The sequence below is a fragment of the Sphaerisporangium album genome (assembly GCF_003323745.1).
Lineage (GTDB): Bacteria > Actinomycetota > Actinomycetes > Streptosporangiales > Streptosporangiaceae > Sphaerisporangium > Sphaerisporangium album.
In genome coordinates this window covers 115,343-230,685 of record NZ_QOIL01000008.1, presented here as the reverse complement: position 1 = coordinate 230,685, position 115,343 = coordinate 115,343, and the positions used below count along the sequence as shown (strand labels likewise).

The window sequence follows — 115,343 nt, the reverse complement described above, 5'->3', positions numbered from 1 at the left end:
GACCGTGAGGGCCCACAAGGCCGCCCCGAGCACGAGCGCCAGCGAGGGCAAGGCCACAGCCATCTCCGCGGTCACCGACCCCCTGTCCGACAGCCGGATTCCCCGAGCCCATCGACCACCCAACCCGGAAAACCGGCGGCCAAAGACGGGCACCAGTAGGACCCCGAGCCGCCACACCCCCATGAACCGGCTGACCGGCCCCCACGACCCCGCGCCCCGGCGAACCCGCCAATAGCCCGCCCTCCAGAACCAACCGGTACAAGCTGCACCCAACATGGCCACCTCAGATCCAAAGAATCCGGGCGACCGGCGTCCGACGGATGGTTGCCCCGGCCCGCCGGACGCCGGTCGTCCTGGCGTCGCGCTCGTAAGATGGACGCCGATCGTGATCAACGTGATGTCACCAAGGGCACGGACCGAGTGCCTTGGGCCAGTCCGCCTGTACGGCAGCCGGGCCAGGCCGTCCTAGGACGGCCCCGCCCTGGACGGCCTCCGCCCTAAGAGGACCATGTCCTGAACGGCCTCCGCCCTAGGAGGACCCCGCCCCTAGCGGAGGCCGCCGCCCAAGGAACGGACCGCATTCAGGCCTCAGGTGGCCAGTTTCAGCGCTCGGCCGATGACGTCCGAGAGCATCTTCCGCACCTCCTCGCTACTGACGATCTTGTAGAGCAGGCCGGCGAACGCGCAGGCCGCGATGGTTCCGACCGCGTACTCGGCGGTCGACATGCCCGCCTCGCCCCTCGGGCGCGCCACTACGGTGAGCCGCAGCCTGGAGCCGCGAAACCGCTCGCCCCACCTCCGCAGCCGACGCCCGGCCGTGAGCCCCCTCCCGATCAGCCGCACCACTGGTGTGCGCCGACCACATGCGTGGATCCACCTGTCCATCGGACCTCCCCTTGAGTCGTCATCGCGGCCGGTGAACGACCTCCACCGGCCCCGGCAGGCGAGACGAGAATGGCCCAGACGACCAGGCGAATTCGGGGCCGAGCGCGATTCTGTGGATGAAGAGTCCGCTCTGCGGCACAGCCTGTGGATAACCCGCCCACGAGACAGCTCGTCAGCGTCGCCAGCTGCGAGAACGCGCTCCCAAGCTCTGCGCGACAGCCAAGCGGGCCGGGTGATGAAGGGACATGCGAGGCATCCGGACGGCAGATCCGAGTGAGTACGCAGGACGCCAAGGGGAAGACGGGGCGAGGCCGGATGCTCAGATCCAGATGCCGGGCTCGGATGCCCGGCCTGGAATGAGCGGCTGCGACACCGCGACTACGGGGCCGTGAGGTCGGAGGTGAAAACGGCGGTGAGGCCGTCCTCACGCCGACGGTCGCCCAGTTCCACGGCCAGGCGCCTGCCCCGCTCGGACAGGCGTCCATGCCGCCACCCGGTGGCGATCCCTCGATCGTTGTCCTCGCTCCAGGAATGCGTCTCGAACACGATCTCTACTGACATGGCCCCACGCTAATCGCGGCCCTGACGCATCCCTGGCCCTCCGCAGAGTGGAGTGCGACGTCACCCGGCGCCCCGCACGTAGGTGCTGTGGTGTTGAGCACGGTGGCCCGGATCAGCCAGGGAAGACCTGGGCGGCGAGGCCGGCGACGACCGGGATGATCCCCAGGAAGACGAAGGCGGGCAGGAAGCACAGCCCGAGAGGTGCGACGACCTGGACGCCCACGCGCCGGGCCGCGGCGGAGGAGGCGGTCCGGGACTCCTGACGCGCGTCATCGGCCAGCCGCGCCAGCACGTCGGCGACCGGTGCCCCGCTCAGCGCGGCCCGTGTCATTCCCCGCGCCAGCGCGGCCAGCGGACGGTCCGATTCCAGGACCTGCCAGGCGGATTCCGGACTGGCGCCGAGCCGTAGCCGGCCGTTGACCCGTGCGAGGCTTTCGCCCAGAGGACCCCGTATCGCCTGGGCCGTGGCCTCGACAGCGCCGCCGACGGGCTGACCCGCTCGCAGGCAGGCGACCATGAGGTCAAGGGCGTAGGGAAGATCGGCGATGATGCGCTGTTGTCGTCCGCGCACGTCGCCCGGCATCCGGCGACGGCGGATGACCACCACCACCACACCGACAGCGATGCCGACCACCGGACCTGGCCATCCGCCGACGAAGAGCACGCCACCAAGGGCCGTCGCGGCCAGGGTCAACGCCTCCCGAACGGCCTCCGGGCCTCGCCCGCCGCTCTCGGACTCGGTGGCTGCATCCAAGGCCCTCCGGACTTCGGACACGCGCGGGGCCACGTCCGATGATTGCCCGAACCTCTGCTTCAGATGCCGCAGGTCACTGCTCCACAGACCGGCCAGCCGTTCAACTGGATCCCATGGGGTGACCCACAGCCATACCGCGAGCGCCATCGCCGCAGCGGCCAGGAGAACGTTCATCGGGCATCCAATCGGGCGAGCGGCACCACGCGCCGCGCTCGTAGGAGGTGGATAGGGCGAACGGGCTGATCACGGCGCGTCGTCGTGACCGTCTCCCGGCTCTCAGCCATGCCTCAAGAGGAACGACCGGAGGCGCGGCGAACTCGGAACCCGCGTCAATCCGTCCGTTGCGCGCGGGCCGCCAGCCGGTTGGTCCACCAGACGCCTGCCATGTCCAGCAGCACGCCGACCGCGAGACATGCGAAGCCGGCGGGGCTGCCGAAGAGGAACGAGAGCGGGCGTAGGCCCAGGCCCGCCGCCAGCAACAGGCCGAGGGCCGGAAGTCCGGCGAGCAGGCGCGCCGTGGAGCGTGGACCCGCCAGTTGGGCGGTCACCTCGGCGCGGTGTGCCTCCGCCTCCCGTAGGGAGGCGCCCAGTCGTTCGATCAGCGCGGCCAGCCCCCCACCGACGGTGAGGCCGACGCGCCAGCAGGCCGCGAGACGGACGAGGCCTTCGCCGCCGGGGTCAGGGGCGGCGCGCTCCAGGGCCGAGGCCACGTCTCCGCCGTCGCGGGCCATCGCGACCACCGGCCGGAGCACGCCCGGATCGGGAGGGTCCAGACACGAAGCCGCGCGCACCAGGGCCTCTCCCGGGGTGCGACCGGTCGACAGCTCGGCCACGATGCCCTGGCAGAGCTCGATCGACGTTCTGCGCCACTCGGCGGCGCGCCGCGCACGGTCGGTCCGCTGGGCGAGCCTCGCCAGGCGGGGGCCGGACCACCACGCCGTCTCGTCCTGTGAGCGCACCAACGCGCGCAGCCGGACGTCTTCTCGTGAGGGGCCGGTCCACATCAGCGCCGCACCCATGGCCAGGAGCACCGCCAGCGTCAACACGTCATACTCCCGGGCGGCGCTGGTCGGGCAGGCGGCTCATGGGGTCACCGCGCCAGGGGCTCGGGCGAGGAGGGAGGGGAGGGCCGGGCCCGGGTGAGGGTCTCCGCGGGCGGGGAAGATCAGGGCGGGCACCATCTGGACGAACCCGGCGGGCGCACGCTCGGCCAGGCAGATCTCGGCGACCCTGCGCCTCCCGCCGCCGGGGTCTCGGACCACGTGGATCACCGCGTCGAGCGCCGCCGCGATCTGGCTGTGGACGGCCTCGCGGGTCAGCCCGGCGGCGCAGGCGAGCGCCTCCAGCCTGGCGGGGACGTCGGCGGGGTTGTTGGCGTGCAGCGTGCCGCAACCGCCGTCGTGTCCGGTGTTGAGCGCGCCCAGAAGATCGACTACTTCGGAACCTCGTACCTCGCCGACGACCAGCCGGTCGGGCCTCATGCGCAGGGCCTGGCGAACGAGATCGCGAAGGCTCACCTCTCCGACGCCTTCCAGATTGGACGGTCTGGTCTCCAGGCGGACGACGTGGGGGTGAACCGGGCGTAGCTCGGAGGAGTCCTCGACCAGGAGCAGCCTTTCGCCGGGATCGGCCAGGGACAGCAAGGCGGACAGAAGCGTGGTCTTCCCGGTTCCAGTTCCGCCGGTCACGAGGAAGGCGAGCCGCGCGGCGAGGATCGCGCGGAGCGCCACGGCGCCGTGGCCGGGAACGAGTTCCTCCAGCGTGAACGATCTGCGGGGCGGCAGCCTGAGGGAGAGACACGTGCCCTCGGGTGCCACAGGTGGGAGTACCGCGTGCAGCCGTACGCCGCCGGAGAGGCGGGCGTCGACGTACGGGCACGCGTCGTCGAGGCGTCTTCCCGCCGCCGCGGCGAGCCTCTGGGCGAGGCGCCGGACGTCGTCCTCGGTGGAGAACACCACCGAGGTGCGGCGAAGCCCCTGGCCATCGTCGACCCACACCTCGCGGGCGCCGTTGACCAGGACATCGGTGATGTCCGGCTCGGCGAGCAGGGGCTCCAACGGGCCTGCTCCGATCAGGTCGGCACGCAGGGCGCGCGCGACCGCGAGGATCTCCGCGTCGCCGAGCACCGCCCGCTCGGCACGCAACGCGGCGGCCACCTGGGCGGCGGACGGCTCCGTCGCCGTCCTCGCCAGCCGCACCCTGACGGCCTCGACGAGCTCTGGTGACACGCTCAGCCGGCTCATTGGCGATCCAGCCGGTACAGCCGATCCGTCAGGATGCCCGTGAGCGCACACCCAGCGACTCGCCGCACACAGGCGCCGGCACCGCCGTCGTCCCGTCCCGCCGCCGCGGCCCCGGTCAATGGCGGCACACCGACAACCGTGAATGTCCTCCGAGGTTCCAGTTCGCTGCCGCGGCCATCTCGTCGCGACGCCGCGGGGGCCGTCACGGGTGGCACGTCGACGGCCGTGCGGCTCATCGGGGTTCCAGTTCGTTGAGGAAGTCGGCGCAGAAGCGGCCGAGAGGAGTGCGGGGGCCGATCCCGGGCGCGTCTCCCCGGTTGAGGGCCTCGGTGAGACCGCGCTGGTCCGGGAGGACGCCGGCGCATGGGATGCCGAGGGACGTGGAGATGACGTCGGAGCGCATCGCCCCCGCGCGGACCACCGCCGCCAGGGACGAGGTGTGGCGGCGGAGCTCGATCAGCACCTGGGACGCCGCCAGGACGCCTCGGACGTCCGCGTGGACGAGGAGGAGCGTCGAGGCGGCGCGTGAGAGGGCTTCGGCGGCCGCCGGGCCGATGTGGCGGGGAAGGTCGACGACGATCAGATCGCAGCCGCGGTGCGCCGCCCCGAGGACGGCGCGCATCGCTTCGGGAGGGATGGGCGGGGACTCGCCGCGGTGCCAGGAGAGCACGGTCAGCTCTCCGAAGGTCGGCAGAGCCTCTTGGAGGGCCGCGAAGCTGACCCGGCCCTCGCGCTCGACGATGTCCGGCCAGCGGGCGCCGGTGGCCTGTTCCTGACCGAGGACGACGTCGATGCCGCCGCCGAGCGGGTCGGCGTCCACCAGCAGGCTGCGCAGACCGCGCCGGGAACCCCATAGCGCCAGGGAGGCGGCCAGGACGCTGGCGCCCGCGCCCCCTCTGCCTCCGACGACGCAGATGGTCTCCCCGGCTCTGACCAGGGGCTCGGACGCCACGGCGAACTCGTCGACCAGCCGCCGTTCCGCAGCGGGCAGTTCGAGCACGGCCTGCGCTCCGACGGCCACGCATCGGCGCCACACCTCCGGGTCTTCCGGGGCGTGCGTCACGAGGAGGACCCCGGTGCGCGGAGGAGGGCCCGTGGCGGCCAGGGCGTCGGCGGCGTCCACGCCCACGACGACCAGCGGGGCGCGCCTCCAGTACGGGCGTGCGTGGGGAGCCGCGTGCGCGACGTCGATCTCCACGCCGGCGGCCGCCGCCACGCGGAGAAGATCGTCGAGCAGCTCCTGGTCTTCCGTGATCACCAAAGGCCGGTGCATGGGTCGTCTCCCTCGTTCGCTGGGAGCCCACCTTGCGAAAACCCGCACCGGCCCCGACGTCCCGAACGAGATTCTGTGGATAACTTCGCCACCACCGGGCGCACACCGGGCCGTTATCCACAGCGAAGACCGACTCCGTACGCGGCGACGCCGTCGCACAAGCGCGGACCGACCCCCGGTCCTCAAAGACCCCGCGCCGACAGGCCAAGGTCGCAGATTGCGGCGCGGAGGCCAGGCGGGTGGGCTCGCACCGTGACCGGACGGGCCGTGCCCGGCGCGGAGCCGGATGGGGACACCCGATGCGCGGGTGGTTCGGGGAGAAATTAGGGCGACCCCCGCCGGGGGGGGAGAGCGGGGGTCGCCAACCGGTCCGGCTCCGGGGGGGTAGAGCCGGTCCCGTTTTCGAAGAAAGCTTTCGTCTGCGACCGTGACGCGGCAGGGGAGTACCAAAACTTGGCCAAGCACCTTCGCCACAGTCATGCGGACACCAACGTATGGTGCCCGATGAACTTGAGTTCCGTCGAGGAGCAATCTCTAATTTCCAGTAGTTTTTTTCTGCCGTAGCGGATCGGCTACTGGAAGTACGCGAAAATCGGCCCTCAGGGGCCCATCACCGTCGGTGATCACCAGGGGCTTCACAGCCGACTGTCAGGAACCTCCGCGAACCCGCGCGCACCAGGAGGGGCGGCCACCTGCGGGCCCGTGCCACAGAGAGTCCCGGCCGTCCACGAGTCAGTAAAGGTCTCGTCGCGGGGGGTTCCCATCAGGTCGAATCCGACGTAGAAAGGTGACACGGACCTAGTGTCCGAGTACGGCCACCGGGCACCCACGCGCGACCAGCCGCGGGAGGCGTGTCGAGACGGGCTTGACCCGATCCGACAATTTGAGGTGCACGCTTGGTAACCCGGTGTGGCGTACTGGCGACGGCGTCCCCGACCCGGGACGCCGTTCGCTTGCGTGCAGGGTCAGCGGGTAAGGCGCCGAGGCCCCTGAAGTTTTCCTCCACGGCCTGCCTTTCGATGCAGATCTTCTCGTCACAGGCCAGCCGCTCCGGCGTTCTTGCACTGCGCGACACAGCGGGCGCCGACCCGCCATCACGTCGTCGCGGACGTGTCCGTGGGAGCCGAAAACCCCGTTTCCGGGCCGATCAGGTCACCAGGCCGTTACCTGTGCCCCGGACATGAGCTCCACACGGTCACGTCCGGGCACCCGACCGGCGCAACATGCCTGGAAAGATCGTTCCATCGAACGGCGCGGACCGGGTTGGGGACGGGCGGATTTCACCGTGACCAACGGTCCCCCCAGAGCCTCCTGGTCAACCCCGCTCCAGCGCCTCGCAGACGGCGGTGGTCTCGCGGGCCCCCAGCCGGACGGCCTCCGCGCAGTGCCGCACCCAGCCCCCCACGCCCTCGGCTGTCCCCTTCAGGTAGCCCCTGAGGCTCTCGCCGTACGCCTCGCGCCGCTCGAAGTGGCCGGCTTCCACAGTGACGAGGGACTTCGGGTCCAGGCCGAACTCGACGAGCGTCAGCCGCTCGGCGGCCCTGGCCACCAGGCCGTCGGCGGTCCCGAAGGGCCTGAGCACGACGATCTCGGCGTGGACGATGGCGGCGAGCACCAGCGCGGGCGCCTCGGAGGGGGCGCTGATCAGGGCCGCCAGCGAGGCGATACGCGCGGCCGTGGCCTCCGAGCCGGGAGCCGGGCCGAGGCCGAGTTCCGCGTCCAGGTCGAGAAGGCCGGAGGGAACGCCGGGTCGGACATGGGAGAAGACATCGGACGCAACGGGCGATGGGGCCGAGGAGGAGGAGGACGCCGGCGACGGCGGAGCGGAAGGCGAGACCGAAGGCTCAGCGGAGGACGGCCCCGCCGGCGGGGCGGCGTCCGTGCGCGGCCGTCCGAGGAGCCTCTCGTCCGTCACCAGTCCGGCGGCGGCCAGGACGTGCAGCCGCGCGAGGACCTGACGCGGCGCCGTGCGCCAGATGTCGCCGAGGCGTCCCACTTCGGAGGACACGCGCAGCGCCCCCTGGACGACGGCCGATTCCGCCCGCCCGGAGCGCACCACGTCCAGCGGGATGTCGGCCCCTTCCAGGGCGGCGGACGCGCGGGCGCCGCGCAGGGCGGACTCCGCGGTCACCTCGGGACGGCGGCGGCGCAGGACGCGGTGGCCGTAGAGACGGTCGACCGCGGCACGGGCCTCCCGCACGGCCTCGGGGACACCGGGCAGTTCGGCGATTACAGCCAATGGGTCGCTCACGCCACCTGACCCTACCCGCGGGTAGAACGCGGCTTCGATGAGCCCGCCGATGGCCGCCCGGACACGGCAGACCTCCGACGACCAGAGCCCGCGGACCGTCGGCCAAGGACGCACCGAGCCGCAGCACCACTCCCACCGTCCAGAACCGTTCCCGGCGGCGGGCGGCCGACGAGCGACGGGCAGGGGGGCGGACGCCGGTTGGGCGGCCCAGTGCAGGCGGATGTGGGGTCGTTCCTCGTACCGATGGGTACTCATGGTCGCGCCGCACCGAACCGACCCCGTCCAGGCCCGAAATGCCCCTTAACCAGACCGTACGGAGACCCAAAAGCGGGTGGTCGCCCCAATGTCCCCGCTGAGCGCCTCGTTCCCACCGGTCACCGCACATCTGCCCACCTCGTCCAGCGGTGATCGCCACATCAGCCTCAGGGGCAACACACCGGGGGAAGCGCGTACGGGACCGATGCAAAGCCCCGGCATCGGCCACTCCGGGGCACGGCACCCCGTACCGGCGCGAAGTGTGACCTGGGCCACGGAGCTACCGGCGAGTAGGTCTCAGCGCAGGTCAACACAGGGTCAAGTACGGTCCGGCGTCACCCGTTGCCACCACCGGGCGGTTCACGACAAGTGCGGGGAACGGTCAAGAGTCGCCCCGGCGCGCACACGATCCGCGAATGGGCAAGACCGTTCGGCGCGCGGTTCGTACCGTTCAACGAGAGGACGAGAGAAACGCTCTTGCTACTACCGCATTTATCCTTCGATATCATTCCCACAACGAATCCGCTGCTTTTGTGACTCCGGGTTAAGTCGTTTGTGAACCGCAGCGGAGGGTCGACGGCCCGGCGTCGCCCGTCCGTCCCCCTTGTCCGCACAGCCCCCAGACTGGTGAAGTTGGATCCAGCCGTATCGAGCCAGGCCATCTGAAGGAGTACGTTGTGGCCCCGGAAACCCCTGGTCGCGAGACCCAGGAGACCCTGTCGAACCTGCTGCACGAGACCCGGCGCTTCGCGCCACCCGCCGGCCTCGCTGCATCTGCGAACGTCTCGGCCGACGCCTACGAGGAGGCGTCGGGAGATCGTCTCGGGTTCTGGGAGCGCGCGGCCGACCGCCTGAGCTGGGGTCGCCGCTGGGACACCACCCTGGAGTGGACCCCGCCGTTCGCCAAGTGGTTCCTGGGCGGCACGCTGAACGTCGCCTACAACTGCGTCGACCGCCACGTGGAGGCGGGGCGCGGTGACAAGGTCGCCTACCACTGGGAGGGCGAGCCGGACGGCGACACCCGCACCCTGACGTACTCGGACCTTCTGCGCGAGGTCAGCAAGGCCGCCAACGCCCTCACCGAGCTGGGGGTGGGCAAGGGCGACCGCGTGGCCATCTACATGCCCATGATCCCCGAGCTGCCCATCGCCATGCTGGCCTGCGCCCGCATCGGCGCGATCCACTCGGTGGTCTTCGGCGGGTTCTCCGCGAGCGCGCTGAGCGGCCGCATCCAGGACGCCGACGCCAAGCTCGTCATCACGGCCGACGGCGGCTACCGCCGGGGCGCCCCGAGCGCGCTCAAGCCGACCGTGGACGAGGCCGTCGCCGAGTGCCCGGGCATCGAGCACGTGCTCGTCGTGCGCCGCACCGGCCAGGACGTCCAGGTCACGGACAAGGACGTCTGGTGGCATGAACTGGTCGACCGGCAGAGCGACGCGCACGAGGCCCCGCAGCACGACGCCGAGGACCCGCTGTACATCCTGTACACCAGCGGCACGACCGGTAAGCCCAAGGGCATCCTGCACACCACCGGCGGCTACCTCACGCAGACTTCCTGGACGCACCACGCGGTGTTCGACCTCAAGCCCGAGTCCGACGTCTACTGGTGCACCGCCGACATCGGCTGGGTGACCGGGCACTCGTACATCGTGTACGGCCCCCTCACCAACGGCGCGACCAGCGTGATCTACGAGGGCACACCGGACACGCCGCACAAGGGGCGTTTCTGGGAGGTCGTCCAGAAGTACGGCGTCACCATCCTGTACACCGCGCCGACGGCGATCCGCACGTTCATGAAGTGGGGCGACGACATCCCCGCGAAGTTCGACCTGTCCTCGCTGCGCGTCCTCGGGTCGGTCGGCGAGCCGATCAACCCCGAGGCGTACGTCTGGTACCGCGAGCACATCGGCGGCGAGCGCTGCCCGGTCGTGGACACCTGGTGGCAGACCGAGACCGGCGCGATCATGATCAGCCCGCTGCCGGGCGTCACCGCCGCCAAGCCGGGCGCCGCGATGCGCCCGCTGCCCGGCATCGTCGCGGACGTCGTGGACGACCAGGGCGCGTCGGTCCCGGACGGGGGCGGCGGCTTCCTCGTCGTGCGCGAGCCGTGGCCGTCGATGCTGCGCGGCATCTGGGGCGACGAGAAGCGGTACGTCGACACCTACTGGTCGCGCTTCGACGGCATGTACTTCCCCGGCGACGGGGCGAAGCGGGACGAGGACGGCGACCTGTGGCTGCTTGGCCGCGTGGACGACGTCATGCTCGTGTCCGGCCACAACATCTCGACCACCGAGGTGGAGTCGGCGCTGGTGTCCCACCCGAAGGTCGCCGAGGCGGCCGTCGTGGGCGCGACCGACCCGATCACCGGCCAGGCCATCGTGGCGTTCGTGATCCTTCGCGGCAGCGCGGAGGAGAGCGCGGACATCGCCAAGGAGCTGCGCGACCACGTGGCCAAGGCGCTCGGCCCGATCACCAAGCCCCGGCAGATCCTGGTCGTCCCGGAGCTGCCGAAGACCCGCTCGGGCAAGATCATGCGACGCCTGCTCCGGGACGTCGCCGAGAACCGCAGCATCGGCGACGTCACCACCCTCGCCGACAGCTCGGTGATGAACCTGATCTCCGAGAAGCTCCCCTCGGCCCCGACCGAGGACTGACCTGTTCGGGGCGCCCCGAACCGCCGTACCGGAGGCGCGGCCATAGGCACAGCGCCCCGAACCGCCGAGCCGAAGGCGCGGCCATAGGCACGGTAGGGCGCGGATCCGGCTGCGGGTCCGCGCCCTACGCTTTTCGCACGGGACACACGTGGCGCGGGGCGTGATAGTCGTCCGCCGGGCCGGGAAGCGCGACGATAGGCGACATCACGCAGGATGAATGTGTCCGAAGATCCGATAGGAGAGCGAACATGGCCGCACCACCCGAGGAGGAATCTCTCGGCGCCCTCGTCGCCCAGGCGAGCAACCACATATCCACCCTGGTCCGCGCCGAGATCGAGCTGGCGAAGTCGGAGCTGAAGTTCGACGCGAAGCGCGTCGGCACGGCCGCGGGGCTGTTCGGCGTGGCGGCGTTCATGCTGCACCTGTGCCTGATCCTCGCGTCGTTCGCGATCGCCTACGGGCTTGTGCAGCTCGGCATGATGCAGTGGCTGGCGTTCACGATCGTGACGGCCTTCTACCTGGTCGTGGCGCTTCTGCTGGGTTTCGTCGGATATCGCCGTCTGAAGGGTCTCACCGGCATGAAGCGCACCGCGCGCAGCCTGAAGAACCTGAAGGACGTCGTCGACCTGGAAGCCGGCGAGGCCGCCGCGGTCAACGGGCGCGCGCCGCGGCCGTCCAGCGCCGGGGCGGTGGGCCACCACCACCTCCCGGTGACCGGCGAGGGCGGTCCCGGGCGCCCGAGCCCGCGGCCGTGAGTCCGATGGCCGCCCGTCCCGACGAGTCGCTGGCCCGCATCCCCGGGCCCTGGACGCACCGCTCCGTGCACGCGGGCAACGGCATGTTCCACATCGCCGAGGCGGGCGAGGGGCCGCTGGTGCTGCTGCTGCACGGTTTCCCCCAGTTCTGGTGGACGTGGCGGCGCCAGCTCCGGTCGCTCCCCGAGGCGGGGTACCGCGCGGTCGCGGTGGACCTGCGGGGGTACGGCGCCAGCGACAAGCCGCCCCGCGGGTACGACCTTCCGACGATCGCGGGCAACATCGCGGGCCTGGTCCGCGCGCTGGGCGAGACGTGCGCGGTCGTGATCGGCCACGACTGGGGCGGCCTGGTGGCCTGGACGGTGGCGGCGATGGAGCCCAAGGTGGTGCGCCGCCTGGTCACTGTGTCGGCCCCGCACCCGCTGCGGCTGCGCCAGGCCATGCTGACCGAGCCGTTCGGGCAGCTCAAGGCCAGTGGTCACCTGTTCGGGTTCCAGCTCCCCCTGCTTCCCGAGCGGCGGCTGACCAAGAACGGCGCCGCCCGCGTGGGGCGGCTGCTGGACGCGTGGTCGGGCCCGGAGTGGCCGCAGGAGGACGTCTCACGCACCTACCGGGACGTCTTCCGCATTCCGACCGTCGCCCACTGCGCGCTGGAGTACCACCGCTGGTTCGTGCGCTCGCAGATCCGCCCGGACGGCAGGCGCTACCGCAGGCTGATGCGCGCCGAGCTGGAGATGCCGACGTTGCAGGTGCACGGCTCGCTCGACTCGTGCACGCTGCCCCGTACGGCGCAGGGGTCCAGCAGGTACGTCGCCGCGCCCTACCGCTGGCGGCTGATCGAGGGGGCCGGGCACTTCCCGCACGAGGAGCGGCCCGAGCAGTTCGACGAGGAGCTTCTGAACTGGCTCCGCGACCCCGAGCCGGACCGGTGAGGAGGCCACAGGATGACCTGGGAGGGCTTGTGAACGGGCGACCAGGACGGGACAGGGATCCTCTCGGGCGGCCCCGCAGCGCCCGGCCCAGGGACGCGCTGGGCCGTCCCCTGCCCGTGGGGGCGCCCGGCGTGGAGCGCGTCCCTGACGACTACGCGCCGAGCGCGGGCCAGGCGCTGGCCGACGCCGCCGGCTACCTCGACCGGGAACGCCCGTTCCACGCGCACGAGGTGCTGGAGGCGCGGTGGAAGACCGGCCCCGCCGCCGAGCGTCCCCTTTGGCAGGGTCTCGCCCAGATCTGCGTGGGCCTGACGCACCTGCAGCGGGGCAACCCCCGGGGAGCGTCCACACTGCTCGCCCGGGGCGCCGCCAGGACCGCCGAGTACGTCGCCGGGCCGCCGCCCGTGGACCTCCCGGAGGTCGTCCGCGTGGCCGGGGACCTGGCCGTGCACCCGCCGGCCGACCCCGCGACCGCGATCGCGCGGGTGGCGGACCTGCTCAGGTCGGGCGCGCGGGCCGGCTAGTCGCAGTCCTGGGTGTCCACCCGGGCGACGGCGGCGCTGCCCTGGTCGGCGTCGGGGCGCACCTCGTCGGCCGTGAGCGCGTACCCGGTGTCGGGCTGGTCGGTGGCCGCCGCGAAGATCACGCCGTACACCTGCCCCGTGGGAGTGAGCAGCGGCCCGCCGGAGTTGCCCTGCTGCACCAGCCCGCGGATGGCGTAGACCTGGCGGGTGACGGTCTTGCGCGAGTAGATGTCCGCCGCCGTGGCGGTCTGCTTGCCGCGCAGCCGCGCCGGCTCGGTGGTGAAGCCCTTGCCCTTCGGGAACCCGGCGATGATCGCGCTGCCCTGGTCCTCTGGCGTGTAGTCGAACTTCAGCGGGGTCACGTCCAGGTCGGGGACGTACAGGATGGCGATGTCCCGATCGGGGTTGTAGAGGACGACCCGGGCGTCGTGCCCGGCGCGGTTGGAGTCGGTGACCCGCAGATCCTGGGTGACCCCGGCCACGACGTGGGCGTTCGTCATGATGTGGTGCGGCGCGTAGACGAAGCCGGTGCCCTCGATGCGCTTGCGGCAGGACGGCGCGGTGCCCTGGACCTTGACGATGCCCCGCCGGGCGCGTACCAGCCCGGCGCCCTTGACCACGCTGGCGTCCGGCGGCGGGACGTCGATGATGCCGCCGTTGCCGATGGCGTTGAAGACCTGCGGGAACTCCGAGGTGTCGACGAACTTCTTGAAGGAGAGCCGCCAGTCCTTGGCCGTCTGGGGCATGGCCGAGTCCACGGTCTGCAGCAGCAGCGAGCCGTTGGTCTGCTGGCGCAGCCATGGGAACGGGGCCACCGAGAGCAGCGAGCCGATCAGCCAGGCGATGACGAGAACCGATAACGCGCTGGTGAACGTGCCGCCGAGCGCGTCCACCGTGCGCGCGGGCTCCCAGGTGATGTGGCTGCGGACGACGGCGCCGATCGTCGAGAAGGCGAACTGGCCGATGACGGCGGCGAGGAACACGATGACGATCGCGAGCAGCGCCTGGTCGGTGGGAGCGCCGACGACCGCGTGGGCGATCGGCGGGGCGATGAGGACCCCGAGGAAGCCTCCGCCGACGAAGCCCATGAAGCTGAACGCCCCGATGATGAACCCCTGCCGGTAGCCGGACACGGCAAAGGCAATCACGAGAACAATCAGGATGAAGTCGAGGAGATCGCCGCTCACGCTTCAACGGTATCCAGCGCGGCCACACGCCGTGCACGCCTTGGCTCGATATCGTTGGCGGCATGGTATCGATCGGGGGATCGAGCGAGGGCCGCACGGACGAGCACCCCGGCACGGGCACCCGCGCCTCCCCGTCCCACGGGAGCGCGGCCGGCGCGCGGCACCGCCCGGTGGTGAACGCCGACACCCTCCACACGCTGACGTCGCGGACCGTCGGCGAGCTGATCGCCATCGCGCTCGCCGACGAGGATCCGGACGGCCCCGTCCGCTGGAAGGCCGTGGCCGTCCTGCACGCCCGGGGCGACCTGGACGCATTCACCGAGGCCAGGCGGCTCTGTGCCAGCGACTCACGGGCCGAGAGGGTGCTCGGGGTGGACATCCTGGGCGAGCTCGGCGCGCCGCAGCGGCCCTTCATCGACAAGACCCTGTCCGTGCTGCGCTATCTCGCGGCGTGTGAGGACGATGTGCGGGTGCTGCACGCGGTCCTGATCGCGTTCGGTCACCTGCGCGACCAGAGGGCGCTGCCGTCGGTGATCGACCTGGCGACGCATCCGGACCCGACCGTGCGGTACGGCGCCGCGTACGCGCTGTCGCACGTCCTCGGCCGGCCGCCGGACCCTGCGGGGCTCGCGGCGCTGCGGCGCCTGGCCAGGGATCCGGACGACGACGTCGCCGACTGGGCGGCGCTCGGCCTGATCCTCCCCTAGAACCCCCTAGAACACCGCGGCCTCCAGCGGCGGCGAGCCGGAGCCTGCCTCTAGCGGGCGGCGAGCCGGAGCGTCTCGGGCGGCAGTTCCTCCACCCTGCGGGCGTCCCAGGGCCGCTCGAAGCCCGTGAGCGCCAGCACGTCGTCCAGGATGCCCGCCGTGAAGCCCCAGACGAGCATGCCGCGTACCCGGAACGCCGGGCCTGCCCAGCCGCCGGGGAGGCGCAGGCGCAGCCGGTTGCCGGGGTCGGCCAGCTCGCGGATCGGCACCCGGGCCACGGCGTCGACCTCGTCGGGCGAGGCCGCGTGCACGGCGCAGGGCGTGTGCCACCAGCCCAGCACGGGCGTCACCCGGTTGTCACTGCGCACGACGTACAGCTCGGGCAGCACGCCGACGACGTGGACGCCGCTCGGGTCGAGGCCGGTCTCCTCCTCGGCCTCGCGCAGCGCCGCCCCCACCGGCCCGCCGTCGCCGGGGTCGACGCCGCCGCCGGGGAAGGCGGGCTGCCCGGCGTGGTTGCGGCCCCGGGCGCTGCGCTGGATCAGCAGGACGTCCGGCCCGTCGGCGGACTCGCCGAACAGGAGCAGGACGGCCGCGGCGCGTCCACCGCTGGCGGGGGGCCGTAAGGGGGCGGGGACGGGGCGGTCGACGGCGGTCGCCGCGAGGTCGGTCAGCCAGCCGGGGACGGGAGAACTCATGCCTTTACCTCCTGCGGGGAGCAACATCGGCGCCATCCGGCTGCTTCCCCGCGGGAGAAGCGACCGCGTACCGGAGCCCGTTCTAGGAGAACGGCCCGGGACGGACCAGTTTGGCGGCCTGCGCCGGATCCGTGGGGCCTTCCCCGTACGACGGGCAGAGGCTCGCGAGGGGGCACGCGCCGCAGGCGGGCCTGCGGGCGTGGCAGATGCGGCGGCCGTGCCAGATCAGGTAGTGGGACATCATGGTCCACTGGCTCTTGGGGATCAGCTCCCCCACGGCGTGCTCGATCTTGACCGGGTCGGTCTCGGTGGTCCAGCCGAATCGGCGGGTGAGCCGCTGGAAATGGGTGTCCACGGTGATGCCGGGCACGTCGAAGGCATTGCCGAGGACGACGTTGGCGGTCTTCCTGCCGACGCCGGGCAGCGTGACCAGGTCCTTGAGCTTGCCGGGCACCTCGCCGCCGTAGCGCTCGCAGACGACCTGCGCCATGCCGATGATGCTGTTGGCCTTGGCCCGGAAGAACCCGGTGGAGCGGATGATCTCTTCCAGCTCCGCGCGGTCGGCTCCTGCATAGTCAGCGGCTGATCGATATTTGGCAAAAAGTACTGGAGTAACCAGATTGACCCTTTTGTCCGTACACTGCGCGGAGAGGATCGTCGCGACCAGCAGCTCTAGCGGGTTGCCGAAGTCGAGCTCGCAGTGGGCGTCTGGGTACGTTTCCGCCAGGATTCGGAGCATTCGCCGAGCTCGGCGCACCAAGGCGAGCCGGGACTCCCCAGCGGAGGTCACGTTGCGGGGCACCCCGACAGCCTACGCGGACGGGCTCCCTGAGAGTTCCCTGATGCGGTACGTCACAATGTCTAGCAGCGCTGCGATCCCCAAGCGTGGCGCGCAGTCGTGTGGGCGCGACACCGGAACGAGGAGGGCACCGTGAATACCGACGACGTGCTGCATAAGGCCCCTTTGTTCTCCGCGCTCGACCGCGAGGGGGCGGCCGCGCTGCGTACGGGCATCTCGGAGGTCGAGCTCCACAAGGGCCAGACGCTGTTCAGTGAGGGGGAGACCGGCGACAGGCTGTACGTGGTCCTGGACGGCAAGATCAAGCTCATCCGCACCGCCCCTGACGGGCGCGAGAACCTGCTGAGCGTGCTCGGGCCGGGCGAGATGTTCGGCGAGCTCTCCCTGTTCGACCCTCGCCCCCGCACGGCCAGTGCCATCGCCCTGACCGACGTCCGGCTGGCCGGATTAGGACACGACGACCTGCGCCCCTGGCTCACCGGACGCCCTGAGGTCGCCCTCCACCTGCTGCGGGCGCTCGCGCAGCGGCTGCGGCGCACCAACGACGTCATGGCCGACCTGGTCTTCACCGACGTGCCGGGCCGTGTGGGCAAGGCGCTGCTCGACCTGGCCGAGCGCTTCGGCCAGCGCACCGAGGAGGGGCTGCGGGTCCATCACGACCTCACCCAGGAGGAGCTGGCGCAGTACGTCGGCGCCTCACGTGAGACCGTCAACAAGGCGCTCGCCGACTTCGCCCAGCGTGGCTGGCTGCGCATCGAGGCCAAGGCCGTGGTCATCATGGACGCCGACCGCCTCTACGCCCGCTCCCGGTAGCGAAACGCCCCGCGGGCGATCTAGGCCCGCGTCCATCCAGGGCCGCGTCCATCAAGGCCAGGTCGATCGCGACCTGCGTCGATCACAGACTGTGACGATCACACTCCGTCGAGGTACGCCAGCTGCGCGCGCACCGACATCTCGGCCGCCGGACGCAGCCCGTCCTCCAGCCCGGCGTACACGACGTCGACGATCTCGGCCGGCGTCCGCGCGCCCTCCCGCCGCGCCCGCCTGATCTGCTCCAGACGCCCGCGCCGGTGCGCGATGTACGCGTCCAGGGCCTCGATCGGCTCGGGCAGCACCGGCCCGTGCCCGGGCAGCAGGGCCCGGGCGGACATGATCTCGGCGCCGGCCCGCAGGCGGTCCAGGCTGCGCAGGTAGTCGGCCAGGTCGCCGTCGGGGGCGATCACCGTCGTCCCTCGGCCGAGGATCGTGTCCCCGGTCAGCATCGCCTCGTCGCTCGGCAGATAGAAGCACAGCGAGTCGAACGAGTGGCCGGGCGTGCCGACGATCCGCAACTCCAGGCCGCCGCCGGTCACCACGTCGCCGTCCCGCAGCCCCTCGCCGCCGAGCACATGCGCGGGGTCGAGGGCCCGCACCGGCGCGCCCACGAGCTCGGCGAACCGCTTGGCGCCGCCGCTGTGGTCGGAATGCCCGTGGGTGAGAAGGATCGCCTCGACGCGACGGCCCTCCAGGTGCCCGGCCACGCGGCGCAGATGCCCCTCGTCGTCGGGCCCCGGGTCCACGACCAGGACGGACGGCGCGTCCGGCTCGCCGATCACCCAGGTGTTCGTGCCGTCCAGGGTCATGGGCGAGGCGTTGGGCGCGAGCACGTTGGTCGCGCGCGCCGTCCCGGAGCCGTCCGGGCCGTCGAGGGGGATTCGCAGACCGCTCATGACACCCCATCATGGCCGTCGGGGATGACCAGCCACATCTCGCCCTCCACTTCGGCGACACGGGGCTGGACGGTGACGATCTCGCGGTCGCAGGCGAGGACGGAGTGGACGTCCGCGAACGCCGAAATCTCGGTGAGTGTGCGGATCGTGGGGGGCACGAGCCAGATCTCCCCGTCCTGCGCCCGGCGCAGCGCCTGATCGGGACGCAGCCACGCCACCTCGTCCGCCTCGCCGCCCACGTCGCGCGTGCGCTGGCCGGGCGGCATCGCGGCCACGAAGAACCGCGTGTCGAACCGCTTGCGCTCGACGTCCGGCGTGATCCAGTGCGCCCAGGGACGCAGCAGGTCGGCCCGGAGCACCAGGCCGCGCTTGTTCAGGAACTCGGCCAGCGACAGCCGCCGCGCGATGAGGGCCTCGCGGTCGGCCTCCCAGTCGTCCCCGGTGGTGTCGGCGACGACGGTGTCCGCGCTCGGCCCGGCGAGCAGCACCCCCGACTCCTCGAACGTCTCGCGCACGGCCGCGCAGACCAGGCCGCGCGCAGTGGCGACGTCCGCCCCGAACACGCGGCCCCAGGTCTCGGGGGCCGGGCCCGCCCAGGCCAGGCTCTGGTCGTCGTCGCGCGGGTCGACCGAGCCGCCCGGGAAGACGTACGCGCCGGCGACGAAGTCCATGCTCGTGGCGCGCCTGAGCATGTAGACCTCCACGCCGGCGCGCGCGGAGCGCAGGAGCACGACGGTCGCGGCGTCCCGGGCGGGCACGGGGGCGATCTCGCCGGCCAGGACCGCCCGCGCGTGAACGCCGATCTCGCCGGGCAGCGGGATGCCTTTCATGCCACCTCCACATGATCCAACCGGCCGGGGCTCGGCCGGACCATGGTGACACGGATCATCCGACCTCGGCGATGAGCTCCACCTCGACGGGGGCGTCCAGCGGCAGGACCGCGACGCCGACGGCGCTGCGCGCGTGGCGCCCCGCCTCGCCCAGGACCTCGCCGAGCAGCTCGCTCGCGCCGTTGACCACCCCGGGCTGGCCGGTGAAATCTGGCGCGCTCGCCACGAACCCGACCACCTTGACGACCCGCACGATGTTCGACAACCCACCGGCCACCGACGCGACCGCCGCCAGGGCGTTCAGCGCGCAGATGCGGGCCTGCTCCCTGGCCAGCTCGGGATCGACCTCGGCGCCCACCTTGCCGGTGACGCCCAGCTTGCCGTCGACCATCGGAAGCTGGCCGGACGTGTACACGTAGTTACCGGTGCGCACGGCGGGCACGTACGCGGCCAGCGGCGCGACGACCTCCGGCAGCGTCAGCCCGAGCCCGGCGAGGCGCTCCTCGGGCGTGCTCACTCCTTCTCCCGCTTCATGTAGGCGACGAGCTGCTCGGGGTTCGGGCCGGGAATGACGGTGACGAGCTCCCAGCCGTCCTGTCCCCAGTTGTCGAGGATCTGCTTGGTGGCATGGGTCAGCAAAGGGACCGTGGAATATTCGAAGCGCTTCATGGTGGCACTGTAGACGGACCCGGAGGGGCGGGGTGGCGGGCCCGTCCGTCCCACGGGTCACCTGCGTATCCGGGCCCGGCGTTTGCGGGACGTTTTGCGAAGTAAGGGACGATCGGGCGGCAGCCCGCCGGCGTCGGCGTTTCCGACCGGCGGAAGGCGTCGCGGGGATGTCCACGAGGCGGGGAAGGGCGAATCGCCAAGTGACCGTTGGGTAGCCTTCGGAAGGTGAGCGCTCGCGACATCGACTGGGACGGCGTACGGCTTCATGTCCTGACCGGCAAGGGCGGCACCGGCAAGACCACGGTGGCCGCCGCCCTGGCCCTCGCCCTGGCGGCGGGCGGCCGCAAGGTGCTGCTCGTCGAGGTCGAGGGGCGGCAGGGCATCGCCCAGGTCTTCGGCATCCCGCCCCTGCCGTACGAGGAGCGCAGGATCGCCGTGGCGCCCGGCGGCGGCGACGTCTACGCGCTCGCGATCGACCCCGAAGAGGCGATGCTCGAATACGTCGAGATGTTCTACGGCATGCGGCGCGCGGGCAAGGCGCTCAACAAGATCGGCCTGGTCGACTTCGCGACCACCATCGCCCCCGGCCTGCGCGACGTGCTCGTCACCGGCAAGACCAGCGAAGCCGTACGCCGTCGCGACAAGTCCGGCAAGCGGGTGTACGACGCGGTCGTCATGGACGCGCCGCCCACGGGCAGGATCACCCGGTTCCTCAATGTGACCTCGGAAGTGGCCGGCCTCGCCCGCATCGGCCCGATCAAGAACCACGCCGACCTGGTGCGCGGCGTGGTGGCCTCGCCCGAGACGGCCGTCCACTTCGTCACGCTGCTGGAGGAGATGCCCGTCCAGGAGACGCTGGACGGCATCCAGAGCCTGCACGCCGCCAAGCTGCCCGTCGGCGGCGTCTTCATCAACATGGTCCGCCCCGAGCTGCTGCCCAAGACGGCGCTCGACGCCGCCATGAAGAACGACTTCGACCCCGGGGAGCTCGCGCTCGGGCTCAAGGCGGCGGGCCTCGCCGACGGGCCCGCGGACGCCTCGGCGTTCGCCGAGGCCCTCGCCGCCGAGATCACCGAGCACGCCCGGCGCACGTCGCTGGAGCGGCGCGAGCGGCGGTCGCTGGCCAAGGCCAAGACCCCACGCTACGAGCTGCCGCTGCTGCCCGACGGCGCCGACCCGGCCGGCCTCCACGAGCTGGCCCAGGCCATCCGCGCGCAGGGGGCGGCGTGAGCCCGCGTCCGCCCGTCAAGCCCCGCGCGTGCCCGTCGTGTGATCTGCGCAGCCCCCACCGGAGGACGTCCCCGACATGACCTCGACCGCACCCGCACCCACCGCCGCCGGGGACGCCGGCCGCCGGGTCTCGCCCGTGCTCGACATGGACGCGATCCTCGACGACGCCGGCACCCGCATCGTGGTGTGCTGCGGCTCGGGCGGCGTCGGGAAGACGACCACGGCCGCCGCGCTCGGGCTGCGGGCGGCCGAGCGCGGACGCCGCGTGGTCGTGCTGACCGTCGACCCGGCCCGCCGCCTCGCGCAGTCCATGGGCCTGACCGAGCTCGACAACACCCCGCGCCTGGTCTCCGGCGTGAAGGGGCCGGGCGAGCTGCACGCCATGATGCTCGACATGAAGCGGACGTTCGACGAGATCATCGAGGCGCACGCCGACCCGGAGCGCGCCCGGCAGATCCTGACGAACCCCTTCTACCAGTCGCTTTCGTCCAGCTTCGCCGGGACGCAGGAGTACATGGCCATGGAGAAGCTCGGCCAGCTCCGCCACTCGGATGAATGGGACCTGATCATCGTCGACACGCCTCCGTCGCGGTCGGCGCTGGACTTCCTGGACGCCCCCGAACGGCTCGGCCGCTTCCTGGACGGGCGGCTCATCCGCATCCTGATGGCCCCGGCGAAGGCGGGGGGACGTAGCGCGTTCAAACTGCTCAACGCGGGCTTCGGCCTGGTGGCCGGGGTGCTGACGAAGATCCTCGGCGCCCAGTTCCTCAAGGACATCCAGACGTTCGTCGCCGGGCTGGACGCGGTGTTCGGCGGCTTCCGCCAGCGGGCCGAGCAGACGTACCGGCTGCTTCAGGCGCCCGGCACGGCGTTCGTGGTCGTCGCCGCCCCGGAGCGGGACGCGATGCGCGAGGCGTCGTACTTCGTGGAACGGCTCGCCGAGGAGCGCATGCCCCTGGCGGGCCTGGTGATCAACCGCGTGCACCGGTCTCCGGCGCCGGCCCTCTCGGCCGCGCGCAGTGCGGCCGCCGCCGAAGATCTCGAAGCACGTGGAGAGCACGAGCTGACCGCCGCCGTACTGCGGCTGCACGCCGGACGGATGCAACTCGCCGCGCGCGAGCACCGGGAACGAGAACTCTTCACATCGGCCCACCCCACCGTGCCGATCTCCGAGGTTCCCGCGATGCCGGAGGACGTTCACGACCTCGCCGGTCTGCGGGAGATCGGCGAGTTGCTGTCCTCCTGAGCGCGGGAGCCTCAGGACGGCCCCGACGACCGCGTGGTCGTCGGGCCGGAAGTCGGTGAAGGGACTCGGACCCGGTGGCGCCATCGAGGGGCCGGTGTTCGGCCCCTCCGTCATGTCGTGGAGCGCGGGGCGACGCTGCCCGGCGCTCCTGAACTCAGCCGGCGATCAGCTCGTTGGTCCGCTCGTACTCCTCCTTGGCGACCTCGAGAAGGTCGCGCCAGGAGGTCACGTCCGGTCGCCGCCTGAGCAGCGCGCGGCGCTCTCGCTCGGTCATTCCGCCCCAGACACCGAACTCGATCCGGTTGTCCAGCGCGTCCGCGAGGCACTCCGTACGGACCGGGCATCCTCGGCAGATGAGCTTCGCCCTGTTCTGCGCGGCACCCTGCACGAACAACGCGTCAGGATCCGCACCTCGACAGGCGGCACGGGAGGTCCAATCCGTGATCCACATTTCGACCCCACTCCCCTATAGGTGGTCAGTCGTCACTTGGCGGCCGACGGGCGCGGGCGTCGAGCCTCCTTATTCAGTTGCCGCAGAGGAGAACGTACGCAACCAGACGTTCGGACCGACAGACCCCGGGCGGGTCAATTTCCCACATGGTCATGTCAGGCCATGTGGCCGGGAATGACTAGTCATCCCCCGCGCGGGTAGCGCGCGAGTCAATGCGAAATGGACTTTGGGTACTGATTGAGTCATCGCTTCGGCATACCCTTGGACTTGTGCAAGCGAGAGGCAAAGCCCAGGGGTCGGTGTTCGTCAACCTGCTGCGGCTCATCGGAGCCGCCGTGGCCGCGGGGGTGCTGGCGGCCGCCATCGCGCTGCCCGCCGTGGGCGGAGCGGGCATGGGGGTGAAGAGCACCACAGACGTGCTCAACCTCAAGCCCGAAGACCTGAAAGAGCCTCCGCTACCGGAGAAGACGGAGATCCGCGACTCCAAGGGCAAACAGATCGCGCAGTTCTACTTTCAGAACCGCGAATCGGTGCCCCTGGACAAGGTGGCGCCGATCATGCGCACCGCGATCATCTCGATCGAGGACTATCGCTTCTACGAGCACGGCGCGCTCGACCTCGAGGGCTCCGCGCGCGCTCTGATGACCAACTTCAAGTCCGGCGGCGTCGCGCAGGGCGGTTCGTCCATCACCCAGCAGTACGTCAAGCAGGTGATCTTCAACAAGGCCGAGTCGGACGAGGAGAAGGCCGCCGCCATCGCCCCGACCGTGTCGCGGAAGCTGAACGAACTGCGGTACGCGATGGCCATCGAGGAGAAGTACACCAAGGACGAGATCCTCGAGCGGTACCTCAACATCGCCTACTTCGGCGCCAGCGCGTACGGCATCCAGGCCGCGTCCAAGCGGTTCTTCGACAAGCCCGCCTCCGAGCTGAACCTCGAAGAGGCGGCCACCCTCGCCGGCGCCGTGCAGAACCCCAACGCGACCGACCCCAACCTCGGCAAGCAGCACCGCGCCTCCCTGCTCTCCCGGCGCAACGTCGTGCTGGACCGCATGGCCGAGCTCGGGAAGATCACCAACGAGCAGGCCGCCGAGGCCAAGACCAAGAAGCTGACCTACAAGGACATCGCCATCCCCGGCGGCTGCGAGGCCAGCGCCTACCCGTACTTCTGCCTGTACGTCCAGCACGAGATCCTCAACGACCGCCAGTTCGGCAAGACCGAGAAGGCGCGCAGGGAGTTCCTCAACCGCGGCGGCCTGATCATCAAGACCACGCTCGACACCAAGATGCAGAAGGCCGCGGACAAGGCGATCAAGAAGTTCGTCAACGCCTCCGACAAGCCGGTCGCCGCCGAGGCGCTGATCGAGCCCGGCACCGGCGCCATCAAGGCCATGGCCGCGAGCCGCAACTTCGGCACCAGCAAGAAGAAGAACGAGTCCAACTACAACCTGGTGGCCGACGTCGCGCACGGCGGCGGCTCGGGCTTCCAGGCCGGGTCGACGTTCAAGGCCTTCACGCTGGCCACGGCGCTGAAGGAGGGGATGCGGTACGAGGACGGCATCAACTCCGGCAGCAGCTTCCAGGCGAACGGCTACAGCGACTTCAAGAACTGCAAGGGCGAGAACGTCGGCGACCCCAGCCACGTCGCGCACAACTCCGAGGGCGGCGGCGGGTTCAAGACCCTGCAGACCGGCACCTGGGGCTCGGTCAACACCTTCTTCCTCAGGCTGGAGCAGAAGGTCGGCCTGTGCGACGTCGTCAGGACCGCCAAGGACCTCGGCATCAAGCGCGCCGACGGCGGCAAGCTGCGCGAGGTCGAGACCTTCACCCTGGGCGTGAACGAGATGGACCCGGTGACGGTGGCCTCCGCGTACGCCACGTTCGCCGCCCGGGGCAACTACTGCAAGCCGATGGCGATCACCTCGATCACCGACCGCGACGGCAAGACGACCCCGTTCAAGCCCACCTGCAAGCAGACGCTCGACGAGAAGGTCGCGGACGCGGTCAGCGGCATCCTGTCCGGGGTGTTCACCAAGGGCACGATGACCAGCGTCGGAGGGATCGGCCGGGACGCGGCGGGCAAGACCGGCACGACGGACGGCTCCATGACCGCCTGGTTCGCCGGATACACCCCGGACCTCGCCGGCGCCGTCAGCCTTGGCGACCCCCGCGGGTCCTACACCCACCCGCTGCGCAACATCCGCATCGGCGGCCGCACCTACGGCGAGGTCTTCGGTGCGACGATCTCCGGGCGCATCTGGAAGGAAACGTTCGTCAACGCCCTGAAGGGCATCGAGGCGTCGTCCTTCACACCGCCGGACATGAGCGAGTTCGGCGGGTGCAGCGGAGGCTGCGCGCCCAAGCCGCCGAAGAAGGACCCGATCCGCGACGGCGGCAACAACGGCGACCCGTTCGAGGTGCCGAACGGCCGCGGCGACGGTGGCGGCGGTGGTGGTGGCGGCGGCGGTAACCCCAACCCTCCCGGCAACCCCGACGACGCCACCGGCCTGTTCCAGGTACCGGCCGCCACCACCAACACCAGGAACTGAGCCACCCGTGGCCGCCGCTTCAGACGGCGGCCACGTAGTCCTCGGCGCCGGTGCACCAGCCGAGGTCCTTCTGCGCCTCCACGGCGGCCAGGCGGTCGCTCAGGGCGGCGCGCGTCGGCGTCTGAGCCGAGCAGCAGCCACCTGGGCAGCCCGGGCGCGTCGATCATCGCCCTGGAGATCTTCGCCGAGTCGCCGGGGATGTCGGTGGCCGCTCGCGTGTGCGAGGGCGTGCCGAAGCCGTCCGGTGGGGCGCCGGGCGAGTGCCTCGGACTCAGCCCGCGAGGCGGGAGCGTACGGCCTGGGCGACCCTGCCGCCCTCGGCGCGCCCGGCGACCTTGGGGTTGAGAACCTTCATCACCTGGCCCATCGCCTTCGGACCCTCGGCGCCGCTCTCGGCGATGGCCTCCTGGACCAGCCGGTCGAGCTCCTCGTCGCTGAGCTGCGCCGGGAGGTACTCCTCGAGTACGGCCTGCTCGTCCTGCTCCGCCTGGGCCTGCTCGGCGCGGCCCGCGCCGGCGAACGCCTCGGACGCCTCACGCCGCTTCTTGGCCTCCTTGGTCAGCACCTTGACGACCTCGTCGTCCGAAAGCTCGCGCGCCTCCTTGCCCGCGACCTCCTCGGTGCTGACGGCCGCCAGGGCCATGCGCAGCGTCCGCGTGCGCACCTCGTCCCGCGCCTTCATCGACGTCGTGAGGTCGGCCTTCAGCTTGTCCTTCAAAGCACTCATGGTCACCATCTTGCCGTGTCCCCATGCCACTCTCGCCCGCATTTCCCCGCACCACGCCGCCGTCCGCCACCTCAGGGCTCGTCGTGCGGGCGGGAGGCATACCCACCCCGGCTCGGGCATGATGAAGGGGTGAGGAAAGCTGCCGCGATACCCCTGTCCCTGCTCGGTCTCGGCGCCGCCGGGCTCGGCTACGCGTCGATCATCGAGCGCAACTGGTTCCGGCTGCGCCGCTTCGACGTACCGGTGCTGGAGCCGGGGCAACGGCCGGTCCGGGTCCTGCAGATCTCCGACCTGCATCTCACCCCTGGGCGCACGCGTCTGATCAACTGGGTCCGCTCCCTGGACGCGCTCGAACCCGACCTGGTGGTGAACACCGGCGACACCCTCGCCCACCCCGACGCGATCCCCGCCTACATGCGCGCGGTCGAGCCGCTCCTGTCCCGTCCGGGCCTGTTCGTCTACGGGTCCAACGACCTGTACTCGCCGCACTTCAAGAACCCCGCCCGCTACCTGTGGCGCTCGTCCAAGACCGACAGGCGCCGCCACATCCCCGACCTGCCCTGGACGGAGCTGGGCGCCGCCATGACCGCCGCAGGCTGGCTGGACATGAACAACACCACCGCCCGGGTCAAGGCGGGCGACCTCGACGTCTTCGTGGGCGGCATCCACGACTCGCACATCAACCGCGACCGCTACGACGAGATCGCCGGCCCTGCCCCCGCCGACGCCGACCTTCGCCTGGGCGTCATGCACTCCCCCGAGCCGAGCAACATGTCGCGCTTCGCCGCCGACGGCTACCAGCTCCTGCTCGCCGGGCACACCCACGGCGGCCAGCTCTGCATCCCGTTCTACGGGGCCCTGGTGACCAACTGCGGCATCGACCGCGCCCGCGTGAAAGGCCTGAGCCGGCACGAGTCCGCCTGGCTCCACGTCTCGGCGGGCCTCGGCACCTCGCCCTTCGCCCCCGCCCGCTTCTCCTGCCCCCCCGAGGCCACCCTCCTCACCCTCGTCCCTCGCCGCCCCGGCCGCCCCTAACCCCGGAAGCCCGCCGTCCGCTGCTTCCCTGACCCCGTCCGCCCCTGGCCCCCGACCCCTCCGCCGCACCGGAACCCCACCCCGATCCACGCTCCAGGGTGACGCGAGTACCCCCAAAGTCCGCTAGACTCATGCGAGCACGAGCAAAGCAAAGCCCGTGCACCGGGGTGTAGCGCAGCTTGGCAGCGCGCTTCGTTCGGGACGAAGAGGCCGTGGGTTCAAATCCCGCCACCCCGACCCAGCAGTACCAGCTAGAAGGCCACTTCCGATCTTCGGAAGTGGCCTTTAGATCTTCTGAGTGACTACGCCTGCCGCTGCACGGTTGCCCTGGCACACTCACTCATCCCGCTACGGTGGTTGGACATCCGTGCCCTGGCGCAGACGCTGATCGGCGCGCCGCGCACGAGTAATTGTCAAGACCTGTGGATTGGCGCCCCAGCGGGGAGACTGGGGTTGAGTCTCCCGTAGGGGGAGGCGCGAGAGTGCGGGCATGGACGGCGACACGCTCTTCACGATCGGTGACCTGGCCCGGCGGACCGGGCTGACGGTCAAGACCATCCGGTTCTACTCCGACACCGGGATCGTGCCGCCGACAGACCACAGCCCGGCTGGCTACCGGCTGTACGACATCGGCGCGCTCACACGTCTGGATCTGGTGCGCACCCTGCGTGACCTGGGCCTCGACCTTGCCGTCATCCGGCAGGTGCTGGACCGGGAGGTCTCGGTGCCCGAGGTCGCGGCCGCGCACGCCGATGCTCTGGAGGTGCAGATCCGCACTCTGCGACTGCGGCGCGCTGTGCTGCGCGCGGTGGCCAAACGCGGCTCCAGCCCCGAGGAGATGGACCTCATGCACAAGCTCGCCAAGCTTTCCGACGACGAACGCCGACGCCTGATCACCGACTTCATCGACGACACGTTCGGTGGGCTCGACGCCAACGCCGACTTCGTCGACATGATGCGCTCGGCCATGCCCGAACTGCCGGACGACCCCGAACCCGAGCAGGTCGACGCCTGGGTGGAACTCGCCGAGCTCACCCAGGATCCCGACTTCCGCGCCGCCGTGCGCCGCATGGCGGAGTACCAGGCGGCCGAGCGCGCCCGAGGCGACCGCACCGGCTTGCACCACGATCTCACCGAGACCGTTCGGGACAGCGTCGGCCGCGCGCTCGATGCCGGCATCGGTGCGGCCTCGGCCGAGGCCGCACCGATCATCGACGCCCTCACCGCCCGCTATGCGCAGACCTTCAGCCGCGCCGACGACGCCGACTTGCTCCAATGGCTGCTGACCCGCCTGGAGATCGCCGGCGACCCCCGCGCGGAACGCTACTGGCACCTGCTGGCCGTGATCAACGGATGGCCCGTCCCGCCCAGCCTGGCGCCGGTGTTCACGTGGTTCACGCAAGCCTTGCGCGCCCGCACTGGGCAGCAGTCCCGCGTGGAGTAGTCCCGCGCCCTGGCGGCCAGCCCGGTCCTCGCGGCTTCGATCAGGCCGCGAGGGTCTCGGGGCGTTCGACTGGCGCTGGCGATCTAGCCCGCTTGGGGTCGTGCACTGAAGCTGTAGACCGGAAGCAGGCCGGCCAGTGATCCAAGACGGGGCCGTCGCTATGGATCGCATCCACGTGTGTCTTTCAACGCGCGCTCTGCCTCAGTGCCGTCAACGAACGGACTGATCTCGGACCTGAGGTGCCGACCGTCGCGATCGAACAGATGCAGGATCGCGAACCATGGACCGACGGTAACGGCGGCCAATGACAGTTTTGCCTGGCGCTATGTTCTTGCCATGCACACGGTGGTCGTCCTCGCGCTGGACAAGGTCGTCGCGTTCGATCTGGCCACGCCCGTTGAGGTGTTCGGGCGTACGCGGTTGCCGGATGGGCGGGCCGGCTATCGGGTTCGGGTGTGCGGGGCCGGGGCGAGTGTCGACGCCGGGGTGTTCGCGTTGCGGGCGCCGTGGGGGTTGGAGGCGTTGGAGGACGCTGACACGATCATCCTGCCGGGGCGTACCGAGAACGTCGCCGTCCCGGGCGAGGTCCTGGACGCGCTGCGGCGGGCCGCCGCTCGTGGGACGCGGATCGCGTCGATCTGCTCGGGCGCGTTCATCCTCGCCGCCACCGGACTGCTCGACGGCCTGCGCGCGACCACCCACTGGGCCGCCGCCGCCCGGCTCGCCGAGCGGCATCCCGAGATCGACGTGGACCCGAACGTGCTGTACGTGGACAACGGCCAGTTCCTCACCTCGGCCGGAGCCGCGGCGGGACTGGACCTGTGCCTGCACCTGATCCGCCGCGACCACGGCTCCGCGGTCGCCGCGGACGCGGCGCGCCTGTCCGTCATGCCGCTGGAGCGCGAGGGCGGGCAGGCACAGTTCATCGTCCACGACCTGCCGCCCACTCCGCGCGGCTCGGTCCTGGAACCGGTGCTGGACTGGATGGAGGACAACTGCGCGAAGGACCTCACGCTTGAGGACATCGCCGCGCACGCGGGCATGAGCACCCGCACGCTCAACCGCCGCTTCCGCGAGCAGACCGGCACGACCCCGCTACAATGGCTGCTTCGCACCCGCGTCCGCCGGGCGCAGCACCTGCTCGAAGCCACCAGCCACCCCGTCGACCGGATCGCCGCCCAGGTCGGGTTCGGCTCGCCCACCGCGTTCCGCGACCGCTTCAAGCGCGTCGTCGGGACCACTCCCAACTCCTACCGGGCCGCCTTCCAGGACTCCCGGGCCGGCTGATCCTGGAGGCCGCGCATCATCGGGTCCATTGACATCTCCTGACACGGCGAAGGCCGCCTGCGAGTGTCGCGGGCGGCCTTCGCGGGGGTGGTGGGCTTCAGCTTGTCAGCAGGCCGATGCCGAGGGTGAGGACGCCTGCCGCCAGGCACAGGGCGCCGATCCACAGGAGGATCATCAGGCGGTTGGGCTTGGTGACGTCGCGGCCCAGGGACGACAAGAAGAAGCCGGCGGGCATGAGGATGGCGGCGACGGGGACGCCGAGGCGGGCGACCCAGACGGCGACGCCGCCGAGGCCGGTGGCGTCGACGAAGATCAGGCACACCAGGCTGAGGATGACCAGCACCCCGGCGTGGGCGTGGCCGGCTCGGGCGAAGGCCTGCTGGAAGGGGGTCATGGGCACCTCACCGCGGACGATCCTGGTGAGGAACCAGCCTCCGAACTCTATGGTCACGATCGTCAGCAGAATGGCACCGGCGATGTACTGGGTCTCCTGGCTGAGCTGCAGGGGGGGCATGGCTCTCCTGTCGGGGACATAATCGCGGGAAGTCGGCGAACGGGCGGGCCGGGGCGACCGTTACCCCGCCGGGGCGGGATTGGTCAATGTCATGCCCGCCGGACGGAACCGGCGGGCCGGGGCGAGTCTTACCCCGCCGGGGGCGAACTGGATCAGTGTCGTGGGACGGGCCGGCGGGGCGGCGTGTGTCCGCCGGGAAACCGGCGGGCTGGACCAGTTTCGCGCTCGGCGGGGAAGAAGGCACGTCAGCGAGCGGTGTTCAGGACGGACTCTGGCAGACCGAGCATGCGGACGAGGTCGGCGAGCTCCGCCTCGAACAGCGCGCCTCCATGATCCCCCATGGCGCGGGCCAGGCCCAGCGACTCGACGCACACCACGCCGAACAGCCTCAGCCAGCAGCGGGTGAAGGTGACCGCTGCCTGGGTGGACGGCAGCGGGATCTGCAGCCGTTCGAGCAGACGGTCGGCCAGCGCCTCGGTGTCGGCGGAGATCGTGCCGGGGACGGACGCCGACAGCCCGTAGTCGTGCCAGACGTCGACAAAGACGTCCCCGAAGAGGCCGCCCACCTGGCGGCGCGCCTCCCCCACCGACTCGTCCTCCTCCTCGGGAGAGGAGGCGACCAGGGCGAGCTGGAACTCCTGGGCGTGTTCGACGGCCCAGTGGCGCAGCGCGCGGCTGGCGACGATGAGGCGGCCCGCGGTGTCGGCCTTGTCGACCTCGGAGATCGTCGAGCTGATGTACTCGGTCAGCTCTTCGAGGGTGTCGATGATGACCGCGTCCATGAGCTTGCGATGGCTGTCGAAGTAGCGGTAGATGCCCGGTGGCGTCATGCCCATCTCGCGCGCCACCGCGCGGATCGTCAGGCCGTCGACCCCCTGACTGGTCAGGATCTCGCGGCTCACGGAGATCAGTTCCCGCAGCGTAGCGTCGCGGACCCTCTGACGGCGTGGCGAACTAGTCATCGCGACCCTCCACGGCTCGGTTGTTCGCGCGGATCCTTCGGGCACCGTAGCGAATGATCCACCCCTGTCCGGTTCATCTCGTCAAGTGTTACCGGGTGTTAACTCTAGCGTCCGGCGATAGCGGAAGCATCTAGGAAGAACGGATGTTACCTTCGATCGTAATAGTTTCCATGAAGGAGGCAGGCGAGTGGATGCGGCCGTTCAGGAAACCAGGCGAGTGACAGACGTGCACGGGGATGCGGCTCAGATGGGCGACGCCGGAGCGGTCCGCCCGTGCCCGCGGGAGATGCTCACGGCGGCATGCCAGGCGGGCGACCAGCGGGCCTGGAGCGAGCTCATCAAGCTGTACACCCCCGTGGTCTGGTCCGTGGCCCGATCGTTTCGATTACGAAGCGCGGACTGCGAAGACGTCTGCCAGCTCACCTGGCTGCGCGTGGTGGAGAACATCGAAAGGTTGCGCGAACCCGCGAAGTTCGCGTCCTGGCTGGTGACCATCACCCGCAGAGAAGCGATCAAGTTCATCGAGCGCAGTCGCCGGCACGTGCCCGTGGGCGACCACGCGCCCTTCGACGACTGGCCCGACGAGACCGTGTCGGTCGAGGACACCGTCGTCGACCGGTGGCAGGACCCGCGCATGCTCGAAGCGTTCCGCGGTCTGAGCAAGCACCACCAAGCGCTGCTGGCCATGTTGCTGCACGAGCCGGCGTTGAGCTACGACGAGATCAGCGCCGCGCTGGGCATTCCCCGCGGCTCGATCGGCCCGACCCGCAACCGGATCCTGCGTCGCCTCCGCGACAGCGTCCAGCGGCGACCGGCCCTGGTCGCATGATCCGTTCGTAGCGCCGGCCGAACGCCCCACTCGCGCCCACCGCCCGGTCCGATCTCACCGACGGGCCGTCGCCTCTCCTCGCCCGGCGATCCGGGCGATCCCCCAAACCTTAGTTCGTCTCCCGAATGACCTGCGAAAGTGACCGGTCCGCACTGTGGGCCGGTCACTTTGTCGTGTACCCCCTGGATTTCGATCTTCAGGCGCCCGAACAAATCCGGAAAACTTCCCGCGAACGTGTATCCAGACCGCCCACCGGCCTCTCTTTATCCATGAGAAGCGCAACCGGATGGAGACGGGAGGGCACGGGTGACCCCTCGAGTGGCGGTCGTCGGTGCGGGGATAGCGGGGATGTCCACCGCGTATCATCTGCGCGACGACGCGCGCGTGACATTGTTCGAGGCCGATTCCAGATTGGGAGGCCACGCCAACACGGTCGAAGTGCGCGAGGGCGACACGACCCTCGGGCTCGACACGGCTTTCATCGTGTACAACGAGGCGCACTATCCCATGCTCACCGCGTTCTTCGGTGAACTCGGGGTACCGACGCAGGACCACCCAGGGCGATTCTGCTTCTTCGACCTGGACCGTGGACGCAGCTACGTCTCGGAGGATTTCGAGCTCAACGAGGAGCAGATCCGGCAGCGCTACGACGCCGATTTCAGCGACCTGTGGCGCGAGGCGCGGCGATTCATGTCCGAGGCCCCGCGCGACTTCGTCCGGCGGCGCGCCGACATTCCCCTCGGGGAGTACCTCGACCGCAACGGCTACAGTGCCGCGTTCAGGTACGGCTTCGTGGTGCTGATCGCCACGGCCGCCTGGTCGGTGCCGGCCGAGCGGATCTGGGAGATGCCGGCCAGCACGGTCATCGCCTTCTTCTTCGCGCACGGCCACGAAGGACTCGGCGGCCAGACCGCGCCCTGGCGCACGGTCACCGGAGGCAGCATCTCCTACGTCCGCCGGGTGGCCGACCGGTTCGCCCGCTCCGGGGTGGACGTGCGGGTCGACGCGGCGGTGAAGCAGGTCAGGCAGGACGGCGACCACGTGGTGCTGTACGGTCCCGACGGCCCCGAGCGCTTCGACCACGTCGTCCTGGCCACCCACGCCGACGACGCGCTCGGCATGCTCGCCGAGCCCACCGCGGCCCAGCGGCGGCTCGACGTGATCCGCTACCACGACACCCGGGCGATCCTGCACAGCGACGCGTCGGTGATGCCCGCCGACCGGGAACGGTGGCGCAGCTGGAACTACGGCCGCGTCGGCGAGGGCGAGGGCCAGCAGTCCTGGGTCGTCTACTACCTCAACGAACTGCAGCACCTGCGGGCGGAGAAGGACTACTTCGTCACGCTGGACTGCCCGCTGCCGGTCCGCGAGGACGCCGTGATCCGGGAAATGGCCTACCGCCACCCCGTCTTCACGACCGAGGTGCGCGCACTCCAGCGCGACATCCGCTCGATCAACAACGACGATTCGCGCATCAAGTTCGCCGGCTCCTATTTCCACTCCAGGAAGATGGGAATCGACATCATCGGCAGCCACGAATCGGCGTTCGATTCCGGCGCGGCGGCGGCGGACGCCGTCCGGCGCACGGCGGGAATCGGCCCGAAGGGCGACTAGGCCGTCCAGCGGCCTCTCTTTTCCACAACACGTACGGAAACGGTCCGTAGCGAGGAATGCGATGACTAACCAGGTGACTGCCGGCTCCGGCGCGGAACTGACCGAGAACGAGGTCCGTGAATGGCTGGTCGGGAAGATCGCCCACCGGCTCGGCGTGACGGCCGACCAGGTGGACTCCGACCAGTACTTCGACGAGTTCGACCTCGACTCCACCGAGGCGCTCGTGCTTTCCGGTGAATTGGAGAACTGGCTCGGTTTCGAACTGGAAACGACCGCACTGTGGTACCACCCCACCATCAACGAGCTTGCCGGCTACATCGTGGAGAAGCAGCGCGATGCGACGGCGCGATAGAAAGCCGCCCCAGACGGTCACCCGCGTCGGGTCCGCGCCCGCGGACGCGCCGTCGGTGATCCTGGTGCACCCGGGCGCGCTGCCGGCCACCGTCTACGCGGACCTGGCGTCCGCGCTGGCGCCCGGCGCGGCCCTGCACGTGGTCAACCTGGAGCACGTGCCGGAGTACTTCGAGGCGGCCCTGCGCGGCGACGCGCCGGCCACGTCGATCCCGGCGCTGGCCGAGCGGACGGCCGGCGAGCTGCGCCGGCGGGGGCTGCTCGACCGGCCGTGGTGCCTGGCGGGGTGGTCCTTCGGCGGCGTGGTGGCGCTCGAACTCGCCGGGCTGTTGGAGGAGTCCGAGCGGCCGGCGGCGCTGCTGGCCCTGGACACGATCGCGCCGGTGCCCGAGTACACCCGGCTGGACGGCGACCTCGACGACGACGTGGTGCTGCGCTGGTTCGCCATGTACCTGGGCGCCCGCAGGGGCGTCGAGATCCCGGTCGGCGGGGCGATTCCGAAGGACCGGGAGCAGGGCCTGCGCGCCGTGCTCGACTCGGCGCGCGAGCACGGGGCGCTGCGGCCGGACACGACGCTGCCGGGCCTGCGGAAGGTGCTCGACACCTACCTGCAGGGGCTGGTGCGCAACAACCGGCTGGCCCAGGCCTACGAGCCGCGCCGGGTGCCGGTGCCGGTCGTCCTGGTCCGGCCCGAGCGCGGCCTGCTGGACGTGGCCGACCCGCTCGGCTGGGCCGGGCTCGCCGAGGACCTGACGGTGCTGGGGTGCCCCGGCGACCACTACACGATGCTGCACGACCGCGAGGCGGTGGACCGGATCGCCGGGGCCGCGCTCGAACTGCTGGGCGACCGCGCCCGACCGGCGCGGGTCACCGGCGACCCGCGGCCCGCCGCCGACAACGCGACGCTCTCAACCGGAACGGACCGTGTCATGGACAGCGACAACACCAAGGCCCGGCGTACGGGGGACACCCCCATCGCCATCGTCGGGCTCGGGGCGCTCTTCCCGCGCTCCGGCGACCTGAGCGAGTTCTGGGGCAACGTGGTCGACGCCGTCGACTGCATCGAAGACGTGCCCGAGACCCACTGGCGCATCGAGGACCACTACGACCCCGACCCCAAGGCGCCGGACAAGACGTACGCCAAGCGCGGCGGGTTCGTCCCGACCGTGCCGTTCAACCCGCTGGAGTTCGGCCTGCCGCCGAACACCCTCGAGGTCACCGACGTGCTGCAGTTGCTCAGCCTGGTGGTGGCCAAGCAGACGCTGGCCGACGCAGGCGCGACCGGCTCCACGTGGTACAGGCCGGAGCGCACCGGCGTGGTGCTCGGCATCACCGGCGCGAACTCGCTGACCCAGCCGCTGGCGACCCGCCTGCAGACGCCGGTCCTCAAGGAGGTCGTCCGCAGCTGCGGCCTGACCGAGCGGGACGCCGAGGAGATCGCCGCCAAGTTCGTCAAGGCGTTCGCCCCCTGGGAGGAGCACTCCTTCCCCGGCATGCTCGGCAACGTCGTGGCCGGCCGCATCGCCAACCGCTTCGACCTGGGCGGCACGAACTGCACCCTGGACGCCGCCTGCGCCAGCTCGCTGGCCGCCGTGCACATGGCGGCGTCGGAGCTCATCTCCGGCCGCGCCGACCTGATGATCACCGGCGGCTGCGACGCCGAGAACACCATCCTGATGTACCTGTGCTTCTCGAAGACCCCGGCGTTCTCCAAGGTGGGGGACATCCGGCCGTTCGACGAGGCCGCCGACGGCACGCTGATCGGCGAGGGCATCGGCATGCTCGCGATGAAGCGTCTTGAGGACGCCGAGCGCGACGGGGACCGCATCTACGCGGTGCTGCGCGGGATCGGCACCTCCAGCGACGGCCGGTACAAGAGCATCTACGCCCCCCGCAAGGAGGGCCAGATGGTCGCCCTGCGCCGGGCCTACGAGGACGCGGGCTTCGGCCCCGAGCAGATCGGCCTGGTCGAGTGCCACGGCACCGGCACGCCGGTCGGCGACCTCACCGAGGTCAGCGCCCTGCGCGAGGTGTTCATGGCCGCGGGCGCGAACCGCCAGGACGTCGCCCTCGGCAGCGTCAAGAGCCAGATCGGGCACACCAAGGCCGCGGCCGGCGCCGCCGGGATGATCAAGTCGTCCCTGGCGCTCTACCACAAGCTGCTGCCGCCCACGATCAACGTGACCACGCCCCGCGGCGCGATGGAGTTCGAGTCCTCGCCGTTCTACGTGAACACCCGGACGCGGCCGTGGATCACCGAGCCGGAGCGGCCCCTGCGCCGGGCGGCGGTCTCGTCGTTCGGCTTCGGCGGCACCAACTTCCACTGCGTGCTGGAGGAGCACGACCCGAGCGGCACCGGCCTGACGGTGCTGCACCGGACGGCCCGGGTGCACGTGTGGCACGGCGAGGACGCGAAGGCCCTGCTGGAGCAGGTCGAGGAGAACCCGCGCGGGCTGGAGGACTCCACGCCGGTCCCGGCCGGGCACGCGCGGCTCGCCGTGGTCGCCCGGGACGACGCCGAGCTCGACCGCCTGCGCGAACAGGCCGTCCGGCGCCTCGCCGGCGACCCGGCCGAGGAGGCGTTCGAGCTTCCCGGCGGCGCGTACTACCGCCGTGCCGCGGCGGTGCCGGGCAAGGTGGGCGCGCTGTTCGCCGGCCAGGGCAGCCAGTACGTCGGCATGGCCGGGCAGGCGGCGATGGCGATCCCGCCGGTGCGGGAGGCGTTCGACGCGGCGGCGGCGCACTTCGCCGGCGCCGAGCCGCTGGGACGGGTGGTCTTCCCGCCGCCCGCGTTCGACGACGACACCCGCCGCGCGCAGGAGGACGCCCTGCGGCGCACCGACTACGCGCAGCCCGCCATCGGCGCGGTCTCAGCCGGGCAGTACGCCTACCTCACCGGCCTCGGCCTCACCGCGGAGGGCGCGCTCGGTCACAGCTTCGGAGAGGTGACCGCGCTCTGGGCTGCGGGCAGCCTGAGCCGCGAGCAGATGTTCGGGCTCGCCCGGGCGCGGGGCGCGGCGATGGCCGAGCGGAACGAGGCCACCGGGGACGACCCGGGCACGATGGCCGCCGTCTCCGCCGACGTGCCGACGGTCGAGGGCCTGCTCGACGGTCACCCCGACGTCGTGGTCTGCAACATCAACGCGCCCGACCAGACGGTGGTCGGCGGCGGCCGTGACGCGGTCGCGGCCTTCGTCAAGGCGTGCGAGGCGGCCGGGGTCACGGCCCGCCCGCTGCCGGTCGCGGCGGCCTTCCACACCCGGTACGTCACGCACGCGGTGGACAGGTTCGGCGCCGCCGTCGGCTCGACGGTCGTCGCGGAGCCCGCCATCGAGGTCTACGCCAACACCGACGGCGCCAGGTACGGCGCCAACACCGACGAGAACGCGCGGATCCTCGTCCAGCAGCTCGCCAACCCGGTCGCCTTCGCGCCCAGGGTGGAGCAGATGTACCAGGACGGGTTCCGGGTCTTCGTCGAGTTCGGGCCGAAGAAGGTCCTGACCGGCCTGGTCCGCCGGATCCTCGCCGACCGCCCCGACGTCGTCGTGCTCTCGGCCGACGCCGGGCCCGGTCGCGACGGCGACCTCGCTCTCAAGCAGCTCGCCGCGCGTCTGGCCGTCCTCGGCCTGCCGCTGGCCGGCTTCAACCGGTACCAGGCGACGGCGGCCGAGCAGCCGCCCGCCAAGGGGATGACGATCGACTTGAACGGCGTGAACTACGTGCCAGAGGCGCGCCGCCAGGCGTACCAGGAGGCACTCGACAACGGCTACCAGGTCGAAGGGGTGGCCGCGAGCGGCGCCCCGGCCGAGCCGTCCACCGGACACAACGGCAACGCGGACACGGGGAACGGACACGTGAGCAACGGACACGCGGGCAACGGCGTCGCCCACTCCAACGGGCACGCCGCGAACGGCCACACCACGAACGGGCACGGCACGAACGGGCACGGCACCAACGGCCAGACCACCAACGGGCACGGCACCAACGGTCACAACGGCAATGGCCACAACGGGAACGGGCACGCTCCGAGCACGGTCCCGAGCGTCGGCGCCATCGCCGCCAGCCACCTCGCCATGCACGGCGATTACCTGCACAGCCAGCTCCGCCTCTCCGAGCGGCTCACCAACCTCGTCGAGGAGGGCAGCCGCCAGGACGCCGGGCCGTCGGAGAACACGATCGCGGGCATCACCGCCGTCACCGAGCACAGCCTGGCCATCGGGCAGAGCCACGTCTGGGCCAGCGAGGTGCTGCGCAGCTTCGCCCAGCTCGAGAACAGCATGATCGCTCCCGGCCGTACGGTCGGCGGCGACATGGCGGCGCCGAGCCTGCCGCAGGCGGTCGCTCCGGCCTACGAGATGCGCGCCATCGGCACCATGTCCCGCCCGGGCTGGACCGAGGAGACCGAGACCGGTTTCGCGACCACGGCCGCCCCCGCCGCTCCGGCGACGTTCGCGGTTCCCACCCAGGCGCCCGCCCCCGTCCCCGCCCCGGCCCCCGTCGCTCCGGCGCCCGTGGCCCCGGCCCCCGTCGCCGAGCCCGCCGTCACGGTCGCCGTCACCGTCGCCGCCCCGGCTCCGGCCCCGGCTCCGGTCGCGCCCGCTCCGGCCGGGAACGACGCCGAGACCGTCCGGACCACCCTGCTCACCATCGTCGCCGAGAAGACCGGCTACCCCACCGACATGCTCGACCCCTCCATGGACGTCGAGGCCGACCTCGGCATCGACTCCATCAAGCGCGTGGAGATCATGGGCGCCCTCCGCGAGTCCTTCCCCGGCTCCCCCTCGGTGAGCCCCGAGCGCCTGGCCGAGCTGCGGACGCTCGACGACATCATCGGATTCGTCGCCGGAGCCGCCGTCGCCGCCCCGGCCCCAGCGCCCGCCCCTGTGCAGGTCCCCGTGCAGGCTCCGGCTCCGGTCGCGGCCGCCCCGGCCGGCAACGACGCCGAGACCGTCCGCACCACCCTGCTCACCATCGTCGCCGAGAAGACCGGCTACCCCACCGACATGCTCGACCCCTCCATGGACGTCGAGGCCGACCTCGGCATCGACTCCATCAAGCGCGTGGAGATCATGGGCGCCCTCCGCGAGTCCTTCCCCGGCTCCCCCTCGGTGAGCCCCGAACGCCTGGCCGAGCTGCGAACGCTGAACGACATCATCGGATTCGTCGCCGGATCGGCTTCCGCGCCGAACGGGGCGGAGGTGGTGAACGGCCCAAAAGCTGAAACCCTCCCGCGGATCGACCGCTGGCAGGCCGGGCTGACCCGGCTGCCGGCCGCCGACCGGCTGGAGGACGCCTACCGTCACGCTCCGGTCGCCCTGGTGGCCGGGGCGGGCGGCCCGCTCGCCGACGCGCTGACCGATGCCCTGCGCGGCGCCGGATGGCGTACCGCCGAGCCCGGCGCCGCCCTCGACGAGGGGCCGGACGTGGTGCTGTACGTGGCTCCCGAGCAGGTCGACGGCACCGCCACCGCCCTGACCGCGCTGCGCGACGCGGCGATGCTGGCCCGCGACACCCAGCGCACCCTGGAGGCGTCGGCCCGCAACGGCCGCGCCGCCTTCGTGACCGTGTCCCGCCTGGACGGACGCCTCGGCGTCACCCCGTCCCCCGGCGACACCGGCGAGGCGGGGCTGGCGGCCGTCACGCTCGGCGGTGTCTCCGGCCTGGTGAAGACCCTGGCCATCGAGGCCCCCACGGTGTTCTGCCGCGCCATCGACGTCGCGGCCGAGCTGCCGTACGAGCGGGTGGGCGAGATCGTCCTGGCCGAGCTGTACGACGCCCGCGTCGCGCTGCGGGAGGTGGGCCACACCTCCGACGGCGCCCGCTGGACGACGACCCTGGGCGAGAGCGCCCCCGCCGGTGAAGGGCGGATCGCCCCGCCCGGCGCGGACGAGCTGCTCGTGGTGACCGGCGGCGGTCGCGGCGTCACCGCCGCGTGCGTCATCGACCTCGCCAAGCGGCACCGCACCGGCGTGCTGCTGCTCGGCCGCACCCCGCTGGCCGACGAGCCGGCGTGGGCGCGGGACGTGCCGCTGGACAAGCTCAAGCCGGCCATCGCCGCGGCCCTCAAGGCCGAGGGGTTGAAGGTGACCCCGCGCGACATCGAGCCCCGGTTCCGGGAGCTGAAGGCGCAGCGGGAGATCCGCCAGACCCTGGCGGAGGTGACCGAGGCCGGAGCGCACGCCACGTACGTGCCGGTCGACGTCACCGACCCGGCGGCGGTGCGGACGGCGCTGGCCGCCTACCGCGACCGCGTCGTCGGGGTGGTGCACGGCGCCGGTGTGCTGGCCGACCAGCTCATCGTGGACAAGCGTCCGCAGGACATCGACCGGGTGCTCGGCACCAAGCTCGCCGGCCTGGCCGGTGTGCTCGCCGCTCTGGACCCCGCCAGGCTGCGCCACGTCGTGCTCTTCTCCTCGGTCGCCGGGTTCTTCGGCAACCAGGGACAGTCCGACTACGCCATGGCCAACGAGGCGCTCAACCGGATCGCGTCCCGTCTGCGGGGGGCCAACCCCGGCACCCGGGTCACCTCGATCAACTGGGGCGCCTGGGACGGCGGCATGGTCACTCCGGAGCTCGCCCGGCTCTTCAAGGAGCGCGGCGTGGATCTGATCCCGCTGCGCACCGGCGCGCGGATGTTCGCCGAGCAGTTCGACGCCGAGCGTTCGGCCGACCTGGTCTGCGTCATCGGGCCGGACAAGCCCCTGTCGGAGGCCGAGCCCCCCGCGCTGCCCGCCAAGGGCGTCACGGTGACCCGGGACCTCGGCGCGGTGGCCGGGGAGCCGGTCCTCGCCGACCACCGGATCGGGGAGCACGCGGTGCTGCCCGCCACGGTGGCGCTGGGCGGGATCCTCGCCGCGGCGGAGGAGGTGACCGGAGCGAAGCCGGGCGGCGCGCGGGACTTCACCGTCCTCAAGGGCGTGGTCTTCGACGCCGAGGCCCCCGCGAAGCTGCGGTTCACCCTGACGCCGCACGCGACCGGCACCAAGGTCGACGTGCGCGACGAGAACGGCCGGCCCCGCTACAGGGCGGTCGTGGAGCCCGCGGGCTCCGCGCCGGCACCGCTGGCCGGGCTGCCCGGCCTCGACGCCGGCGAGCCCTGCACCGCCTACGAGGACGGCACCCTCTTCCACGGCGACGGCCTGCGCGGTCTTCGCCGGGTGCTGGACCCGGGACGGCGCATGGTCCTGCGGGCCGAGCTGCCGGGCACCTCGTTCGCCGCCGGCGCGTACGGCACCGGCGACTACGACCCCGTCCTGGCCGACCTGCTGCTGCAGGCCGTCCTGGTGTGGGTGCGCCGGCACACCGGCCAGGCCAGCCTTCCGGCCGGCATCGGCCACGCCGAGACGCACGCGCCGATCCCCGCGGGCGAGCCCTTCCTCATCGTGGTCGATGAGGTGACCGTCAGCGGCCCCATGGTGCGCTGCACGGTCAGCGCCTGCGACGGCGACGGACGGGTCCTCACCCGGTTCGCCGGGGTCCAGGCGATCTGCCGCGACAGCGGCGGCGCGCACTAAATGCCCCACGCACGTTGACATATCCCGCGGATGGAGAGCCATGTCCACGCCAGAGCATGTTGCGGATCCCACTGGACAGGAACCCGTAGCGATCGTCGGGATCGCCTGCCTGCTGCCAGGCGCCGACACCCCCGAGCAGTTCTGGGCCAATCTGCGGTCCGGGGTGGATCTGCGTCGCCCCGGTGGCCGCGAGATGTTCGGCACGGACGAGACCGTCCCCGGCGGGTGGGGTGACCCGGACCACCGGGTCACCGCCACCCGGGGCGGGTTCGTCACCGAGCCGCCCATCGACCTGACCGGCCTGCGCATCCCGGCGGACACGCTGCACCGGCTGGACAAGGTCGTCCGGTGGCCGCTGCACACCGCCCGCCGCGCGCTGGCCGACGCCGGCATCGCCGAGGACTCGGAGGTCTTGGCGCGGACCGGCGTGATCCTGGGCAACTACGCCTTCCCCACCGAGACGTCGGTGCGCTCCTGCGTGCCGCTGGTCCGGCGGGCGGTGAGCGCCGGGCTGCGACGTGCGGGCCTGGAGCTCCCCGAGGCCGCCTCGCCGGAGGCGGCCGAGGAACCCGCCGAGCTGTGGCCGTTCGGCCTTCCGGCCACGGTGGTGGCGGACGCCTTCGGTCTGGGCGGCGCCCGGCTGACGCTGGACGCCGCCTGCTCATCCGCGTTGTACTCGCTGGCCCTGGCCCGCAGGTACCTGTCGACGGGCCGGGCGGACGTGATGCTGGCCGGCGCGGTGTGCGCGCCGGACCCGCTGCTGATCCACCTGTCCTTCTCCGACCTCAAGGCCTTCCCCGCCGACGGGATGAGCCAGCCGTTCGACGGCCGCTCGCAGGGCATCGTGACCGGCCAGGGCGCCGGGATCTTCGTCCTGAAGCGGCTGTCGGACGCCCGGCGCGACGGCGACCGGATCCACGCGGTGCTCGGCCCGATCGGGCTGAGCAACGACGGCGCGGGCGGGCACCTGCTCACCCCGCGCAAGGACGGCCAGGTCGAGGCGTACAGCCGGGTCTACGACGACCACGGCATCGACCCGGCCGAGGTCGACTACATCGAGTGCCACGCCACCGGCACGCCGCTCGGCGACACCACCGAGCTGCGCGGCCTGACGGAGTTCTTCGACGGGCGGGGCGGCGTGCCGCCGCTCGGCTCGGTGAAGGCCAACGTCGGCCACCTGCTGACCGTGGCGGGCTTCACGAGCATGCTCAAGGCGATCCTGGCGCTGCGGCACGGGACGATCCCGGCGACGCCGGGCGTCGGCGAGCCGCTGCGTCCCGCCGAGGCGCGGGCCGCCGCCGAGCGGGTCGTGCTGACCGAGCGCCCCTGGCCGGCGCCCCGGGTCGAGCGTGACCCGGAGCACCGGGTGGCCGCCGTGTCCGCGTTCGGCTTCGGCGGCACCAACGCCCACGCGATCCTCACCACCGACCGCGCCGCCGGCGTCCTCCCCTCGGGGAACGCCACGACGGACACAGCCACGGACACAGCCACGGACACAGCGGCGGGCACCGCCCCGGGCACGGCCCCGGCGGACGGGCGGATGGCGCTGGTCGGGCTGGGCCTGCGCGCCGGGCCGCTGACCGACGTCGCGGCCTGGCGGCGCGCGGCCCGCACCGGCACGCCCGCGCTGGTCGACCGTCCCGGGCACCGCTGGTACGGCCTGGCCGACGCGGACACCGCGCCGGTCACCGGTGACCAGGCCGAGAAGGCCGGGTACGCCGACACGATCGACGTGGACGCGCGCACCTACCGCATCCCGCCGGGCGAGCTGGGCCACGCCAACCCGCAGCACCTGCTGCTGTTCGAGGCGGCCGAGCAGGCGCTCGCCGACGCGGGGTACGCCGCGCGGGAGTCCGGGCGGCGCGCGAACCAGCTTCCCGAGCGCCGGGTCGCGGTCGTCATCTCCATGGAGCTGGAGCCGCGCACCCACACCCACCGGGCCCGGTTCGACATCGGCGCCCACGTGCGCGCCGAGTGCGCCAGGGCCGGTGTGGACCTGGACGAGGCCGCCCTGGCCAAGCTGGAGACCGCCGTCCGCGGCGCCGTGCACGACCCGATCGGCGCCAACGAGGTCCTCAGCTACATCGGCAACATCATGGCCAGCCGCATCTCGTCCTCTCGCAACCTGACCGGCCCGTCCTTCACGGTCGCCGCGGACGCCACCGGCGGCGCCCGCGCGCTGGAGGTCGCCTCGCTGCTGCTGCTCGACCCGACCGTGGAGGCGGTCCTGGTCGGCGGCGTGGATCTGGCGGCAGGCATCGAGAACGTCGCGGCCCGCGCGGCGCTGGCCGAGCTGAGCGGCGGCCTGCCGCCCGTGCCCGGCGACGCCGCCGCGGCCGTCGTGGTCACCCGCCCGGGTGACACGGCCGGTCGCACGGTGTACGCCACCATCGAGTCGATAACGGTGCGCTCCGACGCCGCAGGTACGGGCCCCGCGCTGGCCGCGGCGGCGGGCGCGAGCCTGTCGGCCGCCGGTCTCGGCGTCGGCGACGTGGACTACCTGGAGCTCGCCTCGGCGTCCCCCGCCGAGGTCGCCGCCGACCTGGCCGGGGCGTACCCGGCGGACGGCGATGGCTGCCTGGTGGGCGGGGCCGCCGCGCTCGTGGGCGACACCCAGCAGGCGTCCGTGCTGACCGCGCTGGTCAACGCGGCGGGCTGGCTGCACCGCGCCGAGCTGCCCGCGACGCCGGAGCCGCTGCGCGAGATCCTCGCCGGCCTGCCGCCGACCCGGCTGGAGGTCTCGGGCGAGCCGGCGCCGTTCCTGCGCCGCAGGAGCGACCGGCCCCGGATCGCCGCCGTCGCCGCCTGGGACGGCCGGGCGCTCGCGGGCGGCAACGCCGCCGCCCACATCGTCCTGGCCGGCGCGGACACGCGCGGCAAGGCCGTCGAGACCGACTGGCGGGAGGCCCCCGGGCACCTGATGCTCGCGGTCAGCGCGGACGACGCGGGCACCATGACCGACCTGGTCCGCCAGTACCGCTCGGCCCTCGACCACGGGCGCGACCCGTGGGAGCTGGTCCGCGAGGCGGCGCCGCGCAGCGGGTCCCGGCGCTACACGGCGGTGCTGGTCGCCGCCGACGGGGACCGCCTGCGCCGCGAGCTGGACGCCGCCGAGCGCGACCTGCCGGCCGTGCTCGCGGGCGGCGGCGAGTGGGCGACCCCGGCGGGCAGCTACTGCACCGGCCGCCCGGTCGGCGACGGCCGCGTCGCCTTCGTCTACCCCGGCGCCTTCACCGGCTACCCGGGAATGGACCGCGACCTGTTCCGCCTGTTCCCCGGCCTGCTCGAACGCTTCGAGCAGGAGGCCGACCGCCCGCGCGACCGGTTCAAGCACCGCTGGCTGTACCCGCGCGGCTCCCGGCCGTTACAGCGGCGCGACCTGATGCGCAACGAGGAGCGCCTGATCGACGAGATCCCGGTGCTGCTCGCCGCCGGGACCAACACGGCGGTGCTGCGCACGCAGCTCCTGCGCGACGTGCTCGGGATCACGCCGCAGGGCGGGTTCGGCTACAGCCTCGGGGAGAGCAGCATGCTCTTCGCGATGGACGTCTGGGCCGCCGCGGCCCGCGACGACGCCAAGCTCGCCGCCACCCCCCTGTTCCGCGACCGGCTGCGCGGCCCCAAGCACATGGTGCGCGAGACCTGGGGCCTGCCCGAGGACACCCCGGACTCCGCCGTCTGGGCCAGCTATCTTCTGCTGGCCGGCCCAGAGGCGGTCTCCGAGGCGATGAAGGGCCTGGACCGGGTCTTCCTCACCCACATCAACACCCCGGGCGAAGTGGTCGTCGGCGGCGACCCCGAGCAGGTCCGCGAGCTCATCCGGCGGACCGGCTGCCAGGCCGCCAAGGCCCCGGCCAACCACGTCATGCACTGCCCGATGGTCGACCCGGGCCTGGCCGAGCTGGCCGAGCTCAACCGCTACAGCCCCGGCGCGCCCGACCCGCGCCTGGAACTGCTCTCCGCCTTCGACTACGACACCGTCGACCCGGCGGACCTGGAGACGGTGGCCGAGCGCATCGCCTGGACGCTGCGCAGCACCATCGACTTCGCCCGGCTGACCCGCGTCGCGCACGACCGCGGCTTCCGCTTCTTCGTCGAGGTGGGCCCCGGCGCGACCTGCACCCGCTGGATCGGCGAGACCCTCGCCGGCCTGCCGCACGTGGCCGTCTCGGTGGACCGCCGGCACACCTCGGTGAGCGGCGCGCTGGCGCAGGCGCTGGCGCGGCTGGCCAGCCACGGACTGCCGGTCGAGCTGGGACGCCTGCTGGGTGGCGCGGAGCAGGCGAGCGCGGCGACCACCGAGCGCAAGCTGATCCGTACGGTCCGGTGCGGCGGCGAGTCGATCGTCGAGCGCGTCGCCCGCCGGGCCGCCCCCGTCCTCGCGCCGGCCGAGCCGGACGCGGCCATCGCCGTCACGGACGGCCCCAAGGAGGTGACCACCGTCATGGCCGACCCCATCGAGTACTGGCCCGAGGACATGACCGTCTGGGACATCGAAGCGGAGGATGTCATCACGCTGGACGGCGACCCGTTCGTCTTCCTGCCCGACGCCACCGGCCACGCCGAACCGCACCACACCGGCTTCGACCAGCCGGGACCGCAGGACACCCCGTCCGCCCGTCCCGCCGGAGCGGCCGGGTCCGGCCCGGGCGCGCCGTCGCCGCGCCAGCACGGCGCGGGCCTGCCGGTACGCCGGGTGCGTCCCCCGCGCACGGGGACCTGGCGGCCCCGCCGCCTCACCGGCCCCGCGTCCGACGCCCTGCCCGCCACCCTGCCCGGCACCCTGGCCGACAACGTGTCCTCGATCGCGAGCTGGGTCGCCGAGGCGCACCGCGCCGCGCTGCGCGCCCACCACGCGATCCTGGACGGCGCCGTCACGCGACTCGAACTGGCCTCGTCCGGCACCGTGACGGCGCTTCCCGCGGGCGGCCAGACGCCGCCTGACCAGACAATGCCCGACCGCACAACGCCCCACCAGACGCCGCCGGCGCGGCCGCGGCCCGAAGAGCCCCGCGAGAACCGTCCGATCCTCAACGAGGCGGACCTGCTGGAGTTCGCCTCCGGCAAGGTGGCCAACGTCTTCGGACCGGCGTTCGCCGAGGTGGACACGTTCCCGTCCCGCACCCGCCTGCCCGAGCCGCCGTACCACTTCGTCACCCGCGTGACCGCCCTGGAGGGCCGCACGGGCGTGTTCGAGCCGTCGTCCATCACCACCGAGTACGACGTGCCCAAGGGCGCCTGGTACAGCGTGGACGGCCTGGTCCCCTGCGCGGTGACCATCGAGGCCGGGCAGTGCGACCTGCTGCTGATCAGCTACCTCGGGATCGACCAGCGCCACCGCGGCGACCGCGTCTACCGGCTGCTGGACAGCTCGCTGGTCTTCCACGGCCCGCTGCCCCGCGAGGGCCAGACCCTGCGCTACGACATCACCATCAAGCGCTTCGTCTGGAACGGCGACGCGCTGCTGTTCTTCTTCGGCTACAAGTGCTACGCCGACGGAGAGCTGATCCTGGAGCTGCTGGACGCCTGCGCCGGCTACTTCACCCAGTCCGAGCTCGACAACTCGCTGGGCGTGGTCCTCTCGGAGGCGGACAAGGCCAAGCGCGCGGCGCTGAAGAAGACCTGGTTCAAGCCGCTCGCCCGCACCGACCGCACCTCCCTGTCCTCCAAGGACCTGGCGCTGCTGGCGGAGGGGCGTCGCGCCGAGGTGTTCGGCCCGGCGTACGACCAGGGCGACGCGAACCGCTCGCTGCGCCTGCCCGGCGAGATGCTCCGCATGATCGACGAGATCCCGTCGATCGACCGCCTGGGCGGCCCGTGCGGGCTGGGCGAGCTGACCGCGGTCAAGCGGCTGGAGCCCGACGCCTGGTACTTCACCTGCCACTTCCCCGGGGACCCCGTGCTGGCCGGCTCGCTGGTCGCCGAGGGCGGGGTGCAGCTCCTGCAGACGTACGCGATGTACCTGGGCATGAACCTGGTGCTGCCGGACGCCGAGTTCCAGTCGGTGCCGGGCCTGCGCACCGAGGTCAAGGTGCGCGGCCAGATCACCCCGGGCACCAGCGAGATCCGCTACAAGGCGGAGATCATCGGCCTGACCCTGCTGCCCCGGCCCACCGTGATCGCCGACATCACCGTCTACGACGGCGACAAGCCGATCGTGTCGATGCGCAACTTCGGCGTGCAGCTCCGCGAGAAGCCGGGCACGCAGTACCGTCCGGGCCCCGGCGGCGTGCCGGAGTACCTGGGCCGGCGCAACGCCAAGGGCGAAGTCGCGTTCATCAACGAGCTGCACCTGGCGCACGCCGCCAAGGGCGACCTCGGCACCGCGATGGGCCCCGAGTTCGACGTCTACCGCGACCGCCGCGCGCCGCACATCCCCAACGGCGACTTCCAGTTCGTCGACCGGATCATGGCGCTGGAGGGCACCCGCGGCAGGCTGACCGCCGGGTCGAAGATGGTGACCGAGTACGACTCGCCGCCGGAGGCCTGGTACTACCACGACAGCCCGACCGGCAACATGCCGAACTGCGTGCTCATGGAGACCTCGCTCCAGGCGGCCATCCTCTGCGGCTACTACCTGGGCGCGACGCTCGCCAGCCCCGAGGACGAGTTCGCGATCCGCAACCTGGACGGCAAGGCCACGCTGGTCAAGGACGTCGACCTGCGGGGCAGGACCATCCGGCAGAAGACGACCATGCTGTCCAGCCAGGCGGTCACCGGCGCCACGCTCCAGAACTTCCGCTACGAGCTGTACGCCGACGACGAGCTGTTCTACGCGGGTGAGTCGCTGTTCGGGTACTTCACCGAGGCGGCGCTGAGCAACCAGGTCGGCCTGGACGCCGGCAAGTACGTCGCGCCGTGGCTGGAGGAGCAGGCCGCCCTGGAACCGGACCGGGTCCGCCGCCTGGCGCTCCCCTCCGGGGACCCGCGCCGGGCGCCGAGGGAGGCCGACGGCCTGCGCCTCGGCGAGGGGCACCTGGGCAGCCTGGTGGACGAGGTCACGCTGGTCGCCGACGGCGGCGCGCACGGCAAGGGCTACCTGCTCGGCCGCCGCGCCATCGACCCGGCCGAGTGGTACTTCACCTGCCACTTCCACCGCGACCCGGTGATGCCCGGCTCGCTCGGCGTGGAGGCGGTCATCCAGGGGCTCCAGACCTTCGTGATGGAGACCGGCCTCGCCGACGGCATCCCGGACGCCCGGTTCGCCGCCCCCGTGGACGTCGCCATGGGCTGGAAGTACCGCGGCCAGATCCTGCGCGAGGACAAGGAGATGACCTTCGACCTGCACGTGAAGGAGATCCGCCGGGAGGAGCACCGCCTGGTCGTCATCGCCGACGCCAGCGTGTGGAAGCCGGGGCTGCGCATCTACGAGCTCACCGATGTGGCCATAGAGGTCCGGGCCGGCGGCACCGCCGGCCGGGAGGAGTGAACGCAATGACCGTCACCACCGTCCAGCCGACCGGCGCCGGCCTCCTCACCGGCCCGCGCCCGGTCCGCACCGACCCCGCCGGAATCCACGAGGCCCTGTCCCGGCTCGACGAACCCGTCTTCGTGGTTCGGAGCGGCTCCGGGATCGGCGTCAGCAACACCCGTCCCCAGGGCACCGCGGCGGTCGTCGCCGCGGTCGGCCCGCTCACCCCTGAGCGCCTCGGCGACGCGGGCTTCCGGGCCCGGCACGGCCTGCGCTACGCCTACATGGGCGGCGCGATGGCCGGCGGAATCGCCTCGGAGGACCTGGTGATCGAGCTGGCCAAGGCCGGCTACCTCGGGTCCTTCGGCGCCGCCGGGCTGCTGCCCGAGCGCATCGAGCGGGCGCTGGACCGCTTCGCCATGGAGATCCCGAACCTTCCGTACGCCGTCAACCTGATCCACGCCCCCAGCGAGGAGGGCCTGGAGCGGGGCGGTGTGGAACTCTTCCTGAAGTACGGGGTGCGCTGCGTGGAGGCGTCCGCCTTCATGGACCTCACCCCGCACATCGTGCGGTACCGGGTCGCGGGCCTCACCCGCGACCGCCAGGGCCGTCCGGTCGCGGTGAACCGGGTCATCGCCAAGGTGTCCCGGCCCGAGGTCGCCGAGCGGTTCCTGCGCCCGGCCCCCGAGACGACGGTCGCCGACCTGCTGGCCCGGGGCCTGGTCACCGCCGAGCAGGCGGAGCTGGCCCGGCTGGTTCCGATGGCCGACGACATCACCGTCGAGGGCGACTCGGGCGGGCACACCGACCGGCGCCCGCTGGTCGCGCTCTTCCCGGTCATCGCGGCGCTGCGCGACGAGGCGCAGCGCCGGTGGGGGTACCCGGTGCGGCTGGGCGCGGCGGGCGGGCTGGGCACGCCGGCGTCCATCGCCGCCGCGTACGGCCTCGGCGCCGACTACGTGGTGATCGGCTCGGTCCACCAGGCCTGCCTGGAGTCGGGCACCTCCGCCCCGGTGCGCAAGATGCTGGCGGCGGCCGGGGTGGCCGACTGCGACATGGCCCCGGCGGCCGACATGTTCGAGCTCGGCGTGGACCTCCAGGTCCTGCGCAAGGGCAGCATGTTCCCGATGCGGGCCCGCCGCCTGTACGAGCTGTACAAGCAGTACGACGGCGTCGAGGCGCTGCCGGCCGACGAGCGGCGCAAGCTGGAGACCCAGATCTTCCGCCGCCCGCTGGACGACATCTGGGCCGACGTGCGGGAGTACTTCACCCGGCGCGACCCCGAGCAGCTGGAGCGCGCCGGCCGCGAGCCGCGCCGGAAGATGGCCCTCATCTTCCGCTGGTACCTCGGGATGGCCTCGCGGTGGGCGAGCGTCGGCGAGGCCGACCGGGTCGCCGACTACCAGATCTGGTGCGGGCCGGCGATGGGCGCGTTCAACGCCTGGACCGCCGGGACGCCTCTGTCGGCGGTGGAGAACCGGACGGTGGCGCGGGTGGCGTCCGAGCTCATGCGCGGCGCCGCCTTCACCGGCCGCGTCCAGCAGCTCGCGCTCGGCGGCGTCCGCCTGCCGGCCTCTGTCCGCTCCTACCGGCCGATTCCGCAGGTCAGGGAGGAAGTGGCGGCGTGAACGGCGTACTTCGGGCAGAGCCGCTCGCCCGTTTCCGGGCGGCGGCCGAGCTGGACCGCTCGCTCGGCGACCCCGCGGCCGAGGAGAACCCGTACGGGTTCGCGGGCGCGGTGGCCCGCGACCAGGCCTCGGCGTTCCCTGCCGACCTGGCCGCCGCCGCGGGGCCGTCGCTGCGCCTGTCCTACGTGCCGTCGGCCGACGGCGGCACCATGGACGCCGCCGACGAGACGCTCATGACCGTCCGGGCGGTGGCCCGCAGGGACCTGGCGGTGATGCCGGCGACCATGTTCAGCATCACCGCCGCCACGTGCGTCCTGCTGGCCGGGGACTCCGGCCAGCGGGCGCGCGTGGTCGAGCTGCTGCGCCGGCGCGGCGCGGTCGGCTTCGCGCTCACCGAGGACGGCCATGGCGGCGACCTGCTGGCCAACGAGTGCCGCCTGGAGCCGGACGGCGAGGGCGGGTACCGGTTGTGGGGCCGTAAATGGCTGGTGGGCCTCGGCGACCGGGCCGGCGCGCTGGTGGTCTGCGCGCGGACCGGCCGGCGCGGACCGGGGGCGTTCACCCTGGTCCTGCTGGAGGGCCCGGTGGTCGAGGAGTGCCGCACCGGGCTGCGGCCCACGAGCGGCATGCGGGGCATCGGGCTCGCCGGGTTCGAGTTCGACGGCGTCCCGGTGCCGGCGAGCGCCCTGGTGGGCAGGGAAGGGCGCGGCCTCGACATCGCGATGCGGGCCATGCAGTACGTGCGGGTGATGAGCACCGGGGCGAACCTTGCCGCCGCCGACTCCGCGCTGCGGCTGGCCCTGGACTTCGCCGCCGGGCACCGCGTCGGCGACCGGCCGCTGATCGGCCTGCCCGTGGCGCGGCGCCGGTTCGCCACCGCGGCGACCGCGCTGCTGGCCGCCGAGGCCGGCGCGCTCGGCGCGGCCCGGGCGCTGCACCTGGCGCCCGAGGCGCAGTCCCTGTGGTCCAGCGTGGTCAAGCACGTGACGATCGACGCGGCGGAGGAGGTCTTCGCGCACAGCGGGGACCTGCTCGGCACGCACGGGCTGCTGCGCAAGGGCCCGGCCGCGGCGTTCGACACCTTCCGCCGGGACAACGCGGTGGTGCGGCACATCGACACCGGGCCGCTGGCCAACCTCCGCCTGGTCACGACGGCGCTGAGCCAGGCGGCGCTGGCCCGTCCCGCGACGGGCGGCCGGGAGGGCGCTCTCGACGGGACGGACGCCGCCGGGCTGTTCGCCCTCACCGTGGCGCCCCCGCCGGCCCGGCTGGACGGGCTGGCGGTGGCCGGTCGCGGCGACCCGGTGACCGGCGGGCTGCCCGAGGTCGCCGACCTGGTCCGCGCGCACCTGACGGCCACCGGCGGCCGGCTCGCCGACGCGGCGGACCAGGAGGTCGCCCGCCTGGTGGCCGCCCTGGCGGCGCAGAAGGAGCGGGTGCGCGCCCTGCTGGCCGACCGCAGGGAGGGCGCGCCCGACCTGCTGGAGGAGGCCGAGCTGTTCTGCTTCCTGCACGCCGCCGCGAGCTGCGTCCACCTGTGGTGGGCCAACAGGGACCTGCCGCTGCTCGCCGGGGAGCCCGGCGACCCGGGCTGGCTGGCCGCCACGGTCGGCGTCCTGCTTGCCCGCGCCGAGGGCGGCAGATGGCGCCTGCCCGCCGCCGTGGCCGAACCGATGGCCGAGGTGGCCGAACGCCTGCACCGCGACGGCCGGCTGACCTCCGTCACCGCGCTGCCGCTGGCCGAACACGACCGTGCCGAGAAGGCGAACGAGAAGGAGGAGGGTGCGCCGTGACCGTCAAGGAGCAGGTCGCGGTGGCCGAGGAGCTGGAGCGTTATCTCGGCGACCCGCACGATCCGGCGAGCCCGATGTCGTTCGCCAAGATCATCGACCTCGACGAGCGCGAGGAGTTCCCGTACGAGCTGGTGGGCCTGCTGCAGCGCTGGCAGGTGCACCAGTACTGCCTCCCGGCCGCCTTCGGCGGGCGGGCGGGCGACGTCGAGGTGGGCTTCAACCTGCTGCGGCTGGTGGCCCGCCGCGACCCGACCACGGCGACCGCGCTGATGCTGACCAACCTGGCGTTCATGCCGACGTGGATCGCCGGCACCGACGAGCAGAAGCGGCACTTCGTCGGGGCGATCAACCGCGGCGCCCGCATGGCGTGGGGGCTGTCGGAGCGCGACCACGGCAGCGACGTGCTGAGCAACGAGATGCGCGCCGAGAAGGTCCACGGCGGCTACCTGCTGACGGGCGAGAAGTGGCTGATCGGCAACGCGACCGTCGCCGACGTGGTGAGCGTGCAGGCGCGCACCAGCGAGCGCGGGGGCCCCGGTGGCTGGTCCATCTTCGCGGTGGACAAGCGCCGGTGCCCGGCGGGCTCGGTGGTCCACCTGCCCAACGAGCGCATCCACGGCCTGCGGGCGCTGGACATGAGCGGCATCCGCCTGGACGGGGTGTTCGTCCCGGACTCCGCCCGGCTGGGCGCGGAGGGGCAGGGCCTGGAGCTCGCGCTGAAGAGCGGCCAGGTCGCCCGGACCACGATCAACGGCATGGGGCTCGGCGCGGTCGACACCGCGATGCGGGTCACGCTGGACTTCGTCACCGAGCGGGTCATCTTCGGCCAGAAGGTGATCGACGTGCCCTACACCCGGCGCCAGCTCGCCGAGTCCTTCGCCGACATGATCGTCGCCGACGCGGTCACCACCGGGGCGGTGCGCGGGCTCCAGGCCAACCCGGGGCAGGCCAGCATCTACTCCTCGGTGGTCAAGTACTACGTGCCGACCTCCCTGGAGCGCACGTTGTCCCAGTTGTCGGTGGTGCTCGGCGCCCGGCTCTACCTGCGGTCGCACCCGCACTACGGCATCTACCAGAAGATGCTGCGCGACGCGCTGGTGGCGATCTTCGCCGACGGCAACACCGTGGTGAACCTCAAGAACGTCGCGCTCCAGCTCGACGGCCTGCTCGAAAAGGTGGGCGGCCCGGTGACGCCGGAGGCCGACGCCCGCGTCCAGGCGCAGTACGACCTGGACGCCACGCTGCCCGAGTGGAACCCCGCCGACCAGCAGTTGTTCAGCAGGGGCGCCGACGACACCGTGCTGCTGCTGCCCGACGCGGTGCGGCGGCTGCGGGAGCAGGCCGGGGTTCACCCGGACGAGCGGCAGCGCCACTGGCTGTCGCGCGCCGCGGACGTCGCCGAGTCGCTGCACCAGGAGCTGGACCGCGTGCGCGCGGAGGTCGGGCGGCTGCGCGAGGCGCACGGCAAGGGGTACGCCGGCACGGCCGAGCTGTTCCGCCTGGCCGAGCAGTACTGCGCCGTCCACGCCGCCGCCGCGACGGCGCACCTGTTCACCCGCTCGGCGCGGGCGCTCGCCGAACCGTTCCCGGACGGCGCGCTGCTGCTGATGTGCCTGGAGCGTCTGGCCCGGCAGTTCCACCCGGTCCGGCCGGTCACCGACCAGGAGGTCGTGGACCGGGTGGTGGAGATCCTGCGCGGCCTGCACTCCGGCCGTCAGCTGTTCTCGTTCTGGCAGTTCCAGCTCAGCGCCTCGGGCGAGCGGCGATGAGCGGTCTCGCCGCCCCCGCGCGGGACGTCCTGCCGGCCGCCACCGCCGAGGCGGGCGTGTGGCTGCTGGCGGAGTCCCAGGTGGAGCCGCTGGCCGCCGCCGCGCCGCCGGAGGAGGTGCTCTCCGACGACGAGCGGGATCGGGTCGCGCGGCTGCGCGGCCCCGGCGCCCGCAGGCGCGGCCTCGGCGCCCGGCTGCTGGCCCGGCTGCTGCTGGCCCGGTACGCCGGGGTGCGCCCGTCGGTGCTGTCCTTCGCCACCCGCTGGCACGGACGGCCGGAGCTGTCGCCGAACCCGTGGCGGCTGCGGTTCAACCTGTCGCACAGCGAGGGGCTGATCGCCTGCGTGGTCACCTCCGAGGTGCCGTGCGGCGTGGACGTCCAGCGGCCGGTGGGACAGGACGTCCTGCACCACCTGGCGATGGCGCTGTCGGAGCCGGAGGCGGCGCGGCTGTCCGTCCTGCGCCCCGGGCCGCCTCAGGCCCGGGTGCTGGTGGACACCTGGACGGTCAAGGAGGCCTACACCAAGGCGCTCGGCGTCGGCCTGCGCTACGGCTTCGAGCACCTCACCGTCGAGGGCCTGCCGGACGGGCCCGTCAGCCTGCACGACGCGCGGGTCCGCCACGCCGAGGACCGTCCCTGGCGGTTCCGCCTCGACCACCTGCCCACCGGCCACTCCCTGGCCGTCGCCGTCCGCCGGCCGGGGCCGGCGCCTTATCCGATCGTCGTCCGGCAGTTCATGGATTCGCCTCACATCTCCTTGGAAGGGGTAGCCCTGTGAACCCACGTCGTGGGCTCGCCGCCACAGTTGTGGCCAGTTCGGTACCTATGTTCCTGGTGGCGCTCAACAACCTGGTCGTCACCAACGCCCTGCCCGAGATCGGCCGCGATCTCGGGGCCGGCCTCGACGAGCTGCAGTGGGTCGTCAACGCCTACGTGCTCGCCTTCGCGGGGCTCCAGCTCACCGCGGCGGCCCTCGGCGACCGGCTGGGCCGGCGCAGGCTGTTCGTGATCGGCATCCTGGTGTTCGTCGCCGCGTCGGCGGCCTGCGCCCTCGCCACGACCACCCCCGCGCTGATCACCGCACGCGTGCTCCAGGGCATCGGCGCGGCCGCGGTCTTCCCGCTCTCCCTCACCCTGCTCGCCGCCGGAGTCCCCGAGAAGCGCAGGAACCTGGCCGTCGGCCTCTGGGGCGCCGTCTCCGGCACCGCCGTCGCGGTCGGCCCGCTGGTCGGCGGCGCGGTCACCGAGGGCCTGAGCTGGCAGTGGATCTTCTGGGTCAACGTGCCGATCGGCCTGGCGGCGGTCCTCCTCGTCTACCGGGTGCTCGGCGAGAGCAAGGGGACCGGCCGCGGCCTGGACCTGCCCGGCATGGTGCTCGGCGGCGCCGCCATCACCACGGCGGTCTGGGCGATCGTCGAGGCGCACGGCCGCGGCTGGACCGACTCGGTCATCCTGGGCGCGTTCGGCGCCGCCGCCGCGCTGCTGGTCCTGTTCGTCCTGTGGGAGCGGCGCACCGCCGATCCCCTGCTGCCGCTGACCTTCTACCGCACCCGTCCGTTCGTCCTCAGCAACCTGGTGTCGCTGGCGATGTACTTCGGGGTGTTCGGCTCGATCTTCCTGCTCGTCCAGTACCTCCAGGGGCCGCTCGGCTACTCGCCCATGGAGGCGGGCGTGCGCACCCTGCCCTGGACGCTGATGCCGATGTTCCTGGCCCCGGTGGCGGGCATCTTCACCAGCCGGATCGGCGGCGGCCCGCTCATGGCCGCCGGGCTCGGCCTCCAGGCCATCGCCCTGTTCTGGATCGGCACGCTGGCCGACGTCGACCTCGCCTACACGTCGCTGATCCCGGCCATGGTGGTCGCGGGCATCGGCATGGGGCTCACCTTCGCGCCGAACTCGGCGGTGGTGCTGGCCTCCGTGAAGCCCGAGGAACACGGCAAGGCGTCCGGCGCCAACAGCACGATCCGCGAGATCGGCGGCGCGCTCGGCGTCGCGGTGCTGGCCACGGTGTTCCAGGACTCCGGCGGCGTCGTGGGCCCGTCCCCGGCGGGGCCGACGGCCTTCTTCGACGGCCTGGTGCCGGCCCTGTACGTCGGCGCGGCCGTGGTCGCGGCGGGCGCCCTGGCCGGGGCCTTCATCCCGCGCATGCGGCGCGCCGCCAAGCCCGAGGCCGCCGTCACCGGGCACGACACCGCGGACGTCCCGGCGTACAGCGGTGCCGACGACCACAGCCAGGTCACGGTCTGACCGTGGCCCGGCCCCGGTGGCGCCGATCGGACGTCACTGAGTGACTCCGGATCCGGCGCCACCGGACCCGCCCGGCACGAGAGAGAGGGGTAACACTCCGCCATGGCAGATCCCCAAGCGGTCAACATGTACCGGCTGACCGTCGCCGGCCCTCCGGGGACCCGGCCCGAGAAGGGCGCCGTGAGCGGGCGCCACGCCGCCGACACCGACGGCGACGTCACGCTCTTCCTGATCGGCCTCCGGCTCAACCGGTGGCGCTCGATCGGCGCGGGCCTGCGCGTGGTCCGGGCGATGCTGCGCCTGCTCGCCGGCCTGCACGACGACCACGAGTCCGGCTACCGGGGGCACCGCATCCTGTTCGGGCCGTCCCCGCGCGAGGTGATGGTCCTGCAGTACTGGGACGGCGAGGACCGGCTGCGGGCCTTCGCCACCGATCCGGGACACGAGCACCGCGAGGCGTGGCGGATGTTCGAGCAGATGGCCCGTTCCGGCCAGGGCGTCGGACTGTGGCACGAGATCTACCGGGTGCCCCCGGGCGGGGCGTCCAGCTTCTACCGGGACACTCCGCCGATCGGCTTGGCCGCGGTGGCGGGGCTGGCCCCCAAACCGCGTGGTCGGCGGATCAGGGCGCACACCTGACCCGAGGATTCTTCGGACACCTACGAACCTGGGAGCCAAAATGACTTCGGTGCTGAGCCGGCCAGAGGCCGATCGGTCCGGCGACGAGAACCAGTGGACCAAATGCCCTGCCTGTACATCTCTGCTCTATTTACGCCGGTTGAAGCGCCAGGACTGGGTGTGCCCGGAGTGCACCCACCCCCTGCGGCTCACCGTGGACGACCGGCTCGCGATGCTGCTCGACCCGGGCTCGTTCCGCCGCTACGACGCGGACCTCGGGCCGGTGGACGTCCTCGGCTTCACCGACTCCAAGCCGTACCCCCAGCGCATCGCGGAGGCCCAGAAGCGGACCGGCGCGCAGGAGTCGGTCGTCTGGGGGACCGGCACGATCGAGGACCTGCCCCTCGTCGTGGCGGTCATGGCGTTCGAGTTCATGGGCGGCAGCGTCGGCGGCGTCACGGGTGAGCTGATCGCCCGCGCCGCCCGGCACGCCCTCGCCGAGCGGCTGCCGCTCCTGCTGGTCACCGCCTCGGGCGGCGCCCGCATGCAGGAGGGCGCGATCTCGCTGATGCAGCTCGCCAAGACCAGCCAGGAGCTCGGGCGCCTGCGCGAGGCCGGGCTGCTGTGCGTCAACCTGCTCACCGACCCGACCTACGGCGGCGCGACGGCCTCGTTCGCCGTCCTCGGCGACATCGTGCTCGCCGAGCCGTCGGCCCGCATCGGGTTCGCCGGGCCGGGCGTCATCAAGCAGACCATCCGCCAGGATCTGCCGAAGAACTTCCAGCGCGCCGAGTCCCTCCAGGCGTGCGGCATGGTCGACGAGGTGGTGCCGCGCGACCGGCTGCGTCCCACGCTCGGCCGGCTGCTGCGCCTGCACGCGGGGACGACGCAGGCACCGCCCGCCCGCTCGGACGCGGCGCCGTACCTCACCGACCCCATCACGCTCGACCACGTGCCCGCCACCGAGGTGGTCCGCACCGCCCGCAACATCGACCGTCCCACCACGCTGGACTACTGCGGGCAGATCTTCGACGAGTTCTTCGAGCTGCACGGCGACCGCTCCTCCGCGGACGACCGGGCGATCGTCGGCGGGATCGGGCTGCTGGCCGGGCGTCCGGTGGTGGTGATCGGGCACCAGAAGGGGCACGAGACCCCCGAGCTGATCCGCCGCAACTTCGGCATGCCGCAGCCGTCGGGCTACCACAAGGCCCGCCGCCTGATGGACCACGCCGAGCGGTTCGGCATGCCGCTCGTCACCTTCGTGGACACCCCCGGCGCGTACCCCGGCGTCGAGGCCGAGGAGCGCGGCCAGGGCACGGCCATCGCCGAATGCATCCTGCGCATGTCCCGGCTGCGGGTACCGGTGCTGTCGGTCGTGACCGGAGAGGGCGGCAGCGGCGGCGCGCTCGCGCTGGCCACCGCCAACCGGCTGCTGATCCTCCAGAACGCCTACTTCTCGGTGATCAGCCCCGAGGGCTGCGCGACGATCCTGTTCGGCAACGCCGGGCAGGCCGACCGGGCGGCCACCGAACTGCGGATCACCCCGCGCGACCTGCTGGAACTCGGTGTGGTCGACGGCGTGATCCCCGAGCCCTCGCAGGGCGCGCACAGCGACTGGGCGGCCATGGGAGCGGCCGTCCGCGAGGCACTTCTGGCCGGACTAGCCGAACTATCACCGTTGACGGCCGACTCTCTCGTCAACGATCGGTACAAGCGCCATACTCGCTTCGGTGATCCGGATCGTCAGCTCTCCATCGGCCGGTGGTGAGGATGAGCGAGGAGACAGTCGACGTGCACGAGCAATCGAACGGGGACGGATCGAACGCGGACGTGACGCTGGCCGACCTGCGGCATGAGGTGCGCCAGCTCATCTCGGACGTGGGCCGGCCGATCCGCCGGGTGAGCCTGAGGGCGGGCACGGCGGTCATCGAGGTCGAATGGGAGTCCAGCGGCGCGGTCACGGAGGCGCCCGCCCACGCGCAGGCCGCGGCGCCGCAGCAGTACCAGGCCCCGGCCACGGGATCGGGCCCGGAACCGGCCGCCGAACCGGCCGCCGACCGGCACCGCATCGCCGCGCCGCTCGTCGGCACCTTCTACAGCGCCCCCTCCCCCGGCGCGGAGCCGTTCGTCAACGTCGGCGACGTCGTGCAGCCGGGCAGGCAGGTGGCCATCGTCGAGGCGATGAAGCTGATGAACGCGGTGACCGCCGACCGCGCGGGCACCGTCGTGTCGGTCGAGGTGAGCGACGGCGAGTTCGTCGAGTTCGGCCAGACGCTCATCGTGATCGAACCCGCCGACGGTTCCGAGTAGGGGGGAGCAGATGTTCCGGAAGGTGCTCGTCGCCAACCGCGGCGAGATCGCGTTACGTGTGCTCCGCGCCTGCAAGGAGCTGGGCATCCGCACGGTCGCCGTCTACTCGACCGCGGACGCCGACTCCCTGCCCGTGCGCCTGGCCGACGAGTCCGTGTGCATCGGCCCGCCCGCGTCCCGTCTCAGCTACCTCAACGTGCCCAACATCATCGGCGCCGCCCTCAAGACCGGCGCCGACGCGATCCACCCCGGGTACGGGTTCCTCTCGGAGGACCCGTACTTCGCGGAGATCTGCGCCGACAACGGCATCACCTTCGTCGGCCCCCCGCCGGAGGTCATGGAGCACCTCGGCGACAAGTCGACGGCGCGCAAGCTGATGCAGGACGCGGGGCTGCCGCTGCTGCCCGGGACGGTCAGCCCGATCGTCTCGGCCGAGGAGGCCCTCTCCCTGGCCGACGAGATCGGCTACCCCGTGGTGCTCAAGGCCTCCGCCGGCGGCGGCGGCCGGGGCATCACCGTCGTGCAGCGCCGTGAGGACCTGCCCGAGGCCGTGCGCGCGACCCGCGCCAACGCCCAGGCGCTCTTCAAGGACGCGGCCGTGTACCTGGAGAAGTACCTCACCGGTGCCCGTCACATCGAGGTGCAGGTGATGGCGGACAACTACGGCGGCGTCGTGCACCTCGGCGAGCGCGACTGCTCGGTGCAGCGGCGCAAGCAGAAGCTGATCGAGGAGTCGCCCTCCCCCGTCGTCGACGCCGACCTGCGGCGGCGCATCGGCCAGGCCGCCGTCGACGGCGCCCGCTTCGTGGGCTACCGGGGCGCGGGGACGATGGAGTTCCTGCTCGACGGCGACGGCCGCTTCTGGTTCATGGAGATGAACGCCCGCATCCAGGTGGAGCACCCGGTCACCGAGATGGTGACCGGCGTGGACCTGGTCCGCGAGCAGCTGCGCGTCGCGGCGGGCGAGCCGATGTCCCTGAGCCAGGACGCGATCGAGCTGCGCGGGCACGCGATCGAGTGCCGGGTCAACGCCGAGAACGCCGGCGCCGGGTTCGCGCCGACCCCCGGGAAGCTGGACCGCTTCGACACCCCGGGCGGGCCGTGGGTGCGCCTGGACACCCACTGCCTGGCCGGCAGCCGGGTGCCGCCGTACTACGACTCCTTGATCGCCAAGCTCATCGTGTGGGGTCCCGACCGCGACGCCGCGCTCGACCGGATGGCACGGGCCCTCGACGAGTTCCACATCGAAGGCCGGGGGGTGCACACCACGATCGAGTTGCACCGCCGGGTCCTCGAACACCCCGACTTCCGGGCCGGAAACGTCACCACCCAGTTCCTCGACCAGTACTTGAGCACCAACGGCACGCCGCCATAGCCTGAGGTGACCCCCGTGCAGCACGGGCCTGTGGCTACGGGATGGCGTCGGGAACTCCTCCGGAGCGGTTCGAGCGGCAGGAGGTTCCCGCAATGGCAGAAGGTGATTCCAGATGGACCGCAAGAAGTCGACCCGTGCCCACGACGGTGAGCTCGACGAGACCATGGAGTCCCTGCGAGAGGCGATCGGCGGGATGCCGCGCGACATGACCGCGCGGCTGATCGCCGGCGTCGTCGGCACGCGCGACGGCCGCCAGAAGGGCTCCGGAGCCCCGGCCAAGCGCTAGAGCGTTCACCACCACCCGCGGTGCGGGCCGTCACGTCCCCACGGCTCGCGCCGGCGAGGCGGCGGAACCGGGGATCCGCCCGCCTCGGAAACGGCGAGCCTCCTGACCCGCGCGAAGGTCCGCGAGATCAACGCCACGAGATTGCGGCGCCGGGCGGGGCGAGGGCGTCGGCGGGGTTCGCGCACGGTCCGGGGTCGCCCACCCCCCAGGTCTCGTACTGCGCCTGGCGCAGCGTGCACGGGTCGAACACCCAGCCGTGGGCGTAGAACCCGGGGTCCAGGTTGGTGCGGTGGACGAGCACCGCATCGCAGGTCACCGAGAACGGGCCGCTCCCCGGCTCGGGTCCGTCCCCGCGGAAGGCCGGTCAGCAGGGGGAGGTCAGTGCTTCCAGCGCAGGCGCGCGGCCGTCTCTTCGGGGGTGGCGTCCGCGAAGAGGGCGATCTCGCCGCGGCGGACGGCGGCGACGGTGTCGATGAGAGGCTCACCGAGGGCGTCCTTCAGGACCGGGTCGGACTCGAACGCCTTCACCGCCGCGTCGAGGGAGGACGGCAGGGGCGTGACGCCCTCCACGGTGACGGGGTCGGCCTCGACCGGGTCGGGCAGCGTGTCCCCGGCGATGCCCGCGCGGCCGGCGGCGAGCAGCCCGGCCAGGGCGAGGTACGGGTTGGCCGCCGCGTCGAAGCACTTGACCTCGAAGTTCGCCGCCCGCGAGCGCTCGCCGGCCGACCCGGTGACGAACCGCAGCGCGGCCTCGCGGTTCTCCAGCCCCCAGCAGGCGTACGCGCCGGCCCAGTGGGAGGGGACGAGCCGCAGGTAGCTGGCCACGGACGGCGCGCCCACGGCGAGCAGCGCGGGAAGGCGGGACAGGATGCCCGCCGCGAAGCCCTCGCCCTCGGCGGTCAGCCCGTGGCGGCGGTCGCCGCCCGCCATCAGGTTCACGCCGTCGCGCCAGAGGCTGAGGTGGACGTGCCCGCCGTTGCCGACCCCGCCGGCCAGCACCTTCGGCGAGAAGCTCGCGCGCAGGCCGTGGTTCAGGCTGACGGCGCGGATCGTCTCGCGGACCAGCACGGCGGTGTCGGCGGCCCCGACCGGCTCCTCGGCCGCGGCCGAGACCTCGTACTGCCCGGCCGCGTACTCGGGGTGGATCTGCTCGACCGCCACCCCGGCCGCCCCGAGCGCCTCGACGATGTCGCGCAGGTAGGCGGCGCGCTCGGTGAGCCGCGTCATGCCGTACGCGGGGCCGGTGCAGGCGGGGACGAAGTCGTCGCCGTCCCCGACGGAGGCCGCCCACTCGACCTCGAACGCCGCCTTGACGGTGAACCCGTCCGCCGCCAGGCGTTCGGTCTCGCGGCGGGCGAGGTGGCGGCCGTCCAGCGGATGGGGGACGCCCTGCTGGTCGTACCGGTCGGCGGGCGCCCACGCCCAGCCGGGCAGCGGGATGAGCACGGCCAGCCGGTCCAGGTCCGGGTACAGGCGCAGGTCGCCGACGGGGCCGCCGGCGAAGCGCCCGCAGACGATCGAGTCGTCCACCAGGAAGGCGTCGAACACCGGGGAGGCGCCGATGCCCCAGGCGGCCGCGTGCTCCAGCCGCGCGAGGGGCACGGCCTTGACGCGGGTCAGGCCGCTGGTGTCCACCCAGGTCACGGCGACGCCCGTGACACCGCTCGCGGCGAGCCCTCCCGCGGCCTTCCGCGCGAGCTCCCCCCGCCGCGCCCGCTCTCGCTGGTCCACCCTGCCATCTTCTCCGCCCCCGCCCCGTCGCGTCGACACGCCCGGCCGCGATCGGCCACGTCGGGTTCGCCTCCCCCGGTGGACACAGTGGACAGAGTTGACGCGGTAGCACGCTTCCCGGGCGCGGGGACGGCGCCCGGCCGACGACGATGCGGTGGGGCGATCGGCCGCACGAGCGAATGCGGTGATCAATATCACAGTTCACCCTTGTGACAGGTGAGTACAGGCGGGGCCGCCATTCATGACGGTCGTCCAAGATCGAGGAAATCGGCGCGAATTTTCACGATCGTTCCCGCCGCCAAATGTGGCATTTACCCCGTACCGTTGGACCCGGGGGGTTTCCACTGCGCTAATCCGGGCAGTCCGGTCGAGTTCGAGCCGACCGTTGACCGTCCGTATGGAAGGTCGTGCCCACTGCGGGATCGCCTGCGAGACACGCCTACCGAGTGACGGCGGCAGACCTGGCCGAACGACGGATTGCACCACGGAAGAGGGTCGTGATGACGAACGAGATCGCCGACAACACCGCCGGCACCGATACCGCGAACACCACCGCGGCCGGCAAGGCGGCGGCGCGCGCGCTGGCGGCGCGCCTGCCCGGATGGACCGTCTGGTACGGCGAGCACACCCGGCGCTTCTGGGCGATGCCCCGCTCGGCCGTGCCGGCCGGGACGCGGATGCCCGAGGCCGACACCATCGAGGAGCTGGAGGCCGCGGTCCACCGCATGCAGGGGACGGCGCCGCGCGCGGAAGGCAACCCGGGATCGCGGCAGGAGCCTCCGGCCCAGGACCCCCTCCGAGCCGCCCCGGGCCACATGGACCCGCAGCAGCAGCTCCGCCGTCAGCCGGTCGGCGCCAACGGCTGACGCGAGGGCCTCGTCCCGCGACGCCTGACGACGGGCGTCGCGGCCGGTTACGTATGCTCGGGCGATGACCATCGCGCGCACCCTCGTCCTGTGGGACATCGACCACACGCTGGTGAACACCGCCGGCATGGGCCGTCGCGCGTACGCCGACGCCTTCCAGGTGGTGGCCAGCCGCCCGCTGGAGCGGGTCGCCGAGATGGCCGGGCGGACCGACTGGGCGATCACCGTCGACACCCTGCGCATGCACGGCATCGAGGCGTCCCCCGACCTGCTGCGCGCGTTCGGCGCGGCGCTGGCCGAGGCGTTCGCGGCGTACGAGGCGGCGGTGCGCGAGAACGGGCACGTGCTGCCGGGCGCCCGCGAGGCGCTGGAGGCGCTGGCCGGGCGGGACGACGTGGTGCAGTCGGTGCTGACCGGCAACATGGAGCCGATCGCGGTCGGCAAGCTCGCCGCGTTCGACCTCGGCCGTTTCGTGGACATGCGGGTGGGGGCCTTCGGCATGGACCACGAGGACCGCGCCGAGCTGGTACGGCTCGCGCAGAGGCGCGCGGCCGACGTCTACGGCCAGAAGTTCGGCCGCGAGAACACCGTGCTGATCGGCGACACGCGCCATGACGTGCAGGCCGGCCACGTGGGCGGGGCCCGGGTGGTCGCGGTCGCGACCGGCGCGAGCGACAGGAAGACGCTGCTGGAGGCGGGCGCCGAACTGGTCCTGGACGACCTCGGCGACACCGCCACCGTCGTCCGCACGATCCTGACACCCACGGCCCCGTAGAACGCGATCACCATGGACCCGTAGACCGCTGCGCCGGCGTCCCGCGTCCGGCTGACGGGGACGGGCCGCCGTGACGCCCGGCGGCCGGAAAATCGCGGCGTCTCCTCGCGCCCGGCGGGCCGGGCCGGCTCGTAAGATCCCGGTATGGCGGAGGTCTTGGTGCGCGACGGGACATGGACGTTCGACGGCGACACCATCCGGATCGTCCCGTCCCGCGACCGGCATGTGCACAAGCTGCGGCAGCTCGTGGGCGAGCGGTCGGTGCCGATCATGGCGGTGGCGGGCATCGCGTACGAGCCGGGGCGCAAGGGCGGACGGCTGAAGCTGCGGCTACGCGAGGGCGCCGACCCGTTCGAGCAGGCCGCGCGCGGGCGCGTCCCCGACTCCGCCGACCCCTACCAGCTCGCCGTCGACCAGGACCGCACGGGCGTCGCCGAGTACTTCGCCGACGAGGTGCGCAACGCGCTGGTGATCGAGCGGGTGCCGGAGGGACCCTGCGACCACTACCTGCTGCCCGGCCCGGCGGTTCCCCTGACGGCCTCGGCGGGCGACGGCACCGCGACGTTCGACGGCGCGTCGATCCGCCTGGACTGGAACTGGGCGACCGAGACGGGCAAGCGGTCGGCCGGGCCGCAGATCCTCCCGCTGAAGGACCTGGAGGGCGTCGACTGGACGCCCGCCGCCGGGCTGGAGAACGGGCACATCCGCTTCCGCCTCCGGGGCGTGACGACCAGGCAGCCGCCCAAGCACGACCCGTCGTGCCTGGTGCTGTGGGGCATGGACAAGGAGACGCGGACGTTCGCCATGCTGATCGCGGCGATCTTCGCGCGGCTGCCGCACCCGCTGGCCCCCTCGGACGCGCCCGTGCACGACGCCGCGCCCACGGACGCCGCGCCGTCCGACGGTCCGCGCGCGGTGGGTCCGGGGCCGGCGAGGTCCGGCGACGCGACGGCCGGCGACGGCGGGAGCGACGCCGACGCGCTGCTGCGCCGCCTGCGCGAGCTGGGCGAGCTGCACCGCGACGGGGTGCTCACCGAGGAGGAGTTCACGACCGCCAAGCAGGCGCTGCTGCGGCGGCTCTGAGCTCCAGAAAGCGAACGGTTGTGCGCTCACGACCGCGAGGCGGGCGCCGCTCCGTCGGTTGCGAGCTGGGAACCGGTACCGCCCTGATCAGCGGGAAGAGCCTCAGAGCGCGACGAACGTGAGCCCGCGGCGCTTCAGCCGGGGGATCACCGTGCGCAGGGCCTTCAGGGTCTCGGAGCGGTCACCGCCACCGTCGTGGCACAGCAGGATCGCGCCCGGCCGGCAGGCCAGCATGCTCTGCGCGATGCGCCGCGTGCCCGGACGCGACCAGTCGCGCGGGTCGACGTTCCAGTCGATCGGGATCATGCCGTGCTCGTCCGCTGTGTGGACGACCCGGCGCGACCACGAGCCGCCCGGCGAGCGGAAGAACCGCGCGGCCACGCCGGTGGCGTCCGAGATGCGCCCCTGCGCCTCCACGATCTCGGACGTGACGCGCCTGGCCGGGAGGCGGTTGAACGGGATCGGGTGGTGCATGGTGTGGTTGCAGAGCTGGTGACCCGCCCGGACGATGCGCTCGGCCAGCCGGGGATAGCGCTTCACCTGGATGCCGATGAGCGAGAACGTCGCCCGCACGTCGTGCTCGTCCAGCAGGTCGAGCATCTTCGGCGTCCACTCGGGGTGGGGCCCGTCGTCGATGGTCAGCGCGATGGCGTTGCCCGGCGCGGCGGGCGCGAGGTCGATCAGGCTGCGTACGGGCTGGTGGCGGGCCTTCAGGTGCGACGACGGCCACCCTGAGTGCGGCGGCGTCGCGGCATGCGGGTGTCTCACCACGGGCTTACGCGCCGACGTCCGTCCGGCGACGGGCGCGCCGGCGGGCGGCGTCCTCACCGCGTCGCCCACGATCAGGGAAGCGAGTGTCAACGCGCCGAGAGCCCGCAGGGCACGGCGGCGGCCGACCTCGCTGTCCTCCACGGTCACACCGTACTCACCTATCACCGGAATTGCCCTGACCGACAGGACCGGTCAGGGTAACCGTGAGGTACAGGTCGTTACGACGGAGAGCAAGCCTTTACGGCAACCAGGAGACACACCGGCTTTACGGCAGCCAGGAGACCCGGCCGCGCAGAAGGCCATATCCGACGAAGGCGACGGCGTCGATCAGCGTGTGCGCGACGATCAGCGGCATCGCCCGTCCCCATTTCTGGTACAGGCGCCCGAACAACAGGCCCATCGCGACGTTGCCGACGAACCCGCCGAAACCCTGGTAAAGGTGATAGGAGCCGCGGATCAGCGACGACACCGCGACGGCGTGCCACGGCCGCCAGCCGAGCCCGGCCAGCCGGTGCAGCAGGTATCCGGCGACGATGACCTCCTCCAGCACGCCGTTCTGCGCCGCCGCGAGCAGCAGGACGGGGACGCGCCACCACGTGTCGGGCAGCGCGTCCGGCACGACGTCGAGGTTGACGCCCGCGCCGAAGGCGATGAGGTAGAAGACCAGCCCCGTGCCGCCGACCACGGCCGCGAGGAGGGCGCCGCGTAGCGCGTCACGGCCCGGTTCGCGGGCGTCCACGCCGATGGTCCGCAGCGACCCGGCGGAGCGCGCGAGCAGGTAGGCCACGAGGGCGACGGGCGCCAGGTCGAGGGCGAGGTCGACGAGTTGGAGGGCCAGGTCGAACCACGGCCGGCCGGGCGCCCTCGTGCCGACGAGGACGGCCTGCTGCCCGCTCAGCGCCCTGGGGGCCGTCAGCGAGCCGACCAGGGACACCAGCGCGCGCAGGCCACTGGCGCCGAGCGACACCGCGAAGACCACGATGATCTCCATGCGGATCAGCCGGGGCGTGAACGCGGGCGCGGCGACGGTGGCCGGGGGCGGCGGAGAGGCGTGCATGCCCGCAGCGTAGCCGCGCCCGCATAAGTCCATCGACAGCTTCTTCCACGCCATGATTCGAACACGTCTTCGAAGAAATGGCCATCATCCGCCAGTCCTCATTGCGAGGCCACCGAGAAGTTGATACTGCTTGCGCTAGCGAGCCCGCCGATCGATCAATTGATCTTTTTGGTGGGAGGTGGACCGCGTGGCCAGGTCGAAGCGGTACAAGCTGGTGCGTCGCCTGGAGGACGCCTCCACGGTGGTCCGCGCGACGACGGGCCTGCTCCGGCACACCTCCAGCCTGCTGCGCCAGCTCGTGATGATCGTCGGCTGGCTGGTCCTGCTGGCAGGGGCGATCCGCCTGCTGCTCGACCCGCCGTCCCCCCTGTCCCCCGAGCACTTCCTCGCCCCCCTGGCGGGCGCGGCGGCCGTCTTCCAGGGCGTGATCAGGCCGCCCGCGGGGGGACGAAAGTCACGGCCGAGCGGTCCGCCAGGAAACGATATGGAGGCGGAAGAATGAACTTCCCCGCTTTATGCCTCCATGGCAACATACTGAATCGCCCATTGATGGCCGGGACGGTTCACGACGGACCGTAGGGCGGCATTCCGCGTACCGGACAATAGCGGCAAACCAACTAAAGGTCAGATGGAAGCCTGCGGTGAAATGCACCGTTTTCGGGTTTATCAGACCAAGAAGGACCGGGGTTTCGGATGACCGAGGAGATGACGCGTGAGTGAGACCTCCGGCCCCTCGGGGCCGTCGCACACCGGGCGCCATCGCGCGGCGGCGTACCGGCTCGTCGACCACGGGCTGGTGACGACGGGGTTCACCGTCACGCCGTCCGAGGACGGGAGGTGGATCGAGCTCAGCGGGACCTGCCCGGGCTGCGAGGTCCGCGTCTCCTACGCGTGGACTTATGCCGCCACCCGCCATCCGAGCATGCGCCCCCGGCCGGCGTCCCCCGCCGGGGCCCGGGAACTGGCGACGGCCTTCTGCGAGTGCGGGCACGCGCATCCCGAGCGACCCGCCGGGGCCTGGGGGCAGGGATGCGGGGCCTTCTGGCAGGTCGAGGTGCCGTGAGCGCGCCGAGCGGATGAGGTGAGCGGCCAGGCCAGCGAGCCCGGCGGCCGGTGGGTCACAGGCCGCTCACGGAATTCTTCCTGCTACCCGCGAAGATCTCGGCCTGTTCTTCGACGGCGCGTCGTTCGTCTCCCGGGTCGCTGCTCAACAGGGCCGTCTTCAGGCTGGCCGTGATGTATTCGTACGCCTGCTCCATGTCTCCGAGCAGGCGGCTGCACCGGGCGAGCGCGGTCAGCGTCCCGGATAGTTCGGGATGCCATGACGTCCGCTCGTACGCACTGAGCGCGTCGAGGAGGAAGGCGCGGGCGGTCAGGACCTCCCCGCGCAGGAGGTGGGCGACCCCGAGGCGGCGATGTGCCATCGCCTCGTGCAGGGCGTCCCCCACCTCGCTCGCCATGTCCAGCGCCTGCTTCAGCACGATGATGGCCTCCTCGAACCTTCCGAGGGCGGTTTGCGCCTGTCCGGCCATCATGAGGGCGTACCGCTCCCCGACCGCCGAGCCCGCGCGCCGGCTGACGGCAAGCTGCTGCCAGGCGTAGTCGAGCGCCTCGGCGTTGCGCCCGCCGACGATGTGGTGGCTGGCGATGTTGCCGAGCGACCGCAGTTCGGCGAACGAGTCGCCGGACTCGCGGCTCAGATCCAGCTCGGTGTACATGTACGTGAGCTCTTCTTCGACGCGGCCCAGTTGGCGGCACGCGAAGTACATCATGGACAGCGCCTGCGCCTCGTTCCGCCGATCGCCGAACCGCCGCGTCGTCGCCAAGGCCATGCGCCCGAGCGACAACCCCTCCTCGCGATACCCGTTGGTGTACAGATGCCACTGCATCGCCAGGGCGAGGGCCGCCGCGAGGCCGACCGTGACGTCGTCGGCGTCCGTGGTCTGACCGATCAGCGCCAGCATGTTGGGCTGTTCCCGGTGCAGCCATCGCTCGGCCTCGTCCCGGTCCGCGAGCGGCAGCGGAGCCTGCGGGATCTCGGGTGCCTTCGCGTGCACGCGATGAGGGTCGACGAGCCTGGCGGCCCTGACCGTCGTGGCGATGAAAAAGCCGAGCACGCGGTGCAGGGCCTCCGTCCGCCGTTCGGGCGGCTCGGCGTCCACCGCGCGTTCCTGCGCGTAAAGCCTCACCAGGTCGTGCATGGTGTAGCGACCAGGGGCCGGGCTGTCGATGAGGTTCGCGTCGGCGAGCCGCTCGATCGCCTGCTCCGCCGCGCGGGCGGGCACGTCCAGCAGCGCGGCGACGGCTTCCGCCCCGAGCTCGGGGACGCGGATGGTGCCGATCAGGCGGAACGCAGTGGCGGCCGCGCGGTCGATCGCTTGCGTGCTCTCGGCGAGCCCGGCGTAGCTGACCGCGATGCTGCCGCGGACACCGCTTTCCCCGGTGTGCAGCTCGTCGAGACGCCGGCCCTCGTTGTGCAGCCGCTCGATGAGGTTGTCCGCCGACCAGCTCGCCCGGCTGGCCAGCCGGGCTCCGGCCACATGAAGGGCGAGCGGGAGCCGGTCGCACAGGACGACCAGCCGCTGCACGGACTCCTCGGTGAACTCGACACCCCCCGACGTGAACCGCCGGGTGAGCATCGTCGAAGCCTCCGTATGGGACATGCGGCCCAGGTTGACCTGCGACGCGGGCGCCAGGTAGGCGAAGCTCTCGCGCGAGGTGAGCAGCACGACCGACCCGGGTGTCGTCGGAACGACCGGGCTCACCTGGGCGACCGAGGCGGCGTCGTCCAGGAGGATCAGCGCCCGCTTGCCGTGCAGCAGGGTGCGCAGCGCCGCCGCGGCCTCGTCGACGTCCGTGGGCACCCGCGGGCCGGGCATGCCGAACGCGCGCAGGATGCGGCCGAGCACCTCGGAGGTGTCGAGCCGCCGCACGCCCGGCATGGCGCCGCGCAGGTTCACGTACACCTGCCCGTCGGGGAACCGCCCGGCGACCATATGGGCGACGCGCAGCCCGAGCGCCGACTTGCCGGCCCCGGGAGGTCCGCAGATGGCGACCACAGGGGTGGGAATCGCGTCGCCCGGAGGGTTCAGCCAGGACTCCAGTCTGCGGATCTCCTTCTGGCGGCCGACGAAGAAGGGGATGTTGGACGGCAGCTCCCTCGGCACGACCGTGACCGTTTCCTCGTCACCGGCCGGGGCGGCGGGACGGTCGCCCTCGGCGGCGCGGGAGCCCTCGGACGTCTGCGCAGGAGGCTCGGGGAACAGGCCCGGGTCCCCGGCCAGAACGCGCCGGTGCAGTTCCTGGAGCGGGAAGCCGGGCTCGACTCCGAGTTCGTCCACGAGGCGCGTCCTGAGCTCCTGGAAGGTGCTCAGCGCGTCGGCCCGCCTGCCGTCGCGAGCCAGCGCGAGCATCATCTGGCCCCACGGCCGTTCCCTCAAAGGGTGGTCCCTCAGCCAGGGCCGTAGTCGGCCGATCACCTCGGCGTGCATGCCGAGCGCCAGCCGAGCCTCGATCCAGTCCTCGAAGGCGCCGACCCGCTCGTCCTCGAAGTGCGCGACGGTTTCGGCGAGCCGCACGGTGACGGGGATGTCCTCGAACGCCTTGCCGCGCCACAGGTCCAGGGCCTGCTCGAACAGCACCCCGGCCTTACGGACGTCGCCCGCCTTCCCCGCCTCGCGGCCCCGTGCGACCAGATCGGTGAACGTCAGCAGGTCGAGCTCGCCCGGCCGGACGACGATGCGGTAGCCGTCCCCGACGGTCTCGATCGGCGCGGACGCGGGATCGTCGGGCGACAGCAGCCTGCGCAGCGCCGAGACGTACGTCTTGAGGTTGCCCCGGGCCGACGGGGGCGGCGAGCCCTCCCACAGGTGGCCCATGAGGTGGTCCGTCGTGACGACCCTGCCCGCGGCCGAGAGCAGCGCGGCGAGAACCTGGCGGTGTTTCGGGCGGGCGACGGAAACCTCCTGGCCGGTGGAGCCGCGGACCCGCATGGGACCGAGGAGCCGGTATTCCACCGCAGCCTCCGCTTCAGTTGGGTGTCCGATCCTGAGCAGGCGTCATGCTCCTGTCAAGATCACCGATTGCCGGGACCACGTAGCCCCGCACGCGAGGTTCACACTTCGTGAACCTGCCGTGGACCCGACTCTGGTGGACTGGTCACCACAGCGACCAGACCGCTCCGAAGTGGGACGGCCGTTCACTATCGCAATTTTGAGCGTACTCGCCGGCTCCGACAAACGGCCCACGCCTCCGAGGAAGGAGAACGCGACATGGGGACCGGCTCACAGCGTCGCCTGCCTCAGGTCCGGCGGACCTCGTAGGGGGCGACACCACGGATTCGTCCATCGCCGGCGCATGTCCGGGTTCGCGAGACGCGGGGGCTCATCGCGGACCTGAAGGCGCGTCCGCGATGGGCTCATGGCCCCGCTCGGCGGATGCGGGGAGAGCGTACGGCGGTCCAAGTCCTGCCCTGCATGCGAACCCCCTTGGACCGCCGTACGCCACCACCCCTGCGGCGCGTGATCAAGAAACTCCTCCGACACCCTGCGAGGGCGTACTCAGGAACTCTTTCGAAGCTCTTCGGCATTCCCCAGGCTTCGTTCACCTCCGCGACACCGCGCGTTCCTACGGTCGCGGGTCATGGCATGGAAGAGAAAGGTGAACGCGGCACTCGAAGAGTTCACCGGATACAGCCTCTCCAAGGCGCGCACGCCGGAGCCGGAGCCGCCGGCCCCGGCCGACCAGGTGCGCCCCCCGGCCGATCCGGTGAACGACCGGTTGCTGCGGGCGCCGGTCTTCGTGCTGTCCCCGGTCAGGTCCGGCTCGACGCTGCTGCGCGTCCTGCTCAACAGCCACTCGCGCATCCACGCCCCGCACGAACTGCACATCCGGCGGCTCGCTGTGACGCTGACCACCGAACCGGTCCAGCAGGCGATGGAGGCACTTGGCCACTCCAAGAGCGACATCGAACACATCCTGTGGGACCGCATGCTCCACCGGGAGTTGGTCAGGAGCGGCAAGGACGTCATCGTCGACAAGACGCCGAGCAACGTCTTCGCGCACAAGCGCATCCGCACGTGCTGGCCGGACGCGCGGTTCCTCTTCCTGATGCGCCACCCGGCCTCGATCGCGCGCTCCTGGCACGAGGCCGACCCCGAGCAGCGTCCCATGGAGGAGGCGGTCCGGCACACGCTGCAGTACATGCGCTACCTGCAGGAGGCCCGGCAGCGCTACGACGGCCTGGACCTCACCTACGAGGCCCTGGTCGCGGACCCGGAACGGGAGCTCGGACGGGCGTGCGCCTTCCTCGGCCTCGACTTCGAGGAGGCCGTGCTCCGGTACGGCGACCACGACCACGGCGAGTTCGTCAAGGGCATCGGCGACTGGCGCGACAAGATCCGCAGCGGCCGCGTGCAACCGGGCACCCCGCCCCCTCCGCCGGAGGAGGTCCCGGAGGACCTCCGCGAGATGGCGGCCGCGTGGGGGTATCTGTGACCCGGGCACCCTGGCGCGGGTGAACCCCGGCTCCCCACGACTCGGGTCGGCGCCCTCCCGCAGGTACCCCTGACCCGACCCGGCGTGCTCCCGTGGGTGCCTGTGGCTCAGCCGGTCGCCCTCCCGTTGGCGAGGAGGATCTTGACCGCGTTCACGGTGGCGTGGCCGCGCCATTCGAGTGCCGCCGCCGGTGACTGGGACGCGAAGTCCACGACCCACCCCCCGTCCTCCCGCTGCCCGGCGGCGAGACGGCCGAGGTCGGCGGCGATGACGTCCGCGGGACGAATCGGCGCAGCGGACGGTCCGGCCACGGGGAGACGTCGAGCGGGCGCAGCGCCTCGCCCTCCAGGCCGCCCTCGACCGGGAGGATCCCGTCACGCGGCAGCCGAGCGGCGAGCCGTCCGAGCTCCGCTCCTGCGCCCGGTACGGCTTCCGGGGCAGTGGCCTGGATCGCGTGGTCCCGGACGCCGGCGTCCTTCGTCGCGTGGTCCCGAGCCGGCTCGTCCTGGTTCGCGTCGTCTTGGATCGCGTCGAGGAAGCCCAGCACGAAGCGCAGCTCGTACGCGCCTCCCGGCGGGCGCCCGGGGTCCGCGATCGCGCGCCGGCAGTGATCGGTGGCCCGCGCGAGCCACACGTGGTCGCGGACCGCCGGATCGTGCCGGGCGACACCGTGCGCCGCGGCGGCCACGGCGGCGGTGATGTGCAGGGACGAGCTGTCGGGGTCCGCGCCGAGCCACCACGGGGCCGACCCCACCGGCTCGCCTATCGGCAGCGCGAAGGGCAGTCCGCCGTCGGGCAGGGACACCGAGTCGAGCCAGTCGCACAACGTCGTCGCGAGCTCCCCCACGGGCCGGCCGATCTCCTCCAGCACCTCGAACGCGTGCAGCGCCCCCGCGGGCTGGCTCTCCGGGGACCGCAGATCCGGCTCCAGCCCCCAGCCGAACCCGCCGTCGTCGTTGCGGTACGCGGCGAGCGCCGCCAGGAGCGCGTCCGCCGGCGCGTCCGGGGTGGTGATCGCCTCGAAACGGCGGCGGTCGATCATGCGCGCGTGCGTGACCATGAAGGTCGCCGCCTTGGTCACTTCGAATTCCATATCCTCATGCTCGCGTGAGCCGGCCCACGGTGGCTTGTAGGAATCGGACGCCCGGACCGGCCGAGGATACCCGCACGGGAACGCGTCGGCACCTACGCATCGTTGTGGCCTGATAACGCGAGCCGCTGGTCCTGACCTGGGAGCACCGGCGTTTGGGCGTCTCAAAACCGGTTTTACGGAAATACCATACATATGGTCGGATATGAGTAGACAGGATCCGACAACGGGAATTTGGGCCTTGACTTTGGAAATTCACACCCAGAGGATCGGGCTTGTGTTCGCGGCCGGGAAACGCGACACCTCCCGCCGTTCTCACCACCGGGACACCATATCTTCGGCATTCATGATCTTTGGCATTCATGCGTCTCGCGACTTCGACACGCACGGTGAGCTCCGACCGCCGCGCCGCTGACGATCGGCCGCGGCGCCCCCACTGAGCCCTTCTCCGACCTTCCCGAACCTCCTCGCGCCGAGGTTCGGCGCCGGATGCGGCCGGGCAGAGGACAGGGTCGGCCGTCGGCCCCACGCGCAGCCGGCGACCACGAACCGCCCAGGACGCCCACCTCCCCGGTCCGTGCCTCCCTCATCCTCGCCACCGAACCGGCCTTCGCCGGCCTCTTCGGCTTCTGGCTCGCAGGCGACCGCCTGACAGCCCTCGGCTGGACGGGAGCCGCCCTCATGCTCGGCGCGGTCCTCCTCGCCGAATGGGGCGGCCCCGAAAACGCCCGGAGCTCACGACCGGCAAGCCGTGAATCGGACAGGCCGCTCTCCGAAGACCGCACATGAAACCCCCGCGTCGGTCAGCCGGTCTCTGACCGACGCGGCCGACACCATGCTCGGAGCACCGCGGTTCCTCACGGGATGGGGCCCTCGACCGTTGGCGGCAGCAGGCTCGCCGACGACCACGACTTCTGACAAGGCAGCGAACATAGCAATCCAAAAGGTGCGCCAGACCTCCGCGCCCGCCAAGATTCCACGCACCACGGGAGGAGGTGAACGCATCCATGGAGATCAGCTGGGACCTGGGTCAGGTCGACGAGGAAGCCGCAGAGTTCGACGTCCTCGGCAACAAGTCTTACTGACCGCGTAGGTCGTCCGCACGCCCGTGACCTGGGAGCGGCCGATCGGAAGGACGTGGTGGGGTGGGTCGCCTGCGCAGGCACCCCGCCGCGTCCGCACCCGGAGTGACGGTCGATGTTCGCCAAGGAGTGAGTATGAGCCACCGGGGAGCGGTGCGGGCCGCCGGGCCCACGGTGCGCCCTCTGATCAACGGCGCCGTCCACGTCGCCTGGATGAGCGACGAGAACGGGATCAGCGGCGGTGCCTGCGACGACGACCCCGGCCGGGCGGCGCGGCGCGCGCTCGGCGAGTACGTCCAGCACGTGAGCCACGTGTCGGCGGCCGGTGTGCTGCCGCTGCTGGCGGATCCCGGCGCACTGCCCAGGGTCGAACCCGCCGCGTTGCTGGACGCCGGTTCGCCGCCCTGCCACTGGGTGGCCGGAACCGGCATGCGCGACGGCGCCGAGACGGCCGTGCCGGCCCAGGCGGTCTTCCTCGGCTGGGACCCGCCGCCGCCCGAGGAGCGGTGGTGCGTGCAGACCTCCGCCGGCACCGGCGCGGGCACGGACCGGCGGCACGCGCGGACGGCCGCGCTGCTGGAAGTGATCGAGCGGCACGTGCTGGCCCGCGGCTGGCGCACCGGCGACATCAGCTTCGAGGACCTGGACCACCTGCGTGAGCTGGTGCTGCCCGCGGGGCTGCTCGCCGGCCTGCGCGACCACGAGGTCGTCCTGCGCGTCGTCCGCGTGACCCGGCCGTACCCGGACATCGTGCTCGCATTGCTGCATCGAGCCGGCGGTGCCGCCCTCACCTGCGGCGCCGCGGCGAGAGGCGACACCGCCGACGCCGTACGGCACGCCGTCTACGAGGCGGTCGCGGCCAGGCTCGCACTGGGCGCGCGCCCGTCGAGCGCCCTGCAGAGCCGCGACAGGGACAGAGGACACGCCGTGGCCGCGGCCGGCGCGGCCCACCTGGACTTCGTCGAGCGCCGGATCGCGGGGCGCGGCGCCCTCCGGCGGGCCCCGGCCGACCCGGCGGCACTGCTGGACGCCGCGGACGCCCTGTTCGGGCGCCAGCCGGTCGAGGTGCTGCTGCCCTCCACCGACGACCACGTGGTGCACCGCGTCGTGTGCCACGGCTCGGAGGTCTTCGAGCCGCTCACCCCGGCCTCCCACCTGCCCTGCCCAGTGGTTTAGGAGCCCCACGTGCCTTCCTTCGCCTATCAGCGCGACGACTCCCGGTCATTCGGCGAGCTGTGGTTCCCGACGGCGGACGCGCTCGATACGGCCGAACTGGCCCGGCGCTGGACCGGGTGGCTGGACCTGCGCGATCCCCCCGGCCCCGCCCCGCTGCGCTCCCGGCACGCCGTCCACCTCGCCCGGATGCTCACCGGCGAGGAGGAGGCGGTCGTGCCCAACTGGTTCAGCACGGTGTCCGTGACCAGTTCCCGCTACCAGGTCATCGTGCAGGCCAGAAGCCACCGGCACCTGTGCGGACAGCCCGCCGAGCTCCCCGGCGAGGTGCGCTCGCCGCGCTGGCAGGCCCTCGTCGAGGCGCTGGAGCGCTGGGACGAACTGCCGGCGGCACGCCGGGTCGTCGTCGTCGCCCTGCTCACGCAGCTCGGCTTCCACCGCCACGCGGTACGCCTGGTCGGCAACGTCGCCATCGACGCCGACCCGCTCCGCCAGCAGCTGGCCTACGAAGTGGCCCGCGCGGCCTACCAGCTCAACAGGAAGTCCGCCGTCCCGTACGAGATCTTCGGCTGGCTGGCCTGTAACGCCGTCCGCCCGGCTCTGCGCACCCTTGCGGCCCTCCAACTGGTCTCCACCCGCAGCCGTGGCAGCGACCGGGAGGAGGCGGCCCGATGGCTCGCCGAGGCCGAGCGGTCCCTCGCCGATCTCGGCCAGGAGCCCGGCTGGCTGGCACACCTGGTGACCAGCCGCTACCACCGCGCCGCCGCGCTGCACAAGCTGTCCGGCCGCGACCCGGACCCGGTGGTCGCGCACATGCGCGACGCCCTGGCACACGACGACGCCCTGGCGCGGTCGGCCGAGAACCCGGTGCAGGCCCACTACCAGCGGGAGAACCGCGGGCTGGTGCTGGAGGCCCACCTCAAGCTGGACACCCTGACCGGCTCGGCGAGCGCCCCCGACGACGCCACCGGGCAACTGCTCGCCCTCGACCCCGTCGATCCCGAGCCGCTCTACGCGATCGGCGCCTACCTCGCCGGGCGCGGCGACTGGGAGGCCGCGCTGGAGACGTTCCTGCGCGCCGCGGGCTCCGGCACGCTGCGCGGGGCGTCGGCGGCGAACGCGGCGGCCGTGTGCGCGGAGCGGCTGGAGCGGCCGGAGGAGGCCGAGCACGCCCGCCGCCTCCTGCTGGACCTGGATCCGGCCGCACGCCTGCCCGCCCACCGGGCCGACGTCTGACCTCGGGAGTGATCATGGCCGACACACGCAGGCTGCTCGCGGTCGCCGAGCTGGACCCCCTGTCCGACCTGCCAGGGCCGAGCCCCGGCGACACCGGCGTGGGCGGCCACGCGCTGGACCGCGTTCTCGGCACCATGACCGGTGAACGGTTCCTCGACCGGTACTGGGGCAGGGACTGCTACCACGACACCGGCGAGCCGGACCGCTTCCACCACCTGCTGCCCTGGGCCGAGCTCAACCGGCTGCTCGACGGCCACCGGGCATGGCCGCTGCGCATGCAGGTGGCCAGGGCGAACAAGTCGCTGCCCCCGTCGTCCTACGTCGAGCCGATCCCGGGCCGGGGCGTCGGCAGGGAACCCGCGCTACGCGTCAGCAGCACGAAACTGCACGCCCGGCTGCGCGAGGGCGCGACGCTGGTCTTCGGCTCGGTGGACGAAGCCGTTCCGGCGGTCCGGGACCTCGCCGAAGCCCTCGAACACGACCTGCGCGCGGAGGTGTTCGTCAACCTCTACGCCTCCTGGGGGGAGGTCGGCGCCTTCGACCCGCACTGGGACGACCACGACGGGCTCATCCTGCAGATCTACGGCCGCAAGGAATGGCAGTTGTTCGGCGTCGGCCGTCCCGTGCCGCTGCCCGGCGACGAGCCCCTCAACGAATGCCCCGCGACCCCCTGGCGGCAGTTCGAGCTGCGCGAGGGCGAGGCGTTGTACGTGCCGCGCGGCCACTGGCACGCCGTCCGGCCGGTGGGCGGCACCACCGTCCACCTCACCATCGGCTTCCGGCGGCCGGTGGTCGAGGACTTCCTGAAGTGGGCGGTCGAGCGGCAGCGCCGCCTCCCGGAGGCGCGCCACGACCTGCCGCTCAGCGGGTGGGACGACGAGACGGCGAGCCGCCTGTCCGTGCTGCGGGAGGAGATCGGCGCCCTGCTCACCGAGGACGGGCTGCGCCGGTACGTCGCCGAAAGGGACGGGCGCGCGCAGGCCAGGCCCCGGCACTCACTGCCGTACGCGGCGTCCGGGCAGGACGGCGACTGCCCGCCGGACGCCGTCGTGGTGCTGGCCTCGCCCCGGCCGGTCGCCTTGCGCGAGGACGGGGGCCGGTGCGTCCTGGTGTCCGCCGGCAAGCGCTACGACTTCGACGCCGTCTGCGCCCCCCTGGTGCGGCGGCTGCTCGCCCGTACCCCATGGCGGGTGGACGAGCTGGTCCGCGCGGTCTCCGGCGAAGGCGGGCCGTCCGCCGGCGAGGGCCGCGAACTGGTGGCGGAGTTGCTCCGGCATGGCCTGCTGCGACTCGACCTCGCGCCCGAGCCTCTCCCCCCCGGCGCACCTGACAGAAAGGACCGTTGATGGCGGACACCCTGCACAACGCGAGTCCCCCTCGCCGGCCGGGCCGGTTCGGCCTGTCCGCGCTCGCCCCCGACTTCCCCATGCTGTGGGGGGCGACGACCGTGTCGCTCCTCGGCAACGGCATCTCCTCCGCGGCGCTGCCGCTGCTGGCGGCCACGCTGTCCAGCGACCCGATCGTGGTGTCGTCCGTGGTCGTCGTCGGCAGGCTGCCCTGGCTGCTGTTCGCCCTGCCCGCGGGCGTCATGGCCGACCGGTGGGACCGCAAACGCGCCATGTGGATCAGCGACCTGGTCCGCGCCGGGCTGACCGCGGGGCTCGCCGTGGCCGTGGCGACCGGATCCGCCGGCATCGCCCTGCTGATGGTGGTGGGCTTCCTGATCGCCATCGCCGACACCGTGTTCGACAGCGCCAGCACCGCCGTACTGCCCAAGGTGGTGGCGAACGACCCCGAGAAGATCCAGCGGGCCAACTCGTGGCTGGTCGGGTCGCGGAACACGGTGGAATCCTTCGTCGGGCCGCCCCTCGGCGGTCTGCTGTTCAGCGTGTCGCGGTCGGTGCCCTTCTTCGGCGACGCGGTGTCCTTCCTGGTCAGCTCCGTCCTCCTGCGCAGGATGCGGGGCGACTACCACGTCGCCCGCAACACCCTCGGCGACATCGGCCTGCGGCAGGCCATCAGTGAGGGCTTCACCTGGCTGTGGCGGCAGCCGGTCCTGCGGGCGATCACCGGCATAGCCGGCCTGTTCAACGTCGCGTGCCTCGCGCAGAGCGCCATCTTCGTGCTCTTCGCCCAGCAGGTGTTCGGCCTCGGCGCCTTCGGCTTCAGCCTGCTGCTCGCCGTGGGCTCCTTCGGCGCCCTCTTCGGCGCGGCGCAGGCCGGGCGGCTCAACAAGTGGTTCGGCACGGCGGTCAGCCTCCGGCTGGCGCTGGTCGTGGCGGGGGTCGCGTGCCTGGTCACCGCCGCGGCGCCGAACGTGTGGACCGCGGGGGCCGGGGAGATCCTGGCCGGGCTCGGCGCCGCGATCTGGAACGTCAACCAGATGTCCCTGCGGCAGTCCGGCACACCGGACCACCTGCTCGGCAGGGTCACCGGCGTGCACCGGCTGGTCACCTACGGGGCGATGCCGTTCGGCGCGCTGCTGGGCGGCGTCCTCGCCTCGCTGTCCGGGCTGCGCATGTCGTTCGTGGTCGCCGGCGCGATCATGCTCGCGCTGGCCGTGTTCGCCAGCGTCACGATCACGCGGTCCCGGGTCGCGGAGCTGACGGCGCCCCCGGCCGACAGTCAGTCAGCATGAGAAGGAGCAAACGATGGAGAGCAACAGCCTGGAACGCCTGCTGCGGCACCCCCGGGAGAAGGTCTGGCAGACCATCTTCGACCCGGGAGCGGCCGAGCACTGGCTGGGCACGGTGGCCAGTGTCATGCCCGAGCGCGAGGGCGCGGCGCTGTGCTGGATCTACGACCCCGGCGCGCGCATGCCGACCACCTACAGCGGGCGGATCCAGGTCCTGGACCGGTTCCGCCGCCTGGAACTGGTGATCGGCCTCGTCGCCTGCGACGCCGAGATCCGGATGACGTTCGAGCTGACGGACGTGCCGACGGAATCGGGGGACACCCACACCCGCCTGAAGCTCCAGCAGGACGGCTTCCCCGCGGACGGCAACGGCAGGTTCGAGCGCGACGGCTTCCTGCACCACTGGGACCACTTCCTGGAGCTGCTCGGCGACTACCTGGACGGGACGCCGAAGAACTACCACACCATGCACAAGACCGAGCTCGGGGTGATCCCCGTCGGAGCCATTCGCGGTGAGGGCATGCTGGTGCAGGACGTGGCCGTCGGCGCGCCCGCCGACCTGGCCGGGGTCCGCGCGGGCGACGTCATCCGCTCCTGCGGCGACTTCGTGTTCGGCAGCCTGGACGACCTGGACGCGTGGGTCGAGAGCCACCGGCCGGGGGAACGGGTGGAGCTGCTGGTCGGGGACCGCCTGGTGCCGGTGGTGCTGCGGGCGAAGCAGTACACGCCCTCCTGACCGCGAACCACGTGGAGGAAGGCCAAGATGCCGGACGTCGTTCCGCTGCCCGACCGGTCGCCGGAGATCACCGGGCCGCTGCCCACCCCGTTCCGGCGGGCGCAGCTCGACGCCTCACGGCCGGCGTTCGCGCTCACGCCCGCCGGTCCGGTGGTCAGCACCGACGCCTGGTCCGACCGCCACCTCGCGCTGCTCGCGAACGGCCGGTGGACCAGGCTCACCACCGGGTCCCGATGGCACTCGCGGCCGGAGTGGACCGGTGGGCGCCTGGTGGCCGAGGTGTTCCAGGACCTCGCGGCCGAGCGGGCGAACAGCGTGCCGATACCGCTGGCCGGCATCGGCGCGGAACGGGAGTACGCCGAGCCGCCCGCGCTCCTGACCCGCGACGGGCGTGCCGTCGCGCATCCGGTCGCCGGGGAGGTGCGGCTGCCCCCCGGGGCGACGGCCGAGTGCGTCGTGCCCGCGTTCCCCGGACACGACCGGATCGCCCTGCTGCTGCGCCAGGGCAGGGCTCGCCGGGTCGTGTGCGTGGACCGCGACGGCGTCTCGCACTGGGACGGCCCGGTGATCTCGGCCGGGCCGTGGCTGTCCGAGCACGAGGTCGTCGTGGTCCTGGAGGCCTGGCCGGGACGCATCCCGTACGCCTGGCACGTCCGCTCGGGGGCGCTGCGCCGCCTGGTCGGGCCCGACCAGATCGTGGTGGACGACGTGCGGGCCGAAGGTGACCTCGTCGGCCTGAGCTGGACCTCCCCCGGGCAGCCGCGCCGGCTGGAGCTCATCGAGGCGGGACGGCTGGCCGGCGGAGAACAGGTCCGGCTGAGCCCTGCCGCGCCGGACGCCCCCGGCCTGCCTTCCGCCGTCTGCACCGTCATCGAGGGACCGCACTGTCCCCTGCCCACCCTGCTGCGCGACCCCCCGGGCCAGGCGCGTGGCACCGTGCTGCTGCTGCACGGCGGCCCGAACGGGTCGAACCTGGCGACCTGGTCGCCGTTCGCCGAGTCGTTGGCGCTGGCCGGCTGGCGCGTCGTCCAGCCGAACCTGCGCGGCAGCGGGCTCGTCGATCCCGCGGTCCGCGCTCCGCTGCCGGGACTCTACGGCGTGGACGACGCGGACGACGCGCTGACCGTGCTGGGCCGGACCGCGGTCGGCCCGGTCGTGGTCGGCGGGATGAGCTACGGGGGCTATCTGGCGAGCCGTGTCGCCCGGATGGCGCCCGAGGTGCGTGGCGTGTTCCTGCTCGGCGGTTTCCTGCGGCCCTCGGATCTCGACGGGTCCGGGCATCCGCAGGTCGAGGCCTTCCTGCGGACGGCGGCCGGCCGCTTCGCGGCACATGTGCCGTTCGCCGCCGTGCCGCACTTCGTCGCGCACGGCGAGCGAGACCCGCGCATCCCCGTCGAGGCGGTCAGCGCCCACCTGGACGACCTGCCGTCCGGATCGGAATGGGTGGCCATCGAGGGCGAGGGCCACGGCATGCTCTCCGACCACGCGGCCCGGCGGGTCTTTCCTCCTTTCTTCTCTTGGCTGGACCGTCTTGGATGAGTCCGGCGTCGACACCTACGGGGTTGCGTGATGCTCAGGGTTTCGGTCAGCAGGGTCGAGTCCGATCAGGTGGACCGGCTGCGTGAATGGTTCGCCACGTTGTCCGGCCCGCGCCGGGACGAGATCCTCGCCACGTTCGAGGAGGAGGGCGTGCGGCACGAGACCGTCCTCCTGGTGGACACCCCGGCGGGGCCGCTCATGGTCTACGCCCTGGAGGAGGAGGACTCGGCCCGATCCCAGGCCGTCTTCCAGCAGTCCACCCATCCCGTCGACATCGAGCACCGGGAAGTCCTCAAGGCCGCCTGGGCCGGCCACGCCGGCGTCGAGGTCCTGTTCGACCTCTCCACACACCAGCACGGGAGTCCCGCGCTGTCGCTGATCCCCGCCGGGCACCAGGCGGAGACTCCTTGACGGCCGCCGGCGGCCGGTGCGGGGGGCCGCGGCGCCGTTGGCGGTGAAGCCGGAGGTGCCGGACGGCCTGGCCCGCGACCAGGAATCCGAGGATGGCGACGGCATCGGGGGCCAGGCGCTGTGCTCCTGGCCCCCGGTCCTTGGATGATCTACTAGGTGCGGGTCCAGCGCTGGTTGGCGCCGCCGTTGCAGGACCAGATGCTGAGTCTGGTGCCGTTGGCGGTGGCGTTGCCGGGCACGTCCAGGCACTTGTTCGCGCCGACCGCGGTGATGGTGCCGTCGGCGTTGAACCGCCACTTCTGGTTGTTCTGCCCGTTGCAGTCCCAGATCTGCACCGCCGAACCGTCGGCGGTCCCCTGGTTGCTCACGTCCAGGCACTTGTTGCCGTAGACCCGCAGCTCACCGGCGGTGGTGGAGGTCCACTGCTGGTTGGCCTGACCGTTGCAGTCCCAGATCTGGACCTGCGCGCCGTTGACCTGCGAGACACCGGAGACGTCAACGCACCTGCCGGATCCCACACCTCTGATCGGACCCGAGCCCGGTTCCGGCGTCGGGGTGGGGGTCGGCGAGGGAGAGGGGCCCGTGCCACTGCCGAACTGGGAGAAGAACTTCCACACCTCGCCCTTGGTCCAGGTCGTGACGCCGCTCTCGGCGTAGGTCCCGTCCACGGGGCCGGGCATGTGACCGTTGTCGAACGCGGCCCAGACCACCGGATACCCGGACCGGCACCCCGAGTAGGCGGTGACGATGTGCGTCCGGCTGCCCGAGCTCGGCTCGGGCGGGTTCTGCGGGGTGCAGCCGTTGTTGCGGACGAAGGTGTCGCGCAGTGACCGTCCCAGGGAGATGTTGAGCACGTTGTCGGTGATGCCGTGGAGTCCCATGTAGGCGATGGGCTGGGTGCCGCCGCTGCACCCGCTGAGCTGCGCGCCGGAGAACACCGCCACCGCGCGGAAGACCGACGCGCGGGCGCAGGCGATCGCGTAGCTCATGCCCCCGCCGTAGCTGAAGCCGGTGGCGAACAGCTGGGTGGTGTCGACGCACAGATTCGCCTCGACCAGCCGGACCAGGTCGTCGACGAGGGTCAGGTCCTCGCCGCCGGAGTTGGCCCAGCCGTTGCCGATACCCTGGGGCGCGACGAAGATCGCCTGGTTGTTCGACATCTGGCGCAGGCCGTAGAAGGACCAGGGGTAGCCGCTGGTGCCACCGGAGTCGACCTCGGCGGCGGTGCCGCCCCGCCAGTGGAACCCGAAGATCAGCCGGTACGGGGTGTTGTTGTTGTAGTTGTCGGGGGTCCGCAGGATGAAGGTCCGGGTCTTTCCGCTGCTTTGAATCGTCTGGGTGCCGCTGGACAGCCCCGGAGCCTTTCCGCATCCGGCGGTGGGCGCCAGGGCGGCGGTCCTGGCCGAGGTGGTCGCGCCGAGGCTGTCACTCAGCGCCGCGTGACCCATGGTCACGACGAGAAGTACCGCGGCCGCGATCGCTCCGAAGACGGATCTGTGCCTCACCATCACACAACTCTCTCCATGGCTCGAATTTCGAGATTCGAATAGGGGCAACCACTTACTTCTTCTCTTTTGAAGAGCCCCGCCGGCCGGGCATGCGCGGCTCCTCGCCCGGCACGTACCGGGTGAACGCGGTGCCGCCCTCTCCGGTGGAACCCGGCCTGGTCCGAGCTGGTCGAGCTGTCGAAGCTGGTCGAGCCGGTGGTTTTGTTATCGCTAACATGAACGAGGGTCCGAGAGTGATCTTCTCTTCCGGGCGACCGGGGTGGCGGTGCAGCGGAGCCAACATGAATGCAACAAGGTCTGTCAAGGGGGCCGGGCCGTCTCAGGGCGCACCACTCGGCACCGTCGGCCCGTTCCATACGCTTCTGACCAGCGAAGCCATCACGGCCGCCACCAATGCGCCGCGATGAAAATTACACCGGTCAGAGGGGTCCGTGTTCACACAAGGAGTCATCACACGAGGTCAGAACCGCCCCCGGATATAGGCCGTGAAATTCTCACACCTTCGGGCGGCTCGGCCGCACACTGATCTGACGCCGATGCTCCCAGAAGTCAAGATCGATCCACTGCGGGCGTTCGGTGAGCCGACGGTTCGTTCCGTCCCGACCGACGTGATCGCCGAGCAGGTCAGGGCGGGCGACTCCGCAGGATCGCGTCGATGTCGCCCGCCACGAAGCCGGCCGGCTCCGGCGGCATGAGGTCGCGCTCGCCGACCGCCTCGGCCGTGAACGGGACGCGGTACACCGGCACAGGATTTGGCACACGGGGGCACGAAGTGTCGCCATAGTGTGGCCGCGCTTTCGATGCAAAACGTAGCCACCTGGAGGCACTCTGTGAAGAGCCGCGGCGAAACGCGGAAGCCGTCAGCTGGCCTGCTCCTCCATATGCACCTGTGCCATTCGACGGCGTCGACAAAATCGCTAGATATGTCCGGATAAGGGGGTGCAAATTGAAGATCGAGACGTTGAGATGGAGTACCTCTGACGGACAGTCCCCGTATCTGGAGGACACGGATTTGTCACCGGCCGGTAAGCCGCACCTGGTCACCAACTACAGGGAAAACCGATGGCCGCCCACCCGCCGTACGGCGGCGCCGACTTCACCGCCCCGCGACCCGCCGTACCGGCGCCGATCAAGCAACGTCCAGCGGGCGAGGAGAGAACGTCCAACGGCGGGGAGAGGCCGACGGGCGCCGAACGGTCCTCACGCCGCCAGGTCGCGGAGGTCGCTCCACGAGTTGCATCACGGCCGATGAACCTCCGCGCCCGCTCCACGAGTTGCATCACGGCCGATGAACCTCCGCGCCCGCTCCACGAGCCCATCCCTCGTCCACGAGCCGCCCCGCAGGTCAGCCCCCGCCCCACGAACCCGGCCCCAATGAGTCGGTCCCGCCTCTGAAGCGAAGCCGGCGACCGAACCCCCGCACATGAAGCGGGGCTCGCCACGGCACAGCACGCCGGGACAAGCCCCTTGACCGGACTCTGGAGGTCCGATCCGATGCACAACCCTAGTAGAGGACGCCTTCCCAGCAGGGGAATCCGCGTCATTCGCGTCCGCTGGCAGGCCGACGAGCCGCCGATGCCGCTCGGCTGCCGCTGGTGCGGGCACCCGCCGTACGCCCACGAGGCCGCGTCCCTTCCCCATCGCGCACATCATGAGTGGGATCAGCCCACCCCCGCGCAGGTCCAGGCCCGGATGAACGTCCGGCGGCGCCTGGGGCTCTCCGGTCCGCCGACGCGGGCCAGGCCCATCCGTCCGCTCCTGCCGCCGGACCCCCGGCCGCCCGTCAGGGCCGAGCACGCTTCCGCGGTCTCCCCCGCACAGCGCACGGTCACCTTCCCAGGCCGTCATCGACGGCAAAAGTCGTCGGGCGCGGCGGACTCCATGGTGACCCGGCCTCAGCCGTCCGGCGTGCGAGTCCCGCGCGGCGGACGCCACCGGCGGCGCCAGGAGGTGGCGACGTGAACCGGGACGACGCCTTCGAGGCACGCCCCCGGGGCCGGCACCGGCCAGGGACGGCGCCCACGCAGGTCCGCTCTCGACCATGGGACCTGGCCCAGAAGGCCGCCGCTCAGCAGTTGGACCAGATGGAGCCCGTCTGGGCGATCTGCTACGGCGTGGGCTCGCGACGGTTCTATGCCGCCGCCACCTGGCCGACACCCGACCCCCTGCTCGTCGAGGCGGATACCACCGACGAGCTGCGCGACCTGATGCGCGCGGCCGAACGAGCGGTGCTGTACCGGCCCCCGGCCCACCGGTCCGCCGCGCGGGCGGCCGATCGTGCGGGCCGCCCACCTCACCCGGCCCCCACGGGCCATTCGACATCTCACGGAGCACCGATGCCAGAGACGCAGGACGGCGGTCTGCGTACCGTCTGCTGGGACCTGCCGGACGACCTGTCGATGGTCGGCAAGACCCGCACCATGGTGAAAGAGGTCCTCACCACCTGGGCGCTGCTCACCATCGCCGATGACGTGATCCTCGCCGTGAGCGAGCTGCTCGCCAACACGGTCGTACACGGCCTGCCGCCGGTGAGGCCGTCGCTGTGGCTCACGCCCGGCAAGCAGTGCGTTCAGGTGAGCGACCATGGCCCCGAGCGGCCCCGCCACCTGAGCCTGGACCTCGAAGCAGTCCACGGCCCGTGACCTGGTCATCGTCAACGCCCAGCTCCCGCCTCCGGACCGACCCATTTCCCCGGCACTCCGGGCATGACCGTCTGGGCCTGCCGGCGCCTCCCCCTCCGAGTCGCGGGACGTGACCCACAGCGCCCCCCGCGGATCGGGCGATCTTTGTGGACGGTTGATGGAGCACGACGTATGAGTGCAGGTAGAGTGCAGTTACAGCGTCACCATTGTTCATGATCGCCTCTGGAGGCCCCGAAACCGCACAGAGGGGGCCGAAAGGACGTCTCATGCTGCTGAGGTTTCGGGTCGCCAACCACCGGAGCATCCGCGACACGGCGGAGATCTCGCTGGTCAGCAGTGCCTTCAGCGGGTCCAGACCCGCCGACCATGACTGGATGGCGGTGACGACTCGAGTGGCGGGGATATACGGTGCGAACGCCTCCGGGAAGTCAACAGTTCTCGAAGCTCTGGGCTTCATGATCGATGCCATTACGCACAGCGCCACGACCTGGGGCAGCAGGAGCCGTTTTCCTCATCATCCGTTCACCCTGGACGCCGATTCAAGAACCCAAACGTCCCTGTATGAAATCGACTTCGTTCTTGATGGAGTCCGCTACACCTACGGATTCGAGTCATCAGCGACGGGCATCCACATGGAATGGCTCTTCAGTTACCCGACCGGGCGAAAAAGGATGCTCTTCGAGCGCAGCGGGCTCAGCGGTGAGGACATGGAGTTCGGGCGCTCTCTTCCCGGTGAGAACGTGCGCATCGCTCGCCTGCTCCGCCCTACGGCCCTCTACCTCTCGACCGCGGTCAACAGCAACCACAAGTCGCTCGATGCCGTTTACCGATGGATCACCCAGCACATGCGGTATGCCCGGTACACCGAGGCCGATCGTCATGCGCGCATCATGTGGGCGCGCAACATCATGGAGAACGAAATCGTGCTGTCGCAGGCGATAGGCCTGCTCAGGTTCGCCGATCTCGGGATCACCGGCATGGTTCTTGACGAAGAAGATCTGGACGACGATATCGTCAGCATACTGAAGGACTCCCTCGAGGGGCTTATGGGCTCCGAAAGCCCGTCCCGGTCCATGCCCTCCCTGGAAGAAATCATCGGCGAACTGAAGAAAAAGATCAGATTCACACACTCCGGAGCAGATCCTACGGGTTCCTTTCTACTGTCGCTGGAGGAGGAAAGCAGCGGAACCATCGCCTGGCTCGCACTCGGCGTCCCTGCGCTGATGGCATTGCGGCATGGCGATGTGATGGCCATAGACGAGCTCGACGCAAGCCTCCATCCGCGCCTCGCCGCCGCGCTCGTCGGAATGTTCAAAGACCGTGAGCTTAATCCGGCGGGTGCGCAACTGATTTTCACCTCCCACGAGACGAGCCTGCTCGGCCAGATGCCGGGGATCAACCTCTCGAAGGATGAGATCTGGTTCACGGAGAAGACCGCCCAGGGCGCAACAGAACTGTTCTCCTTGGCCGAGTTCCCCGTACGACCGACGGACAACTTCGAGAAGCGCTATCTCCAGGGCCGTTACGGCGCGGTGCCCATGGTCTCCCCTGAAGAGCTCCGGACGGTCGTGCTCAGGGAGGCACAGTGAGCGGGCGCCGTTCACGTGGATCGAGCGATCTAGGGCGACGCCGGCACACGAAGCAGGAGAAACCACGAATCCTCATCGTCACCGAGGGCCTCAACACGGAACCTCAATATTTCAAGGGATTGCTCCACGAGCTGAGAGCGACCGGCGTCGAGGTGTACAGGCTGCACGTCGAAGGGATCGGCCGCGATCCAGTAAGGGTCGTGAAGAAGGCCCTGGTCATCTCGTCGGAGGCTCCCGCGGGCGACGAGTACGAACAGGTATGGTGCGTGGTCGACGTGGACGACCACGAGACGCTTCAAACTGCGCTTTCAGCTGCCAGACGCGCGTCCATCAACGTCGCCGTCAGCAACCCCTGCTTCGAGGTGTGGCTGCTCTGGCACTTCACGGACCACCGGTCGCATGTCAACCAGGTCACCCTGAAAAGGAAACTGCGGGATTTCGGCGTCCACGGCAAGAACCTTCCGGCTGATTTTCCGTATGCGGAATACACATCAGCGATGACGCGCGCCGAGGCGTGTGGCCCGAGCGATGACTTCCAGCTCCCCGCCAACCCGTCCAGTTCGGTAGGCCGATTGACCCGGATGCTGACCCGGTAGAGGCAGGGACATCCCCTCACCCACAGCCACCACTTCCTCGCAGGCTGTCACACTCGCGACCCGGATCACTGGGCACAGCTCGCAGGCCGAAACCTTCAAGGGCTGAGCAGGTTCACGAAGTCATATCCGCGAGTAGGTCGTCCCAGGCGGTCAGGAAGCGTTTCAGGGCGTATCTGGTGAGGGCGGCTGTGCGGGCGGCTTCGCCGGTCCTGCGGGCGTGGGCCGGGTCGGCGATGAAGTGTTCCAGGGCGGTGGCGAGGGTGGCGGGGTTCGTGGAGATGACGCCCGCGTCCGGGGGGACGGCCTCGACGGCCTCGGTGGTTGCCAGGGCCACCACCGGCAGGCCGAGGAGCATGGCCTCGATCAGGGACAGGCCGAGCGAGGTCCAGCGGTACGGGTGCAGGTACACGCGGCGGCGGGCCAGTTCGGCGTGCATCGCGGCCTGGGGCAGGTCCTCGAAGACGGCCAGTCGCGACGCCGGGGCGGTGGCGAGGTCGGGGAGGTGGGCGAGGAGGTCGGTGACCTTCATGCCGAAGACGTCGAGGGGGACGGTGGCGGCGAAGGCCGGGAGGAGGTCGGTGCCGGCGACGCGGCGACGTCGGATCGGTTCGTTGACCACCACCCCGGCTCGGGGAAGTTCGCCCGTGTAGCGGTGGCCGGGGTCGACGATGCCGTGTTCGATGACGCGGGTGGGCGCCCGGCCCGCGTCCCAGAACAGCGCGTTGAAGTGGGTGACGTGGACCAGCGGGATGTCGTCGCGGTCCGCGAGCGGGTGGCGGGTGTGCGGGACGTCGCCGACGGGCGTGTTGTGCTCGACGTACACGGCGGGGACGTCGAGGCCGGGGCGGCGGCCCGTCCAGCGGTGGGCGAGCTCGATCTCGTGGGGGCGTTGCAGGACGATCACGTCGATGTGCTCGCCGGCGAGCCGGTCCCACGGCACCTCGCGCGCGCTCGCGGGCCACGGGTACGTCCGGGCCCGGCCGCGGCCGTCGGGGCCGCGGTCCGGGGTGAGCGGGACGACGTACTCGTGGGGGCCCTGGACGAACGCCGTCGCCCAGGACCCGTGCACGTGCCAGAGGAGGACCCTCACGTGGGGTCCCCCGCCTCGCGAGGGCGGTCCTCGGAGGCGGGGGGACGTCGCGCGTACCGCCGGCGGGCCGGGATGACCTCGTGCGGCGCCGCGCGCGGGCCGCGAACGCGGAGGGCGGGAGTGTCGTCGCGCGCGGGGCGGAAGGAGTGGGCGCCGGGGGTGAGGAACCGGCGGCGGATCGGGGGCGGTTCGACGCAGTGGCCGGCCAGGGCCATGTCCACGGCGGTGCCGAGGTCGGGGGCGGTCTCGCGGGCGGCGGCGGTCTCGGCGGGCAGGGTCTGCGGGGTGGGGACGAGGATGCCGCGGGCTCCGGCGGCGCGGGCGGCCTCCATGTCGCTGCCGATGTCGCCGATGACGACGCAGTCGCGCGGGGTGACGCCGAGGACGCCCGCCGCGCGCAGGATGAGACCGGGCGCGGGTTTGCGGCATCCGCATCCGTCCTCGTCGTCGTGCGGGCACACGGCCCAGATGTCGAACGGTCCGAGTAGTTCCTCCACGCGGGCGTTCACGGCGTCCAGGGCTGCCGGGGTGATGAGCCCTCTGGCGACGCCCGCCTGGTTGCTGACCACGCCGATGGGAATGGACGCCGCGCGCAGCCGGTCGAGGGCCGCGCGGACTCCCGGCATGGGCGTGACACGGCCCGGGTCGGCGTTGTAGGGGACATCGATGACGAGCGTCCCGTCGCGGTCGAACAGGACGGCGGCGGTCATGTGCTCGACGCAGGTCAAGGTGACACCTCCAACCAAATCGTCTGTGGGCCCCCTGTGGCCCGTACACCTACAGCACCCTCCGGGCGGGAATCGTCTGGATCGAGTGCGTATGCACTGTTAGTCGCGTTTTCGGGCAGATCAAGTCGCGCGCGGGTGATGGTGTCGTCATCCTGGGTGCCGATGCGGGGCGCCCTCGCGGCGTTGCGGGCGTGGTCCCCATAGCGTTGGGGCTACCCGGTGCGTCGGCCGACAAACCCCCGCCAGCCGCTACTAAGCGTGACAAAGCTCAAGCTTCCCTCCTTACTACCTCGACTTATGCGCAAAGCCCCGTTTGAGAGCCGCTTCGCTCGGTAACCAGACTCCCGCGGCCCTACGGAGGTAAGCCGATGCGGTTTCTGGGGATCAACGCAATATTCCACGACCCTGCGGCGGCCCTCGTGGTGGACGGGGAGGTCGTGGCGGCCGCGGAGGAAGAGCGGTTCAGCCGCCGTAAACACGGCAAGCGCCCGGTGCCCTTCTCGGCGTGGGAACTGCCCGAGCAGGCCGCGGCCTGGTGCCTGGAGCAGGCCGGGCTGCGTCCCGAGGATTTGGACGGCGTCGCCTACTCCTACGATCCCGAGCTGGTCAAAGCAGACGACACGGGGACGAAGGCGGCCGGCGACCGCGGAATGGCCGCGCACTGGGAGGAGCTGCGCACCACGTACGCGCGCCGCGCCCCCGCCTTCCTAGCGACCGCGCTGCCCGGCCTGGACACCGCGCAGGTCAAGTACGTCCCGCACCACATCGCGCACGCCGCGTCCGCGGGCCTGGCCGCGCCGTACCGCGACTCGGCCGTGCTGGTCTGCGACGGCCGGGGCGAGGCGGTATCCCACCTGGCCGGGCACTACCGCGACGGCGAGCTGACCGTCCTCGCCACGCAGGAGCTCCCCCACTCGCTGGGACTGATGTACGAGGAGGTCACGGCGCACCTGGGCTTCCTGCGCTCCAGCGACGAGTACAAGGTGATGGCCCTGGCGGCGTACGGCGAGCCGCGCCACCTCGGCGCGCTGCGCGAGCTGGTCCACACGACCGGGGACGGCGGCTTCCGCGTGGAGCCGATCGACTGGAGCGGGTACGCCAAGCCCCTGCGCCGCGGCGAGCCCTGGACGGGCGACCACGCCGACCTGGCGGCCAGCGTCCAGGCGCGGCTGGAGGAGGTGCTGCTGGAACTCGCCGGGTGGCTGCACGAGCGCACGAAGGAACGGTGCCTGACGATGGCCGGCGGGGTGGCGCTGAACTGCGTCGCCAACACCCGGCTGCTGGACGAGGGGCCGTTCGCCGGCATCTGGGTGCAGCCGGCGGCGGGCGACGCGGGGACGGCGCTCGGCGGCGCGCTGCACCTCGCGCAGGCGTACGGCGAGCCGGTGGCGCCGATGGCGGGCGCCGCGCTCGGCCGGGGGTGGACGGACGAGGAACTGGCAGCGTGGCTGGTCGCGGCGCGCGTCCCGTACAAGAGGCCCGCGGACCTGGCGGACGCGGTCGCCGCCGAGCTGGCCGCCGACCGGATCGTCGCCTGGTTCCAGGGCCGTTCGGAGTTCGGGCCGCGGGCGCTCGGGCGGCGCTCGCTGCTCGCGCACCCGGGGCACGCCGCGAACACCGAGCGGCTCAACGCGGTGAAGGGCCGCGAGCAGTTCCGGCCCATCGCGCCGATGGTGCTCGCCGCCCGGGCGCCCGAGATCTTCGCACGCGGGCCGCTGCCGAGCCCGTACATGACGTTCGTGCACGATGTGCGGCCCGAGTGGCGCGACCGGATCCCGGCGGTGGTGCACGTGGACGGGACGTCGCGCGCCCAGACCGTGGACGCGGTGGCCGAGCCGCTGCTCGCCCGGGTGCTGGAGTGCTTCGAGGCCCGCACCGGGCTGCCTGTGGTGATCAACACGAGCCTGAACACGGCGGGCCGTCCCATGGTGGACGACCCGCGCGACGCCCTCGAATGCTTCGGCTCCGCGCCGGTGGACGTGCTCGTGATCGGGCCCTACGTCGTGCGGCGGCAGGAGGTGCACGCGTCATGATCACCGTGGTGATTCCGACCATCGGGCGGCGGAGCCTGCGCCGGCTGCTGGCCGCGCTCGGGCCTGACGTGGACACCATCGTGGTGGACGACCGGCCGAGGTTCTGTCCCTCGCTCGCGGTCCCCCCGCACGTACGCGTGCTGCGCACGGGCGGGCGCGGCCCTGCGGCGGCCAGGAACGCGGGGTGGCGGGCGGCCTCGACGCAGTGGGTCGCGTTCCTGGACGACGACGTACTGCCCCCGCCGGGGTGGACGGACGCCCTGCTCGCCGACCTGTGCGGGCTGGCCGAGGACGTGGCGGGCTCTCAGGGACGGCTGACGGTCCCGCTGCCCGCCGAGCGGAGGCCCACCGACGCCGAGCGGAACACGGCGGCGCTGATGGACGCGGGGTGGGCGACGGCCGACATGGCGTACCGGCGGGACGCGCTGGAGGCCGTCGGCGGGTTCGACGAGCGTTTCCCGCGCGCCTACCGCGAGGACGCCGACCTGGCGCTGCGCCTGCTCAAGGCGGGATACGGGCTGGTCAAGGGCAAGCGGACGACCGAGCATCCCGTGCGCGACGACGGCTTCTGGACCAGCGTACGAGCGCAGCGCGGCAACGCCGACGACGCGCTGATGCGGCGCCTGCACGGCCCGGGCTGGCGCACGGCCATCGGCGGCGCCCCCGGCCGCCTGGCCCTGCACGCGCTGACGAGCGCGCTCGGGCTGGCGGCGTGCGCGTTGTTCGTGGTGGGGAGCGGTCGAGGGAGAGAGCACACGAGACCGGGCCGCGCGGGAACGGCGGGCTCGCGGGTGCGCGGCGCGCATGGCGCGGCGAGCGGGGTGGCGGGGAGAGCGCCCGCCGCAGCGGCCGGGTTGGGGTGGCTGGTGCTCACGACGGACTTCGTGTGGGCGCGGGTCGCTCCCGGGCCGCGGACGCCGGCCGAGGTCCTGCGCATGGCGGTCACGAGCGTGGTCATCCCGCCGGTGGCGTGCGTCCACCGGCTTCGTGGTGAACTGCGAGCCCGCCGGTGAACGGCCTCGCGCGCGGCAACGACCGCGAGCAGGGAAACCGCCGGGAGCGCGGGAACGGCCGGGAGCCCGCGAACCGCCAGGACCACGGCAACGGCCGGGAGCGCGGCAACCGGCGGGCGCACGGAAACCGCCGGGAGCGGGAGAACGGCGGGCGCCGCGACGCCGGGACGGTTCTCGCCGTGCGGCTGGACAACGCCGGGGACGTGCTGCTCGCCGGGCCCGCGGTCAGGGCCCTGGCGGCGGGCGCGCGGCAGGTCGTGATGCTCACGGGTCCGAACGGCGGCGCGGCGGCCCGGCTCCTGCCCGGCGTGGACCGCGTGCTGGAGTGGCGAGCCCCGTGGATCGACCACGACCCGCCCCCGCTCACCCGCCCGCATGTGGACGAATTGCTCGAACTCATCGACAAGGCCGAGCCGGACCAGGCCGTCATCTTCACCTCGTTCCACCAGTCCGCGCTGCCGCCGGCCCTGCTGCTGCGGCTGGCGGGCGTCCCCCGGATCGCCGCGATCAGCGAGGACTACCCCGGCTCGCTGCTCGACGTCCGCCACCTCGTGGACGAGACCGTGGACGTCCCCGAGCCCGAGCGGATGCTCGACCTCGCCCGCGCCGCCGGTTTCGACCTGCCGCGCGGCGACGACGGCGCGCTCGCGGTGCGCCGTCCCCTCCCCTCGGTGGACCGGTTCACCGGCCCGCCCGGGTACGTGGTGGTGCACCCGGGCGCGTCGGCCCCTGCCCGGATGTGGCCCGCCGAGCTGTACGCGCGGGCCGTACGGGGCCTGGTGCTGGACGGGGTGCGCGTGGTCGTGACCGGCGACCCGGACGAGCAGGCGCTGACCGCGCGGGTCGCCGGGGCCTACGGCACCGACCTCGGGGGCGTCACCACCTTCCCCGAGCTGGCGTCCGTGCTCGCGGGCGCGTCGGTGGTCGTGGTGGGCAACACCGGCCCCGCGCACCTGGCCGCGGCGGTCGGCACGCCCGTGGTCAGCCTGTTCTCGCCCGTCGTCCCCGCGGCGCGCTGGGCGCCGTACCGCGTGCCGGTGGTCCTGCTGGGCGACCAGCGGGCGGCCTGCCGGGGCAGCCGGGCGCGCGTGTGCCCCGTACCCGGTCATCCGTGTCTGGCGTCGGTGACCGCGGAGGAGGTCGTCCGGACCGTCCTCGACCTGGTGGAGGTCGCCGGCCCGGAGGCCGCCGGGGCCGCGCAGGGCCCGGCCGGCGTGAAGGAGGGGGTCCGATGAGGATCGCCATGGTGTCCGAGCACGCCGACCCGCTCGCCGCCGTGGGCGGGGTGGACGCGGGCGGGCAGAACGTGCACGTCGCGGGCCTGGCCACCGCGCTCGCCGCGCTGGGCCACGAGGTGACCGTCCACACGCGCCGCGCCGGGAACGAGCCCGCCGCGATCACGATGGCGCCGGGCGTGACCGTCGAGCACGTGCCCGCGGGCCCGGCCGCGCCGCTGGTCAAGGACGATCTGCTCCCCCACATGCCGGAATTCGCCGCCCATCTCGAACGGCGCTGGCGCGGGCGGCGTCCCGACGTCGTGCACGCGCACTTCTGGATGAGCGGCATGGCCGCGCTCGCGGCGGCGGCGGACCTGGGCGTGCCGGTCGTGCAGACCTTCCACGCGCTGGGGTCGGTCAAGCGGCGCTGGCAGGGCTCGGCCGACACGAGCCCGCCGGCGCGGCTCGCGATCGAGCGCGACATCGGCCGGCGCGCGGCAGCGGTCATCGCGACCTGCTCCGACGAGGTCAAGGAGCTCGCGGCCATGGACGTGCCGGTCGCGCGGGTCTCGGTGGTGCCCTGCGGCGTCGACCTCGGCCTCTTCCGCCCCGACGGGACGATCACGCGGCACGAGGACCGGGACGGGCACGTCCGCATCCTCAGCATCGGCAGGCTCGTCCCGCGTAAGGGCGTCGAAACGGTGATCGAGGCGCTGTGCCACGTGCCGGACGCCCGGCTCGTCATCGCGGGTGGGGAGCCCGGCGACGAGGACACGCCGAGGCTGCGCGCGCTCGCCGCCTCGCACGGCGTCGGAGGGCGGGTCCGGCTGATCGGCGCGGTGGCGCGGGCGGACGTGCCCGCGCTGATGCGGTCGGCGCAGGTCGTCGTCACGGTCCCCTGGTACGAGCCGTTCGGCATGGTGCCCGTCGAGGCCATGGCCTGCGGGGTTCCCGTCGTCGCGTCCGCCGTCGGCGGGCACCTGGACACGGTGGCGGGGTGCGGCATGCTCGTGCCCGCCCGCCGGCCGCGCATCCTCGCCGCGGTGCTCCGCGACCTGCTGGCCCGGCCCGACCTGCGCGCCTCCCTGGGCGCCACGGGGGTCAGACGCGCCCGTTCCCGGTACGGCTGGCCGCAGGTGGCCGCGCAGACCGAGTCGGTGTACCGCAGCCTGATCGGCGACCGGGTCGGCCCGCTCGCCGCGGCGGGAGGGTGAGCCATGGAGCGGGAGGGTGAGGCCGTGCAGCGGGAGGGTGAAGCCATGCATCCGCATCTGTCGCGACTGAGCGCCGCGCTGTCCGCCGTCGACGCCGACACACCGAAGATCCGCGCGTGGGGGCGGGCGCTCGCCGGGGTGCTCGTCCAGGGCGGGCGGCTGCTCGCCTGCGGCAACGGCGGGTCGGCGGCGGAGGCGCAGCACCTGACGGCCGAGCTGGTGGGACGCTTCCGCGCCGACCGGCGCCCGTACGCGGCGATCCCCCTGCACGCCGACACCTCCGCCTCGACCGCGATCGTCAACGACTACGGCCCCGAGGAGCTGTACGCGCGCCAGGTGCGGGCGCACGGGCGTCCCGGCGACGTGCTGATCTGCCTGTCCACCAGCGGGGCCAGCAAGAACGTCCTGGCGGCGGTGGAGGCCGGCCGCGCGGGCGGGCTGGTCACGTGGGCGCTGACCGGGCCGGCGCCGAACCCGCTGGCGGGGCTGTGCGACGAGGCGCTCGCGGTGCCCTCCGGCGACCCGGCGACGGTGCAGGAGGTGCACCTCGCGGTCATCCACATGCTGTGCGACGTCTTCGAGCGGCACGCCGGGCACGCCGCCCCCCCGGAGATCGACCGGGACGAGGAGGGCGGGACGCGCGTCCGCGAGCGCGCCCCCCGCACGGAGCCCGGGACATGAGGGCCGGGCCCATCGTCGTCGTCGGGGACTCGCTGCTCGACGTGGACATCGAGGGCGACGCCGACCGGCTGTGCCCGGACGCGCCGGTCCCGGTCGTGTCCGGCCGCGCCGAGCACCGCAGGCCGGGCGGCGCGGGGCTCGCCGCGCTGCTGGCCGCGCGCGAGGGAGCCGAGGTCGTGCTCATCACGGCGCTCGGCGAGGACGCGCCCGGCCGCGGGCTGCGCGCGCTGCTGTCGGGGTTCTGCGAGGTCGTACGGCTGCCGCTGCGCGGGACGACGTCCCGCAAGACACGGGTGCGCGCCCGCGACCAGACGCTGGTCAGGATCGACACCGGCGACGGGCGCGCCTGGCGCGGCCCCGAGGGGCACGAGGGCGACCGGGCCGCGCGGGCGCTGCGCGGCGCGGGCGCCGTCCTGGTGTCGGACTACGGGCGCGGCGCGAGCGAGACCGTCCGCGACCTGCTCAACCGGCTGACCGTACCGCTGGTGTGGGACCCGCACCCGAAGGGCTCGATTCCCGTGCCCGGCTGCGCGCTCGTCATCCCGAACCAGGCGGAGGCCGCCGTCCTGTGCGCCCAGCGGTACACCGGGCCCGAGCCCGCCGCCCGCCTGCTGGTGAACGAGCTGCACGCCGAGGCGGTCGCCGTCACGCTGGGCGAGCGCGGGGCCGTGCTGTGCCGCCGCGGCGGGCGGACGACTCGCGTGCCGCCGCCCGCGCTCGTCTTCGGCAGGGACACCTGCGGCGCGGGCGACCGGTTCGCCTCGTCGGCGGCCCTCGCCCTGCGCGCGGGGGCCCCCGCCGGGGAGGCGGTGGCGTGCGCGGTGGCCGAGGCGACGCGGTTCGTCGAGGCCGGGGGCGCCGCCGCGATCCGCCTGCCCGACCCCGCGCCGGCGGCCAGGCCGCGCACGGCCATGGAGCTCGCGGCCCACGTCCGGGCGACCGGTGGCAGGCTGATCGCCACGGGCGGCTGCTTCGACCTGCTGCACGCCGGGCACGTCCGGCTGCTGCGGCAGGCGCGGGCGCTCGGCGACGCGCTCATCGTGTGCGTGAACTCCGACGAGTCGGTCCGGCGGCTCAAGGGTCCGGGCCGGCCGGTCGTCACCGAGCACGACCGGATGGAGATCCTGCGCGCGCTCGGCTGCGTGGACGCGGTCGCCGTCTTCGCCGAGGACACCCCGTCCGAGCTGATCGAGCGCCTGCGCCCCGACGTGTGGGTGAAGGGCGGCGACTACACCGGGTTCGACCTGCCCGAGGCGGACGCGGTGCGGCGCGCGGGCGGGGAGGTCGTCGTGCTGCCCACCGCGTCCGGACACTCCACCAGCGGCCTGATCGCCGCCGTCCAGGGGGTCAGGTGAGCACCCGCGCGTGACGGCGGACCGGCCGTCACGTCGCCCGCAGCGGACCGAAGCCCCCCGGGAAACAGGAGGAACATCGATGATCGGAAACATCCTGGTCACCGGCGGGGCGTCGGGCCTGGGAAGGGCCACGGTGACCGCCGTCGCCCGAGCGGGCGGCCGCCCCCTGGTGATCGACGTCACCGCTCCCCCGGACGCCGCCGAGCCCGCGTACGCGACGCACGGCCGCGCTCCCGCCGGACGGGGCCGTGCGGCCCGCGCCGAGCACGCGAGCCGCGACGGCGCACTGACGGCGGAGGCGGGGATGCGGGAAGCGGTCGATCCGCTCGTGAAGCCGGGCGGGACGGCGCCGGGGTCCGGCAACGGGCATCGCGGCGGCCTCACCGATGGCGGCCTCACCGGCGGCGGTGACCGAGGGGGCGGCGCCGGCCGAGCGGGCGGCCGCGACCTCATGGGCGGCGTCGCCCCCGGCGATCACGTGGTGGCCGATCTCGCCGACCGTGAGCAGGCCGAGCGGGCCGTACGCGAGCTGGCCGAGCGGGCGGGCGGGCTCTACGGGGTGGTGACGGCCGCCGGCATCGACCGGTGCGGGCCGCTGGAGAAGGTCGGGGCGGATGAGTGGGAACGCGTGATCCACGTCAACCTGCTGGGCACGGTCTCCGTGATCAGGGCGGCGCTGCCGTACCTGACGCGCTCGGGCGGCCGGGTCGTCACGGTGGCCTCGACGCTGGGCCTGCGCTCGGTGAGCGACGCCACCGCGTACTGCGCGGCCAAGGCGGGCGTGGTCGGGTTCACCCGCGCGCTGGCGGCCGAGCTCGCCGGGCGGGTCGGGGTCACGCTGCTGGTGCCCGGCGGCATGCGCACGCCGTTCTTCGACGACCGGGACGACCAGTACAAACCCGGCCCCGACGCCGACCTGAACAGCCCAGAGGACGTCGCGGCCACCGTGGTCTTCGCGCTCGGCATGCCCCGGGGCTGCGAGGTACGGGAGCTGGTCGTGTGCCCGGCGCGGGAGACGTCATGGCCGTGAACGAACGCCCTCCTCGGGCGAGGACGCCGCGTCGTATCCCCGCCCGCGTCCCCCAGACCGTCCCCCAGACCGTCCCGCACGCACCGCAGACCGACCGGCGTCCGTACACCTGGCGGCCCGCGACGCGCCGCATCAACCCGGGGGAACCGACGGCGATCGTCCGGAGCGCGCCGTCCGGGCGGCGGGTGCCGGGCAGGAGGCCCGACGCGCCGGTGTTGCTGGTGCTGCGGGGGCTCGGGCTCGGTGACCTGCTCACCGCCGTGCCGGCGCTGCGGGCGCTGCGCAGGGCCCACCCGGGGCACCGTCTCGTGCTGGCCGCGCCCGCGTCCCTGTCGGGCCTGGTCTCGCTGATCTCGGCTGTGGACGCGCAGCTCGACGTGTCCGGCCCCGGTCCCGTGCCGGTCGAGCGGCCCGATATCGCGGTGAACCTGCACGGCCGGGGCCCGGAGAGCATCGTGGCGCTCTCGCGCACCCGGCCGGGACGGCTGCTCACCCACGCCCACCCGGAGTTCCCCGGCCTGGACGGCCCGCCGTGGAGCCGCAAGACCCACGAGGTGCGGCGGTGGTGCGACCTGCTGGAGTGGTACGGCATCGCCGCCGACCCGTCCGACCTGCTGCTCGACCCTCCGGAGCCGCCCGGCCCCGGCGCGCCCGGGTACGTCGTCGTCCATCCCGGCGCGGCGTCGCGGGCGCGGTGCTGGCCGGTGGAGCGGTTCGCCGAGGTGGCCGCCGCGCTCGCCGCGCAGGGCCACCGGGTGCTGGTCACCGGGGACGCGTCGGAGCGGTCGCTGGCCTTCCGGGTGGGCACGCTCGCCGGGCTGCCCGTGGAATGGGTGCTGGCCGGACGCACCGGCCTGCGGGATCTCGCCCACCTCGTCGCGGGCGCGCGGCTGCTGGTGTGCGGGGACACGGGGGTGGCGCACCTCGCGACCGCCTACGCGACGCCGTCGGTCGTCCTGTTCGGCCCGGTCTCGCCCGACCAGTGGGGTCCGCCGCCCGACGGCCGTCACATCGCCCTGTGGGCCGGACGGTCGGGGGACCCGCACGACAACCGTCCCGACCCGGGGCTGCTGGAGATCGGCACCGAGACGGTGCTGGACGCCGCCCTCGGCCTGCTGGAAGCGGGGGTCGCCCGATGAGCGCCCCGGCGGCGCGGGTGGTGCGGCGGGTGGTCGTGACCGGGGGTGCGGGGTTTCTCGGGTCGCATCTGTGTGAGCGGCTGCTGGCCGGGGGCGCGTCCGTGATCTGCATGGACAACTTCCTCACCGGCACGCCCGCCAACGTGGAGCACCTGATCGGACGCCCGAGGTTCCGCCTGGTCGAGTGTGATCTGACCGGGTACGTCCACGTGCCTGGCGACGTGGACCTCGTCCTGCACTTCGCCTCCGCCGCCTCGCCTACCGACTACCTGCGCCACCCGATCGCGACGCTCAAGGTGGGCAGCCTCGGCACGCTGCACGCGCTCGGCCTGGCCCGCGAGAAGGGGGCCCGTTTCGTGCTGGCGTCCACGAGCGAGGTGTACGGCGACCCGCTGGAGCACCCGCAGCGCGAGACGTACTGGGGCAACGTCAACCCGGTCGGCCCGAGGAGCGTGTACGACGAGGCCAAGCGGTTCTCCGAGTCGCTGACCACCGCCTACCGCGAATCGCACGGCGTGGACACGGCCATCGTGCGCATCTTCAACACCTACGGTCCGCGCATGCGGCCGCACGACGGCCGGGCGATCCCGACGTTCGTCCGCCAGGCCCTCATGGGCGAGCCGATCACCGTCACGGGCGACGGCGCCCAGACCCGCTCGGTCTGCTATGTGGACGACACCGTCGAGGGTGTGCTCCGGCTGGCGGGCAGCGGCTTCGCGGGGCCGGTGAACATCGGCAACCCCTCGGAGCTGTCCATGCTGGAGCTGGCCACGATGATCCGCGACCTCACGGGCTCGTCCTCGCCGATCACGTTCGTCGACCGGCCGGTGGACGACCCCGCCGTGCGCCGCCCGGACACTTCGCTGGCCGCCGACCGGCTCGGCTGGCGTCCCCTGGTGGACGTGGACACCGGTCTGCGCCGCACGATCGCGTGGTTCGAGCGCGCGCTGCTGGAGAAGAGCCGCCCCGCGTCCTGACACCCGCCGAAAGCCGCAGCCGCGCGTCCTCCGTCAACCGACGTGCACCCGGGGACGGCGGCTCACGTCCGGCTCGGCCCGGCGGAGGATCTCGCGGGTCAGCGGCGCCACGTCCCCGCCGCCGAGGATCAGATAGCCGACGAACGCGATCACCGGGTTGCCCTCGGCCCAGCGGAAGTACACCTGCGGGACGATCCCGGTCGTGTCGCGCAGGTGGAGCAGGATCGCGGCGATCGCGTTCGGCGCGGACGGGCTGCCGGCCGTGAGGAACCGGCAGCCCTGACGCCGCTCGCCCTTCACCTCGACGGTACTGCTGAAGTCCGAGGCGTCGCTGATCGACACCTCCAGGAACAGCGTCGGCGTGCCGCGCGGCAGGTGGTGCAACTGGCGGGCGCGCCGCGCCTTGTCGCGGTAGTCCACGCGCCCGCGGTCCTCGGGGTTGGTCGCGAGGAGCGGGAGCTGCCCGGACGCGACGGCCTCCCGGACGAACTCGCGGGCGCGCGCGTCCAGCGTGACCCCTTCCACGCGCAGCTCCAGCGAACGAGTGGCGCGCGAGACGAAGGACGTCAGGATGATCGTGCCGATGAAGAACGACGCGATCTTGATGCCTTCCGGCCGCTCGAAGATGTTGGCCACGGTGGTGTACAGCAGCACCGCCGTGATCGCGATGTAGTGGGCGAGCCGGCGCCGGTCCCCGCGCCGGCGCGCGGACAGGGTCACGGCCAGCGCCGCCGACAGGATCACGACGAGCACGCCCGTCGCGTACGCGCCGCCCTGCGCGTCGACGTCGGCCTTGAAGAGGAAGGTGATGCCGAACGCCACGGCGGTGAAGACGACCGTCAGCGGACGGGTGGCCGCCGCCCAGTGCGGGGCCATGCCGAACTTGGGCAGGTAGCGCGGCACGACCGTGAGCAGGCCCGCCATGGCGGACGCCCCCGCGAACCACAGGATCGTGATCGTGCTGAGGTCGTACACCGTGCCGAACCCCTCGCCGAGGTAGGCGTGCGCGAGGTAGGCGAGGGCCCGCCCGTTGGCCTTGCCGCCCGGCTGGAACTGCTCGGGCGGGATCAGCACGGCCGTGGTGAAGCTGGTGGCGATCAGCATGAAGCTCATGATCACAGCGGCGGTGGTGAGCAGCCGTTTCGCGCCGCGGATCCTGCCCTCCGGACGCTCGGGGTCGTCGCCCTCGCGCCCTCGGATCAGCGGCATCACGGCCACGCCGGTCTCGAAGCCCGACAGCCCGAGCGCCAGCCTGGGGAACACCAGCAGCGCCACCCCGGCCAGGAGCAGCGGCGACGGATAGCGCGCGGCCAGCAGCCGCTCCCAGCCGACCACCAGCGCGGGCTCGGTGAACAGGTGCCCGACCGCGACCGCCACGACGACCAGGTTGAGCGCGAGGTACACCGAGACGAGCCCGACGGCGATGCCGATCGCCTCGCCGAAGCCGATGAGGAACACCACGGCCAGCAGCGCGATGAACGCCAGTGTCACGCCGATCCGGTGGCCGCGCAGCACGTCGGGCGAGAAGGGGTTCTCGATGACGTGCGCCGTCGCGTCGGCCGAGGACAGGGTGATCGTGATGATGAAGTCGGTGGCGAGGAAGCCGAGCAGCACGAGCACCAGGAACTTCCCCGGCCATCCGGGCAGGTAGCGCTGGAGCATGGAGATGCTGCCGCGCCCGTGCGGGCTCTCCTCCGCGACGTGCCGGTAGATCGGGAGCGCGCCGAACAGCGTCACGGCGACCAGCACGAGCGTGGCGACCGGCGACAGCGCGCCCGCGGCGAGGAACGCGATGCCCGGCTGGTATCCGAGCGTCGAGAAGTAGTCGACGCCCGTGAGGCACATGACCCGCCACCACGGATGCCCCTCGCCGGGCGGCGTCTCGCCGTCTCTGGACGGCGGCCCCGCGAAGAGCCACCGCGCCACTCTCCGCCTCTTCGCATCGCCCCCGGTCACGCCAGGGTAGATACCCCCAGGTCAGTGCCGGTTTACCACGGCGAGCCCCGCGTAGTGCCCGGGTTGGTGGTCAGCGGGCCATCGCGGGCGAGCCTCCCGTGAGGTAGAACGTGGTGCCGTCGGCGCGGGCGTCCAGGGCGGCGTGCAGCCTTCTGATCAGATACGACGGCATCAGGTCCCGCGCCTGGCGCAGGTCGAAGAAGCCGTGCGCGTCCAGCTCCTCCTCCTGCAGGATGACGCCCACCCCGTCCGGCACGGTGCCGCAGTCGAAGAGGAAGTGGACCAACGGAATGGGACGGTCGCCGAAGGGCGGCACCCAGTGGACGCCGAGCAGCCGTCCGACGGGCAGGAACAAGCCGAGTTCCTCGTGGACCTCGCGGGCGCACGCCTGGTCGGGCGTCTCGTCCTCGTCCACGTGGCCGCCGGGCCAGATCCAGTGATCGCGGTAGTTGGGTTTGACGAGCAGCACGCGGCCCGCGGGGTCGGTGATGAGCGCCCCGGCCCCCGCGAGGGTCTTGTTGATCCGCGTGTAGAACTCGGACGACGAGATAGTGGCCATGATCCGACCGTAGTGCGGCGGCGGTCCTGATCATCCCCTAGGGGCTCCCCCGTACGCCTGAGGGGGGACGGGACGGATGCGATCTACCCCTTTTGCCGTATCCGCAAGGTAGATTTCCCGGCCGATGTTCCGATGCCTCTCCGCTTCTACCTTCAGAGAAACGACTCGCTGGGGGAGAAATCAGATGAGACGCCGGAGGAATCTGGCCGCCTCGATCGGCGGATGGAGCGCCCGCCACAGATGGGCGGCGATCCTGATCTGGGTGGCCTTCGTGGCGGCGGTGACGTTCGCCGGAAGCGCCGTGGGCACCGCGAAGATGAAGGACTACGAAAGCCAGAACGGCGACTCGCGCAAGGCCGGGCAGATCCTCGACGGCGCCGACTTCAAGGAGGTCGCGAGCGAGGTCGTCCTGGTCCAGTCCAAGGACGGCGCGCTGACGGTGTCGGACCCGCGGTTCCGCGAGGCGGTCGCCAAGGTCAGGGACGCGGTCACCGCCACCGGTCAGGTCGAGCACGTCAGGACGCCGTACGACGCCGAACCGTCGCCGGTGACCGAGGACCGGCACACGACGCTCCTCCAGTTCGACATGAAGGGCGCGGCGGCGGACGCGGACGCCAAGGTGCGGCCCGTCCTGGACGCCGTCGCCGCCGTTCAGAAGAGCTTCCCCGAGCTGCGCGTGGAGCAGGCGGGCGGCGCGAGCGCGGGCAAGATGATCGGCGAGGCGATCGACAAGGACTTCGTCCGCGCGGAGCAGCTCTCGCTGCCGATCACGTTCGGCATCCTGCTGGCGGCGTTCGGCGCGCTGCTCGCGGCGCTGGTGCCGCTCGCCCTGGCCATGACCGCCATCGTCGGCGCCACCGGCCTGCTGGGGCTGACCAGCCACCTGCTGCACGTGGACGACGCGACCCCGAACCTCATGCTGCTCATCGGCCTGGCCGTCGGCGTCGACTACTCCCTCTTCTACATCCGCAGGGAGCGCGAAGAGAGGGCCAAGGGCCGGGACAAGCGCCGCGCCATCGAGATCGCGGCGGCCACCTCGGGACGGGCGGTCCTCATCTCCGGCATCACGGTCATGGTCGCCATGGCGGGCATGTTCCTCACCGGGAACGGCATCTTCATGGGCTTCGCGGAAGGCACGATCCTCGTCGTCCTCGTCGCGATGATCGGCTCGCTGACCGTCCTGCCGGCCCTGCTCTCGCTGATCGGCGACAGGATCGACGCGCGGCTCGTCCACGGCACCGTCCGCCTCGTCACCGGGGGCCGCGTCACCTGGGCGCGCAAGCTGGGCGGGCGCGGCGGCGAGGGCCGCGTCTGGAACGCCATGCTGACGCCGGTCCTGCGCCACCCGCTCGTGTCCGCGCTCGTCGCGGGCGGACTGCTGCTGGCGCTGGCCGCCCCCGCGTTCTCGCTGCGCACCGGCCCGCAGGGCTTCGACGACCTCCAGGGCGACTACGCGATCGCCGAGACGTTCAAGCGGATCGACCAGGCGTTCCCGGGCGGCAACGAGCCCGCCGTGGTCGTGCTCAAGGCCGCCGACGTCACCGCGCCGCAGGTCACCTCGGCCATCGACAGGTTCAAGGAGCGCGCCTTCGCGACCGGGGAGGCCAACGAGCCGTTCGGCGTCGAGGTGAACCCGGACAGGACGGTCGCGCGGATCTCCGTCGGCCTCAAGGGCGAGGGCGACGCCGCCGAGCACGCCGTGCGCACCCTGCGCGACAAGGTGATCCCCGGGACGCTCGCGGGGGTCGGCGAGGCCCACGTCACCGGCCACATCGCCGGGTCGATGGACTTCAACGACCAGCTCGGCCGGTCGATCCCGCTGGTGTTCGGGTTCGTCCTGCTCCTGGCGTTCCTGCTGCTGCTGACGTCGTTCCGTTCGCTGGTGGTGGCGGTCAAGGCGATCCTGCTGAACCTGCTGTCGGTCGCCGCCGCGTACGGCGTGCTCGTCCTGGTCTTCCAGAAGGGGTACGGCGAGGGCCTGCTGGGCTTCACCTCGACCGGATACATCACCGACTGGATCCCGCTGTTCCTCTTCGTGATCCTCTTCGGCCTCTCGATGGACTACCACGTGTTCATCCTCAGCCGGGTGCGCGAAGCCTACGACAAGGGCATGCGGACCGAGGACGCCGTCGCCTTCGGCATCCGTTCGACGGCGGGCGTGGTGACCAGCGCGGCGCTCATCATGGTCGCGGTCTTCGCCACCTTCGCCACCCTGTCGCTGCTGACCTTCATGCAGATGGGCGTCGGCCTGGCGGCGGCGATCCTGATCGACGCCACGATCGTCCGGGCGGTGCTGCTGCCGGCCACGATGAAGCTGCTCGGCGACTGGAACTGGTACCTGCCGCGCTGGCTGGGCTGGCTGCCGCAGCTCTCGCACGGCGACGACGAGGACGACAGGGACGACGAGGACCCCACGTTCCGGGCGCGCCACCGGATCCCGGCCGGCGTGTGACCACGGCCCTTCCGTAGCCGAATCCGCGACCCATTCCGTAGCCGATCCGTGGTCCGTTCCATGGCTCACCTGACGGGTCTTCCGAGGCCCACCTGATCGTGTACGGCCCGCGCCTGGCCGGTCGCCTTCTTCGGGGGAGGCGGCCACTCCGGGGGATCGCTCTGAGGGGGGACGATCGCCCAGCAGGCCGCCTCCGGGGGAGAGGCGGCGGCCACGGGGAGGCGCGGGCCGTACACATTTCCCGCCGGGCGGCGGCCGGTCCCCGCGGGGCCGGCCGGGGCCGAGGCGGCAAGGCGGGCGAGGAACTGCGCGCAACCCGGTAACGGTTCGGAAACGGCGAAACAGTAATATATTTCTCATGCCGGGGGAAAGAGCGTCTCGCAGGGTGTGGATCATCTGGGCGACCGGCGTTCTGGCCTACGCGATCGCCGTGTTCCACCGCCAGTCCCTCGGCGTCGCCGGCATCGAGGCGAGCGAGCGCCTGGGCATCGGCGCGGCCGGCCTGTCGACGCTCGCCATGCTCCAGCTCCTCGTCTACGCGGGAATGCAGATCCCGGTCGGCATCCTCGTCGACCGGCTCGGCTCCAAGCGCATGCTGCTCGTCGGCGCGGGCGTCATGGCCTGCGGGCAGCTCGTCTTCGCGATCTCCGGCGGCCTGCTCGACGCGGTCGCCGGGCGGGTGCTGGTCGGCTGCGGCGACGCGATGACGTTCATCAGCGTGATCCGCCTGGTCAACGTCTGGTTCCCACCCCGCCACAACCCGCTGGTGGTCCAGCTCACCGGCCTGCTCGGGCAGGTCGGCGCCATCGCCTCGGCCGTGCCGCTCATCCAGGCGCTCCACCACTACGGCTGGACGCCCACGTTCCTCACCGCCGCCGCGCTCGGCGGCGTCTCGCTGGTGATGGTCGCGGCCGTCCTGCGCGACGCGCGGCCGAACCGGGTCACCGAACGGCCGCGCCTGCGCGAGGCGTGGGCGGAGCCGGGCACGCGGCTCGGCATGTGGACGCACGCCGCCACCCAGTCGTCGTCCGCCGCGTTCCTCCTGCTGTGGGGATATCCGTTCCTCGTCGAGGGTCAGGGGCTCACCCCCGCCACGGCGGGCGTGCTGCTGAGCACGCTGACCCTGCTCGGCATGGCGTTCGGTCCCGTGCTCGGCTACCTCGCCGGACGCCACCCGTTCCACCGCTCCCGCATGGTGCTGCTCGTCATCGGTTCCACGGCCGGCGCCTGGGCGGTCGTCCTGCTGTGGCCCGGACGCGCGCCGCTGTGGGTGCTCGTCCCGCTGGTCGTGGTCATGGCCTGGAACGGCCCCGGCTCGATGCTCGGGTTCGACTTCGCCCGCACCTTCAACCCGGCCGCGCGCATGGGCATGGCCAGCGGCATCGTCAACGGCGGCGGCTTCGTGGCCACCGTGGCGGTCATCGCGCTCATCGGCGTCGTCCTCGACCTGCGGGGAGGGACCGCGCTCGACGACTACCGGTGGGCGTTCGCGACGCAGTTCGCGGTGTGGGGGCTCGGGGCCGTCCAGGTTCTCCGTTACCGCGCCCAGGCGCGCAGGCTCGCCAAGGAGGCCCTAGCCCGCGCCGCCGAGGCCGCCGAACGGGCCGAGCCGGGTCAGCTCGGTGAAGGGGACGGGGAAGTGGCCGGTGCCGATCAGCCCGCCCTCGGCGCGCGCCCGGCGCAGTAGCGCCTCCCGGGTGGCCACGGCCTGCTCGGCGTCCTCGTCGAAGGCGTAGGTGATCGCCGGGTTGGCGAGCTGGACGGGGTGGAGGATCACGTCCCCGGTCAGCGTCAGCGGCCCGACCTCCACGACCTGGTGGCCCGGCGTGTGCCCCGGGGCGTGCACGACGCGGACGCCCGGCACGACCTCGGCGGTCCCGTCCACGACATCGACCAGCCCGGTCAGCGGGCGCAGCACCCGCTCCAGCAGCGGGTTCGGGCCGGACTTCTCGACCCACTCCACCTCGGCCCGCTGGATGACGTGCCGCGCGTTCGGGAAGGCCGGCACGCCCTCGGCGACGGCCCCGCTCGCGTGGTCGCTGTGCAGGTGGGTCAGCACGACGGTGCCGACGTCCCCCGGCTCGACGCCCGCGGCGGCCAGCTCGTCCACGAGGCCCCCGGGCACCGGCGCCCAGCTCGACGCCGGGGAGTCGGAGCCGCCGATGCCCGTGTCCACCAGGACCACGTGCCCGGCGCGGTCGCGCAGCAGGTAGCAGCGGAAGTGCAGGATCCACTCCTCGGACACGCCCTCCCAGTCGGACGGCGACCCGCCGCTCAGGAGCTCCCGCAGCGGACGCCTCAGCGCCTCGCCCATGGGGCCCACCGCGTCGAGGAGCGGTGTGACCTCGAAACCGGCGATCGTCCTGGGGGCGTACGACATGGGACTCCTTCTGGCTCGGCGTCGCCCCAACACTATGAGGACCGGACGTTCCGGACGTACCCGACGGGACAAAACGGGCGGGGCTTGCGCACCGGGCGGGTCCGGCTGTTATAGTAGAGGTGGGTAATCAGGTTTGCGGATGACAGAGTCTCGGCACTCTGCTCCAGCGCGACGGGCTCGGCCCCGCGCACCGGCCCACCCCCTCTCACTCGGCCCGGTCCACCATCATCCGGCCCGGCCCTTTTCGAAATTCCACCGCTTTCGCGCAGCCACGTGTCGTGCGCGCCGGCGTCGGACACCGCCGTACCCCGCGTCCTCGCGGTCGCGTGTGCCGCCGCATTCCCGCGTTTCTCCGCGTTTCCGTCGACCGGGTCTCGATTCCTGGTGAGCGGTTCTCTTGCCATTCCCTATGGCCTTTATTCAAAATCCGAAGGACATCATCATGACCGTATCCATCGAAATCCCGGCGGAGGTTCCGGCCGGGATCCCCGCCGATCTTCACCCCGGTGACGCCACCGAGAAGGTCCCCAAGAGGCGGACCCGCCGCAGGGCCCCCGCCGACCACGCATCCGCCCCGCCCGACCGGCCCACCAAGCCGTCCCGCCGGTCCCAGACCACCGCCGAGCGGTCCGACCAGGGCGAACACCCTCTACGTGCGGTGTCCGGGCTGGTCGACGTCCGCGACAAGGCCGCCTACATCAGGACGAGCGGCTACCTGCCCGGCGAGGACGACCTGCGACTGCCGCTCTCGGAGATCCACCGGCTGCGCCTGCGCCCCGGCGACCTTATCGAGGCGACGGCCCGCAGGCCGTACGACCGGCTGGCCGAGCTCGTGTCCGTCAACGGGCGCGCCCCGGAGCAGGACAGGCCGCGCTTCGCCGACCTGACCCCCGTCCACCCGCGCGAGCGCCTGCTCCTCGAAACCGCCTCCCCGATCACCCGCATCATCGACCTGGTCTCCCCCGTGGGCAAGGGACAGCGCGGGCTCATCGTCGCGCCGCCCAAGGCGGGCAAGACCATCGTGCTCAAGGCCATCGCGGACGCAGTGACCGCCAACCACCCGGACGCGCACCTCATGGCGGTCCTGGTGGGCGAGCGTCCCGAGGAGGTCACCGACTTCCGCGAGTCCGTCAGGGGCGAGGTGATCGCCTCGACGTTCGACCGGCCCGAGCGCGAGCACACCGCGCTGGCCGAGCTCGCCGTCGAGCGCGCCAAGCGCCTCGCCGAGCAGGGCGCGGACGTCGTCCTGCTGCTGGACTCGCTGACCCGGCTCGGCCGGGCGTACAACGTCATCGCGCCGAACGGCGGCAAGACGCTGACGGGCGGCATCGACGCCCAGTCCGTCCACCTGCCGAAACGACTCTTCGGCGCGGCCCGCGCGCTCCGCGAGGGCGGCTCGCTGACGATCTTCGCGACCGCGCTCGCCGAAACGGGCTCCCGCATGGACGACAACTTCTACGAGGAGTTCAAGGGCACCGGCAACATGGAGCTGCGGCTCAGCCGGGCCCTCGCCGAGCACCGCCTGTACCCCGCCGTCGACGTGGCGGGGTCCGGCACCCGGCGCGAAGAGGTTCTGCTGGCCGGCGACGAGCGGGAGGTCGTGTGGAAGCTGCGGCGCGTGCTGGTCGGACTGGAGCGCGAGCAGGCGCTGACCGTCCTGCTCGACCGGGTACGCGAGACGCCCTCGAACGCCGCGTTCCTGCTCCAGGTGGCGGCCACGGCCGCCTGACCGGCGTCCCCGGGCGACCCTCGCCTCGCGCGATGGCCGGGACGCGAAAGGCTAGTACGCGACCCCGACGGCCTGCTTCAACGTCGCGGGATCGTCCAGGACGGCGAGCATCGCGTGCGCGGTGTCGGCCCGGGAGATCGTGTGGCCGCGTGGGACGTTGCCGCCGACGACGCGCCGGTAGGTGCCGGTGAGGGGTCTGTCGGTCAGGCGCGGCGGGCGCACGACCGTCCACTCCGTGGCGCTGCGCCGTATCTCCGCCTCCATCGCCGCCAGGTCGGCGTAGACGTCCCGCAGGAACCTGCGCAGCAGCGGCAGCGCGATCCTGGCGTACAGGAAGCCCTCGCCCTCGGGCATCGGGCCGACCGGGACGGCGCTGATCACGACGAGCCGCCGTACGTCGCCGGCTTCCATGGCCTTGAGGACCGAGCGGGTGGCCATGGAGGCGATGCCCGCGTCCTTCCTGGTCCTCGGCCCGAGGCACGAGATCACGGCCTCGCGGCCGGCGAGCGCGGGGCGCAGCGCGCCGGGGACCGTCACGTCGGCGGTCACCACTTCGAGCGCGGAGTGATTGATGGACAGCCGCGCGGGGTCCCTTACGACCGCCGCGACCTGGTGCCCGGCGTCGAGGGCCTGTCGGACGACTTCCTTGCCGACACCGCCGGTCGCTCCGAGGACGGTGAGTTTCATGAGCCACCTCTCCCGTATGTTGGTGAGTACTCACTCACATCCTAGAATGAGTACCCGCCCCCCGCCCTCCCGACGCCGGATGTCCGTAATGTCTGAGCCTTGGAGCGGCAGAAAGGAAGAGGTGCGCAGATGCCCCAGCACCCCACGGCCTCCGGTGCCCGCACCCGCCGGCGCATCCTGGAAGCCGCGGAGCACCTCATGCGCACGATCGGCCTCGCCCGGGCCACCACCAAAGAGATCGCCCGCGAGGCCGGGCTGTCCGAGGCCGCGCTCTACCGGCACTTCTCCAGCAAGGAGGAGCTGTTCGTGAAGGTGCTGGAGGAACGCCTGCCCGCCCTCGGCTCCCTCATCGCGGCGCTGTCGGAGGACCCCGGCGAGCGGACGACCGAGGACTGCCTCACCGAGATCGCCCGCACCGCCACCCTCTTCTACGAGGCCAGCATGCCGATCGCCTCGTCGTTGTTCGCCGAGCCCGCGCTGCTGGATCGCCACCGCGAGGGGCTGCGCAAGCTCGGCGCGGGCCCCCACAAGCCGCTCGCCGCGCTCACCGGCTACCTGCGCGCCCTGCGCGACGGCGGGCGCATCCGCGCCGACGCCGACCCGGAGTCGGCGGCCGCGCTGCTGCTGGGCGCGTGCTACCAGCGGGCGTTCCTGCGGCTGTTCGTGGGCGAGGACGGGTCGCCCAGGCCGGTGGACGAGTTCGCGGCGGGCCTGGCGCGCACGATCCTCGCCGGCGTCCGCTGACCGCCTCGCGCACGGGCGTCCGCCGGAACTCTCGTGGGCGTCCGCCGGGACCTCAGCCCACGGCGTACTCCTTGAGGACCGGGACGCGCCGGGGCATGTGCCGCAACAGGCCGCCGGACGCGGCGAGCACCGGCCACAGGCGGCTGTAGGAGTCGACGCGGGGACGACCTGGGGGCGGCAGGGGTACCACCCGGGCGCGGGCGCGGGCGGAGCATGGCATTATGTTACTCACGAGTAGCCTGGAGCCACCCACCAACGAGGAGCCAGCCGTGCCAACGTCCCGTGACGTCGTGTTCGTCGACGGCGTGCGCACACCTTTCGGCCGGTCAGGCCCCAAGGGCCTGTACGCCGAGACCCGCGCCGACGACCTGGTCGTCCGCGTCATCCGCGAGCTCATGCGCCGCAACCCGAGCCTGCCGCCCGAGCGCGTCGACGAGGTCGCCATCGCCGCCACCACCCAGATCGGAGACCAGGGCCTGACCATCGGACGGTCCGCCGCCGTGCTGGCCGGGCTCCCGAAGTCCGTCCCCGGATACGCCATCGACCGCATGTGCGCGGGCGCGATGACCGCGGTCACCACCGTCGCGGGCGGCATCGCCTTCGGCGCCTACGACGTCGCCATCGCGGGCGGCGTCGAGCACATGGGCCGCCACCCCATGGGCGAGGGCGTCGACCCCAACCCCCGATTCCTGTCCGAGAAGCTCGTCGACGGCTCGGCCCTGATCATGGGCATGACGGCCGAGAACCTGCACGACCGCTACCCGGAGATCGGCAAGGAGCGCGCCGACGCGTACGCCGTGGCCTCGCAGGAGAAGGTCGCCAAGGCGTACGCCAACGGCAAGATCCAGCCCGACCTGGTCCCGATGGCGACCCGCAAGGCGGCCGAGGGCTGGGGCCTCGCCACCGAGGACGAGCCGCCCAGGCCCGGCACCACCATGGAGGCCCTCGCCGCGCTCAAGACGCCCTTCCGGCCACACGGCCACGTCACGGCGGGCAACGCGGCGGGCATCAACGACGGCGCCACCGGCAGCCTCATCGCCGCCGCGGACGTCGCCGCCGAGCTCGGCCTCACGCCCAAGATGCGGCTGGTCTCGTACGCCTTCGCCGGCGTCGACCCCGAGGTGATGGGCGTCGGCCCGATCCCCTCGACCGAGCGGGCGCTGCGCCTGGCCGGGCTCGCCATCGGCGACATCGGCCTGATCGAGATCAACGAGGCGTTCGCCGTCCAGGTGCTGGCCTTCCTCGGCCACTTCGGCATCCCCGACGACGACCCCCGCGTGAACCCCTACGGCGGCGCCATCGCGTTCGGGCACCCGCTGGCCTCGTCCGGCGTGCGCCTGATGACACAGCTCGCCCGGCAGTTCGGCGAGCGCCCCGACGTGCGCTACGGCATCACCACCATGTGCGTCGGCATGGGCATGGGCGGAACGGTCATCTGGGAGAACCCCGCCTGGGAGGGCGCCAAGTGAGCGACATCACCGAGATCTTCGACGACGAGGTCGTGACCGGGGCCCTCGTCCGCGACGTCCGCCTGCCCGGCGGCGCGGGCACGATGGCCCTGATCACGCTCGACAACGGCTTCGACCACACCAAGCCGAACACCTTCGGGCCGCGCGGCCTGCGCGAGCTGGACAAGGCCCTGGACGCCATCGAGGCCCGCGACGACCTCGCCGCCGTCGGCGTCACCGGCAAGCCGTTCATCTTCGCCGTCGGCGCGGACCTCAAGGGCGCGGCGCTCGTGCGGACCCGCGGCCAGGCGGAGGACCTCGGCCGGCTCGGGCACGACGTGTTCCGCCGCCTCGGTGAGCTGGACGTGCCGTCGTTCGCGTTCGTCAACGGCGCCGCGATGGGCGGCGGCCTGGAGATCGCGCTGCACTGCACCTACCGCACGATCTCCTCGGGCGTCCCGGCCGTCGCGCTGCCCGAGTGCTTCCTCGGCCTCGTGCCGGGCTGGGGCGGCACGCAGCTCCTCCCCCGGCTGATCGGCCCCGCCGCCGCGCTCAAGCTGATCATCGAGAACCCGCTGTCGCAGAACCGCATGCTCAAGGGCGCCGAGGCGTTCAGGACGGGCGTCGCCGACGCGATGTTCGAGCCCGCGGACTTCCTGGAGGAGTCCCTGCGCTGGGCCGGCCGCGTGCTGACCGGCGAGGCCGTCGTCACCCGGCCGCCCTTCACCGCCGACGCGGCGGCCTGGGAGTCCGCGGTCGCGGCGGCGCGGGGGCTGGTCGACCTCAAACTGCGCGGCGCCTCTCCCGCGCCGTACCGGGCGCTCGAACTGGTCGAGCTGGCCCGCACTGCGGGGCGCGACGAGGGCTTCGAGGCCGAGACCCAGGCCCTCGCCGACCTGCTCATGGGCGACGAGCTGCGCGCCGGGCTCTACTCGTTCGACCTCGTGCAGCGCCGCGCCAAGCGTCCCGCCGGGGCGCCGGACAAGGCGCTGGCACGCAAGGTCACCAAGGTCGGGGTGGTCGGCGCGGGGCTCATGGCCTCCCAGCTCGCGCTGCTGTTCGCGCGCCGCCTGGAGGTGCCGGTGGTCCTCACCGACCTCGACCAGGCGCGGCTGGACAAGGGCGTGGCATATGTCCACGCCGAGGTGGACAAGCTGCTCGCCAAGGGCCGCGTGAGCGGGGACCAGGCCAACCGGCTGAGGTCGCTGGTGTCCGGGTCGCTGACCAAGGACGCGTTCGCCGACGCCGACCTCGTCATCGAGGCCGTCTTCGAGGACCTGAAGGTCAAGAAGCAGGTCTTCGCCGAGGTCGAGGCCGTGGTGGGCCCGGAGTGCGTGCTCGCCACCAACACCTCTTCCCTGTCGGTCACCGCGATGGCGTCCGGCCTGCGCCACCCCGAGCGGGTCGTCGGCTTCCACTTCTTCAACCCGGTGGCCGTGCTCCCCCTGCTGGAGATCGTCCGCGGCGAGCGCACCGACGACGCCACGCTGGCCACGGCGTTCGCGACCGGCAAGGCGCTGAAGAAGTCCTGCGTGCTCGTGAAGGACGCCCCGGCGTTCGTGGTGAACCGCCTGCTCACCCGCTTCATGGGCGAGGTCATCGGCGCCGTGGACGAGGGCACCCCGATCGAGACGGCCGACCGCGCGCTGGACGGCCTGGGGCTGCCGATGTCGGCGTTCGCGCTGCTCCAGCTCGTCGGCCCCGCGGTCGCCCTGCACGTCGCCGAGACGCTGCACGAGGCGTTCCCGGACCGGTACAAGGTGTCGGCGAGCCTCGCGACGCTGGTCAAGGCCGGAAAGCCGGGCGTGTTCGCCCCCGACTTCTCGATCGACCCCGAGGCGCGGGAGATCTTCGAGGGTTCCGGCCTGACCGGGCCGGACGCCGGGGAGGTCCGCGACCGGGCGCTGCGGGCGCTGGCCGAGGAGGCGCGCCTGATGCTGGACGAAGGCGTCGTGGCCGCCGCCGAGGACATCGACCTGTGCATGATCCTCGGCGCCGGCTGGCCGTTCCACACCGGC

Annotated in this window: 91 protein-coding genes and 1 tRNA gene (2 of these 92 running past the window's edge); 59 read left to right on the top strand and 33 right to left on the bottom strand. The window is 72.2% G+C overall.

Translation table 11 applies throughout. The annotated features are described in order from the left end of the window. The 8 genes from DQ384_RS42915 to DQ384_RS16375 all read right to left on the bottom strand — a co-directional run. Window positions 1–63 carry the 5' portion of a TadE family type IV pilus minor pilin gene (locus DQ384_RS42915; RefSeq protein ID WP_245966543.1) on the bottom strand. The gene continues 273 nt to the left of window position 1, outside the view, so the window shows 63 of its 336 coding nt (coding positions 1–63); it begins with the start codon at window positions 61–63; its stop codon lies beyond the left edge, outside the window. A gap of 525 nt (window positions 64–588) precedes the next feature. Beyond that, on the bottom strand, window positions 589–885 hold the full coding sequence (locus DQ384_RS16405; protein WP_114029680.1) for a DUF4244 domain-containing protein: 297 nt from the start codon (window positions 883–885) through the stop codon (window positions 589–591). Between the two features lie 378 nt (window positions 886–1,263). After that, the gene (locus DQ384_RS16400) at window positions 1,264–1,446 is read right to left on the bottom strand and encodes a histidine phosphatase family protein (RefSeq protein ID WP_220182978.1); all 183 of its coding nucleotides are present in this window, start codon (window positions 1,444–1,446) and stop codon (window positions 1,264–1,266) included. Window positions 1,447–1,558: 112 nt separating this feature from the next. Beyond that, window positions 1,559–2,374, bottom strand: a complete 816-nt coding sequence (locus DQ384_RS16395; protein WP_181871246.1) for a type II secretion system F family protein — start codon at window positions 2,372–2,374, stop codon at window positions 1,559–1,561. A 155-nt stretch (window positions 2,375–2,529) separates the two neighbouring features. Next, a complete protein-coding gene (locus DQ384_RS16390) occupies window positions 2,530–3,246 on the bottom strand; it encodes a type II secretion system F family protein (protein ID WP_245966524.1) in 717 nt (238 codons plus the stop codon). Between the two features lie 36 nt (window positions 3,247–3,282). Continuing rightward, window positions 3,283–4,443 carry a TadA family conjugal transfer-associated ATPase gene (locus DQ384_RS16385; RefSeq protein ID WP_114029679.1) on the bottom strand — a complete coding sequence of 387 codons (1,161 nt, stop codon included), beginning with the start codon at window positions 4,441–4,443 and terminating at the stop codon, window positions 3,283–3,285. A gap of 232 nt (window positions 4,444–4,675) precedes the next feature. Continuing rightward, window positions 4,676–5,716: a septum site-determining protein Ssd gene (gene ssd, locus DQ384_RS16380; protein ID WP_114029678.1), complete on the bottom strand. Its 1,041-nt coding sequence runs from the start codon at window positions 5,714–5,716 to the stop codon at window positions 4,676–4,678. A 1,315-nt stretch (window positions 5,717–7,031) separates the two neighbouring features. Then, complete coding sequence (locus DQ384_RS16375) at window positions 7,032–7,967, bottom strand: Fic family protein (RefSeq protein ID WP_114029677.1); 936 nt, start codon at window positions 7,965–7,967, stop codon at window positions 7,032–7,034. Window positions 7,968–8,899: 932 nt separating this feature from the next. Between DQ384_RS16375 and acs the strand changes: the two genes are divergently transcribed. The 4 genes from acs to DQ384_RS16355 all read left to right on the top strand — a co-directional run bounded on the left by acs (window position 8,900) and on the right by DQ384_RS16355 (window position 13,087). Next, window positions 8,900–10,876 (top strand): acetate--CoA ligase, encoded by a 1,977-nt coding sequence (gene acs / locus DQ384_RS16370; protein WP_114029676.1) that lies wholly within the window; start codon window positions 8,900–8,902, stop codon window positions 10,874–10,876. Between the two features lie 248 nt (window positions 10,877–11,124). Further along, entirely contained in the window at window positions 11,125–11,631 is a 507-nt protein-coding gene (locus DQ384_RS16365; protein ID WP_114029675.1) for a phage holin family protein, read from the top strand. Between the two features lie 5 nt (window positions 11,632–11,636). Continuing rightward, a complete protein-coding gene (locus tag DQ384_RS16360; protein ID WP_114029674.1) occupies window positions 11,637–12,563 on the top strand; it encodes an alpha/beta fold hydrolase in 927 nt (308 codons plus the stop codon). Window positions 12,564–12,592: 29 nt separating this feature from the next. After that, the gene (locus tag DQ384_RS16355) at window positions 12,593–13,087 is read left to right on the top strand and encodes a DUF309 domain-containing protein (protein WP_114029673.1); all 495 of its coding nucleotides are present in this window, start codon (window positions 12,593–12,595) and stop codon (window positions 13,085–13,087) included. Here the strand turns inward: DQ384_RS16355 and DQ384_RS16350 are convergent. After that, window positions 13,084–14,274, bottom strand: coding sequence for a MarP family serine protease (locus DQ384_RS16350; RefSeq protein WP_114029672.1), 1,191 nt, complete (start codon window positions 14,272–14,274; stop codon window positions 13,084–13,086). The genes DQ384_RS16355 and DQ384_RS16350 overlap by 4 nt on opposite strands. Window positions 14,275–14,336: 62 nt before the next feature. Between DQ384_RS16350 and DQ384_RS16345 the strand changes: the two genes are divergently transcribed. Then, window positions 14,337–14,981, top strand: coding sequence for a HEAT repeat domain-containing protein (locus DQ384_RS16345; protein ID WP_114029671.1), 645 nt, complete (start codon window positions 14,337–14,339; stop codon window positions 14,979–14,981). A 50-nt stretch (window positions 14,982–15,031) separates the two neighbouring features. Here the strand turns inward: DQ384_RS16345 and DQ384_RS16340 are convergent, their stop codons facing one another. Both DQ384_RS16340 and nth read right to left on the bottom strand, forming a co-directional pair. Then, the gene (locus DQ384_RS16340) at window positions 15,032–15,679 is read right to left on the bottom strand and encodes an NUDIX hydrolase (RefSeq protein WP_114029670.1); all 648 of its coding nucleotides are present in this window, start codon (window positions 15,677–15,679) and stop codon (window positions 15,032–15,034) included. Window positions 15,680–15,761: 82 nt separating this feature from the next. Then, window positions 15,762–16,418 (bottom strand): endonuclease III, encoded by a 657-nt coding sequence (gene nth / locus DQ384_RS16335; RefSeq protein ID WP_114029669.1) that lies wholly within the window; start codon window positions 16,416–16,418, stop codon window positions 15,762–15,764. 192 nt (window positions 16,419–16,610) lie between these two features. On the opposite strand from nth, the gene DQ384_RS16330 reads away from it, so the two are divergent. Continuing rightward, on the top strand, window positions 16,611–17,291 hold the full coding sequence (locus DQ384_RS16330) for a Crp/Fnr family transcriptional regulator (RefSeq protein ID WP_114029668.1): 681 nt from the start codon (window positions 16,611–16,613) through the stop codon (window positions 17,289–17,291). Between the two features lie 98 nt (window positions 17,292–17,389). Here DQ384_RS16330 and DQ384_RS16325 read toward each other — a convergent pair whose 3' ends face one another. From DQ384_RS16325 to sp36, 4 genes are read right to left on the bottom strand one after another with little or no spacing between them, the layout of a single operon-like run. After that, window positions 17,390–18,187 carry an MBL fold metallo-hydrolase gene (locus DQ384_RS16325; RefSeq protein ID WP_114029667.1) on the bottom strand — a complete coding sequence of 266 codons (798 nt, stop codon included), beginning with the start codon at window positions 18,185–18,187 and terminating at the stop codon, window positions 17,390–17,392. Then, complete coding sequence (locus tag DQ384_RS16320) at window positions 18,184–19,017, bottom strand: NUDIX hydrolase (protein ID WP_181871245.1); 834 nt, start codon at window positions 19,015–19,017, stop codon at window positions 18,184–18,186. Before DQ384_RS16320 ends, DQ384_RS16325 begins: the two co-directional genes overlap by 4 nt. A gap of 55 nt (window positions 19,018–19,072) precedes the next feature. Next, window positions 19,073–19,534 (bottom strand): RidA family protein, encoded by a 462-nt coding sequence (locus DQ384_RS16315; RefSeq protein ID WP_114029666.1) that lies wholly within the window; start codon window positions 19,532–19,534, stop codon window positions 19,073–19,075. Continuing rightward, entirely contained in the window at window positions 19,531–19,686 is a 156-nt protein-coding gene (gene sp36 / locus DQ384_RS16310) for a Sp36 family protein (protein WP_114029780.1), read from the bottom strand. The genes DQ384_RS16315 and sp36 overlap by 4 nt, the downstream gene beginning before the upstream one ends. 225 nt (window positions 19,687–19,911) lie before the next feature. Between sp36 and bagA the strand changes: the two genes are divergently transcribed. Then, window positions 19,912–20,916, top strand: a complete 1,005-nt coding sequence (bagA, locus tag DQ384_RS16305; protein WP_114029665.1) for an ATPase BagA — start codon at window positions 19,912–19,914, stop codon at window positions 20,914–20,916. Between the two features lie 76 nt (window positions 20,917–20,992). Beyond that, window positions 20,993–22,162 carry an ATPase BagB gene (gene bagB, locus DQ384_RS16300; RefSeq protein ID WP_114029664.1) on the top strand — a complete coding sequence of 390 codons (1,170 nt, stop codon included), beginning with the start codon at window positions 20,993–20,995 and terminating at the stop codon, window positions 22,160–22,162. Window positions 22,163–22,316: 154 nt separating this feature from the next. Here the strand turns inward: bagB and DQ384_RS16295 are convergent, their stop codons facing one another. Then, window positions 22,317–22,613, bottom strand: coding sequence for a WhiB family transcriptional regulator (locus DQ384_RS16295; protein ID WP_114029663.1), 297 nt, complete (start codon window positions 22,611–22,613; stop codon window positions 22,317–22,319). A gap of 269 nt (window positions 22,614–22,882) precedes the next feature. Here DQ384_RS16295 and DQ384_RS16290 point away from each other — a divergent pair, with 269 nt between their 5' ends. Next, complete coding sequence (locus tag DQ384_RS16290; protein WP_114029662.1) at window positions 22,883–25,162, top strand: transglycosylase domain-containing protein; 2,280 nt, start codon at window positions 22,883–22,885, stop codon at window positions 25,160–25,162. A gap of 271 nt (window positions 25,163–25,433) precedes the next feature. On the opposite strand, the gene DQ384_RS16285 is transcribed toward DQ384_RS16290, so the two are convergent. Beyond that, the gene (locus DQ384_RS16285; RefSeq protein WP_114029779.1) at window positions 25,434–25,889 is read right to left on the bottom strand and encodes a GatB/YqeY domain-containing protein; all 456 of its coding nucleotides are present in this window, start codon (window positions 25,887–25,889) and stop codon (window positions 25,434–25,436) included. Window positions 25,890–26,018: 129 nt separating this feature from the next. Here DQ384_RS16285 and DQ384_RS16280 point away from each other — a divergent pair, with 129 nt between their 5' ends. The 4 genes from DQ384_RS16280 (at window position 26,019) to DQ384_RS16265 (ending at window position 29,655) form a co-directional block, all read left to right on the top strand. Further along, complete coding sequence (locus tag DQ384_RS16280) at window positions 26,019–26,924, top strand: metallophosphoesterase (RefSeq protein WP_114029661.1); 906 nt, start codon at window positions 26,019–26,021, stop codon at window positions 26,922–26,924. Between the two features lie 163 nt (window positions 26,925–27,087). Beyond that, a tRNA-Pro gene (locus tag DQ384_RS16275) sits at window positions 27,088–27,161 on the top strand. A 253-nt stretch (window positions 27,162–27,414) separates the two neighbouring features. After that, on the top strand, window positions 27,415–28,368 hold the full coding sequence (locus DQ384_RS16270; RefSeq protein ID WP_114029660.1) for a MerR family transcriptional regulator: 954 nt from the start codon (window positions 27,415–27,417) through the stop codon (window positions 28,366–28,368). Window positions 28,369–28,704: 336 nt separating this feature from the next. Next, a complete protein-coding gene (locus tag DQ384_RS16265) occupies window positions 28,705–29,655 on the top strand; it encodes a GlxA family transcriptional regulator (protein ID WP_114029659.1) in 951 nt (316 codons plus the stop codon). Window positions 29,656–29,752: 97 nt separating this feature from the next. On the opposite strand, the gene DQ384_RS16260 is transcribed toward DQ384_RS16265, so the two are convergent. Both DQ384_RS16260 and DQ384_RS16255 read right to left on the bottom strand, forming a co-directional pair. Further along, entirely contained in the window at window positions 29,753–30,169 is a 417-nt protein-coding gene (locus tag DQ384_RS16260; RefSeq protein WP_114029658.1) for a hypothetical protein, read from the bottom strand. Between the two features lie 245 nt (window positions 30,170–30,414). After that, window positions 30,415–31,131 carry a TetR/AcrR family transcriptional regulator gene (locus DQ384_RS16255; RefSeq protein WP_114029657.1) on the bottom strand — a complete coding sequence of 239 codons (717 nt, stop codon included), beginning with the start codon at window positions 31,129–31,131 and terminating at the stop codon, window positions 30,415–30,417. Window positions 31,132–31,378: 247 nt separating this feature from the next. On the opposite strand from DQ384_RS16255, the gene DQ384_RS16250 reads away from it, so the two are divergent. The 15 genes from DQ384_RS16250 to DQ384_RS41290 all read left to right on the top strand — a co-directional run bounded on the left by DQ384_RS16250 (window position 31,379) and on the right by DQ384_RS41290 (window position 60,877). Continuing rightward, entirely contained in the window at window positions 31,379–31,960 is a 582-nt protein-coding gene (locus DQ384_RS16250) for an RNA polymerase sigma factor (RefSeq protein WP_114029656.1), read from the top strand. Between the two features lie 306 nt (window positions 31,961–32,266). Beyond that, complete coding sequence (locus DQ384_RS16245; RefSeq protein WP_342769407.1) at window positions 32,267–33,574, top strand: NAD(P)/FAD-dependent oxidoreductase; 1,308 nt, start codon at window positions 32,267–32,269, stop codon at window positions 33,572–33,574. A gap of 61 nt (window positions 33,575–33,635) precedes the next feature. Next, window positions 33,636–33,926, top strand: a complete 291-nt coding sequence (locus tag DQ384_RS16240; RefSeq protein WP_114029654.1) for an acyl carrier protein — start codon at window positions 33,636–33,638, stop codon at window positions 33,924–33,926. Beyond that, window positions 33,910–41,439, top strand: a complete 7,530-nt coding sequence (locus DQ384_RS16235) for a type I polyketide synthase (RefSeq protein ID WP_114029653.1) — start codon at window positions 33,910–33,912, stop codon at window positions 41,437–41,439. The genes DQ384_RS16240 and DQ384_RS16235 overlap by 17 nt, the downstream gene beginning before the upstream one ends. Before the next feature lie 40 nt (window positions 41,440–41,479). Then, a complete protein-coding gene (locus tag DQ384_RS16230) occupies window positions 41,480–48,868 on the top strand; it encodes a beta-ketoacyl synthase N-terminal-like domain-containing protein (protein WP_114029652.1) in 7,389 nt (2,462 codons plus the stop codon). 5 nt (window positions 48,869–48,873) lie between these two features. Beyond that, window positions 48,874–50,478, top strand: coding sequence for a PfaD family polyunsaturated fatty acid/polyketide biosynthesis protein (locus DQ384_RS16225; RefSeq protein WP_114029651.1), 1,605 nt, complete (start codon window positions 48,874–48,876; stop codon window positions 50,476–50,478). Beyond that, window positions 50,475–52,271 carry an acyl-CoA dehydrogenase family protein gene (locus DQ384_RS16220; RefSeq protein ID WP_114029650.1) on the top strand — a complete coding sequence of 599 codons (1,797 nt, stop codon included), beginning with the start codon at window positions 50,475–50,477 and terminating at the stop codon, window positions 52,269–52,271. The genes DQ384_RS16225 and DQ384_RS16220 overlap by 4 nt, the downstream gene beginning before the upstream one ends. Beyond that, a complete protein-coding gene (locus tag DQ384_RS16215) occupies window positions 52,268–54,040 on the top strand; it encodes an acyl-CoA dehydrogenase family protein (RefSeq protein ID WP_114029649.1) in 1,773 nt (590 codons plus the stop codon). The genes DQ384_RS16220 and DQ384_RS16215 overlap by 4 nt, the downstream gene beginning before the upstream one ends. Continuing rightward, window positions 54,037–54,819, top strand: coding sequence for a 4'-phosphopantetheinyl transferase family protein (locus DQ384_RS16210; RefSeq protein WP_114029648.1), 783 nt, complete (start codon window positions 54,037–54,039; stop codon window positions 54,817–54,819). The genes DQ384_RS16215 and DQ384_RS16210 overlap by 4 nt, the downstream gene beginning before the upstream one ends. Next, window positions 54,816–56,288, top strand: a complete 1,473-nt coding sequence (locus DQ384_RS16205) for an MFS transporter (protein ID WP_245966523.1) — start codon at window positions 54,816–54,818, stop codon at window positions 56,286–56,288. The genes DQ384_RS16210 and DQ384_RS16205 overlap by 4 nt, the downstream gene beginning before the upstream one ends. Before the next feature lie 102 nt (window positions 56,289–56,390). Next, complete coding sequence (locus DQ384_RS16200; protein WP_114029646.1) at window positions 56,391–56,927, top strand: monooxygenase family protein; 537 nt, start codon at window positions 56,391–56,393, stop codon at window positions 56,925–56,927. A gap of 40 nt (window positions 56,928–56,967) precedes the next feature. After that, window positions 56,968–58,674 carry an acetyl-CoA carboxylase carboxyltransferase subunit alpha gene (locus DQ384_RS16195; RefSeq protein ID WP_114029645.1) on the top strand — a complete coding sequence of 569 codons (1,707 nt, stop codon included), beginning with the start codon at window positions 56,968–56,970 and terminating at the stop codon, window positions 58,672–58,674. A 2-nt stretch (window positions 58,675–58,676) separates the two neighbouring features. Then, window positions 58,677–59,216 (top strand): acetyl-CoA carboxylase biotin carboxyl carrier protein, encoded by a 540-nt coding sequence (gene accB, locus DQ384_RS16190; protein ID WP_114029644.1) that lies wholly within the window; start codon window positions 58,677–58,679, stop codon window positions 59,214–59,216. 10 nt (window positions 59,217–59,226) lie between these two features. Further along, the gene (gene accC, locus DQ384_RS16185) at window positions 59,227–60,591 is read left to right on the top strand and encodes an acetyl-CoA carboxylase biotin carboxylase subunit (RefSeq protein WP_114029643.1); all 1,365 of its coding nucleotides are present in this window, start codon (window positions 59,227–59,229) and stop codon (window positions 60,589–60,591) included. Window positions 60,592–60,703: 112 nt separating this feature from the next. After that, window positions 60,704–60,877, top strand: coding sequence for a hypothetical protein (locus DQ384_RS41290; RefSeq protein ID WP_181871243.1), 174 nt, complete (start codon window positions 60,704–60,706; stop codon window positions 60,875–60,877). 127 nt (window positions 60,878–61,004) lie between these two features. Here the strand turns inward: DQ384_RS41290 and DQ384_RS40445 are convergent, their stop codons facing one another. Beyond that, on the bottom strand, window positions 61,005–61,193 hold the full coding sequence (locus DQ384_RS40445) for a hypothetical protein (protein WP_147268800.1): 189 nt from the start codon (window positions 61,191–61,193) through the stop codon (window positions 61,005–61,007). Between the two features lie 62 nt (window positions 61,194–61,255). Continuing rightward, window positions 61,256–62,608 carry a type I glutamate--ammonia ligase gene (locus DQ384_RS16180; RefSeq protein ID WP_114029642.1) on the bottom strand — a complete coding sequence of 451 codons (1,353 nt, stop codon included), beginning with the start codon at window positions 62,606–62,608 and terminating at the stop codon, window positions 61,256–61,258. Between the two features lie 500 nt (window positions 62,609–63,108). On the opposite strand from DQ384_RS16180, the gene DQ384_RS16175 reads away from it, so the two are divergent. From DQ384_RS16175 to DQ384_RS16165, 3 genes are all read left to right on the top strand, one after another. Next, complete coding sequence (locus DQ384_RS16175; protein ID WP_114029641.1) at window positions 63,109–63,474, top strand: hypothetical protein; 366 nt, start codon at window positions 63,109–63,111, stop codon at window positions 63,472–63,474. Window positions 63,475–63,538: 64 nt separating this feature from the next. After that, a complete protein-coding gene (locus DQ384_RS16170) occupies window positions 63,539–64,249 on the top strand; it encodes an HAD family hydrolase (RefSeq protein ID WP_114029640.1) in 711 nt (236 codons plus the stop codon). Between the two features lie 144 nt (window positions 64,250–64,393). Further along, entirely contained in the window at window positions 64,394–65,332 is a 939-nt protein-coding gene (locus DQ384_RS16165) for a DUF4429 domain-containing protein (RefSeq protein ID WP_114029639.1), read from the top strand. Between the two features lie 102 nt (window positions 65,333–65,434). Here the strand turns inward: DQ384_RS16165 and DQ384_RS16160 are convergent, their stop codons facing one another. Both DQ384_RS16160 and DQ384_RS16155 read right to left on the bottom strand, forming a co-directional pair. Continuing rightward, window positions 65,435–66,244 carry a polysaccharide deacetylase family protein gene (locus DQ384_RS16160; RefSeq protein ID WP_245966522.1) on the bottom strand — a complete coding sequence of 270 codons (810 nt, stop codon included), beginning with the start codon at window positions 66,242–66,244 and terminating at the stop codon, window positions 65,435–65,437. 124 nt (window positions 66,245–66,368) lie between these two features. Beyond that, entirely contained in the window at window positions 66,369–67,160 is a 792-nt protein-coding gene (locus DQ384_RS16155) for a CPBP family intramembrane glutamic endopeptidase (RefSeq protein WP_114029778.1), read from the bottom strand. Between the two features lie 187 nt (window positions 67,161–67,347). Between DQ384_RS16155 and DQ384_RS16150 the strand changes: the two genes are divergently transcribed. Together DQ384_RS16150 and DQ384_RS16145 are read left to right on the top strand one after the other, a co-directional pair. Continuing rightward, window positions 67,348–67,662: a hypothetical protein gene (locus DQ384_RS16150; RefSeq protein WP_147268799.1), complete on the top strand. Its 315-nt coding sequence runs from the start codon at window positions 67,348–67,350 to the stop codon at window positions 67,660–67,662. A gap of 210 nt (window positions 67,663–67,872) precedes the next feature. Further along, window positions 67,873–68,223 carry a hypothetical protein gene (locus DQ384_RS16145; RefSeq protein ID WP_114029636.1) on the top strand — a complete coding sequence of 117 codons (351 nt, stop codon included), beginning with the start codon at window positions 67,873–67,875 and terminating at the stop codon, window positions 68,221–68,223. 55 nt (window positions 68,224–68,278) lie between these two features. Here DQ384_RS16145 and DQ384_RS16140 read toward each other — a convergent pair whose 3' ends face one another. After that, on the bottom strand, window positions 68,279–71,176 hold the full coding sequence (locus tag DQ384_RS16140; RefSeq protein WP_114029635.1) for an AfsR/SARP family transcriptional regulator: 2,898 nt from the start codon (window positions 71,174–71,176) through the stop codon (window positions 68,279–68,281). Between the two features lie 625 nt (window positions 71,177–71,801). On the opposite strand from DQ384_RS16140, the gene DQ384_RS16135 reads away from it, so the two are divergent. Further along, window positions 71,802–72,656 (top strand): sulfotransferase family protein, encoded by an 855-nt coding sequence (locus DQ384_RS16135; RefSeq protein WP_114029634.1) that lies wholly within the window; start codon window positions 71,802–71,804, stop codon window positions 72,654–72,656. 151 nt (window positions 72,657–72,807) lie between these two features. Here the strand turns inward: DQ384_RS16135 and DQ384_RS16130 are convergent, their stop codons facing one another. Next, window positions 72,808–73,749, bottom strand: a complete 942-nt coding sequence (locus DQ384_RS16130) for a hypothetical protein (protein WP_245966521.1) — start codon at window positions 73,747–73,749, stop codon at window positions 72,808–72,810. 1,214 nt (window positions 73,750–74,963) lie between these two features. On the opposite strand from DQ384_RS16130, the gene DQ384_RS16125 reads away from it, so the two are divergent. Genes DQ384_RS16125 through DQ384_RS16095 form a run of 7 tightly spaced genes read left to right on the top strand, consistent with a single transcriptional unit; the run spans window position 74,964 to window position 82,558 of the window. Further along, window positions 74,964–76,004, top strand: coding sequence for a YcaO-like family protein (locus DQ384_RS16125; protein ID WP_114029633.1), 1,041 nt, complete (start codon window positions 74,964–74,966; stop codon window positions 76,002–76,004). Between the two features lie 9 nt (window positions 76,005–76,013). Next, window positions 76,014–77,237 carry a hypothetical protein gene (locus DQ384_RS16120; RefSeq protein WP_114029632.1) on the top strand — a complete coding sequence of 408 codons (1,224 nt, stop codon included), beginning with the start codon at window positions 76,014–76,016 and terminating at the stop codon, window positions 77,235–77,237. A gap of 14 nt (window positions 77,238–77,251) precedes the next feature. Beyond that, window positions 77,252–78,583, top strand: coding sequence for a JmjC domain-containing protein (locus DQ384_RS16115; protein ID WP_147268798.1), 1,332 nt, complete (start codon window positions 77,252–77,254; stop codon window positions 78,581–78,583). Then, window positions 78,583–79,875: an MFS transporter gene (locus tag DQ384_RS16110; RefSeq protein ID WP_114029630.1), complete on the top strand. Its 1,293-nt coding sequence runs from the start codon at window positions 78,583–78,585 to the stop codon at window positions 79,873–79,875. Before DQ384_RS16115 ends, DQ384_RS16110 begins: the two co-directional genes overlap by 1 nt. Before the next feature lie 13 nt (window positions 79,876–79,888). Then, window positions 79,889–80,608 (top strand): SRPBCC domain-containing protein, encoded by a 720-nt coding sequence (locus DQ384_RS16105; protein ID WP_114029629.1) that lies wholly within the window; start codon window positions 79,889–79,891, stop codon window positions 80,606–80,608. A gap of 27 nt (window positions 80,609–80,635) precedes the next feature. Beyond that, window positions 80,636–82,147 carry an alpha/beta hydrolase gene (locus DQ384_RS16100; protein WP_114029628.1) on the top strand — a complete coding sequence of 504 codons (1,512 nt, stop codon included), beginning with the start codon at window positions 80,636–80,638 and terminating at the stop codon, window positions 82,145–82,147. A 30-nt stretch (window positions 82,148–82,177) separates the two neighbouring features. After that, window positions 82,178–82,558 carry a DUF6176 family protein gene (locus DQ384_RS16095; RefSeq protein ID WP_114029627.1) on the top strand — a complete coding sequence of 127 codons (381 nt, stop codon included), beginning with the start codon at window positions 82,178–82,180 and terminating at the stop codon, window positions 82,556–82,558. 152 nt (window positions 82,559–82,710) lie between these two features. Here DQ384_RS16095 and DQ384_RS16090 read toward each other — a convergent pair whose 3' ends face one another. Continuing rightward, window positions 82,711–84,066, bottom strand: a complete 1,356-nt coding sequence (locus DQ384_RS16090) for a lectin (protein ID WP_114029626.1) — start codon at window positions 84,064–84,066, stop codon at window positions 82,711–82,713. Window positions 84,067–86,024: 1,958 nt separating this feature from the next. Between DQ384_RS16090 and DQ384_RS16080 the strand changes: the two genes are divergently transcribed. The 3 genes from DQ384_RS16080 to DQ384_RS16070 all read left to right on the top strand — a co-directional run bounded on the left by DQ384_RS16080 (window position 86,025) and on the right by DQ384_RS16070 (window position 88,893). After that, the gene (locus DQ384_RS16080; RefSeq protein WP_114029625.1) at window positions 86,025–86,708 is read left to right on the top strand and encodes an ATP-binding protein; all 684 of its coding nucleotides are present in this window, start codon (window positions 86,025–86,027) and stop codon (window positions 86,706–86,708) included. Window positions 86,709–86,974: 266 nt separating this feature from the next. After that, window positions 86,975–88,297 carry an AAA family ATPase gene (locus DQ384_RS16075; RefSeq protein WP_181871242.1) on the top strand — a complete coding sequence of 441 codons (1,323 nt, stop codon included), beginning with the start codon at window positions 86,975–86,977 and terminating at the stop codon, window positions 88,295–88,297. Beyond that, on the top strand, window positions 88,294–88,893 hold the full coding sequence (locus DQ384_RS16070) for an RloB family protein (RefSeq protein ID WP_114029623.1): 600 nt from the start codon (window positions 88,294–88,296) through the stop codon (window positions 88,891–88,893). Before DQ384_RS16075 ends, DQ384_RS16070 begins: the two co-directional genes overlap by 4 nt. Window positions 88,894–89,005: 112 nt before the next feature. Here DQ384_RS16070 and DQ384_RS16065 read toward each other — a convergent pair whose 3' ends face one another. Further along, window positions 89,006–89,983 carry a glycosyltransferase gene (locus tag DQ384_RS16065; protein WP_114029622.1) on the bottom strand — a complete coding sequence of 326 codons (978 nt, stop codon included), beginning with the start codon at window positions 89,981–89,983 and terminating at the stop codon, window positions 89,006–89,008. Further along, on the bottom strand, window positions 89,980–90,711 hold the full coding sequence (locus tag DQ384_RS16060) for a D-glycero-alpha-D-manno-heptose-1,7-bisphosphate 7-phosphatase (RefSeq protein ID WP_342769402.1): 732 nt from the start codon (window positions 90,709–90,711) through the stop codon (window positions 89,980–89,982). Before DQ384_RS16060 ends, DQ384_RS16065 begins: the two co-directional genes overlap by 4 nt. A 368-nt stretch (window positions 90,712–91,079) precedes the next feature. Here DQ384_RS16060 and DQ384_RS16055 point away from each other — a divergent pair, with 368 nt between their 5' ends. The 9 genes from DQ384_RS16055 (at window position 91,080) to DQ384_RS16010 (ending at window position 101,370) form a co-directional block, all read left to right on the top strand. Further along, on the top strand, window positions 91,080–92,744 hold the full coding sequence (locus tag DQ384_RS16055; protein ID WP_114029621.1) for a carbamoyltransferase family protein: 1,665 nt from the start codon (window positions 91,080–91,082) through the stop codon (window positions 92,742–92,744). Further along, complete coding sequence (locus DQ384_RS16050) at window positions 92,741–93,757, top strand: glycosyltransferase family 2 protein (protein WP_114029620.1); 1,017 nt, start codon at window positions 92,741–92,743, stop codon at window positions 93,755–93,757. Before DQ384_RS16055 ends, DQ384_RS16050 begins: the two co-directional genes overlap by 4 nt. A 179-nt stretch (window positions 93,758–93,936) precedes the next feature. Continuing rightward, a complete protein-coding gene (locus tag DQ384_RS16045) occupies window positions 93,937–94,992 on the top strand; it encodes a glycosyltransferase family 9 protein (RefSeq protein ID WP_114029776.1) in 1,056 nt (351 codons plus the stop codon). Continuing rightward, window positions 94,989–96,188: a glycosyltransferase gene (locus tag DQ384_RS16040; RefSeq protein ID WP_114029619.1), complete on the top strand. Its 1,200-nt coding sequence runs from the start codon at window positions 94,989–94,991 to the stop codon at window positions 96,186–96,188. The genes DQ384_RS16045 and DQ384_RS16040 overlap by 4 nt, the downstream gene beginning before the upstream one ends. A 45-nt stretch (window positions 96,189–96,233) precedes the next feature. After that, a complete protein-coding gene (locus DQ384_RS16035; RefSeq protein WP_114029775.1) occupies window positions 96,234–96,869 on the top strand; it encodes a D-sedoheptulose-7-phosphate isomerase in 636 nt (211 codons plus the stop codon). Further along, the gene (gene rfaE2, locus DQ384_RS16030; RefSeq protein WP_114029618.1) at window positions 96,866–98,224 is read left to right on the top strand and encodes a D-glycero-beta-D-manno-heptose 1-phosphate adenylyltransferase; all 1,359 of its coding nucleotides are present in this window, start codon (window positions 96,866–96,868) and stop codon (window positions 98,222–98,224) included. Before DQ384_RS16035 ends, rfaE2 begins: the two co-directional genes overlap by 4 nt. Before the next feature lie 79 nt (window positions 98,225–98,303). Then, the gene (locus DQ384_RS42910) at window positions 98,304–99,254 is read left to right on the top strand and encodes an SDR family oxidoreductase (protein WP_245966520.1); all 951 of its coding nucleotides are present in this window, start codon (window positions 98,304–98,306) and stop codon (window positions 99,252–99,254) included. Next, window positions 99,245–100,393 carry a glycosyltransferase family 9 protein gene (locus tag DQ384_RS16015; protein WP_114029773.1) on the top strand — a complete coding sequence of 383 codons (1,149 nt, stop codon included), beginning with the start codon at window positions 99,245–99,247 and terminating at the stop codon, window positions 100,391–100,393. The genes DQ384_RS42910 and DQ384_RS16015 overlap by 10 nt, the downstream gene beginning before the upstream one ends. After that, a complete protein-coding gene (locus tag DQ384_RS16010) occupies window positions 100,390–101,370 on the top strand; it encodes a UDP-glucuronic acid decarboxylase family protein (protein ID WP_114029617.1) in 981 nt (326 codons plus the stop codon). Before DQ384_RS16015 ends, DQ384_RS16010 begins: the two co-directional genes overlap by 4 nt. A gap of 33 nt (window positions 101,371–101,403) precedes the next feature. Here the strand turns inward: DQ384_RS16010 and DQ384_RS16005 are convergent, their stop codons facing one another. Together DQ384_RS16005 and DQ384_RS16000 are read right to left on the bottom strand one after the other, a co-directional pair. Then, on the bottom strand, window positions 101,404–103,296 hold the full coding sequence (locus tag DQ384_RS16005) for an APC family permease (protein ID WP_245966519.1): 1,893 nt from the start codon (window positions 103,294–103,296) through the stop codon (window positions 101,404–101,406). A 100-nt stretch (window positions 103,297–103,396) separates the two neighbouring features. Further along, on the bottom strand, window positions 103,397–103,885 hold the full coding sequence (locus DQ384_RS16000) for an NUDIX domain-containing protein (protein ID WP_114029615.1): 489 nt from the start codon (window positions 103,883–103,885) through the stop codon (window positions 103,397–103,399). A gap of 184 nt (window positions 103,886–104,069) precedes the next feature. Between DQ384_RS16000 and DQ384_RS15995 the strand changes: the two genes are divergently transcribed. Next, window positions 104,070–106,337, top strand: coding sequence for an MMPL family transporter (locus DQ384_RS15995; RefSeq protein ID WP_114029614.1), 2,268 nt, complete (start codon window positions 104,070–104,072; stop codon window positions 106,335–106,337). A 358-nt stretch (window positions 106,338–106,695) separates the two neighbouring features. Then, a complete protein-coding gene (locus DQ384_RS15990; protein WP_114029613.1) occupies window positions 106,696–108,024 on the top strand; it encodes an MFS transporter in 1,329 nt (442 codons plus the stop codon). On the opposite strand, the gene DQ384_RS15985 is transcribed toward DQ384_RS15990, so the two are convergent. Beyond that, the gene (locus DQ384_RS15985; RefSeq protein ID WP_114029612.1) at window positions 107,911–108,717 is read right to left on the bottom strand and encodes an MBL fold metallo-hydrolase; all 807 of its coding nucleotides are present in this window, start codon (window positions 108,715–108,717) and stop codon (window positions 107,911–107,913) included. The two genes, DQ384_RS15990 and DQ384_RS15985, sit on opposite strands and share 114 nt — an antisense overlap. Before the next feature lie 442 nt (window positions 108,718–109,159). Here DQ384_RS15985 and rho point away from each other — a divergent pair, with 442 nt between their 5' ends. Beyond that, entirely contained in the window at window positions 109,160–110,446 is a 1,287-nt protein-coding gene (gene rho, locus DQ384_RS15980) for a transcription termination factor Rho (protein WP_245966518.1), read from the top strand. A 51-nt stretch (window positions 110,447–110,497) separates the two neighbouring features. Here rho and DQ384_RS15975 read toward each other — a convergent pair whose 3' ends face one another. Then, window positions 110,498–111,133, bottom strand: coding sequence for an NAD(P)-dependent oxidoreductase (locus tag DQ384_RS15975; RefSeq protein WP_114029610.1), 636 nt, complete (start codon window positions 111,131–111,133; stop codon window positions 110,498–110,500). A gap of 129 nt (window positions 111,134–111,262) precedes the next feature. On the opposite strand from DQ384_RS15975, the gene DQ384_RS15970 reads away from it, so the two are divergent. Then, window positions 111,263–111,877 carry a TetR/AcrR family transcriptional regulator gene (locus DQ384_RS15970; RefSeq protein WP_114029609.1) on the top strand — a complete coding sequence of 205 codons (615 nt, stop codon included), beginning with the start codon at window positions 111,263–111,265 and terminating at the stop codon, window positions 111,875–111,877. 52 nt (window positions 111,878–111,929) lie between these two features. Here DQ384_RS15970 and DQ384_RS40440 read toward each other — a convergent pair whose 3' ends face one another. Next, on the bottom strand, window positions 111,930–112,109 hold the full coding sequence (locus tag DQ384_RS40440) for a hypothetical protein (protein WP_147268797.1): 180 nt from the start codon (window positions 112,107–112,109) through the stop codon (window positions 111,930–111,932). Between the two features lie 37 nt (window positions 112,110–112,146). On the opposite strand from DQ384_RS40440, the gene DQ384_RS15965 reads away from it, so the two are divergent. Together DQ384_RS15965 and DQ384_RS15960 are read left to right on the top strand one after the other, a co-directional pair. Then, a complete protein-coding gene (locus DQ384_RS15965; protein WP_114029608.1) occupies window positions 112,147–113,346 on the top strand; it encodes a thiolase family protein in 1,200 nt (399 codons plus the stop codon). Continuing rightward, window positions 113,343–115,343, top strand: the 5' portion of a protein-coding gene (locus tag DQ384_RS15960) for a 3-hydroxyacyl-CoA dehydrogenase NAD-binding domain-containing protein (RefSeq protein WP_114029607.1). Its footprint extends 93 nt past the window's final position; 2,001 of the gene's 2,094 nt are visible here — the first part of the coding sequence; it begins with the start codon at window positions 113,343–113,345; its stop codon lies beyond the right edge, outside the window. Before DQ384_RS15965 ends, DQ384_RS15960 begins: the two co-directional genes overlap by 4 nt.

What these genes read in the sequence shown, in the direction of transcription:
- DQ384_RS16175 (WP_114029641.1), top strand. Translation starts at nt 63,109, where the DNA reads ATGACGAACGAGATCGCCGACAACACCGCCGGCACCGATACCGCGAAC.
- DQ384_RS16110 (WP_114029630.1), top strand. Translation starts at nt 78,583, where the DNA reads ATGGCGGACACCCTGCACAACGCGAGTCCCCCTCGCCGGCCGGGCCGG.
- DQ384_RS16165 (WP_114029639.1), top strand. Translation starts at nt 64,394, where the DNA reads ATGGCGGAGGTCTTGGTGCGCGACGGGACATGGACGTTCGACGGCGAC.
- DQ384_RS41290 (WP_181871243.1), top strand. Translation starts at nt 60,704, where the DNA reads ATGGACCGCAAGAAGTCGACCCGTGCCCACGACGGTGAGCTCGACGAG.
- DQ384_RS16400 (WP_220182978.1), bottom strand. Translation starts at nt 1,446, where the DNA reads ATGTCAGTAGAGATCGTGTTCGAGACGCATTCCTGGAGCGAGGACAAC.
- DQ384_RS16105 (WP_114029629.1), top strand. Translation starts at nt 79,889, where the DNA reads ATGGAGAGCAACAGCCTGGAACGCCTGCTGCGGCACCCCCGGGAGAAG.
- DQ384_RS16155 (WP_114029778.1), bottom strand. Translation starts at nt 67,160, where the DNA reads ATGCACGCCTCTCCGCCGCCCCCGGCCACCGTCGCCGCGCCCGCGTTC.
- DQ384_RS16040 (WP_114029619.1), top strand. Translation starts at nt 94,989, where the DNA reads ATGAGGATCGCCATGGTGTCCGAGCACGCCGACCCGCTCGCCGCCGTG.
- DQ384_RS16240 (WP_114029654.1), top strand. Translation starts at nt 33,636, where the DNA reads ATGACTAACCAGGTGACTGCCGGCTCCGGCGCGGAACTGACCGAGAAC.
- accC (WP_114029643.1), top strand. Translation starts at nt 59,227, where the DNA reads ATGTTCCGGAAGGTGCTCGTCGCCAACCGCGGCGAGATCGCGTTACGT.
- DQ384_RS16250 (WP_114029656.1), top strand. Translation starts at nt 31,379, where the DNA reads ATGGGCGACGCCGGAGCGGTCCGCCCGTGCCCGCGGGAGATGCTCACG.
- ssd (WP_114029678.1), bottom strand. Translation starts at nt 5,716, where the DNA reads ATGCACCGGCCTTTGGTGATCACGGAAGACCAGGAGCTGCTCGACGAT.
- DQ384_RS16320 (WP_181871245.1), bottom strand. Translation starts at nt 19,017, where the DNA reads ATGAAAGGCATCCCGCTGCCCGGCGAGATCGGCGTTCACGCGCGGGCG.
- DQ384_RS16270 (WP_114029660.1), top strand. Translation starts at nt 27,415, where the DNA reads ATGGACGGCGACACGCTCTTCACGATCGGTGACCTGGCCCGGCGGACC.
- DQ384_RS16100 (WP_114029628.1), top strand. Translation starts at nt 80,636, where the DNA reads ATGCCGGACGTCGTTCCGCTGCCCGACCGGTCGCCGGAGATCACCGGG.
- rho (WP_245966518.1), top strand. Translation starts at nt 109,160, where the DNA reads ATGACCGTATCCATCGAAATCCCGGCGGAGGTTCCGGCCGGGATCCCC.
- DQ384_RS16090 (WP_114029626.1), bottom strand. Translation starts at nt 84,066, where the DNA reads ATGGTGAGGCACAGATCCGTCTTCGGAGCGATCGCGGCCGCGGTACTT.
- DQ384_RS42910 (WP_245966520.1), top strand. Translation starts at nt 98,304, where the DNA reads ATGATCGGAAACATCCTGGTCACCGGCGGGGCGTCGGGCCTGGGAAGG.
- DQ384_RS16365 (WP_114029675.1), top strand. Translation starts at nt 11,125, where the DNA reads ATGGCCGCACCACCCGAGGAGGAATCTCTCGGCGCCCTCGTCGCCCAG.
- DQ384_RS16130 (WP_245966521.1), bottom strand. Translation starts at nt 73,749, where the DNA reads ATGGAATTCGAAGTGACCAAGGCGGCGACCTTCATGGTCACGCACGCG.
- DQ384_RS16170 (WP_114029640.1), top strand. Translation starts at nt 63,539, where the DNA reads ATGACCATCGCGCGCACCCTCGTCCTGTGGGACATCGACCACACGCTG.
- rfaE2 (WP_114029618.1), top strand. Translation starts at nt 96,866, where the DNA reads ATGAGGGCCGGGCCCATCGTCGTCGTCGGGGACTCGCTGCTCGACGTG.
- DQ384_RS16010 (WP_114029617.1), top strand. Translation starts at nt 100,390, where the DNA reads ATGAGCGCCCCGGCGGCGCGGGTGGTGCGGCGGGTGGTCGTGACCGGG.
- DQ384_RS15985 (WP_114029612.1), bottom strand. Translation starts at nt 108,717, where the DNA reads ATGTCGTACGCCCCCAGGACGATCGCCGGTTTCGAGGTCACACCGCTC.
- DQ384_RS16115 (WP_147268798.1), top strand. Translation starts at nt 77,252, where the DNA reads ATGGCCGACACACGCAGGCTGCTCGCGGTCGCCGAGCTGGACCCCCTG.
- DQ384_RS16325 (WP_114029667.1), bottom strand. Translation starts at nt 18,187, where the DNA reads ATGAGCGGTCTGCGAATCCCCCTCGACGGCCCGGACGGCTCCGGGACG.
- DQ384_RS16235 (WP_114029653.1), top strand. Translation starts at nt 33,910, where the DNA reads ATGCGACGGCGCGATAGAAAGCCGCCCCAGACGGTCACCCGCGTCGGG.
- DQ384_RS16050 (WP_114029620.1), top strand. Translation starts at nt 92,741, where the DNA reads ATGATCACCGTGGTGATTCCGACCATCGGGCGGCGGAGCCTGCGCCGG.
- DQ384_RS16260 (WP_114029658.1), bottom strand. Translation starts at nt 30,169, where the DNA reads ATGCCCCCCCTGCAGCTCAGCCAGGAGACCCAGTACATCGCCGGTGCC.
- DQ384_RS16035 (WP_114029775.1), top strand. Translation starts at nt 96,234, where the DNA reads ATGCATCCGCATCTGTCGCGACTGAGCGCCGCGCTGTCCGCCGTCGAC.
- DQ384_RS16295 (WP_114029663.1), bottom strand. Translation starts at nt 22,613, where the DNA reads ATGTGGATCACGGATTGGACCTCCCGTGCCGCCTGTCGAGGTGCGGAT.
- DQ384_RS16125 (WP_114029633.1), top strand. Translation starts at nt 74,964, where the DNA reads ATGAGCCACCGGGGAGCGGTGCGGGCCGCCGGGCCCACGGTGCGCCCT.
- DQ384_RS16340 (WP_114029670.1), bottom strand. Translation starts at nt 15,679, where the DNA reads ATGAGTTCTCCCGTCCCCGGCTGGCTGACCGACCTCGCGGCGACCGCC.
- DQ384_RS16000 (WP_114029615.1), bottom strand. Translation starts at nt 103,885, where the DNA reads ATGGCCACTATCTCGTCGTCCGAGTTCTACACGCGGATCAACAAGACC.
- DQ384_RS16360 (WP_114029674.1), top strand. Translation starts at nt 11,637, where the DNA reads ATGGCCGCCCGTCCCGACGAGTCGCTGGCCCGCATCCCCGGGCCCTGG.
- DQ384_RS16095 (WP_114029627.1), top strand. Translation starts at nt 82,178, where the DNA reads ATGCTCAGGGTTTCGGTCAGCAGGGTCGAGTCCGATCAGGTGGACCGG.
- DQ384_RS16200 (WP_114029646.1), top strand. Translation starts at nt 56,391, where the DNA reads ATGGCAGATCCCCAAGCGGTCAACATGTACCGGCTGACCGTCGCCGGC.
- DQ384_RS16225 (WP_114029651.1), top strand. Translation starts at nt 48,874, where the DNA reads ATGACCGTCACCACCGTCCAGCCGACCGGCGCCGGCCTCCTCACCGGC.
- DQ384_RS16135 (WP_114029634.1), top strand. Translation starts at nt 71,802, where the DNA reads ATGGCATGGAAGAGAAAGGTGAACGCGGCACTCGAAGAGTTCACCGGA.
- DQ384_RS16075 (WP_181871242.1), top strand. Translation starts at nt 86,975, where the DNA reads ATGCTGCTGAGGTTTCGGGTCGCCAACCACCGGAGCATCCGCGACACG.
- accB (WP_114029644.1), top strand. Translation starts at nt 58,677, where the DNA reads ATGAGCGAGGAGACAGTCGACGTGCACGAGCAATCGAACGGGGACGGA.
- DQ384_RS16230 (WP_114029652.1), top strand. Translation starts at nt 41,480, where the DNA reads ATGTCCACGCCAGAGCATGTTGCGGATCCCACTGGACAGGAACCCGTA.
- DQ384_RS16345 (WP_114029671.1), top strand. Translation starts at nt 14,337, where the DNA reads ATGGTATCGATCGGGGGATCGAGCGAGGGCCGCACGGACGAGCACCCC.
- DQ384_RS16395 (WP_181871246.1), bottom strand. Translation starts at nt 2,374, where the DNA reads ATGAACGTTCTCCTGGCCGCTGCGGCGATGGCGCTCGCGGTATGGCTG.
- DQ384_RS16385 (WP_114029679.1), bottom strand. Translation starts at nt 4,443, where the DNA reads ATGAGCCGGCTGAGCGTGTCACCAGAGCTCGTCGAGGCCGTCAGGGTG.
- DQ384_RS16015 (WP_114029773.1), top strand. Translation starts at nt 99,245, where the DNA reads ATGGCCGTGAACGAACGCCCTCCTCGGGCGAGGACGCCGCGTCGTATC.
- DQ384_RS16265 (WP_114029659.1), top strand. Translation starts at nt 28,705, where the DNA reads ATGCACACGGTGGTCGTCCTCGCGCTGGACAAGGTCGTCGCGTTCGAT.
- DQ384_RS16255 (WP_114029657.1), bottom strand. Translation starts at nt 31,131, where the DNA reads ATGACTAGTTCGCCACGCCGTCAGAGGGTCCGCGACGCTACGCTGCGG.
- DQ384_RS16285 (WP_114029779.1), bottom strand. Translation starts at nt 25,889, where the DNA reads ATGAGTGCTTTGAAGGACAAGCTGAAGGCCGACCTCACGACGTCGATG.
- DQ384_RS16405 (WP_114029680.1), bottom strand. Translation starts at nt 885, where the DNA reads ATGGACAGGTGGATCCACGCATGTGGTCGGCGCACACCAGTGGTGCGG.
- DQ384_RS15975 (WP_114029610.1), bottom strand. Translation starts at nt 111,133, where the DNA reads ATGAAACTCACCGTCCTCGGAGCGACCGGCGGTGTCGGCAAGGAAGTC.
- DQ384_RS16055 (WP_114029621.1), top strand. Translation starts at nt 91,080, where the DNA reads ATGCGGTTTCTGGGGATCAACGCAATATTCCACGACCCTGCGGCGGCC.
- DQ384_RS15970 (WP_114029609.1), top strand. Translation starts at nt 111,263, where the DNA reads ATGCCCCAGCACCCCACGGCCTCCGGTGCCCGCACCCGCCGGCGCATC.
- nth (WP_114029669.1), bottom strand. Translation starts at nt 16,418, where the DNA reads ATGCTCCGAATCCTGGCGGAAACGTACCCAGACGCCCACTGCGAGCTC.
- DQ384_RS15995 (WP_114029614.1), top strand. Translation starts at nt 104,070, where the DNA reads ATGAGACGCCGGAGGAATCTGGCCGCCTCGATCGGCGGATGGAGCGCC.
- bagB (WP_114029664.1), top strand. Translation starts at nt 20,993, where the DNA reads ATGACCTCGACCGCACCCGCACCCACCGCCGCCGGGGACGCCGGCCGC.
- DQ384_RS16210 (WP_114029648.1), top strand. Translation starts at nt 54,037, where the DNA reads ATGAGCGGTCTCGCCGCCCCCGCGCGGGACGTCCTGCCGGCCGCCACC.
- sp36 (WP_114029780.1), bottom strand. Translation starts at nt 19,686, where the DNA reads ATGAAGCGCTTCGAATATTCCACGGTCCCTTTGCTGACCCATGCCACC.
- DQ384_RS16195 (WP_114029645.1), top strand. Translation starts at nt 56,968, where the DNA reads ATGACTTCGGTGCTGAGCCGGCCAGAGGCCGATCGGTCCGGCGACGAG.
- DQ384_RS15990 (WP_114029613.1), top strand. Translation starts at nt 106,696, where the DNA reads ATGCCGGGGGAAAGAGCGTCTCGCAGGGTGTGGATCATCTGGGCGACC.